At 59.9% G+C, this 115,343-nt stretch carries 69 protein-coding genes (2 of these 69 running past the window's edge); 44 read left to right on the top strand and 25 right to left on the bottom strand.

Annotation, left to right across the window (positions count from 1 at the left end; translation table 11 throughout):
* Together Mal15_RS26385 and Mal15_RS26380 are read left to right on the top strand one after the other, a co-directional pair.
* Nucleotides 1-7,934, top strand: the 3' portion of a protein-coding gene (locus Mal15_RS26385; RefSeq protein ID WP_147870490.1) for an S-layer family protein. It extends 6,178 nt beyond the left edge of the window; 7,934 of the gene's 14,112 nt are visible here — the last part of the coding sequence; its start codon lies off the left edge, out of view; it ends in the stop codon at nt 7,932-7,934.
* Nucleotides 7,925-14,014, top strand: a complete 6,090-nt coding sequence (locus Mal15_RS26380) for a protein kinase domain-containing protein (protein WP_147870489.1) — start codon at nt 7,925-7,927, stop codon at nt 14,012-14,014. Before Mal15_RS26385 ends, Mal15_RS26380 begins: the two co-directional genes overlap by 10 nt.
* A 325-nt stretch (nt 14,015-14,339) precedes the next feature.
* Here Mal15_RS26380 and Mal15_RS26375 read toward each other — a convergent pair whose 3' ends face one another.
* The 5 genes from Mal15_RS26375 to Mal15_RS26355 all read right to left on the bottom strand — a co-directional run bounded on the left by Mal15_RS26375 (nt 14,340) and on the right by Mal15_RS26355 (nt 20,501).
* Nucleotides 14,340-15,248: an FHA domain-containing protein gene (locus Mal15_RS26375; RefSeq protein WP_147870488.1), complete on the bottom strand. Its 909-nt coding sequence runs from the start codon at nt 15,246-15,248 to the stop codon at nt 14,340-14,342.
* A 78-nt stretch (nt 15,249-15,326) separates the two neighbouring features.
* Nucleotides 15,327-17,372 carry a type VI secretion system Vgr family protein gene (locus tag Mal15_RS26370; RefSeq protein WP_147870487.1) on the bottom strand — a complete coding sequence of 682 codons (2,046 nt, stop codon included), beginning with the start codon at nt 17,370-17,372 and terminating at the stop codon, nt 15,327-15,329.
* Nucleotides 17,373-17,516: 144 nt separating this feature from the next.
* The gene (locus Mal15_RS26365) at nt 17,517-18,839 is read right to left on the bottom strand and encodes a tetratricopeptide repeat protein (RefSeq protein WP_147870486.1); all 1,323 of its coding nucleotides are present in this window, start codon (nt 18,837-18,839) and stop codon (nt 17,517-17,519) included.
* Between the two features lie 77 nt (nt 18,840-18,916).
* Entirely contained in the window at nt 18,917-19,522 is a 606-nt protein-coding gene (locus Mal15_RS26360) for a hypothetical protein (protein ID WP_147870485.1), read from the bottom strand.
* 13 nt (nt 19,523-19,535) lie between these two features.
* Complete coding sequence (locus Mal15_RS26355) at nt 19,536-20,501, bottom strand: hypothetical protein (RefSeq protein WP_147870484.1); 966 nt, start codon at nt 20,499-20,501, stop codon at nt 19,536-19,538.
* Between the two features lie 261 nt (nt 20,502-20,762).
* On the opposite strand from Mal15_RS26355, the gene Mal15_RS26350 reads away from it, so the two are divergent.
* On the top strand, nt 20,763-22,091 hold the full coding sequence (locus tag Mal15_RS26350) for a tetratricopeptide repeat protein (protein ID WP_233903041.1): 1,329 nt from the start codon (nt 20,763-20,765) through the stop codon (nt 22,089-22,091).
* A gap of 14 nt (nt 22,092-22,105) precedes the next feature.
* Nucleotides 22,106-23,608, top strand: coding sequence for a methyltransferase (locus Mal15_RS26345; protein ID WP_147870482.1), 1,503 nt, complete (start codon nt 22,106-22,108; stop codon nt 23,606-23,608).
* A 10-nt stretch (nt 23,609-23,618) separates the two neighbouring features.
* Here Mal15_RS26345 and Mal15_RS26340 read toward each other — a convergent pair whose 3' ends face one another.
* Together Mal15_RS26340 and Mal15_RS26335 are read right to left on the bottom strand one after the other, a co-directional pair.
* Nucleotides 23,619-24,113 carry a hypothetical protein gene (locus Mal15_RS26340; RefSeq protein ID WP_147870481.1) on the bottom strand — a complete coding sequence of 165 codons (495 nt, stop codon included), beginning with the start codon at nt 24,111-24,113 and terminating at the stop codon, nt 23,619-23,621.
* Between the two features lie 831 nt (nt 24,114-24,944).
* Entirely contained in the window at nt 24,945-25,310 is a 366-nt protein-coding gene (locus Mal15_RS26335; protein WP_147870480.1) for an RNA recognition motif domain-containing protein, read from the bottom strand.
* A gap of 373 nt (nt 25,311-25,683) precedes the next feature.
* Here Mal15_RS26335 and Mal15_RS26330 point away from each other — a divergent pair, with 373 nt between their 5' ends.
* The 18 genes from Mal15_RS26330 to Mal15_RS26245 all read left to right on the top strand — a co-directional run bounded on the left by Mal15_RS26330 (nt 25,684) and on the right by Mal15_RS26245 (nt 47,009).
* Nucleotides 25,684-26,697: a metal ABC transporter solute-binding protein, Zn/Mn family gene (locus Mal15_RS26330; protein ID WP_147870479.1), complete on the top strand. Its 1,014-nt coding sequence runs from the start codon at nt 25,684-25,686 to the stop codon at nt 26,695-26,697.
* A gap of 27 nt (nt 26,698-26,724) precedes the next feature.
* A complete protein-coding gene (locus tag Mal15_RS26325; protein ID WP_147870478.1) occupies nt 26,725-27,558 on the top strand; it encodes a metal ABC transporter ATP-binding protein in 834 nt (277 codons plus the stop codon).
* A 74-nt stretch (nt 27,559-27,632) separates the two neighbouring features.
* Entirely contained in the window at nt 27,633-29,210 is a 1,578-nt protein-coding gene (locus tag Mal15_RS26320; protein ID WP_147870477.1) for a metal ABC transporter permease, read from the top strand.
* On the top strand, nt 29,207-30,565 hold the full coding sequence (locus Mal15_RS26315) for a metal ABC transporter permease (protein WP_233903040.1): 1,359 nt from the start codon (nt 29,207-29,209) through the stop codon (nt 30,563-30,565). Before Mal15_RS26320 ends, Mal15_RS26315 begins: the two co-directional genes overlap by 4 nt.
* Nucleotides 30,566-30,686: 121 nt before the next feature.
* Complete coding sequence (locus Mal15_RS26310) at nt 30,687-31,187, top strand: hypothetical protein (RefSeq protein WP_199773740.1); 501 nt, start codon at nt 30,687-30,689, stop codon at nt 31,185-31,187.
* Nucleotides 31,180-31,608: a TadE/TadG family type IV pilus assembly protein gene (locus Mal15_RS26305; RefSeq protein ID WP_199773739.1), complete on the top strand. Its 429-nt coding sequence runs from the start codon at nt 31,180-31,182 to the stop codon at nt 31,606-31,608. The genes Mal15_RS26310 and Mal15_RS26305 overlap by 8 nt, the downstream gene beginning before the upstream one ends.
* A gap of 46 nt (nt 31,609-31,654) precedes the next feature.
* The gene (locus Mal15_RS26300; protein ID WP_233903039.1) at nt 31,655-32,683 is read left to right on the top strand and encodes a vWA domain-containing protein; all 1,029 of its coding nucleotides are present in this window, start codon (nt 31,655-31,657) and stop codon (nt 32,681-32,683) included.
* Nucleotides 32,684-32,730: 47 nt separating this feature from the next.
* Entirely contained in the window at nt 32,731-33,207 is a 477-nt protein-coding gene (locus Mal15_RS26295) for a TadE family protein (RefSeq protein ID WP_233903038.1), read from the top strand.
* A 419-nt stretch (nt 33,208-33,626) separates the two neighbouring features.
* Nucleotides 33,627-34,409, top strand: coding sequence for a DUF4339 domain-containing protein (locus tag Mal15_RS26290; protein ID WP_147870474.1), 783 nt, complete (start codon nt 33,627-33,629; stop codon nt 34,407-34,409).
* 263 nt (nt 34,410-34,672) lie between these two features.
* Nucleotides 34,673-35,248 (top strand): hypothetical protein, encoded by a 576-nt coding sequence (locus Mal15_RS26285; protein ID WP_147870473.1) that lies wholly within the window; start codon nt 34,673-34,675, stop codon nt 35,246-35,248.
* Nucleotides 35,249-35,398: 150 nt separating this feature from the next.
* Nucleotides 35,399-36,925 carry a hypothetical protein gene (locus Mal15_RS26280; protein WP_147870472.1) on the top strand — a complete coding sequence of 509 codons (1,527 nt, stop codon included), beginning with the start codon at nt 35,399-35,401 and terminating at the stop codon, nt 36,923-36,925.
* A 29-nt stretch (nt 36,926-36,954) separates the two neighbouring features.
* Entirely contained in the window at nt 36,955-37,695 is a 741-nt protein-coding gene (locus Mal15_RS26275) for a CPBP family glutamic-type intramembrane protease (protein WP_147870471.1), read from the top strand.
* 276 nt (nt 37,696-37,971) lie between these two features.
* On the top strand, nt 37,972-38,700 hold the full coding sequence (locus tag Mal15_RS26270; RefSeq protein WP_147870470.1) for a methyltransferase domain-containing protein: 729 nt from the start codon (nt 37,972-37,974) through the stop codon (nt 38,698-38,700).
* Nucleotides 38,685-39,965, top strand: coding sequence for an NAD(P)/FAD-dependent oxidoreductase (locus tag Mal15_RS26265; protein WP_147870469.1), 1,281 nt, complete (start codon nt 38,685-38,687; stop codon nt 39,963-39,965). The genes Mal15_RS26270 and Mal15_RS26265 overlap by 16 nt, the downstream gene beginning before the upstream one ends.
* Nucleotides 39,966-40,862: 897 nt before the next feature.
* Entirely contained in the window at nt 40,863-41,786 is a 924-nt protein-coding gene (locus Mal15_RS26260) for a rhomboid family intramembrane serine protease (protein WP_147870468.1), read from the top strand.
* Between the two features lie 62 nt (nt 41,787-41,848).
* Nucleotides 41,849-42,481 carry a redoxin family protein gene (locus tag Mal15_RS26255; RefSeq protein WP_147870467.1) on the top strand — a complete coding sequence of 211 codons (633 nt, stop codon included), beginning with the start codon at nt 41,849-41,851 and terminating at the stop codon, nt 42,479-42,481.
* Between the two features lie 311 nt (nt 42,482-42,792).
* Nucleotides 42,793-43,662, top strand: a complete 870-nt coding sequence (locus tag Mal15_RS26250) for a sugar phosphate nucleotidyltransferase (RefSeq protein ID WP_147872542.1) — start codon at nt 42,793-42,795, stop codon at nt 43,660-43,662.
* Nucleotides 43,659-47,009 (top strand): UTP--glucose-1-phosphate uridylyltransferase, encoded by a 3,351-nt coding sequence (locus Mal15_RS26245; RefSeq protein WP_147870466.1) that lies wholly within the window; start codon nt 43,659-43,661, stop codon nt 47,007-47,009. Before Mal15_RS26250 ends, Mal15_RS26245 begins: the two co-directional genes overlap by 4 nt.
* A 304-nt stretch (nt 47,010-47,313) precedes the next feature.
* On the opposite strand, the gene Mal15_RS26240 is transcribed toward Mal15_RS26245, so the two are convergent.
* Entirely contained in the window at nt 47,314-48,867 is a 1,554-nt protein-coding gene (locus tag Mal15_RS26240; protein ID WP_167547060.1) for an FG-GAP-like repeat-containing protein, read from the bottom strand.
* Nucleotides 48,868-49,059: 192 nt separating this feature from the next.
* Between Mal15_RS26240 and Mal15_RS26235 the strand changes: the two genes are divergently transcribed.
* Nucleotides 49,060-52,323: a CRTAC1 family protein gene (locus Mal15_RS26235; protein ID WP_167547059.1), complete on the top strand. Its 3,264-nt coding sequence runs from the start codon at nt 49,060-49,062 to the stop codon at nt 52,321-52,323.
* A gap of 266 nt (nt 52,324-52,589) precedes the next feature.
* Here Mal15_RS26235 and Mal15_RS26230 read toward each other — a convergent pair whose 3' ends face one another.
* Together Mal15_RS26230 and Mal15_RS26225 are read right to left on the bottom strand one after the other, a co-directional pair.
* Nucleotides 52,590-53,267 (bottom strand): YceH family protein, encoded by a 678-nt coding sequence (locus Mal15_RS26230; protein WP_147870463.1) that lies wholly within the window; start codon nt 53,265-53,267, stop codon nt 52,590-52,592.
* Nucleotides 53,268-53,563: 296 nt separating this feature from the next.
* Nucleotides 53,564-54,916, bottom strand: coding sequence for a dihydroorotase (locus tag Mal15_RS26225; RefSeq protein WP_147870462.1), 1,353 nt, complete (start codon nt 54,914-54,916; stop codon nt 53,564-53,566).
* A 411-nt stretch (nt 54,917-55,327) separates the two neighbouring features.
* Here Mal15_RS26225 and Mal15_RS26220 point away from each other — a divergent pair, with 411 nt between their 5' ends.
* The 9 genes from Mal15_RS26220 to Mal15_RS26180 all read left to right on the top strand — a co-directional run bounded on the left by Mal15_RS26220 (nt 55,328) and on the right by Mal15_RS26180 (nt 71,257).
* Nucleotides 55,328-56,530: a HupE/UreJ family protein gene (locus tag Mal15_RS26220; RefSeq protein ID WP_167547058.1), complete on the top strand. Its 1,203-nt coding sequence runs from the start codon at nt 55,328-55,330 to the stop codon at nt 56,528-56,530.
* Between the two features lie 73 nt (nt 56,531-56,603).
* Entirely contained in the window at nt 56,604-57,752 is a 1,149-nt protein-coding gene (locus Mal15_RS26215; protein ID WP_147870460.1) for an acyl-CoA dehydrogenase family protein, read from the top strand.
* Nucleotides 57,753-57,754: 2 nt separating this feature from the next.
* Entirely contained in the window at nt 57,755-59,347 is a 1,593-nt protein-coding gene (locus Mal15_RS26210; protein WP_147870459.1) for an amino acid adenylation domain-containing protein, read from the top strand.
* Nucleotides 59,348-59,391: 44 nt separating this feature from the next.
* Nucleotides 59,392-59,655: an acyl carrier protein gene (locus Mal15_RS26205; RefSeq protein ID WP_199773738.1), complete on the top strand. Its 264-nt coding sequence runs from the start codon at nt 59,392-59,394 to the stop codon at nt 59,653-59,655.
* 8 nt (nt 59,656-59,663) lie between these two features.
* On the top strand, nt 59,664-60,551 hold the full coding sequence (locus Mal15_RS26200) for a class I SAM-dependent methyltransferase (RefSeq protein ID WP_147870458.1): 888 nt from the start codon (nt 59,664-59,666) through the stop codon (nt 60,549-60,551).
* A 1-nt stretch (nt 60,552) separates the two neighbouring features.
* Nucleotides 60,553-67,203 carry a non-ribosomal peptide synthetase gene (locus tag Mal15_RS26195; RefSeq protein ID WP_261344524.1) on the top strand — a complete coding sequence of 2,217 codons (6,651 nt, stop codon included), beginning with the start codon at nt 60,553-60,555 and terminating at the stop codon, nt 67,201-67,203.
* Complete coding sequence (locus Mal15_RS26190; protein ID WP_147870456.1) at nt 67,200-68,612, top strand: thioesterase domain-containing protein; 1,413 nt, start codon at nt 67,200-67,202, stop codon at nt 68,610-68,612. The genes Mal15_RS26195 and Mal15_RS26190 overlap by 4 nt, the downstream gene beginning before the upstream one ends.
* A 66-nt stretch (nt 68,613-68,678) precedes the next feature.
* Nucleotides 68,679-69,938, top strand: coding sequence for a hypothetical protein (locus tag Mal15_RS26185; RefSeq protein WP_147870455.1), 1,260 nt, complete (start codon nt 68,679-68,681; stop codon nt 69,936-69,938).
* An 83-nt stretch (nt 69,939-70,021) separates the two neighbouring features.
* The gene (locus Mal15_RS26180) at nt 70,022-71,257 is read left to right on the top strand and encodes an aldose 1-epimerase family protein (RefSeq protein WP_147870454.1); all 1,236 of its coding nucleotides are present in this window, start codon (nt 70,022-70,024) and stop codon (nt 71,255-71,257) included.
* Nucleotides 71,258-72,085: 828 nt separating this feature from the next.
* Here Mal15_RS26180 and Mal15_RS26175 read toward each other — a convergent pair.
* The 5 genes from Mal15_RS26175 to Mal15_RS26155 form a co-directional block, all read right to left on the bottom strand.
* The gene (locus Mal15_RS26175) at nt 72,086-73,543 is read right to left on the bottom strand and encodes a DUF1501 domain-containing protein (RefSeq protein WP_147870453.1); all 1,458 of its coding nucleotides are present in this window, start codon (nt 73,541-73,543) and stop codon (nt 72,086-72,088) included.
* Nucleotides 73,544-73,545: 2 nt separating this feature from the next.
* Complete coding sequence (locus tag Mal15_RS26170; RefSeq protein ID WP_147870452.1) at nt 73,546-76,692, bottom strand: DUF1553 domain-containing protein; 3,147 nt, start codon at nt 76,690-76,692, stop codon at nt 73,546-73,548.
* Nucleotides 76,693-76,881: 189 nt separating this feature from the next.
* The gene (locus tag Mal15_RS26165; protein ID WP_147870451.1) at nt 76,882-77,151 is read right to left on the bottom strand and encodes a hypothetical protein; all 270 of its coding nucleotides are present in this window, start codon (nt 77,149-77,151) and stop codon (nt 76,882-76,884) included.
* A 129-nt stretch (nt 77,152-77,280) separates the two neighbouring features.
* Complete coding sequence (locus Mal15_RS26160; protein ID WP_167547056.1) at nt 77,281-80,988, bottom strand: tetratricopeptide repeat protein; 3,708 nt, start codon at nt 80,986-80,988, stop codon at nt 77,281-77,283.
* A 128-nt stretch (nt 80,989-81,116) separates the two neighbouring features.
* Nucleotides 81,117-82,217 (bottom strand): cis-3-hydroxy-L-proline dehydratase, encoded by a 1,101-nt coding sequence (locus Mal15_RS26155; RefSeq protein ID WP_147870449.1) that lies wholly within the window; start codon nt 82,215-82,217, stop codon nt 81,117-81,119.
* Nucleotides 82,218-82,704: 487 nt separating this feature from the next.
* On the opposite strand from Mal15_RS26155, the gene Mal15_RS26150 reads away from it, so the two are divergent.
* The gene (locus tag Mal15_RS26150) at nt 82,705-84,051 is read left to right on the top strand and encodes a sulfatase (RefSeq protein WP_199773737.1); all 1,347 of its coding nucleotides are present in this window, start codon (nt 82,705-82,707) and stop codon (nt 84,049-84,051) included.
* A 676-nt stretch (nt 84,052-84,727) separates the two neighbouring features.
* Here the strand turns inward: Mal15_RS26150 and Mal15_RS26145 are convergent.
* The 5 genes from Mal15_RS26145 to Mal15_RS26125 form a co-directional block, all read right to left on the bottom strand.
* A complete protein-coding gene (locus tag Mal15_RS26145; RefSeq protein ID WP_147870448.1) occupies nt 84,728-85,003 on the bottom strand; it encodes a hypothetical protein in 276 nt (91 codons plus the stop codon).
* Nucleotides 85,004-85,210: 207 nt separating this feature from the next.
* Entirely contained in the window at nt 85,211-86,632 is a 1,422-nt protein-coding gene (locus tag Mal15_RS26140) for a DUF4832 domain-containing protein (protein WP_147870447.1), read from the bottom strand.
* Nucleotides 86,633-86,927: 295 nt separating this feature from the next.
* Nucleotides 86,928-88,472 (bottom strand): arylsulfatase B, encoded by a 1,545-nt coding sequence (locus Mal15_RS26135; RefSeq protein WP_167547055.1) that lies wholly within the window; start codon nt 88,470-88,472, stop codon nt 86,928-86,930.
* Nucleotides 88,473-88,860: 388 nt separating this feature from the next.
* Entirely contained in the window at nt 88,861-89,733 is an 873-nt protein-coding gene (locus Mal15_RS26130) for a hypothetical protein (protein WP_147870445.1), read from the bottom strand.
* Between the two features lie 10 nt (nt 89,734-89,743).
* Nucleotides 89,744-90,292: an RNA polymerase sigma factor gene (locus Mal15_RS26125; RefSeq protein WP_167547054.1), complete on the bottom strand. Its 549-nt coding sequence runs from the start codon at nt 90,290-90,292 to the stop codon at nt 89,744-89,746.
* A gap of 1,023 nt (nt 90,293-91,315) precedes the next feature.
* Between Mal15_RS26125 and Mal15_RS26120 the strand changes: the two genes are divergently transcribed.
* From Mal15_RS26120 to Mal15_RS26085, 8 genes are all read left to right on the top strand, one after another.
* A complete protein-coding gene (locus Mal15_RS26120) occupies nt 91,316-92,980 on the top strand; it encodes an SUMF1/EgtB/PvdO family nonheme iron enzyme (protein WP_147870443.1) in 1,665 nt (554 codons plus the stop codon).
* Complete coding sequence (locus Mal15_RS26115) at nt 92,977-94,581, top strand: hypothetical protein (RefSeq protein ID WP_147870442.1); 1,605 nt, start codon at nt 92,977-92,979, stop codon at nt 94,579-94,581. Before Mal15_RS26120 ends, Mal15_RS26115 begins: the two co-directional genes overlap by 4 nt.
* Nucleotide 94,582: 1 nt before the next feature.
* A complete protein-coding gene (locus Mal15_RS26110) occupies nt 94,583-96,988 on the top strand; it encodes a hypothetical protein (RefSeq protein WP_147870441.1) in 2,406 nt (801 codons plus the stop codon).
* A gap of 40 nt (nt 96,989-97,028) precedes the next feature.
* A complete protein-coding gene (locus Mal15_RS26105; RefSeq protein WP_147870440.1) occupies nt 97,029-98,813 on the top strand; it encodes a c-type cytochrome domain-containing protein in 1,785 nt (594 codons plus the stop codon).
* Between the two features lie 90 nt (nt 98,814-98,903).
* Nucleotides 98,904-100,007, top strand: a complete 1,104-nt coding sequence (locus Mal15_RS26100) for a hypothetical protein (protein WP_147870439.1) — start codon at nt 98,904-98,906, stop codon at nt 100,005-100,007.
* A 121-nt stretch (nt 100,008-100,128) separates the two neighbouring features.
* On the top strand, nt 100,129-100,509 hold the full coding sequence (locus tag Mal15_RS26095; RefSeq protein ID WP_147870438.1) for a BlaI/MecI/CopY family transcriptional regulator: 381 nt from the start codon (nt 100,129-100,131) through the stop codon (nt 100,507-100,509).
* Complete coding sequence (locus Mal15_RS26090; protein ID WP_167547053.1) at nt 100,509-104,174, top strand: carboxypeptidase regulatory-like domain-containing protein; 3,666 nt, start codon at nt 100,509-100,511, stop codon at nt 104,172-104,174. The genes Mal15_RS26095 and Mal15_RS26090 overlap by 1 nt, the downstream gene beginning before the upstream one ends.
* A gap of 205 nt (nt 104,175-104,379) precedes the next feature.
* Entirely contained in the window at nt 104,380-105,597 is a 1,218-nt protein-coding gene (locus Mal15_RS26085) for a carboxypeptidase regulatory-like domain-containing protein (protein WP_167547052.1), read from the top strand.
* Nucleotides 105,598-106,285: 688 nt separating this feature from the next.
* On the opposite strand, the gene Mal15_RS26080 is transcribed toward Mal15_RS26085, so the two are convergent.
* From Mal15_RS26080 to Mal15_RS26060, 5 genes are all read right to left on the bottom strand, one after another.
* Nucleotides 106,286-107,764, bottom strand: a complete 1,479-nt coding sequence (locus Mal15_RS26080; RefSeq protein WP_147870435.1) for a sulfatase family protein — start codon at nt 107,762-107,764, stop codon at nt 106,286-106,288.
* Between the two features lie 258 nt (nt 107,765-108,022).
* A complete protein-coding gene (locus tag Mal15_RS26075; RefSeq protein WP_147870434.1) occupies nt 108,023-108,889 on the bottom strand; it encodes an alpha/beta hydrolase in 867 nt (288 codons plus the stop codon).
* 277 nt (nt 108,890-109,166) lie between these two features.
* Entirely contained in the window at nt 109,167-110,447 is a 1,281-nt protein-coding gene (dsrP, locus tag Mal15_RS26070) for a sulfate reduction electron transfer complex DsrMKJOP subunit DsrP (RefSeq protein ID WP_147870433.1), read from the bottom strand.
* 219 nt (nt 110,448-110,666) lie between these two features.
* On the bottom strand, nt 110,667-111,629 hold the full coding sequence (locus Mal15_RS26065; protein WP_147870432.1) for a 4Fe-4S dicluster domain-containing protein: 963 nt from the start codon (nt 111,627-111,629) through the stop codon (nt 110,667-110,669).
* Complete coding sequence (locus tag Mal15_RS26060) at nt 111,613-112,311, bottom strand: cytochrome c3 family protein (protein WP_147870431.1); 699 nt, start codon at nt 112,309-112,311, stop codon at nt 111,613-111,615. Before Mal15_RS26060 ends, Mal15_RS26065 begins: the two co-directional genes overlap by 17 nt.
* Before the next feature lie 40 nt (nt 112,312-112,351).
* On the opposite strand from Mal15_RS26060, the gene Mal15_RS26055 reads away from it, so the two are divergent.
* The 3 genes in view from Mal15_RS26055 to Mal15_RS26045 are tightly spaced (at most 20 nt apart) and all read left to right on the top strand, a layout consistent with a single transcriptional unit that may run on beyond the window.
* Nucleotides 112,352-112,678 (top strand): chaperone NapD, encoded by a 327-nt coding sequence (locus Mal15_RS26055; protein ID WP_147870430.1) that lies wholly within the window; start codon nt 112,352-112,354, stop codon nt 112,676-112,678.
* 20 nt (nt 112,679-112,698) lie between these two features.
* Nucleotides 112,699-115,116, top strand: coding sequence for a molybdopterin-dependent oxidoreductase (locus tag Mal15_RS26050; RefSeq protein WP_147870429.1), 2,418 nt, complete (start codon nt 112,699-112,701; stop codon nt 115,114-115,116).
* Nucleotides 115,113-115,343: the start of a diheme cytochrome c precursor gene (locus Mal15_RS26045; protein ID WP_147870428.1), read on the top strand. Its footprint extends 591 nt past the window's final position; only the first 231 of its 822 coding nucleotides appear in the window; it begins with the start codon at nt 115,113-115,115; its stop codon lies off the right edge, out of view. Before Mal15_RS26050 ends, Mal15_RS26045 begins: the two co-directional genes overlap by 4 nt.

The following is a 115,343-nucleotide window of genomic DNA, read 5'->3' as shown; positions in this document are numbered from 1 at the left end:
TTGGCCATTCGGCAGACGACTTGAACCTGACCGCTTTGGACGGTGACATCGTCGGCGGTGCGGGAACGGCAACCGCGGCCACCTTGACGCTCAACGCCAGCGGCGGCATCGGGATCGGAACCGCGGTCAACGCCAACGCGACCAGTTACAGCCTGACCACTGCCGCTGTCGGTGCCGCCGGCAACATCGCGTTGGTCGATACCGGAGCCTTCAACACCAATCAAATCGCATCATTGACGACCGATGCTTCGGCTCAACTCGTCAGCCTAACCGCGTCGACCGGCAACCTGACGATCGGCACCGCGATCGGCGACACCATCGACGACTTGACCCTGATCGCGACCGCCGGCAACATCGTCGGCGGCGCGACCGCCATCGCCGCAACCTTGACACTGCAGGCCGGAGGCGGGATCGGCATCGGCACGGCCGTGACCGCCGACGCGACCAGTTACAGCCTGACCACGGCAGGGACCAACGCCGCAGGCAACATCTCGCTGGTCGACACCGGGGCACTCAACACCAATCAGATCACGCTTGCGACCGACGGAACAACGCAAACCATCAGTCTGACCGCATCGACAGGAAACTTGACCGCCGGTGCGGCGATCGGCGACGCCGCCGACAATCTGACGCTGGTCTCCAGTGCCGGAGATGTCGTCGGCGGGGCAAGCGTGACCGCGGCGACGCTGACCATCAATGCAGCCGGCGGCATCGGCATCGGCACGGCATTCAATTCCGACGCCGCGACGCTGGCACTGACCAGCGGCGGAATCGCCGCGGCGGGCAACATCACCCTCGTCGAAGCCAATGCGGCGAATCTTTCCATCGCCACGGATGCCTCGGCGCAAACGGTCGACATAACCATCACCACCGGCGACTTGACCGTAAACGGAGCGATCGGCGACGCAAACGACAACGTCAACCTGACCGCGTCGGGCGGTGACGTTGTCGGTGGAGCGACCGTGACGGCCGACACGTTGACGGTGGTCGCCAGCGGAGGCATCGGGGTCGGAACGGCGCTCGCCACTGACGCCAATACATTGGATCTGACGACCGCCGGTGTCGGCGCCGCCGGCGACATCACCGTCATCCAAGCCGACGCGGCCAGCTTGATGGTCAGCACCGATGCCTCGGGCCAAACCATCAGCGTCACGCTCTCCACCGGCGACTTCACCGTCGGCGGCGCGCTCGGTGACGGCAACGACAGCTTGACCTTCATCGCTTCGGCCGGCGACATCGTCGGCGGCGGCACCGTGACCGCCAATGCCCTGACACTCGACGCCAGCGGCGGCATCGGTATCGGAACCGCCGTCACCGCCAACGCGGCCACTTACAGCCTGACCAGCGGCGGTGCCGGCGCGGCCGGAAACATCACTCTCATTGACACTGGCGCCCTAAACACCAGCCAAATCACCACCCTGTCGACCGCCGGATCGGCGCAGACGATCAGCTTGACCGCGACCACGGGCGACTTGACCGTCGGTGGATCGATTGGCCATTCGGCAGACGACTTGAACCTGACCGCTTTGGACGGTGACATCGTCGGTGGTGCGGGAACGGCAACGGCGGCCACCTTGACCCTCGACGCCAGCGGCGGCATCGGGATCGGGATCGGAACCGCGGTCAACGCCAACGCGACCAGTTACAGCCTGACCACTGCCGCTGTCGGTGCCGCCGGCAACATCGCGTTGGTGGATACCGGAGCCTTCAACACCAATCAAATCGCGTCGTTGACGACCAATGCTTCGGCGCAAGTCGTCAGCCTGACCGCCTCGACCGGCAACCTGACGATCGGCACCGCGATCGGCGACACCGTCGACGACTTGACCCTGATTGCGACCGCCGGCAACATCGTCGGCGGTGCGAGCGCGACCGCCGCAACCTTGACGCTCAGCGCCGGCGGCGGGATCGGCATCGGGACGGCCGTGACCGCCAGCGCGAACAGCTACAGCCTGACCACGTCGGGAACCGGCACCGCGGGTAACATCTCGCTGATCGATACCGGCGCGCTGAACACCAATCAGATCACGACGCTTGCGACCGACGGATCGGCACAAACGGTCAGCCTGACCGCGTCCACGGGAAACTTGACGATCGGGTCTGCGATCGGCAACAGCACCGACAACTTGACTCTCGTTTCCACGGCCGGAGATGTCGTCGGCGGCGCAACCGCGACCGCCGAGACGTTGACGGTCACGGCTAGCGGAGCGATCGGCAACGGTTCGGCGTTGATGACTGACGCCAACACGTTGAACCTGACAACCAGTGGCGTGGGGCTTGCCGGCAACATCACGGTCATTCAAGCCGACGCTGCGAATCTTTCGGTCACCACGGACGCGTCGGCACAAACGATCAGTGTGACCGTCTCGACCGGCGACTTCACCCTAGGCGGTTCGATCGGCGACGGGAACGACAGTCTGGCCTTGAGCGCGACGTCGGGAAACATTGTCGGCGGCGGCACGGTGACGGCCAACGATTTGACCTTGAGCGCCGGTGGCGGAATCGGAATCGGGACTGCGGTCACGGCCGACGCGACGACGTACAGTTTGACTTCTGCCGGAGTCGGTGCGGCGGGCGACATCACGCTGGTTGACACCGGAGCGCTGAACACCAATCAGATCACGACGCTGAACACCGGCGCGTCGTCTCAAACGATCCGTCTGACCGCGTCCGGTGGCGACCTGACCATCGGCGGTGCGATTGGCGACGGCAATGACAATTTGACCTTCATCTCAACCGCCGGTGACATCGTCGGCGGTGGTACGGTCACGGCCAATCTGCTGACACTCGATGCCAACGGCGGCATCGGAATCGGGACTGCGGTCACCGCCAACGCCGCCACGTACAGCCTGACCAGCGGCGGTGCCGCGGCGGCCGGGAACATCACGCTCGTCGACACCGGGGCGCTGAACACCAATCAAATCACTACGCTATCGACGGCGGGGTCAACCCAGACGATTCGCTTGACCGCCACCGGCGGCAACGTGACTGTCGGCGGTGCGATCGGTGATGCCTCGGATAATTTGCACTTGACCGCGACGGCCGGAAACATCGTCGGCGGAGGCGCGACGTTGACGGCAGCAACCTTAACCCTCAATGCAAGCGGCGGCATCGGTATCGGAACGGCGGTTGCGGCCGATGCGTCCGGCTACAGCTTGATCACCGCGGGCGTCGGCTCGGCCGGCAACATCCGTCTGGTCGACGTCAATGCATTGAGCACCAGCCAAGTTGCGCTGACGACCGACGCGTCCTCCCAAACGGTCGACTTGACCGCATCGACGGGAAATTTGACGATCAACAACGCGATCGGCGACACGGTCGACAACTTGACGCTTCGCGCGTTGGTCGGCGATGTGGTGGGCGGGGCGACCGCGACGGCCAACCAACTTCGTTTGGAGGCCGGGGGTGGAATCGGAATCGGCACCGCCGTCACTGCCGATGCGACAACGTATCATTTGACCAGTGCTGGCAATGCGGCTGCCGGCAACATCACGTTGTTCGACACCGGCACACTCAACACCTCCCAGGTCACGCTGTCGACCGACGGTTCGGCGCAGCTCGTTCGCCTGGATGCGTTGGGCGGTGACCTGATCGTTGGCGGGGCGATCGGCAACGCAACCGACAGTCTGACGCTCAGCGCAGCGGCCGGCAACGTCGTTGGCGGTGCGACGGCAACCGCGACGACGTTAACGGTGACGGCGAGCGGGGGAATCGGCATCGGAACGGTCTTGAGTACAACGGCTGACACGCTGGACTTGACGACAACAGGCGTCGGCGCGGCCGGGAACATCCGTGTCGTCGAATCCGATGCAAGCACCTATTCGGTGACGACCGACGCGTCGGCCCAGTTGATCCAGCTGACACAAAGCACAGGCGACTTCACGATCGGCGGTGCGATCGGCGACGGCGGTGACAGTTTGACCTTCGTCGCGACGACCGGAAACATCGTGGGCGGCGGGACGGTGACGGCCGACGCATTGGTGTTGCAAGCCGGTGGCGGCATCGGTGTCGGCACCGCGATCACCGCCAACGCGACAAGCTACAACCTGACGACTTCGGGAATCGGTTCGGCCGGCGACATCACCCTGATCGACACCAATTCGCTGAGCACCAGCCAGATCACGGGGCTATCAACCGCGACGACGACACAAACGGTCAGTTTGACCGCATCAACCGGCAATCTGACCGTCGACGTGGCGATCGGTGATGCGGGAGATCACTTGGTCCTGAGCGCGAGCAGCGGGAACGTCGTCGGTGGTGCGACCGCGACGGCGGCGAATTTGACGGTGGTCGCCGGTGGCGGGATCGGCATCGGCACCGCGCTGCAGACCGACGCCGATGCGTTGGATCTGACCACCAGTGGCAGCAACGGTGCGGGCAACATCACGGTCGTCGAAGCCGATGCGGTCAACCTGTCGATCACGACCGCGGCGTCGGCCCAATCGGTCAGCGTCACAGTCAGCAACGGAAACCTGACGGTCAACAGCGCGATCGGTGACGCCAACGATGACTTGGTGTTGATCACGTCGGGTGGCGACGTGGTCGGCGGCGGTCTGGTGACCGCCGACACGTTGACGGTTAATTCCAGCGGCGGCATCGGCAACGGGGTGCCTTTGCAGACCGATGCCAACACGCTGGATCTGACATCGGCGGGCGTCGGTGCGGCGGGCGACATCCGCGTGGTTCAAGCCGACGCGGCCAACCTGTTGATCGCGACCGACGCCTCGGCGCAGACGATCTCCGTCACTCTGTCGACCGGCGACTTCACCGTCGGCGGTGCGATCGGCGATGGCAACGACAGTTTGATGTTTGCCGCGACCAGCGGGAACATCGTCGGCGGTGGAACCGTGACCGCTAACGACTTGACCCTCAGTGCCGGTGGCGGGATCGGAATCGGAACAGCGGTCACTGCCGACGCGGCGACCTACAACTTGACCACCGCGGGTGTGGGTGCGGCCGGCAACATTTCGTTGGTCAGCACCGGCGGTTTGAACACCGCCCAGGTCACGCTGGCAACCGACGCGTCGGTGCAAACGATCGACTTGACCGCATCGTCGGGTGATTTGGTCGTCGGCGGTGCGATCGGCAACACGACCGATCATCTGACGCTCCGCACCAGTGCCGGAAACGTCGTCGGCAACGCGATCGCCTCCGCTGCGACGTTGACGGTTCTCTCATCGGGCGGCATCGGTATCGGCACGGCGCTGGGCACCAACGCCGACACGTTGAACCTGACCACAGGCGGAAGCGGCGCGGCGGGAAACATCACCGTCGTCGAAACCGACGCGGTCGATTTGTCGATCACCACGGCGGCATCGGCCCAGACCGTTGATATCACCGTGTCGTCGGGCAACCTGGATGTGGCCGGACCGATCGGTGATGCCAACGACGACTTATCGTTGACAGCGAACACCGGTAATGTCGGTGGTGGATCGACCGTGACGGCTGATACATTGACCGTCAAAGCGGGCGGTGGGATCGGGATCGGAACCGCGTTTGACACCGACGCCAACACCCTTCACTTGACATCCTCGGGAATCGGATCGGCGGGTGACATCACGATCGTCGAAGCCGACTCGGCCAATTTGATGATCACCACGGACGCGTCGGCCCAAACGATCGATGTGACGATCAGCAGCGGAGATTTCAACATGGGCGGCGCGATCGGCGACGCCAACGACGACTTGCGATTTGCCACTCCCGCCGGAAACATCAATGGCGGGGCGACGGTGACGGCCAACAGTCTGACGCTATCGGCCGGCGGAGGCATCGGGATCGCCACCGCCGTCGTCGCCGATGCGGCAAGCTACGATTTGACATCGGCCGCCTCCGGTTCGGCCGGCAACATCACGCTGATCGATACCGGAGCGTTGAACACCAGTCAGATCACCGGATTGTCGACTCATGGGTCCAGCCAAACCGTCACGTTGACGGCATCCGCCGGTCCCTTGACCGTCGATGGTGCGATCGGAAATGCCAGCGATGACTTGACGCTGATCGCGGCATCGGGTGACCTGATCGGCGGCTCGGTCGCGACGGCTGACGTGTTGCGACTGTCTGCGGCCGGGGGCATTGGGATCGGCACCGCACTGTCGGCCGATGCAATCTCCTATCAGCTTTCCAGTTCGGGCGTCGGTGCCGCCGGCGACATTTCGTTGATCAACCAGGGGGCGTTGAACACCAGCCAGATCACGACGCTTTCGACCGATGCATCGACGCAAACGATCAGTCTTGCCGCCTCGTCGGGCAATCTGACCTTGAACACCGCAATCGCCCACGCAAATGACAATTTCGCTCTGACCGCTTCCGGTGGCGCGGTCCAACAGTCCGGTGGGTCAATCACGGCCAGCGGATTGTCGGTCGATGCGGTGACGGGGATTGATTTGGCCACCACCGTCTCGGCGCTGAGCGCGATCAATCGGGGCTCGGGAGACATACAGATCGCTGAATCCGACGCGATCACGATCACCAATGCCAACCAACTCGGCTCCGGCGACGTTGACATCAACGCCGGCGGCTCGATCGTGGTGGACAACGGTCGCTCGGTCAACGACGCGATCACCACGGTCGGTGGAGCGATCACGGTTCAGGCTACCGGCGCGGCATCCGACTTGGTCGTCGTCCGAACGATCAGCTCCGATAGCGGGCAAATCAACTTGAGTGCCGACGATGACTTATCGATCTTAGCAGCGGGCCGGGTCACCACCGGAAATAACGACGCGGTCGGGGTCAGCATCGCGGCCAACGCCGACGGCGCCGGATCGGGATTGCTGACCCTGGACGATTCCGCCATCGTTTCGACCAACAAGGGCAGGATCAGCGGCGTGCTGGTCAATTCCAGCAATCCGATCAGCGGTGTTCAAGTCGGTGAGCGGCTCGGCGGCACCCAGCGGAACGCGCAAATCGACGTGACGGTCAACGATCCGTCGGGGCTGGGGTTCGTCGCCCAGGTGGACTGGTTGGAGGGCACCCCCGGGGACAGCGACCCGTCGCGTCGCAACCCGCTGGAGCAAGACATCAGCGTCGGTGGGGTCGCGGTGAACTATCAACACTCCTATGACGTCGCCCCGAACCAGGGTGACATCATCGTCAACGTCGCACTGACGTCGATCGCCGACGGTTCGATCCTATTGACACAAAACTCATTCGATGTACTCGATCGACCGGAGTTCGCCACCACGGTCACGCTGCAAGTGGAAGGCGCGTTGCTGCCGTTTTCGGCGCCCCTGCCCGAATCAGACAGCGTCACCTTCGTGCGCACGATCGAGCAGATTGTGATCACCACTCCGGCGACCCAACGCATCGTCGTCGTCGCCCCCCCGTTGCAATTGAACAATTCGGTCGGTTCGGCCGTTGTGACCAGCCAACGTTATTACGTGCTGCGAATCGTTTCGTTTGGTGCCGAGTCGGAAGGCGAGGTCAAGCTTTGGGAGTCCGAACAGGGCAGAGAAGAATACAGTCTGCCGGACTTGGAAGACCCCGATTCCGGTGCGGGATTCGAACTCAGCCAACTGCCGGAGTTGTTCAAACGACTGCCGGACGATCGCTATCGAATCTATTTGATCGAAGGCCAAACCGAGCGTTTGGTGCTGGACTTTATCATTCGCGACGGCCAACCGATCGAAGCGCAAACGGACGCCCCGGTCCAATCGGACGGCGAGTCCGTCGAGGAAGACGGCGAGAATCGGATCGACGCCGAACAAGACGCTGTGCCGCCAGAACAGCCCGACGCGGAGTCGGGCGGTCGAGCGAACCTCAGCAGCATCGAACGACTCGGTAGCGTTCCGGTCGTGTCCAGCGGCAGCATCATTCTGGCCGCGGGGATGGCCAAACGGGATGCCAAAGGCCTGCGTCGATCGTCGCAACCCGTCTCGTCGTCGGCAAGACGCCATCGAAATCAATTGTCAGCACGGAGACCAGCGTCATGGCGCTAATCTGTTCTTATTGCGGTTCACTGTGTAGCCAACGCGACCAGGCGAATGGGCGTTGCGGAAGCTGCGCGTGCTTTTTTACCGGCAACGAAGAAATCATCCCCGACGCCCCGACCTCCGAGTCGGCCGCAGCAGCTGACGATGGCCCGGCGTCTCCGTTTGCCGCACCAAAAGCGGATCGCGATGAAGTCCGGCCTGATTCGCCCGATGACCGACCGGAACTTGGCGCGACGTCCGTCGAAGAAGCCGGCGATCAGTCCGGCGAGAAGGCTCCCGTAGCGAGCGGATTTGACCCGACGGCAGTGGAGCCGGACAGCCCGCGGGGCGAATTGAACAGCAGCGAAGGGTTGATCCAGCCGCGGCGCCTGTCGCCGCAGTTTCGACGGCGTGTCGAGCGGACCTGGGAATCGACCTTCGGCGGCGGCGGATTCACCGCCGAAAGCACGCTCAGTTCGCACCAGCCGTCGACGGAAACGAAAGTCGAAAGCCCGACGTTGAGCATCGCGACGCGAAAAATCACCAAGGGAAAACCCGGCACCAAGGGGGCCAGCGAAGGCGATTACGAGTTGGCCGAAGTGATCGGCGAAGGCAGCATGGGCCGCGTCTGGTCGGCCCGCCAAACATCGCTGGACCGAAACGTGGCGGTCAAGGTGCCGATGGCGGAGTTGGCCGGCGCCGGAAGCGTGGGCGAAAGCCAGTTCATTTCCGAAGTCGTCGTCACCGGACAACTGGAACACCCCAACATCGTTCCGATTTACGAACTGGGACGCGATGCAACCGGGATCCCGTTCTACTCCATGAAACACGTCCAAGGGCGACCTTGGAATGAGTTCATTGGTGAGAACACGGACCAGGAGAACCTGGAAATCCTGATGAAGGTTTGTGACGCGATCGCCTTCGCTCACGACCGGAACTTCCTGCACCGCGACATCAAACCCCACAACGTCATGGTGGGCGAGTTCGGCGAAGTCTCGGTGATGGACTGGGGGATCGCCGTGTCGATCACCAAGGATCCCAGCCAACCTTGGGCTTCGGTCGCAACCGGACCGGCGGGCACACCGGCGTACATGGCGCCCGAGATGGCCGCCCACAATCCTTCCGAGCTGGGCGTGGTTAGCGACATCTACCTGCTGGGGGCGGTCTTGTACGAGATCGTCACGGGAACCCCGCCGCACCCCAAGACCGGCGACACCGGCGAAGCCTTGCTGGCGGCGGCGGCCAACGAGATCATCCCCACGACGCGGACGGGAGAATTGGTGGACATCGCGCGTCGAGCGATGGCGACCAAGTTGGAGGACCGCTACCAGAGCGTCCAAGAGCTGCAAGATGCGATTCGTGAATATCAATCGCACCGCGAAAGCATCAAGTTGTCCGAAAGTGCCGACGAGCACTTTGCCAATGCGAAAAAGAATCAAAGCAGTGACGAATTTGCCCGCGCCCGATTCGCCTATGAAGAAGCGTTAAAACTTTGGGACGGCAACACCGCCGCGGTCAGCGGGATGCGTTTGGCGACCCTGGCACACGCCAGAAACGCGCTCGACCAAGAGAACTATGAACTGGGAATCTCCGTCCTGGATCCGGAAAACCCCGAGCACCGCGACCTGCTGTCCAAATTGGAACTCAAGCGCGCCGCACGCCGCCGATTGGCGTGGTTTTCTAAAATTGCAGCGGGCACCGCGATCGCGGCCGTTTTGACGGTCGTTGCCGTGACGCTGTACTTCTACATGGAGTCGCTGGAAAACGCCAAGTCGCTGGAAACCCAACGGGATTACGCCCGTGAACAACAGGTCATCGCCACGAATCTAAAAACGAAGGCCGAAACCGAAAAAGAGAATGCCGAAAGCGCGCGGAACGAAGCCTTTCGGGCTCAACGTCAAGCACGGCGATTGGAAGCCGAAGCGCGACTGGAAAAACGTCGCGCCGAAGAAGCCCCCTATGGATCGGAGATCGGATTGGCCGCCGAATCGATCCGACGCAAGCTGCGCGACAAGGCCGAGCGGATTCTGGATAAACTGGATCCGACCCAACCCGATGCCGATCCGGTCATGTCACAATTGCGGCACATCGAGTGGGGAATCCTGAAACACAGTTGGAGTCCCGCTGCGGTCGCGACGCTGACGGGCAAAGACCATGTCAAAGCGGTCGCCAGTTCGCGAGAGGGGCTGGTGTTTGCCGCGGGGACCGACGACGGAAATGTCTTGTTGTGGCAGGGCGTCGACGATCTGGATTCAGAGGTCGAACCGACGACGATCCGGTTCGGCGTCAAGATCAACGCGGTCGCGGTTTCAAGTGACGGCCGTTTTCTAGCTGCGGCAGGCATTCGCCATCGCGATCCGGATGCGGCGACACAGCCGAGCGATTTTGACGTCTGTGTTTGGGAGGTCACGTCCGCAGGGATCGCACAATCCCCGATATTGCTTCACGGACACAAGGCCGAAGTTTTGAGCGTTGGTTTTTCCGGCGATGCGACCAAGGTTGTCACCAGCGCCGCCGACCGGACCGCAGTGGTCTGGGATCGCACCAGCGGCCAGCGACGCTCCGTGATGGCGGACCACTTGGATCCCAAGGTCTGGAGCGCTCGGTTGTCGGCGGACGATCCCGATCTGGTCGTGACCGCGTGTGAAGACGGCAGGGTGCGGGTGTGGAAGACGGCGTCGAATTCCGGCGGCGTCAGCGAAGCGAAGAAGTTGTACGATTTTCGTGGCCACGACGGTCCGGTTTATGCCGCCGTGTTCAGCCCCGACGGACGGTCGGTGCTCTCTGGCGGATACGATCGCAGCTTGCTGCGTTGGAACCTTGATTCGGCCCAGGCCGATGTCGTCGCGTCGAGCAGCGAGTTGCTGAAACAGCGGCTGCAAGGTCGGCTGGACGGCAGTCAATTGGCGGCGAACAAGCGAGATGAAATCGGCGCCCCCGGTGACCGACACACCGCCAGCATCCGCAGCATCGACGTGGGCCGACTGGGCGATCAACAATGCATCGTCACCGGCGGAAACGACAATACGGTCCGTGTGTGGAAGCCGGCGGGTGGGAGTTGGAAGCTCGACAAAGTGCTCAGCGGTCACGGGCGTTGGGTTCAATCATGCGTCTTTTCCAACCAAGGCGAGTTCGTGTTGTCGGGGGCCGATGACGGACTGAAGCTGTGGGCCTGGCAAGATTATTCCATGCCCCGCGATTTGGTGCCCGATCCGGAGGTGCGGTTGAGTCGACAACCGAGTGAACGCGGATTGTCCAGCGCGCTCAAATCAGTTTACTCACGCGATGGACGATGGATCGCCACGGTGTATGCCAACGGGACCGTCGAAGTGTGGGATCTGCAAAATCCGGGGCGGGCGACGGGCGAGATGCTGGTCCACGGCCACGCCATGTTGGCCGCCACCGGCGTGATGGATCGTAACGGCGAACGGTTGTTGACATCCGCCGGCGACAACACCACACGGCTATGGGACACCAACCGCGGCACCCACACGCTGAAACTTGACGGGACCGGATACCGCGGTGCCGCCGATGTCGCCTGGCGTCCAGATTCCCCGACCACGCTGGTGGTCACCGGCAGCGACGAACACATGACTCCGGCCTGGTTTTGGCGGATCGATCAGAACGGCGACGTCGTGAAAACCGCTTTGTTGGCGGACTATGCCCAAACGCAGTTGACCCAGCAGGCCGCCGCGGCATCCAAGCGTCGCAGCGCGAGTGTCTCGGCGGTGGCGCTACGCTCGGGCAGCGAAGGGATCGACGAACTGGACCGCTTGCGGCGGAGAATCCCCGACGTGACCACGATCAGCTTTGCTCCCGACGGTCAGCGATTCATGATCGGTGATTCCTCCGGTCATTGTTTCGTGTATCAGGTCGATGATGAATCGTCGGCCCCACGCCAATTGACTCGATTTCGGGCGCACCGATCGGCGGTCAGTTGTGCGGCATTTTTGCCACCGGGTCAGTCCTTGATCACCGCCGGCGTGGACGGTGAAGTGGTCAAATGGAACGCAAACGACGGAACGCAGGAAACGAAACTGCCGTGGCAGGGACCGGTGACGGCGCTGGACATCTCGACCGGTGGCGATCGATTGCTGGTCGGCCACGCCCCGCTTGAAGGCACGGAGTTTCCCGTTGCCCAGTTGTATCGTCTGGAAGGTGACGCCTTTCAATCGGAAGCCGAATTCGCATTGACCGATCCGGCGGGACGGCGCGACTGGACCGACAACCGGCCGACGATCCGATCGGCGCGTTTTGTGCCCGGCTCCGACCAGGCGGTGCTAAGTCTGTTCTTTCCGGCGCAGACGTCTTCGGCGGGTGAATCGACAAGCGCATCGCGTTACCGCGTGGGCTATTGGACCTGGAACGACGCGGGATCCGATTTCGCCGAAATGAATTCTTCGAAACTCGGTGACGTCTCGACCGCGATGGTGGTCGGCGATGAAGCGCGCGAGCGTCAACTGTTGGTGGTCGGCGGCAAAGGAGCTCGATTGCTGGCCGCCGACGACGACCGCCGCCTGAGCTTTACGACGCTGAAACGGAGTTTCCGCCCGGCGTCCAGCATCGCCGCGGTCGACTTTTCCTATGACATCGCGAGCGGTCAAAGTGATCGTCTGGTCGTCGGCGATAGCGAAGGAAACGTCCGTGTTTGGGAATTCGATGGCACGCATTGGAGCGAGACCAGTCTCGCGTCGGTGCATTTGGCCGGACGTCACGACGGGCCGATCGTGTCCACGGTCTTCGACCCGACCGATCCGAATCGTATGATCACCGCGGATCGCAACGGCACCTGGAAACTGTGGCAATTCAACGCGACGACGTGGGAGTCGGTTCCGTTGGCGATTCCCAACCAAGAACGTCGTGAATTGAGTTTTGCGATGTTTTCCCCCGATGGAAACCTGGTGCTGATCGGCACCGACACCGGCGCGAGCGTGTGGCGATTCGGTGATGACGGCACACTTGAACGCATCATGGAAACGTGGCAACCGGGCAAGGTGACGACGGCCGTCTTTGCCGACGATGGCAGTTGGATCGTGACCTGTGACGGTGACCGCGCGGTCGCGTTCTGGGACTTGCAAGGCAAACTGCTCGCGCGAATGGACGAAGAAGATGCCAGCGGAACGACCGCATTGGCACTGTCTTATGATCGTCGACGTTTGGTGACCGGCCAGGGCAAAGGGATCGGAATCTGGGACACCAGCCGGATCTTGGACGCGATCGCCGCCCAGGATCCGGCGGAAGACGAGGCGATGGGCGCGCCCGAAACCACTTCGAATGGACTGATCAAAGAACTGTTTACGCTGAATAAAAAACTGTTCCGGTTGGACGCCGAAAGCGAAGTCAATGCGGAAAGTGATGTGACGTCCATTTCGATCTCGCCCGACGGTCAAAACCTGCTGTCCTCGGGCATGAACGGCCAAACGACGATCTGGGAAGGTGCCCCGCTGTCTCCTATCACGTTTGCATTTTCCAACGACCAATTCTCCGTGCGACGCAATGTGCCCTTCAAAAATATCGGGGCGTCGGCGCTGCTGAGCGATCCCAGCCGACTGGCCCGATTCGACGGCGCGGAATTGACCGTCAGCATCGAAGGTGAATCGATCGAAGGAGAAAAGTTGGCAATTCGACCGCGTCGTGACTTGCTGGGCGCAACGATCGTTCTCCGAAACCAGCAAGGGCAGACGATGTGCTACCACCGCGCCCATCACCACGCGGAACTGAAAAAGATCGGAGAACTCCTTTCCGATGACGGCGCGTCGAATCGTTTGCGGGTTCGATTCGGCGAAGGGGTCGATGCCCGAGAGGTGCAAGCGTTGATCGCTACATTGGCCTATCGCGTCGAAACGTCAGCGGCCGAAGAGGCAGCGAATATCGCCGACGGTAGCGAGTCGGAGGACCAAGCATCACTGGAGGAGATGTCGGTGATTTCGAGAACGGTCCGAGTCGGTGTTTCAGGATTCCGGTATCGATCAAAGAATGCTGCGGACTCCTGGCAGGAAAGTGAATCCGTTAGCGGGACGATCACGATCGAAGTGGAACCGGACCACCGTGAAGAGGCAGGGCAACAGGGGGCGATGGTGGATCGAGTGGCGGTGGTCGGTGGATGAAGGGAAGGTTGGCAGAATGATACGGGGCAGAATGATGAAGACAGTTGAGGATGGGAGAGGATGGGGCAAAACGATGGGGGCAAAACAATATTAGTCAGGGCGGGTAATGTGTGAATTGTCGGCAATGCCCCACCATTCTGCCTTCCCATCATTCTGCCTTCCCATCATTCTGCCTTCCCATCATTCTGCCTTCCCATCATTCTGCCTTCCCATCATTCTGCCTTCCCATCATTCTGCCTCCCCATTGTTTTGCCCCCATTGTTTTGCCCCCATCGTTTTGCCCCCATCGTTTTGCCCGTCTCTCTCTGCCATTTCCACACCCCAACTACTGCGGCAGGTCGGCCTTGCCAGCGAGGAACTCGTTGCCGATGTCCAGAATTTTCTGGTAGCGATGATCGATCGACATCGTGTCGCCGGTGGTCGCGGTCATCATCATCGCGCCGGCGGCCATTTGTGCGGTCAATCGCGGGTCCGCGGGGACCTCGTCGAATTCGGCCGGCGCCATGCTGCCTTCACTCCAGGACGCGGCGGCGGCGACACAGCTGGCCGCGTTGGCATATTCCAACTTTTCAGCGACCGCCATGGCCGCCCGGCGATTCACTTCACTCGGTTCCTTTAACCAGGCCATCACCAATTCCAGTGCGTCGCGTTCCTCTCGGCCCAGTTCGCGGGGGAACACTTCCGCGACGACCCGATAGGCCCAGTAGACGGTTTTTCGTTTGGGCAGATACAGCGTGGCGATCCGGATCGCGTCGGCGAAGAGCTTGTTTTCGGCCAGGACGCGAATGAATTCTTCCGGCGAATGGCTGGGGCGAAACAGCTGCAACGACTCCTCTTCCAGGTCGGTCAATTGACAGAGTTCGACGGCGGAGAGTTTCGGCTGGTCGGGTTGCTCGGTTTCTTGAGGGGCATCAATATCGTCGGCCTGACCGGGACGCCCTTGGATGACCGTTCGCAATTGGGTTTGTCCGGCGACGATTTTATCGCCGTCGACGATCACGGCTTCATCGATGGGCGTTTCGTTGACGAAGGTTGCCGAGGCCCCGGTCATGTCCCGCACCAGGCACTGATCGGACTGGCATTCCAATTCGAAATGCACTTCGGCCATCTCCGCATCGTCTGGGAAACAGACATCGGCAACATCACTGCTTCCGAACCGCGCCCGTTCGCCCGATTGCAGCGGGATTTGCCGACCCAGTGCGGGTCCTGCGGTGACCTGAAGAATGACTCTCATGAATGGAGACCCGAAAAGGAAGAATGTGGCTCGATGAGGGGGCCGCTGCCGGCGGCGACGTGGGTGTTGCAGGACGCATCAGTTGATTTTTGCCATCGCACCTTTCAGCGTCAGCACCCCACTGGCGGCAGCATCGACCATGGTGCCTTTGACCTCGGCCTTGATCTGGGCTTGGACGGAAACCTTCATCGCCTTGATGGTGATTCCCTGTTGGTCGATCTTGATGCTGCTTCCGCCGACCTTCAGCAGGATCGACTTGGCCGCTTCGGTCTTGTGCGCACCGGCTTTGATGCTGACCGAGTCATCACCTTGGCTGACCACCGTGGTTCGGTTTCCCGTCTTGATCGTCAGGGCATCGTCGTCGTAGATGGTCGTCGAACGTTTCCCTTTTTCGATAGCGATCGTTGCGTTGCCTTTGCTGACCGTTTGGGTGAAGTTCTTCAGGATCTTGATGGTCTGGCTTCCGTCCTTGGCTTTGGCGTCACCGATCACGACCTTTTGATTGTTAAAAATCTCGATCAATTGATCGCCGGAATCTTTCTTTTCGAAACCGACTTTCAACGTGTCATTGTTTTCGACGATCCGTTCGAAATCCTTTTCGGCGTGGAAGTAGACCTGTTCTTCGCCCTTTTTGTCTTCGAACCGTAGCTCGTTGAAGTTTTGGTCGGTGCCTTTGGACGAACTATGCGTTTTGATCCCGCTTTGGGTTCGGTTGTCCGGCAACTTGTACGGCGGCATCTCGTTGGCGTTGTAGACCCGGCCGGTGATGATCGGCCGGTCGGGGTCGCCTTCCAGGAATTCGACAATCACTTCCTGACCGACGCGTGGGATGTGGATGCTACCCCAGCGTTTGCCGGCCCAAGACTGCGCGACGCGAACCCAACAGGAACTGTTCTCGTCCGATTTGCCTTCGCGGTCCCAATGGAATTGAACTTTGACGCGGCCATACTTGTCGGTAAAGATCTCCTCGCCTGCCTTGCCAACCACGACTGCCGTCTGCGGACCGCGGATCTTGGGCGAAGGCGTTTGCCGCTGCGACCGAAATACCTGGCGACTTTTGATGGCCTCGAAAGAGCATTCGGGCAACAGTTCGCTCTCGCTCTCCGAGTCCGACTGTCCGGTTTCGGATTCGCTGGTGGTCAATTCCAGATTCGTCGCGACGATCAGATACTCCGCGTTTTGATCGGAGCGAAAGTGGCCGTCGAGCGAGAACAGGGAACCGGTTTGAAACCCGAGCACGTTGGCGCTGCCCCGCACGCGTTCAAACCTCGCCTCGTGTTCTTCGATACGACGACGGGAATAATTGGTTCCGTCCTGTCCCTTGGTGTATTCACCGGGATAGTCGTAGACCTCGAATTTCGACAGGTTGTGTTTGCGTTGACTTTTTGATGTGGCCAACAGGTCGGCATTGGGACGCTCGAAATCGTAGTCGTCCAAAACATAGGCGCCCGTTTGAACCTCATTGGAAGCCGACCAATGGTAGACATGCTCGATCTCGCGCAGTCGGCCTTCGTCGGGCGGAAAAAACGGGACGGTTGCATAACCGCTTGCCGCCGAATGGGCAGACGCGTCATCGGCCAGCACCATCTCATGTTTGGAGTCTTCGTGCGAGAAGAAGTAATAGATCCCCTCTTGCTCCATCAGGCGACTGACGAAATCGAAGTCGGACTCGCGATACTGGACGCAATAATCCCATCGCCGGTAGGTTTCACGAAAGCGCAGGACGTAGTCGGTAAAGCCGTGGTCCCGGAACACGGTTTCGATGATCTCGGGAACCGTCTTGTTCTGAAAGATTCGACAATTCGAGGTGCGGGTCAAAAACCAAAGCCAGGGCACCAGCGTGGCGCGATAAACCGATTTCTGGCTGTGGCTTCCCGCCCACGAAAACCGATTGACCAAACCGTGAAAGTAGCGAGTCGAACCGTTGGGCAGCAGCACCGACACACAAGCCGGTGTACCGAGCAGGTCTTCAAGGACGATGTTGTGGTCGTCTGACAACAGGTCCAGCGAAAATTCGAAGAGGCATCCCAGTCGTTCGAACGCGGACATGCGATGGAACAGCAGCTTGTCCGGCCCCGCCTGAGTGGTGACGGCGATCCCTCGATTTGTCTGGGACGAACTCATAATTTAGCCAATCTCAATGCGCCTGATCCGGGACAATCCGTAGACGCGGGATTGTACAGTATCGCACGACTTCCGCACCAGACTGCGGTGGCAACACGGCCAACGTCGTCAAACGCGATATTGGATGCTGATCCGATGAGGGACTCAACTCTCCTTCAGCGCCGTCACGACCAAACCGGCGACGGGTTGTCTCACCTCGCGACGCAGCACGACCGATCGGATTTCATGAAGGCGAAGCGATGCGGCGGCGATGCAATCGCACAAGTAATCCTGGCGATGGCTGTAGCGGCCGTGCGGATTCAATTGATAGCGTGGCGCGGATTCGGACTGTTCCAGACATTCGACCGTGAATACCAATGCCCCCCCAGGCCGTAGCGCCTCGGCCGCGGTCGCGATGGCATGTTCAAGGTCGCCGAAGTAGATCAGGGTGTCGGCGGAAACGATCAGGTCAAACGTATCCGGGCGGCCAGACATGTACGCCACCAATTCGGTCTCGACCAGTTGATCGTAGACGTTCCGCGACCGAGCTTTGACCATCATTTTGGGCGACAAATCGATTCCGACCAATCGCTCGGCATAGGGCCGCAGATCTTCGCCGCACAGTCCTGTCCCACAACCGGCATCGAGCACGTGCAGGTTGCCCGGGGGATGGGGGATCAGATCTGAAAGTGCGTCGGCGATCAGGGCGGGCGCGCGATAGTCCAACCGTTCCAGGACTTCATCAAAGCTGGCGGCAAACGCATCGAACGATTGTCGGACGTAATCTTCGGAACATCGATCCGGCACCTCGTTGCCTTCGCAAGCGGCCAGCATGTGTTTGGCGATCGGGTTGTCCGGATCGATTTTCAGCCAACTTCGATACACGACAACCGCCTCATCGGCTCTGCCATACACATACAGTGCGCGACCCAAGCTGAGGTGTGCGGTCGAGTGGCGTGGATTGATTTCGACGGCGGTTCGAAACGCGGTCAGCGATTCCTCCCGCTGGCCCGATGCCTTGAGCGCGTTGCCTAGATTCAGGTGGGCGTCGGCGTGACGGGGCTGGGCCTCGATCGCCCGCCGAAATGATTCGATCGCCTCGTCGGTCCGCTTGAGTGCCCGCAGCACGGCGCCCAGATTGTTGTGCGCATCGGCATGACCGGGAGCCGCTTGAATCACGCGTCGGTACTCGGCCTCGGCCTCATCAAAACGCTCGGACTCCTTCAACACGTTTCCCAGATTATTGCGAGCGCCGTGATACGCCGGGTTTCCGAGAAGCGCCCTGCGGATCAACCGCACCGCTTCTTCGGAATCACCTTGCTGATGCCGCAGGACGCCTAGGAAGTGCAGTGCGTCGATGTGATTGGGGTCTCGTTCTAACGCGCGCTGATACAGCTCCTCCGCTTCACTGAAATGACCGCCTTGATGCAGTGAGACGGCTAACGAGACGACGTCGGATACGGGAGGGGATTGCGGAGAGGTTGCCATGACGGAGTGATTTCAGGGGAGCGTGGAGGGCGTACCAGGGCGTCGGGATCGTATGGCACGAGCATAGGTATTGGGCACTAGCCGACCGTTGCCAATCTCCAAAACCCGGACGCAACCAGGTATGGACGGATTCTCGGGGTCCAAACGTGATCGACGAAGGCGCGGCCGCCGACGGACAACTTCCCTCCGGGCAAGTTCTCATGGGGCGTCAGCTTGGGATCGTAATAGCTTTCCAACGCCGAAAGCTTGGGGTTCTCCGCCGACAAGCGAGCCGCGATCGGATCGAACAAGAAGTGCGGCGGCAGCGGGATCGCCGGGGCAAGGGGCATCACGTGATCACGATCGGGACAGGCGTCGTCCACGCCGTGTTCGGTCGTGGCTTGATCCGACGCGTTGTGGTCGCCGGTCGCAATCTGCAACGCCCGACGCAGTTCGGCGATCGTCTGGTCCAGCCTCAGATCGCCGGGAGGGATCAACGAGGTGTCGCTGATCCGCGCCGGCGCTTGCGGGGCACAAAACACGTCGTACAGCGCCACCGCGCTGACCGCTTGCGGGCGGAACTGATATTCACGCGTCAGGTAAAGGAACAGGACGTCGGTGTTGAAGGACAACACACAGTGCGTGAGCAGTTCGATCAATTCCCGCCCGCCCTGTTGAAAACACGTTTTGGTGCAAATCGGCACGCGTATCTGGCTCCTATCGTTTGGGGGTGTCGCCTACGGCATCGGCTTCGCCGCCGGTCGCGGGCGGCAAGGAATGGGAAGTGACGCCGTGCGCGTCGATCAGCGCCGCCCGCGTCGTGGGATGGGTTTGGTCGTTCGCTTCGTTCGGTTCATAGTCGCTGACGGAAATGACAAAGACCTGGGGCGAGGGGGTTTCATCGATCTGATTCAAAATCTGCGTCAGGCCTTTGCACAGATAGCCGTTGCACACTTTGGATCGCATTTCACGCGGCAACGTACAGCCGGACGCTGCATGGTAGACGCAGGAATCCTCATACGTTCGGTGGCCGATACGACTGACATAGGCGGACAACACATCGCGCGGCCGTTGGTCCGGATGCTGTTCCATGTACCGGACGATCGTTTCGACATTGATGAACGCATGCCCGCTGCCTTGGGGACAGCAGTGGCCGCGGCAAACGGCACAGCCATTGCCAAGCACTGCGAGTTGAGTTTCGGTCAATCCGCACGGCTCGTCGTAGAGGTCCGGTTCGCTGTCCAACGACGCGTTCCCGAACCGGACCGCGGCGGCCTGACTGAGGACACCCATCAGACGGTCCACAAATTCACGGACACGCCGCTTGGGCAACTCGGTCAAGCGACGGCGATTGGCCGGAATCACGCTGTGGGCCCGGTCATTGGCCGCGGGAATCGCCTGGGAATCGACGAGTGCTTGTTCGGCCGCGGCGGCCCGCTCTTGGAGTGCGGATTGACGGCGAAGTTCGGCTTGGGCCTGTTCGCGAACGTGGCGGGTCTTGCACTCACCTCGGCCACAGACTTTTCCCACCGCCTGCTCACCGACCGTCAAGACGTTTCCGCACAAAATGCACGCGGCGGCGTGATGGGAATGAAAGGGGACGCCGGCCGAACGAGCGTCACGCCCCGATTCTCCGTCCGCTCTGCCCGCACGGTGGTTGATTAGTGGCGTGGGACGCGGCATGGCATGACTTTAACAGCGTTCATCGTGTGGCAAGGCGCGTCGAACTTCAAACAGATCGACGCGGCACGATCGGATCGAGTGCTTCAGTTTACGGTCTGGTGGTCGGGCTGCCTACCGACAACGGTTGCCGCTGTGCCAGACCCGCGGCGTCCGTTAGACTCATGCCAACGTTAATACTTCACAAATCTCTACGCGACGGGCTGGATTATGGCGAGCGAGGTGTCGGGGGAAACCAATGACCTCCTCAATGAAGCGATTCGATTGCATCACGAAGGAGAACTCACCAAGTCGGAACGGCTGTACAAAGAGGTGCTTGAGCGTGAACCCGAGCAAACCGTCGCGATGCAACTGCTGGGCGTCATTGCGGCGCAGTTCGGAAATTTGGAGTTGGCGATCCGGCGGGTCCGCCAATCGATCACGATCGACCCCAATCAGCCCGGCGCGCTGAACAACCTGGGCAATATGCTGGCCGAAGCGGAACGGTACGACGAGGCCATCGATGCGTATGAGCGATCGATTCACTTTGAACCCACGGATCCCCACGTCCACCTTCATCTGGGACACGTCTACGGCTACCAGGATCGTCATCTGGAAGCGGTGGCGGCGTACAAACGGGCAACCGAATTAGAGCCCCGCGACGCCGCGCTGTGGAACACACTCGGCTGGGCGCTGGATAAAATCGGTCAGCTGGACGATGCGATCGCGGCTTTCGAGCGTGCGATGGAACTGGATGCAAACTACATCTCCCCAAAAGACGGCATGGGGAAAGTGTTCCGGCAAATGGGACGACTGGAAGACGCGCTTGCGATCTATCAACAATGGTTGGCGATCGAACCGGACAATCCGATCGCACAACACTTCGCGCTCGTTTGCCGCCCGGGCGAAGCACCGCCCGATCGGGCGTCGTCCAGCTATGTCAAACAAACCTTTGACGTCTTTGCCGAACGATTCGAGTCGCTGCTGACGAATCTCGATTACCGGGCGCCCGAGTTGCTCGCGAACATCATCGAGAACCTGGTCGCGGATGATGACCGCGGCAAGCTGAATGTCGTCGATTTGGGATGCGGAACCGGGCTGTGCGCGAGCTACCTGCGGAAATACGCCGACCATTTGGTGGGCGTGGATCTGTCGCCCGGAATGCTGGCCCGGGCACAGCAGAAAGAACAGTACGATGAGCTGATTGAAAGCGAGCTGACGGAATACTTGGACGCATGCGATGAAACCTTTGACTTGATGATTTCCGCCGACACGCTGATCTACATCGGAGACCTGCGGTCCACCTTCGATGCGGCCGCGCGAACGTTGCGGCCCAGCGGGACGCTGGTCTTTAGCCTGGAAAAACTGAGCTGCGACCCTGCCCCAAAGTCCTGCGGGTCACCGGACGACAACGCCCCGAACCACGGCCTGGTCGGCGATGGATACCAACTGGGCACATCCGGGCGATACCAGCACACCGAGGCTTGCGTGCGATCCTGGCTGGAACAGAGCGGCTTTTCCACCACGGTGTTCACCGAGGCAGAAGTCCGAAAGGAAGGACACGAAAGCGTGACCGGGTTCCTGGTCGCCGCCCATCGTCATGAAGCATCCTGAGGTGCTGCCCCCACATGAAAGGCTCTGATTCCGTGATCTCTGAAACGACCCTGGTCCCACTGTCGCCGAAGGACGCCGCGTGCTTTCGCGATGTTTGCCGCGCCGCCGGCTACACGCAAACAAAGCTACACGAGACGTTTGAATTCCTGGTGCCGCCTCCCAGCGACCGATTGCCGCCGGCGTTACTGGCTTCGCTCGGGCCCTGCGAGAGTCCGTTTGATGTGCTCGCGAGGCTGTTTTTCCTGGGGGTGCCCGTCGATGCGGACGTTGCCGGCACGCTGCTGCCGACCGCAATCGTCCAGTCGTGTCTGCAAAGCGGCTTGGTGTCACAAGACGAAAGCAAACTGTGTCCGGCCGCGACCCTGGTCCCGGTAGACGACCTGTTGTTCGCCGCCGACCTACAGCGGACCGACTACTTGGACAACGACTTGTTTGTCCCCACGCTGTGCGATGCGGCGTTGCATCTCAATGCGGTCGCGATTCACAACCGGGGCGGCAAAACGCTCGACCTTTGCAGCGGGTTCGCATTGCATGGGATCACCGCAAGCGGACGCAGTGAGTCGGTGGTTGCTTCGGACTTGAATCCCAGGGCGGCGGAGTTCGCCCGCTTCAATGCGGCACTGAACGGTTGTGAAAACGTGCGTGCCGTCACCGGCGACCTTTTCTCGGCGGTCGCCGGCGAGCGTTTTGACACGATCTTGGCCAATCCGCCGTTCATCATTTCCCCCTCGGCGGTTACCACGTATCGTTACAGCCCGTTTGAGCTGGACGGGTTCATCAAGATAATGTTCGCCGCTGTCCCCGAACATCTCGAAGAAGGCGGGACGTTTCAGACGATCTGCGAGTGGGTCGAATTGGAAGGGCAGGACTGGCAGGATCGCCTGAGGAGCTGGTTTGCCGGTTCGGGCTGCGACGTCTGGGTCCTTTCGGCCAACCGCCAGTTCCCATCGACCTATGCCCGCAGCGTGCTCAGCCAATCCATTGACGATGAATCCGAACTGTCGACGCAACAGCAACAATGGGAACAGTACCTTCGCCAGCGCGGCGTCGCTGCGATCCAAGGCGGATTTATCTTCTTGCGACGCCGCCGGGGGAACAACTGGTTCGATTTCACGGAGCTGACCAAGCCGGTTCGCGAGCCGATCGGCGATGCGATCGCCCAGGGGTTCGCAAGCCGCGACATCGTCTTTGGCAGCGATGGCGATGACCGGCTGCTGTCCAGCCGATTGGCCGTCGCCGACGGGTTGCGTCAAGTCGAAACGTCTCACTGGAAAGACTTTCGCTGGAAACGCGACTCGATCGTTCTGCACCTGGACAAGGGGCTGCCGGTGACCATCGGAATTGACGGCTACATCCGGACCCTGATCGAACAATTCGACGCTTCGCGGAACGTGCAACAGTGCCTGGACCTGTTTTCCAAAGAGATCGGACTGCCGATCGAAACGGGGCGCAAGAAGGGGCTGGACGTCGTGCGGTCGATGCTGAAGAACGGAATCCTGGTCGCGATGCCCAAGTGAGACAGGCCGTTCAGCCGCTGGCGCGGAACCGCTCGATCAGCTCGCGAATCGTCGCTTCATTGGCGTAGTACTCCGGCTCCACATCATGCTGCTGGTGCCAGCGCAAGAACTCGAGCAACTCCGGCTGCTTCAGTTCATTGATCAACGTCGGATTGATCGGAAACTGATAGCCGTGCTCCTGGATCTTCTCACACACCTGAATCAGCTCGGACGCGTCGAGCAGATTGGCGGCCCCGGCATCAACGAGTGCTTGGACGCCTAGCGGAGTGGGCGCGGGGTTTTGGGTCAAGAACCGATCGACGACCTGCCAGACGGTCGCGACTTGGAGCGTCTGTCGCAGATCGCTCGGTGGCGCGGCGCGCGATGAACCTGACGATGCGATCGGCGACGCAGGACCGGAGACGAATTTTTTTAGCCAAGCGAACATCCCCAGAGCATAGCAGCAACACCGCCGCGGCAACCAGATCCACGCACACCTGCCCAGCGCGTGCGGTTTTGAAATCATCCTTCTGGCTGGGAGGGTCGAGCGCAGCGCGGGGCATAGGCGCCAAGTGAAGGCGGGGAACTATCGAACACGCGACGTCACCCTCCCTTCCAGTGCGTTGGTGTCTACACGAATCGGTCCGCAATTTAGAGCATGGCTCTCCTCTCCCTAAAACAGATCGCGCAAACAGAATTCGATCGCGGAAGGATGATGTCCGCGATCTGTTTTGGGGAGATGGGTTGGGGGTGGGCTGGCGAAAATCAATGGAACTTGGAACGTTGGGTAGGTTCGGGGTCGTCCAGCGATTCTGCTGGATCCCTCGATTGCAAATTGCAAACTGTTCATTGCAGAATTCAAATTTGCCGGGAATCGTCGCTCAAATCATTTCGCAAATTGCACTGTTCATTTTGCAATTTTCAATCATTGCCGGCTCACCCGTTTTCGACGCCACGTACTTTTTCATCAGGCCAGGTTGGGGGTGAGGGGCCGTACACCCAACCAGTTTCCGCGGCGTTGGCCCCCTCATCCCCAGCCCTTCTCCCCCGCAAAGCCGGGGGAGAAGGGAGCCATTGAACGTCGTATCGACATCAATGATTCCAACGTGGGTTTCGTCTTAACTTGATGCCGATGGGGTTAATCACTTGCCCGGCCAGATTGGAAAAGCTCGATATTGCAAAAGCGCAAAACAAAACGCGACCGGGCCGTGATCGACCCGAGTCGCGTTTGAGACATGAATGAGCGTGTCAGCGTGCGGGGGTGTGGAAACTGGAATCAGCCCACCGCCACTCAAACGCAGGCCTTTCGGCGCATTGGTCCGAGTGAACCCTGTCACGCGATAGAGCGCAAGGCTAATTACCAGCCGCCGCGGCCTCCACCGCCGCCGCCGCCGTAACCACCACCGCCGCCGCCGCGGTTTCCGCCGCCGCCGCCGCCGCCGCGATAACCGCCACCGCCACCGCCACCGCCACCGCCACGCGGCGCTCGCTCTTGGGCTTCATTGACCCGCAGCGGACGACCTTCGAAATCCTGCCCGTCCAGGGCCTCGATCGCTTCCTTAGCCGCCTCGTCGGGCATCGTCACAAAGCCGAAGCCGCGGCTTCGGCCCGTTTCCCGGTCGGTCAACACGATCGCGTCGTCGACCTGACCGTACTGGCTAAACACTTCTTCCAGCTTTTCCGTCGTAACGGCCCAAGCCAGATTTCCCACATACATCTTCATCGCTACTACAGCTCCAAATTCCAGAAGGCCTCATCACTCGGAGCTGTCCGCGACGCACAATTGGCGTCCATTTCGTTCTGAGAGTCTCGGTCTTCGATCTAGCCGGACGACGACAACCGTCGTCCGCACGTGCGGTCAGTGTAACACTATTTCCAGGTGGGCTGGGAGTGATTCTTTGGGGGATTATGCCTGGATACCCAAAAATATGGGTACGTTTTTGCCCAGCAAACCGCCGGCGGAGCCCCCGTCGGCAAGCAAAATGGACATTCCGGCGGGCGTGGGGCGTTTTTTTCATGCTTTCCTCGGCTGGGATTCGGGCCACAATCCGCCTAAATTGCACGGCGGAAGATGCGTAAAATCAAAGGAAAACTTAATGAAAAACGCTCCAATCGCCCTGTTCTGGATCGCCGCACTGTTTTTGGGATGCAACTCAGGCGATCAAACGCCCCGGACATCCTCCGGCACAGCACCTTCCGGCAAGAAGCTGCGGGTGGTGGTAACGGTCGGAATGGTCGGCGATTTGGTCCGCACGGTCGGCGGAGACCGGATTGAGGTGACGCAGATCTGTGGCGCCGGGGTCGACCCGCACTTGTACATGCCGACGCGCGACGACGTCCAAGACATCATGGAGTCCGAAGCGGTTTTTTATTGCGGGTTGATGTTGGAGGGAAAGATGGCCGACACGCTCGAGAAAGTTAGCCGCAGCAAACCGGTGTTTGCAGTGACCGACGCGATCGATCGCGGCCGGCTGATGGCCGGGGAGGGGGACGAAAGCGGCGGGAGCGGGCAATCCCATGGCGACCCCCATGTCTGGAACGACGTGTCGATGTGGAGTGAGTGCGTGGAGTTGATCCGCGATGAATTGACGCGTCTGGCGCCCGAACACGGCGATCAGTTTGCAGCCAACGCGACGGCCTATCGAGCCGAGTTGGCGAAACTGCATGCATACGGGATCCAGGCGATCGCCACGATCCCCGAAGAAAGCCGATTGTTGATCACCTCTCACGACGCCTTCAACTATTTCGGGCGAGCATACGGATTGGACGTCCGCGGGATCCAAGGGATTTCGACGGAATCTGAAGCGGGCCTGCAACAGATCAACGCGTTGGTCGACCTGTTGATTCGCCGCAACGTCAAAGCCGTTTTTGTCGAAAGCAGCGTCTCGCCCAAGAACGTCGAGGCCTTGATCGAGGGTGCCGCAAGCCAGGGGCACAAGGTCGTCAAGGGAGGCATGCTGTTCAGTGATGCGATGGGACGCCCCGGCACCTATGAAGGCACCTACATCGGGATGCTCGATCACAACCTGACGACCACCACGCGGGCACTGGGCGGTCAAGCCGATCCGGGCGGGTTCCAAGGCAAACTGAGCGGCCAAACGGAACATTGACAGCGGTCATCACGGCCCGATCCGATCATGTTGAATCCACAAGAACGAACCGACGAAACGAATCTCCCGACCGCCGCACGGGACGATGGGTCGGGCGCCGACGTGCCCCTGTCGGTGTACGACTTGACCGTGGCCTACCACCGCAAACCCGTGATCTGGGACGTCGGCTTCGATTTACCGGCCGGCCAATTGATCGGCATCGTCGGCCCCAACGGCGCCGGCAAGAGCACCTTACTGAAAGCCGTGATGGACTTGATCCCACGGGCGTCCGGGCGGGTGCGTATCTTCGGTGACACCTACCGGGACAACCGCCATCGCGTCGGCTATGTGCCCCAACGTGAAAGCGTCGACTGGCAGTTTCCCGTCAGCGCCTTGGATGTCGTCGCGATGGGGCTGTATGACAAAATCGGTTGGTGCCGACCGGTTCGCAAGAAACATCGCGAACAAGCCCGCGAGGCGCTGGCGCGTGTGGGGATCGGGGACCTGGCGGATCGGCAAATCAGCCAGCTGTCCGGTGGCCAACAACAGCGAACGTTCTTGGCCCGAGCGTTGGTCCAGGACGCCGACTTGTACCTGATGGACGAACCGTTCGCGGCCGTCGACGCGGCCACCGAGCGCGCGATCGTCGAAATCCTGCGTGACTTGAAGGCCCGTGGAAAGACCGCCGCGGTCATCCACCACGACCTGCAGACCGTTCCCGAGTACTTCGATTACGTCGTGCTGCTGAACATGCGCGTCGTCGCCCACGGGCCGGTCGAAGACACGTTCACCCAAGACAATTTGCAAAAGACCTACGGCGGACGATTGACGCTGCTGGACGAAGTCACCGAAGCGATGCGGCGACGGGAGAGTTCGATTTGAGAGTTGGGAGTTGGGAGTTGGGAGTTGGGAGTTGCGGTGAATCGGAATGCAAGCGAAACGAAATGTGGCATGCGATGACCAGCCGGATAAGCGTTTCTGCCAGGATTGCCTGCGGTGATCACGGCTTGCCGCTCGCGCGCGGGTTGTTGCTGCTGGCCTTGCTGACGTTGTCGGCAACGGTGTGTCACGCGCGGGGCCGACCTCCGGAAAACGATGGCTCCCGTCAAGCCGCATTTCAATGGGTCGATTCCCAGTGGGGGCGGGTGTTGTTGATGAAGGACTACAACACACGGATCGTGATCTTCGGCGTCGCCGTGCTTGGCGGTGCGTCGGGATTGGTCGGCAGTTTTACGTTGTTGCGCAAGCGTGCGTTGATGGGCGACGCACTCAGCCACGCCAGTTTGCCGGGAATCGCGATCGCCTTCATCGCCGCCAATTGGTTCGGCGGCGACGAAAAATCGCTGCTGTGGTTGTTGGTCGGCGCAAGCACCAGCGGGCTGTTGGGGGTCGCGGTGATCTTGGTGATCCGCAACCAGACGCGATTGAAGGAGGACGCGGCGTTGGGGATCGTGTTGAGCGTGTTCTTCGGGGCCGGCGTCGCGCTGTTGGGCGTGATCCAGCAGATGGACACGGGACATGCCGCGGGTTTGGAAGGGTTCATTTACGGCAAAACGGCATCGATGCGCGCCGCCGATGCCCAGTTGATCGCGGTCACGTCATTGGTCGTGATCGTCGGCTGTTTGATCCTGTTCAAAGAACTAAAACTGCTGTGCTTTGACGAAGGGTTCGCCGGTGCGCAGGGATTTCCCGTCGTCGCGTTGGACGTCGGACTGATGTCGATGGTGGTGCTGGTGACGATCGTCGGATTGCAGGCGGTGGGCCTGGTGCTGATGATCGCGTTGCTGGTGATCCCGGCCGCCGCGGCTCGATTCTGGACCGAGACGATGTGGCGGATGATGCTGTGGGCCGCGCTGCTGGGGACTTGCGGCAGCATCGTCGGCGGTTTGGTCAGCGCGTTGTTTCCCGGGCTTCCGTCCGGCGCGATGATCGTGTTGGTGTGTTCGATCTTTTTCTTCATCAGCATGATGCTGGGCACGCGTCGCGGAGTGATCATTCGGTTCCTGCGACGGCTGCGGCTCAATCGCCGGATCGATCGCCAGCATTTGTTGCGCGCGATGTACGAGCAGATCGAGAAACATTCCGGCGGACAAGCTCGTCGCGACCTTGCGCTGCGAACCAACCGACGGACGCCTGTCACCGTCGATCGGCTGCTTTCGATGCGGAGCTGGTCACGCCGCCGATTGTGCCGCGCGATCGATCAAGCGGTCGAAGATGAGTTGCTGCGGATGCACGAGGGCGACTGCAAATTGACGCAAGCCGGATTCACCGAGGCGGCGCGTTTGACCCGCCAACACCGGTTGTGGGAAATGTATCTGATCGCCTATGCCGACGTGGCGACCGCCAATGTCGACCGCGATGCCGACAAGATCGAACACGTGCTGGCGCCCGAGGTGATCGATCAGTTGGAAGACCTGTTGGACGAACAGGGCATGATGATCCCCGTTCCGATCAGCCCCCACGGCATCGCCGACGAGGACCCAACCGGCGCGGCGGTGAATCAATCGGACACCTCACGGGGGGCTTCGACGTGATCAGCGAGACGTTCTTGTCACCGATGACCGGGCAAACGCTATGCCTGGGGTTGTCGTGGAGCTGGACGCTGGACGGCTGGATCGTCGTGGTCGGCGCGTTGTCGGCGGTCGCTTCGTCGCTGCTGGGAAATTTCCTGGTGCTGCGGAAGATGAGCATGCTGGGCGATGCGATCACGCACGCGGTGCTGCCCGGGATCGCGGTCGCGTTTTTGGTCACCCAGACCCGCAGCAGCCTGCCGATGTTTGTCGGTGCGGTGGTGGTGGGATTGCTGACGGCGTTATTCACCGAGTGGATTCGGGGGACCGGCGGGGTGGACGAAGGGGCGTCGATGGGCGTCGTGTTCACGTCTCTGTTCGCGCTCGGATTGGTGATCCTGGTGCAAACCGCCGACGCGGTGGACTTGGACCCGAATTGTGTGTTGTACGGATCGATCGAATTAACGCCGTTGGATACCGTCTCGGTACTGGGTTACCAAGTGCCTCGGGCGGCGGTCGTGCTGTCGGTGGTGACGGTGATCAATGCGCTGTTCGTGTTGCTGTTTTTTAAAGAGCTGCGTTTGACTTCGTTCGATCCGGCGCTGGCGACGACGATGGGGTTCTCGTCGACCTGGATGCACTACGGATTGATGGTCCTGGTCTCGGTGACCGCGGTGGCCTGTTTTGAAAGTGTGGGCAGCATTTTGGTGGTGGCGATGTTCGTGGTGCCCGCTGCGGCGGCCTACATGCTGACTGATCGGCTGGGCGTGATGATCGCGATCAGTGTTCTGCTGGCGATCATTTCGGCGGTGCTGGGCCATATGATGGCGCTCAGCATCCCGACATGGATCGGCTATCGCAGCACAACGACGTCGGGCATGATCGCCGTTGCCGCCGGCGGTCTGTTTTTCGCCGCGGCGACGTTCGGACCGCGGCACGGCGTTGTCGTCAAACTGGTGCGGCGTCAATTGTTGTCACTTCGCATCCTCTGTGACGACATCGTCGCGTCACTGTTTCGGGGTGAAGAACTCGAGCACCCGGCGCCCCGAACGACATGGTTGGCGGGCGAGCTGTTTGCGTCGACTTGGTCGATGAAGATGGCGCTGGCCTTGCTCCGCCGGCGCGGCGAAGTCACCGTGCGCGACGATGCACTGCGACTGACGGACATCGGACGCGAACGGGGACAACGGTTGGTCCGATCGCACCGGTTGTGGGAGCAATACCTGGTCGACCGCGCGGGCAGCGGGGCCGAGCGAATTCACGACCAGGCGGAGCGGTTCGAGCACTTCACCGACCGAAATCTCCGCGACGAGCTTGCCAGAGAAACCGATGCGCCGGTCGAGGACCCGCACGGGCGGCCGATCCCGGACGAGAGCTAAACCCGAGCCAGAGCTAAAAAAGTCCTCCCCGATCACGTTATTCGTGGCCTACGTTTTTCCGTAGGGCGTGCTTGCGACAGGCCGCAAGTACCGGTCAACCACGAATCAATCTGATAGGACGATGGCTACAATTCCCGCAAAACGCAGCAGAACGCTCGTCGACACGGAGGTCCAAGGCAGCTTGGTCCGCCGCGTGGCGTTGCATTGGATCGTGTTCTTCGTCTGCAACACGATCGCATTGACGTTCTGGATTCGATTGTTCGAGCAACCCGATGCCGATTGGGGCCAGACCTTCGGCGACACGCTGCGACGGTTCTTGCCGTTCTTCGTGATCACGGTCGCGTTGATCCCCGCGTTCGTCTGGGACACGTTGAAGCTGAGTCATCGTTTTGCCGGCCCGATCCTGCGATTGCGAAACACCCTGAAAGACATCAAGGCGGGCCGCGCGGTCGCTCCACTGAAGTTTCGCGACAACGATTTCTGGCAGGAGATGGCGTCCCATTTCAATGACGTGATGCAGCTGCGGCAAGCCGACCAGCCGACCACGGACACGACGGGCACCACCGCGGCGGCAACAGGCACACCGGCAACGGACAACGCAGGGGAGCGGTCCGATGGGTAGTCCATCCAGGGGTGGTTCGATGGGTGGCAAGCGACGATTGAAACGCAAGCGCAGCGGGGTCGCGGCGGTCGAATTCGCCGTCTGTTTGCCCGTCATCGTGTTGCTGGTGTTCGGATCGATCGAAGCATCCAGCTTTATCTTTTTGAAACAATCCTTGAGCGTGGCGTGCTACGAGGGAATCCGCGAGGCCGCCAAGCCGGGTAGCACCGAGGCCCAGGCTGACGCCCGTGCGCTTGCGATTCTGGAATCCCGAGGCGTCAACGATTTCGAGATCCGATTCCCCTCGGGCGTGGAAAACTTGCAACGTGGCGATCAGATCATTTGCGAAGTCTCTGCCCCGACGCGGACCAACAGCCCGATCGCGGGCGAATTCGTCAGCAACCGAGACCTGACCGCCCGCGTCGTGATGTTAAAGGAATAGAACAAGCGTGCCCCTTTCCACTGACACCCCCGTTGGATTCAAACCGATGGTCACCCCCACTGCCATGCGTCGGCGGAAACGCCGCGGTGCGATGCTGATCCTGATCCTGGTCATGCTGGTCGGGTTCGTCGCCACCGTCGCCTTTTCGGTCGACATCGCCCACATGCATCTGTCCCGAACGGAGCTGCGATCGGCCACCGATGCGGCCAGCCAGGCGGCGTCGCAGGAGTTGTCGAAAACCTTCGACACCTCGCTTGCGATCCGTCGGGGCCAGGAGATCGCATTGCTGAACCGCGTCAACGGCCAGCCGCTGCAATTGGAAAACAGCGACTTTGAATTCGGCCGTAGCGACCAGGACGCCGAGGGGCGTTTCGTATTTCGCAACGGTGCCACACCGCTGAACACCGTTCGTGTGACCGGGCGTCGGACCAGCGGTTCGGCGTCGGGCGCGATCCCACTATTGTTCGGAAACATCCTGGGGTTCAGCACCTTCGAACCGCAACTGACGTCGGCGGCGACCTACATCGAACGCGACGTCATCTTGGTCGTCGACCGCAGCGGTTCGATGACCGGAACGAAGTTCGTGGACCTGCAAACCGCGATCGGCGTGTTTGTCGCAACCCTGGGCACCACCCCGGTCAACGAACAAGTCGGGTTGGCGTCCTACAATCAATTCGCCACCCAAGACGTCCAACTGACGGTAAACCTGGGTGAAATCACCAGCGGGTTGTCCGCCCTGGTCACCAGCGGACGCACGAGTATCAGCCGCGGGATGCGAGCCGGTCAAGCGATCATCAATTCCGGGCGCGACGAAGATTTCGTGGAACGCACGATGATCGTGATGACCGACGGATTGCACAACGAAGGTCCCGAACCGGCGACGGTGGCGACCGACCTGGCTGCCGATCAAATCCAAATCCACACCATCACCTTCGGACGTGGGGCAGACCAAAACCGCATGCGAGCGGTTGCGGCCATCGGCGGCGGACGCCACTTCCACGCCCTCAGCGCCGCCGAACTGGTCGAGGCCTATCGGGAGATCGCACTCACGTTGGGAACGGTGATCACAGAATGACGGCCACAACAGAATCCGCGTTGGCGACGAACAGGAGCGACCACCACGTGAATGCCACCGATGCAGTTGACCGCCCCCTCCAGATCGGTCGCCCCGACCTGCGATCGGCACGTCGGCCAACGCCGCGACGCCGTATCCGCCCGCGACGCGGTGCGGCGATGGTTGAATTCGCGATCGTCGCACCGTTGTTGTTCTTCTTCTTTTTCGCCGCCTTTGAATTCTGCCGCGTCGCGATGATTCGGCACACCGTCGACAATGCGGTGTACGAAGGCTGTCGCCGAGCGATCGTTCCGGGGGCGACCGCGGCCGACGCCCGTGCCGCGGCGAACAACGTGCTGGGGACCCTGGGTCTGCGGGCCACGACGGTCGATGTTTCACCGTCGACGATCAACAACCAAACCCCCGAACTGACGCTGACCGTCGAAGTCTCGTTGGATGCCAACACGTTTGTGCCGCCACAATTCACCGGTGGCAGCACGATCACGCGGACGCTGACGATGCAGCGTGAGAGTTCCAATCTCTAGTGGGCTGTCGAATTAGTGAGCCGACGGCGCTAGCCGCGGGCCTAGCGGTGCCAGCATCGCCCTTCGAGGCCCGTGGCTAGCGCCATCGGCTCACGATTTACGGCTAGCCGATGCGTTCGGAGAGTCGCCGTGTTCTCCGAACTCGGCGCACGAAAAACGAAGCTTTCCCCCACGCCGACCTCGGAGAGGACGGCGACGGTCCAGCCCACCCGAAAATCAAGCTGCGGCGGGAGACCAGGACTGGCCTGATTTTTTAAAGTCGATGGACCTGCACGGTCCGACGGCGAACCGGTGATGGGCTACACTGGACCCTTCGCCCGATCCCGACCTGCGTGGCATGCTCGATCGGGCCTCCGTTCCAGTCTTTTCAAATCAGGCCGATGGGAATCCGATTTTCGTGTCACGGTTGTGCGAAACCGTTGAACATCAAATCCGAATTGGCGGGTCGTCGTGGCGTTTGCCCCGAGTGCGGCACCAGGTTCCGAATTCCCCTGGCCGATGCCGAATTCTCGTCGCCGATCGCCACACCCCGGCCCGCGGCGGCAGCGATCGACACACAAGCGACCGGCATCGAAGTGAACCGCGTGGAAGCGGACGCAGTGGCAGAGGATTTCTCGGCGAGTTCACCACAGGCGGAAAACGCGTCCACCGAAGCGGCGGCAGCGGCCGGCACGGCAACCGCCACTGCGACATCATCGGTAACGGCCGCTGGTTCCTCCCCCACGGAGGACGCGGAGGGAACCTTCGCAGGAGAGGCCCCGGAGATTCTTTCCGGCGATTCGGCGGCGACCTGGTACGTCCGCCCACCCAGCGGGGGACAATACGGACCTGCCACTTCGGAGATGCTGAAGATCTGGATCGGCGAAGGCCGCGTGGCCAAAACCGCATTGCTGTGGAAAGACGGCTGGCCGCAGTGGCGAGAAGCGTCCGATGCGTTGGCGGAGATCGCCGATTCGCTGCCCGGGGCACCGTCAACGACCGCGATCGAGCCGTTCTCCGACGCCCCCAGTGGATCCAAGATGACCACCCGGATCTCCCACGAAAAGACCAGCCGGATCGGATCGGATTTCGCCGGTGATGCCAAAATCGGTGCGGTCCGACGCAAACGCTCTTCGCGCAGGATCACCTTGGTCGCCGTCTTGGCCACCTTGGTCGTCGGTTTGTTTGTCACGTTGATCCTGGTGGCCTCGACCAGCGGCTAGCTCGGCGGCGGATCGTTGCTCGGCGCCGCTTTGCCTACGAAACGTCGTGAATTGCCGATTGAAGGTAGCTACCTTCGCCAGAAGGTGGATCCGCCGTGTTCGCCACGCTCTGGCGAGCGTAGCTACGTCAACGTGACGCGGACCGGTTCGCTTTGACAAAGCACCGCCCGCCGACTTTCAGACCCTTTGCCTGATCGGCTAAAGTGTCCCAAGATTAACCGTCCCTGCTTTTAACTCTCCCCCGACCCTCGCGGAGTTCCCAAATGCGATCTCTCTATGCAGCCGCCGGCCCCATCGCCCTGATTGCAGCATTCGTTACGTCGACCATCGTCTTGACCGCTTGCCCGCTGAAGGCTGACGAAGCGGAGAAAGGAGGCGAGACGATCAGCGTGCTCGGAAAAGCGGAGATGAAGGTTCCGGCCGAATTCAAGCGAACCCGCCCCGCCTCGCGAATCATCGAACATGAGTTCAAGGTCGGCGAGGGTGAAACGACGGCGCGGTTGACGATGATGGCCGCCGGCGGTAGCGTCGAAGCCAACATCAAACGATGGAAAGGCCAGTTTTCCGGTGGAGACGATGCGGCACAAAAAACCGAACAAATGGACATCGGCAAATGGTCCGTCCACATCGTCGACGTCAGCGGTGCCTATGCCGAACGCATGGGTGGCGGGCCGTTCGCCGGAGGCAAGGTGGTTCAGCGAGAAGACTACGCGATGGCCGGCGCGATCATGGTCGAACCGGAAGGCCGGCAGTATTTCGTCAAAATGATCGGGCCTGCCGAAATCGTCAAAGGCAACCGCGAGAAGTTTGTGGCGATGGTCAAATCGATCAGCCAGTAAACCGGTCGCTGTCGTCAATCGAAACGGGCGAGCCGTCCGGTACTTGAGGGCGCTCGCTTGAGATCTTCATCTGATTCCAGGCAACGCTCTGGAAATTCGACACTCGAGTTTCTGAGCACGAGTTTCTGAGCACGAGGCAATGATTCGAACATGAATATCCAGAGCTTGCTGGAACACCACGGCATCGTCCGCAATCCCTTTGCCGAGGAAGACGCCCAGACCGACCAGGTGTTCAAAGAACACTGTATCGCCAACGCGTACCACCCCGTCTGGGACAAGGTGTACGGGGATCCCACCGAACCATCGACGGCCATCGTTTTTGGCCCCAAGGGGTCGGGCAAAACCGCGATGCGGCTGCAGGTCCTGCGGCATCTGCAGAAGTTCAATCAGGAACATCCCGGCGAGCGGATTTATACGATCGCCTACGATGACTTCAACCCATTCCTGGATCACTTCAGCGAACGACTCAGCCGCCGCACCAACCGGAAACCCGAACGCGTGCTCAAAGAATGGAAGCTTTGGGATCACATGGATTCGATCCTCTGCTTGGGCGTCACCAAACTGGTCGACCAAATTTTGAAAGCCGACCAGGTGAACGACGGCATCGATCGCCAGATGTTGTCGAAATTGGACCGCACCGCCGCGCGCGATCTGTTGCTGTTGGCCGCCTGCTATGACCAGTCCAGTGATGGTTCGTTCATCGAACGCTGGAATTCGCTGCGGCGGCACTTGGGGTACGGCAACATCGTCGCCAAAATCAGCTGTTGGTTTGCTTGCGCATGGAGCGTGATCGTCGCGTTGGCGTTCGTCTACTTCATGTTCAGCGGCTCCGGCGGTGGTGATGCCGCCGCGGCCGACGGTGGCGAAGTGGCGGCGCCGAAGACGGTTTGGGATTACCTTTGGTTGGCTCCCGTGTTGATGCTGATCGGATCGGCCCCGTATCTGTGGCGGCTGCTGAAAACCTGGTGGGCGGCGTTTCGAATTCGTCGTCACATGCGGGTCGGCAAACGTGAAGTCGGCACCACACGAAAACTGCTGCATTCGATTCCCATCAAAGAACTCGCCAGCCAGCCCTTGCCGAGGTACGATCGAACCGACGATCGCTACGAATTGCTGAACAAGTTTCAATCGGTGATCGATCGACTGGGGTACAGCGGCATGATCGTGCTGATGGACCGCGTCGACGAACCGCACATGACGGGCGGCAAGACCGAACTGATGCGTCTGTTCGTCTGGCCGCTGCTGGACAACAAACTGCTGAAACATCCGGGGGTGGGATTCAAATTGATGCTGCCGCAGGATCTGCACCGAGACATGGAACGTGAATCGCGTGACTTTCACGAACGCGCTCGGTTGGACAAACAGAACGTGATCCCGTCGTTTCAATGGACCGGCGAATCGCTGTACGACTTGGCCCGAGCCCGCATGATCGCCTGTGCGGCTCCGGGGAAATCTCCCGAGCCGAAGGACCTGTTTTCCGACCTGGACTACGCCAGGATCATCTCGGCGTTCAATTCGTTGCGTGTCCCGCGACACCTGTTCCGATTTTTGTATCGCGTGCTGGTCGACCACTGCAATCGTTACACCGATTCCAACCCGGAATTCAAGATCCGGTCGGAGACGTTCGAAACCGCGTTGGCCGTCTACAGTCGTGAACTCGACTCCGGTACGTCGTGAGCGAGCCGAACTCGGACTCGAGCCACGACTTGAGCCACGACACGGGCCAGCGGCCCACCAGCACGTGGCACCGCAAAGCAGCGATGATCGTGCCGCTGCTGATGTTCTTTATTCTCGCCGCGGTGATCGACACCAGTCCGGTCCGCGACGGCGAAACGGTTCATGCCTCGGCCTATTTCATCTCGGTGGTTGCCAGAGTGGTTGCGATGTCCGCGGCGATTCTGTGGTTCGGCCGCGAGATCGTGCGTCAATTCCCGCTGGCGATCGACTGCTGGGGATGGATCGTCGGGGTCGTCGGCGCGGCGCTTTGGATCGGCGTCTGTGCCCTGGATCTGGAACGCCAAATCATCGATTGGTTCGCCTTGCCGGACGATTGGTTGCCCAAGCGCGACGGGGTCAATCCGTTTGCGACCTATCCGTCGGGCGCCGAATTGGCGAGCTTTTTGCTGATGCGATTCACATTGCTGGCGGTCTGTGTGCCGATCGCCGAAGAGCTGTTCTTGCGCGGGTTTGTGATGCGGGCGTTCGAGGCCGAAGACTGGCCGTCGCTGCCGCTGACCGAAATCGGCCGCAACGGATTAATCATCGGCACGGTTTATGGGATTGCCACGCATCCGGCCGAATGCTTCGCCGCGGCGCTTTGGTTTTCACTGGTCAGCTGGCTGATGGTAAAAACGGGAAAGTTCTGGAATTGCGTGATCGCCCACGGCGTGACGAATTTGATTTTGGGCATCTACGTCTGCCTGACCGGCACTTGGCATCTGTGGTAGGCGGCTTGTTGGTTTAATCAGCCGTTTGGCGCGAGCCCAATGCACCTGCTTTCGATCATAAACCGAGCCGTAGGCGCTAGCCTCGGGCCTTACAAGTCTCAAAGGGCAATCCAAGGCCCGCGGCGAGCGCCGTCGGCTCATAGAGTAGGTGGCATTGGGCGCCAGCCAACGGGCGTCGGTGTGATTTCTTCGTGTTGCAGGCCCGTACGCTAGCGCGAAACGGCTGATCCCACCTGTGATCGGACTAACATCCACAATCCGTAGGACGTTTTTAAAATGCAACTGCACACACGCGACCGACAAGACGAATGGATGGACCAACCGGACTTGGACGGTGCGCTGCATGCAAAAGCGTTGCATGGGCTTTCGAGAGTCAATCGACTCAGCGGTGCGGCGGGAACGATTTGGAAACCGATTGCTCAGGTGTCCGATGCGGTGGCGGGGCGACCGATCCGGGTGCTCGATGTCGCTTGCGGCGGCGGCGATGTGGCGATCGGGTTGAAGCGATTGGCCGATCGCAAGGGAATCGACATGGAGATCGTCGGCTGTGATCTTAGCGAAACCGCCGTCGCGTTTGCGAGTGAAAACGCGCAGCGCCGGGGCGCGGACGTATCATTTGTCCAGCACGATGCACTCGGCGGCGATTTGCCCACGGGCTTTGATGTGGTTTATAGTTCATTGTTCCTTCATCACTTGGAAGCGGCCGACGTCGTGCGTCTACTCGTGGCGATGCGGACGTGCGCGCGGCACAAGGTGGTGATCAGCGACCTGCTGCGTTCTCAACTGGGGTACTTTTTGGCCAAGTGGGGCATCCGGCTCTTGACGACCAGCAAGGTGTGTCACGTCGATGGTCCGTTGAGCGTGCGTGCGGCGCTGACGATTTCCGAAGCGTCGGAACTGGCTACACGGGCGGGGCTGACACCGGTTCAGATCACGCGGAAATGGCCGGAACGGTTTTTGTTGGTTTATGACGCCGGAGCCACATCGGGATGGGCCAAGAGCTAACATCGACGATCTCCCGCCAAACGGCGTCCGGTGAACGCTGGGACGCGGTGATCGTCGGAGCTGGGATTGCCGGTTCGCTGACCGCACTGGGGCTCGCGCGGCGCGGCCGCAAGGTGTTGCTGATCGAGCGTTCGACGTTTCCGCGGCACAAGGTTTGTGGGGCATGCCTGAACAGCGACGCGATCGCCGGATTGCGCGGCGCCGGGGTCTGGAACGCGATCGAAGCGATCGGCGGACACGGGCTTGACCAGTACTGTCTTCGCAGCGGACGGAGCCGGGCGAATCTGGAACTTCCCGGCGGCCATGCGGTGTCACGCTACGCGATGGATCGCGTCTTGGTCGAGTCGGCGATCGCTGCCGGTGCGCAGTTCTTGAGCGAGACGGCGGTCACGATCATCGCCGCGGACGCCGATGGGGCGCAGCGATCGCTGTGCGACAACGACGGCAACCGATACGACGCCCGGATCGTGGTTGCGGCCAACGGCTTGGCCAGCAAACCGGTCTCCGGGGACTCGGACGACCGACTGGTCGTCCCGGCCGACTCACGGATCGGACTGGGAGCCCATTGGAACCAGGGCGACGATCGCAGTGGCGTGATGCATCTGGCCAGCGGCGTGATCTACATGGCGATCGCAGACACCGGTTACGTCGGACTGGTAATGACGGAGAATCAGCAGGTCAATTTGGCCGCCGCGGTCGATCGTGCCGCGGTCCAGACCTTCGGGCCGTCGGAGGTCTGTCACCAGATCCTGCGTTCGTGCGGCTGGGATTTGGCCGCTCGGCTGGAATCGACCGATTTCCGCGGGACCCCGACCCTGACACGTCGACGCAAGATTGCCGGAGCGCAGCGGCTGTTTTTTGTCGGCGATTCATCGGGCTACGTCGAACCGTTCACCGGCGAAGGCATGGCTTGGGCGGTGCGTGCAGGCACCGCCGTCGTGCCCCGGATCGACCGCGCGATCCGCCACTGGGACAATGACGCACCCCAGCAGTGGACAGACGCGTTGAAGAAGTTGCTGGGGAGACAGCAGCGACGCTGCCGATGGATTTCCAGACTGCTCCGCCACCCGCGACTGGTGCACCACACGATCGGCGCGATGTCGCGATTTCCACGATTCGGCCAATTCGCCGTCCAGCAGGTCCAACGCGAGCATGCGCGGCCTCTGGAGGATGACTCGCTGGAAGCGGACAGGCTGCACGAGGACAGGCTGCACGAGGACAGGTCGGCCCCTCCCCAACCGGGGACCGGCGACGACGCGGCATAGGGTAATACCGCGGCATCGCTTCCGAATGGGCGGGACAGTCGCCGTCCTCTCCGAGGTCGGCGCGGTGCGACGCTTCGCTGTTTCGCGTGCGCCGGGTTCGGAGTACACGGCGACCCTCGCAAGCGCCTCGTCATCGAGCAGAAATTCGCCTCCGAGACGGCCGTTTGGCCGGCCAATCGGACGACAGGCTATTTTCGGCTTGCCCGTCGTCGTGAATTTGCTAGGCTTTGGGGCTCGCAGTTGGCTGAGCCGAAGCGCCGGCCGAAACATCCATTCACATTTTCTTAAGGCCGATCAAGTCGGCGTAAAACTATTGGAGAACCGACTCGGTGGGTACCAAGAAGACCGGTAAAGGGCGACGAAAAGTAGGGCGAAAGAAGCGACGTATGCGCAGCAAGATTCGGCACCGCAAGAAGTAAACGTCTGCGATCATTGATTCATGAGAAAACGGCTTCGATCGGCGTCGGGGCCGTTTTTTCGTGCGCGGGAGGGTTTTGGCGTCAGTTTTCACGGCTCGTTCCCAGGCTCCGCCTGGGAACGCGAATTCCCGCAGGCTCCGCATGCCGAGGCACGAGCGCGTGTGGCTGGAGCCACGCCCGCATGGCGTTCCAAGGCGGAGCCTTGGAACGCGGGGGCTGGACGGAGCCTGGGAACGAGGAGGGATGGGTATTGCGTCGGCCCGCCCGAAGCCTGGCGACTGTGATCGGATTGACAGCAGGCCGGAACCGGCACCGGAGCGTCTCACCTCGTTCCGATCGATTCCTCGTTCAACCTCATATCGACCGGCTGGAGGGGGATCTTGTACGATGCGCCCTGGCACCGCCGCGATGGATTGAATCGTGCAAATCGTGGCGCGATCATTTCCACTCCTAGCTACAAGAGACTGGTTCTACCCGCATGGGATTGTACGAACGTGATTACGGCCGCGAGGATGAATCGCCGTGGGATCGGCATCTAAGATCGCAGTCCCAGATGCCCAAGAGCATGACGATCATCCTGGTGATCATCACGGTGGCGGTGTTTCTGGTCGATGTGTTCACGGCCAAGGCGGTCGGCCAGGGTGAAACGGTCAGCCGGTTGATGCCCTGGTTTGGATGCTGGAAAACGACCTTGCTGCAACCATGGATGTGGCACCAGTTTCTTTCGTACGGATTCTTGCACTCGCTGGAAACGCCGTTTCATGTCGGCTTGAACATGTTCGGATTGTTCATCTTTGGCCGAGCGGTCGAGGAGCGGATGGGACGCTATGAATTCCTGCGGGTGTATCTGTTTTCGATGTTTCTGGGCGGCATCGCGGGCTGTCTGACGTACTGGGCGATGGGGGTGCCGTCGGGTGTGGTCATCGGAGCCAGCGGCGCCGTCAGCGCCGTGACGATCCTGTTCGCCTGCTATTACCCCCAGGCGACCATCTTGTTGATGTTCGTCTTTCCGGTCAAAGCCTGGGTGATCGCGGTGTTTTTCGTGATCAGCAACGTGTTCGGTTCGTTGTCGATGCTTTCCGGGCCGGCCGGACAAGATACGGGGGGAACCGCGTTCACCGTCCACTTGGCGGGCATCGCATTCGCCTTGGCCTACCACTACCAACGCTGGAACCTTGGCTGGCTGGACGTTTCCAAGTACCGCAACCGAGTCGGGCGATCGGTCCGACGGACGAAGTTGAAACTGCACGATCCCGACGCCAAACTGCGCCGCGAAGAAGATGACGTGGACCGCATCCTGGCCAAGATCCACGCCAGCGGAGAAGCGAGTCTGACGAGAGCCGAGCGGCGGACACTGGAACGACACAGCCGCCGAAAACGCGAAAGCCGCAATCGAGAATAACGCGGGAATCGCAACCACCTGTCCCATCGCCACCACACGATCGCCCTGACCGGGAGTGCCCCATGAAACCACTGACTTTCCAGACGCGCCGCTCCGAATGCTCCCGCGTGCTTTTGACCACTGCCGTATTGGCCCTACTGCTCGGCAGCATCCCCGGCTCTTCGACGGTGCGGGGAGCCGGTCCAGACAAGCCGCTCGCGGTGGGTGACAAGGCACCGGATTTTGAGCTGCCCATCCAGGGCCAGAGCGATTATGTGACGCTTTCGCAACTGAACGCCGACGGCCCAGTCGTGGTGGTGGTCCTGAGAGGTTTTCCGGGATACCAGTGTCCGATCTGCAATCGCCAAGTCGGGGCGATGATCAACCGGGCCAAGACACTGAGTTCGGCGCTCGGCGACCGCCCCAACCGCGTGGTGCTGGTTTATCCGGGTGAAGACTCCGATGCCGATTTGGAGCGTCGTGCCAAGCAGTTCCTCGGGGCCCGTCGGCTGCCCGAGCCAATGGTGCTGGTTCGCGACCCGGGGATGGAGATGATCACGTCTTGGGGGCTCCGCTGGGACGCCCGTCGCGAGACCGCCTATCCGTCGGCCTACGTGATCGGAGTGGGACGTCGAGTCGCATGGTCCAAGGTCAGCGATTCGCACGGCGGCCGTGCATCGGTCGAAGAGATCCTGCAGGCGCTCAAGAATCTTTAGTATTCCGCCGCAGCTTGGTTTTCGGGTTATGGACGAGGCGACGAGTCCATTCGGATTGCCAGCTGTGAGGACTTCTCGCGTCGTCCACTACCGTCTACCCGAATATTAAGACGAGACGGTCCCTACGGGCCCTTACCGACCGAGAAAGGCGGTTAACATACCGGGATTGACAGCGGGGGTGCGAGGCCCCGGCGGTTGCGGGTATGTTTTGCAAGTCCGCGAGCCGATCCGTTGGGGACCTGGCGGACGATGTCGACGCATTGTCGCTCGATTCCCCCGTCCGTTTCCTTTCCAATCGCCCGGCGCCCGCCATGCAGGTTCGTAAAGCAGTCATCACCGCTGCGGCCCCCAATCAGAATCGTATCCCCACGCAACAACTGGTCGACCGCGAGGGGAAAGACAAGTCCGCGTTGCAGTTGATCTTGGAAGAGGTGCTTTCGTGCGGCGTCGAAGAGATTTGCATGGTGATCCGCCCGGGCGATCAACGCTCATTCGAACAAGCCGCCGGTGACTTGGTCGGTAGCGTCCGCTTTGTCGAGCAACCCGAACCGATCGGATATGCCGACGCGATTTTGCGTGCCAAGGCGTTCGTCGCCGACGAACCGTTTTTGCATCTGGTCGGCGATCACTTGTACCTGAGTGCGTCGGAGATCTCGTGTGCCAGGCAACTGGTCCACGTCGCCTCGGAGTTCGCCTGCTCGGTCTCGGCCGTGCAATCGACCCGCGAAAACAAGCTGCCCTACTTCGGGATCGTCTCGGGAACACGCGTGCCGCGGCAAGAAGGGGTGTTCGAAGTCCAACGGGTGGTTGAAAAGCCGACTCCGACGCGGGCCGAACAGGAATTGGTCACGCCGGGGCTGCGGTCCGGTCACTACCTGGGATTCTTCGGCATGCACGTCCTGACCCACGACATCATCGCCGCGTTGGAACAAGTCGTCGCGGATAAATCATTGACCAAGCCGACGCTCTCGGACGCGTTGGATGTGCTGCGAGCGCGTCACAAGTACATGGCATTCGAAGTCCGCGGGACGCGTTACAACTTGGGGATCCCCTATGGGTTGCTGATCTCTCAATTGGCGATCGCACTGTCGGGCCAAGACCGCGATCACATTTTGACCGAGCTGGTCGACTTGTTAGCTCAACGCAGTGCCGTCATCGGCGACGGGGGCCGTGACGCATGAGCAATCGATTGATCGACATTATTCGATCGGAGGACGAATCGCTTCGCCACCGTTCGCTGGAATCCGTCGTCGCCGATGCGACCACGACGCAGCTGCTGGAGCATTGCCGATCGCTGGACGCCTATCGACGTCACGAAGAAAACCTCTACTGCCGTGTCCGCGCACTGTTCTTCCTCGCGTCGATTCACCGCTACCATCTGCCCCGCCGGCTGGAAATGGACGATGCGTCATCGACCTTCCTGCGACGCGACGGATTGATTCCGTTTGGCGGCTATGAACACCTGTTGTCGCGACGCTTTTCCGAAGCGATCGACGACTTTCTTCAGACCCAAGAATCGGACGGCCCCAGCGACGCGATCTCCAGCGCCTTGGCCCAAGCCTATCATCAGCTGGGCTTCCAAACGCTGGCCGACCAGGTTCGAAAGAGCGTCCGTACGGTGCGCGGCAATCAGTGGATGTTTCGGCTCGGTCACCCGATCGACCATCCGCTGCGACTGCGCCGCGAGTTGCTCAGTGCGGATCCGAAACGCGGTGCGATGCCGTTGCTGTGTGAAACGACCGCGGTGCGTATGGATCTTTCCCACAGTGCCTGGAGCGACATCTTCTTTTTGGGCATGGACTACCCCGCCGGGGCGCGGGTCCTGAACATCTCGGTCGATCTGGGCGTGCGTGGCCGCGACGATTCTCCCAGTCCGCCGATCGAAACGTACCTGCGAGTCATCGACCAGCCGGTGTTCCGGTTGGCCAGCGTCGATTTGAATGCGACCGCGGAGGTCACGACGATCGGCGAGATGTTCGATTTCGCCCGCGACTACTTGGGGCTATTGAAAGCGGCCGTGATCGCGGCGGGAATCGTCCCTCCGGGTCTGGAAGGCTGCGGGCGTCCGATCAGTGAACTGTTGACCCAATTGATCGGCCCGGGAAAAGGGCTGGAACTGGTCTCCAAGATCAACGACATCCCCAAAGGGTCTCGATTGGCGGTTTCGACCAACCTGCTGGGATCACTGATTTCGATTCTGATGCGGGCGACCGGACAGATCGAATCGCTGACCGGAGGGCTGACCGAATCGGAACGACGATTGGTGGCCGCCCGGGCGATCCTCGGTGAATGGATCGGCGGCAGCGGCGGCGGGTGGCAAGATTCGGGCGGCGTTTGGCCGGGGATCAAACTGATTTGCGGTGCCGAGGCGGCCGAGGGGGATCCCGAACACGGGGTCAGCCGCGGACGATTGATGCCGGTCCATCAGGTTTTTGATCGCCAGCGGGCGAGCGAGCAGACGCGTCGAAAGCTGCAGGAGTCGATGGTCCTGGTGCACGGCGGCATGGCCCAAAACGTCGGACCGATCCTGGAAATGGTGACCGAGCGCTACCTGTTGCGCAGCGAAGCAGAATGGAGCGCGCGTCAAGAAGCGATGACGATTCTGGACCAAGTCGTTGCGGCGATTGAATCCGGGGACATTCGCCAGATCGGGCAAGCAACGACACGGAACTTCGAGGGTCCGTTGCAAACGATCATCCCTTGGGCAACCAATCGTTTCACCGATCGATTGATCCAGGCCTGTCGTGACAAGTATGGGGATCGTTTCTGGGGCTTTGTCATGTTGGGCGGGATGTCCGGTGGCGGGATGGGATTCCTGTTTGATCCGTCGATCAAAGCGGCCGCCAGCGATTGGCTGCAAAAAGAAATGGTCCAGATCAAAACGCAATTGCAGACCGCGTTGCCGTTCGCCATGGACCCGGTCGTCTATGACTTTTCCATCAACGACCAGGGCACTTGGGCTCAGCTGCGCAGCGGCGACGATGCCGTGATGCCCGATCGCTATTACCAATTGGTGTTGCCGAACCTGCTAAGAACTGCGCCGCGTGATTTGTCGCCCAACCGGCGATCGGAATTGCAATCGATCGCACGCCGCTGCACCGACGGCCAGATCGCCGCGTCCGCGTCGTCCAAGTTGTTGCAAAGTGTCTTGCCCCATGATGAATCCGACGAGCGGTCCGACACCTCGTTGCACGATTTGCTGCATTCGATCGGGTTCGACGCCGAACAACACGAACAGATTCGAGCGGATTTGAAGAACGGACGGATCGGATTGTCACAGAACCGTCTCTCGCCCAGCACGACGATCCGCGACGTCGGTCCCGACCACGTCGTTGACCTGCGGCAAGGATGCAGCCCGGAAGACGTGAAGGCCGGCGAGCGAGCGATCGCCGACGGAGAGGTCGGCGTCGTGACGCTGGCTGCCGGCGTAGGCAGTCGTTGGACCGAAGGCGCCGGAGTCTGCAAGGCGCTGCACCCGTTCAATCGCTTTGCCGGTCGCCACCGCAGTTTCTTGGAAGTCCACCTGGCCAAGACGCGGGCGACGCTCCGATCGATCGGCGGTCCGATCCCCCACGTCTTCACCACCAGCTATCTGACGGACGCCCCGATCCGAGAACACCTGCAGCGCCATGAACAATTCGGATTCGACGGCGGTGTCGAGGTCTCGACCGGAAAAAGCGTCGGATTGCGAATGGTCCCGACGGTCCGCGACCTGCAATTTGCGTGGCAAGAAACGGCCAGCCAGGTCTTGGACCAACAACAGCAAAAAGTCCGCGAAAGTGTGCGCGCGGCCTTGATGAACTGGGCCCGAACGACGGGCGAAGCGAGCGACTACACCGACAACGTGCCCAACCAGTGCCTGCATCCGGTCGGGCACTGGTACGAAGTTCCCAACTTGCTCCGCAACGGAATGCTGCATCGACTGCTGCAAGACCAGCCGTCACTCCGCTATCTGATGCTGCACAACATCGACACGTTGGGGGCGAACGTCGATCCGGGACTGCTGGGCGCCCACATCCGTCGCGGGGCGGACCTGAGCTTTGAAGTCATCACCCGTCGGCTGGAAGACCGCGGCGGTGGACTGGCACTGGTCGGCGGACGCCCGCAGTTGGTCGAAGGATTGGCAATGCCGGACGAACGCATCGAATTCGACCTGTCCTACTACAACTCCATGACCACTTGGATCGACATCGGGCGCCTGCTGGAGACGTTCCAGTTGACGCGATCCGATTTGGCCGACTCCACCGTCGTCGACTCCGCGGTGCGCAAGTTGGCCAAACGATTGCCCACCTACATCACACTGAAAGATGTCAAGAAACGCTGGGGACATGCCCAAGAAGACATCTATCCGGTGGCTCAGTTCGAAAAACTGTGGGGCGACATGACGGCGCTTCCGGAGGTGGAGTGCCAATACATGGTCGTCCCCAAACGCCGCGGGCAACAGCTCAAAGAGCAGGCTCAGCTGGACCCCTGGAAACGCGACGGATCGGCCGAGTACATCGATTCGCTCTGTGATTGGCGGGATTGAGAGCGGCTGCAAGAAACGGAAGAAGGCAGAATAATACGGGGCAGAATCATGCCATGCCCCATCATTCTGCCACCCCATCATTCTGCCACCCCATCATTCTGCCACCCCATCATTCTGCCACCCCATCATTCTGCCACCCCATCATTCTGCCACCCCATCGTCTTGCCCCCATCGTCTTGCCCCCATCGTCTTGCCCCCATCGTCTTGCCCCATCGTTTTGCCCCCATCGTCTTGCCCCCATCAACCGGCCTCCCCATCATTCTGCCCCGTATCCTTCTGCCAACTCATCCTCCTACCCCACCGATCACTTCGACATCCAAATCAACAACTCCGGCTCCTTCAACACCGACTGCACCTCATTGGGAGCCGGGCGAAAAAAGTTACCGATCGCAAAGTCCAACTTCTCATCGCCGTTAAAGTCGCCTTTGACGACCGACAGGTGATCATGCATCCGCCCGGGCAAGCGTGACGGAGTGAACGAACCATCGTCTTGCTGGGACAGCATCACGATCGGCGAGGCTCCCTGTGCGACCCAGTCTTTGGAGATGTGCGCCCCCAGCAACGCGACGGCGACGACGTCGACATCGCCATCGCCGTCAAAGTCCCCGGCGGTCGCGTTCAAGACCCCCGGCATGATGCAGATTTCATGTCGCTGCATCGGCAGCGAGCCGTCGTTTTCCAGCCACTGAACCGAATGAAACGGTTTGGGGCCGCGATCGAAGGAATCACCGTTGGTGTACAACACGTCCAAGTCATCGTCGCCGTCCATGTCGACCAGCTCAATGCCGCTGGAACCATAGGCCGGGTCCGGCGCCGCGTAGATCAATTCGCTTTCAAAGTTGCCCTTGCCGTCGTTACGGAACAACTCCACGCGTTCGTGTTCTTGGCTGATCAATGAGATGAAGTCCAGGTCACCGTCGCCATCAAAGTCGACCAGCGGCACGTGCACCGGACCGTGACGCGGGTCGACGTCACGGGATTCAAAGATCGGCACACCGTCATCCCCCATGCCTTGGTTTTCCAGAATGAACGTCCGGCCGCTGTTTCGCCAACCGAACGCCGCGACCAACACATCCACATCGCCGTCCCCGTCAAGATCGCCCGCACGAGCATCGGCGGTCCGACTGAGCCCGTCGATCAGGACGTGCGTCCGAAACGCCTCGCTGTCGCTCAGCCGTTCCATCCACAACACCTGTCCCAAATCGCTATCGTTGGCGGTGAATTCACCGATGTCGGCGACCAACAGGTCCACCAATCCGTCTTGATTTAAGTCGCACGGTTCGGTGTGAACCGGTTGCAACACGGTCCCCAAACGGCGGATTTCCCCCTCGGGATCGTTGGGCCAGTACGCGTTGACCGTTCCCGTTCCGATGTCGCAATACACCAAGGCATTGCCGGGCTTGGATTCGAATCCGAGGTCGATCCAATTGACGTTGGTGACGCCGGCGGCGCGAACGCGTTCTCGCCACAAGCCGGACTTGGTGTGGGTCAGCGCCGCGTCGGGGTAATTCAACGTTTCGGAAACAGGCATCCCCGAATCCTTGGGGGCCTGCATCTTGAAGTACCGTCGCACGTCGGCTTCATCGGGAACGTCCAAATCGGTGCGTCCGGAGGTCCGATACAGATCGAATCCCTGGATGATCTCCATCTCCCATTCATCTTCGGGAGAGCTCGTCGGACGCGGCATCGCATGGCAATCGCCGCAGAACGCCTCGATTTTCGGTCCGGACCGCTTCAGAAAGGCGACGTCGTTGGCCGACAGCGTGCCCTCGGGGGGTGTTTCGCCCGACGGCGATTCGATCGACGCAGCCGATTCGTCGTCTTTTTTTGCACAACCACCCCCGATGGGCAGCAACATTGCGGCCACCGCGGCGTATAGAAGCCCTGTATACCGGCTGCTGCGACAGATTGGGCCCCTGGTGCGACAGATCGGGCGTGTCGAATAAGCTTTCATGTTCACGAAGACTTCTGAAAAGGAATCATTTTAGGCGTCGTCGGTTATAACAAACCACGGAGATCCACAGCACCAATGCGGAAACGAAGCCCACAGATGTTTGCCCCGATCGGCCCACCGCCGGCTGCGACGAACGTCACATCCAGTGAAATCACCGCAACGACGTGCATTACGTCGCAGGTCGCGTTGTGTTTGCCGAAAACTGGGCGCCGGTGGCAATCACTTGCCTCCGATCGCCGCAGTGTCACGACCGCACGCTGTTTCACACTGCTGCTGACCGCCGTTTCATTGCTCGGGTCACTGCTCGGGGGATGTGATCACTCGCCAAATGCCGACAACACGGACGGCAATCCTGCGTCATCCCACGCGGACCATCGAGATGACAAACCGCTGGCCAACCCGGTCGGCACACTCAAATTGTCGCTACGACGCCGCCAATGGGACCAGGCCTGGGCCGCATCCCAAGTGATCCTGGAACAGGCCGAGAAGAACCGCAGCGAATCAGGCAGCACAACCGACCGGGATTTATCGTCGATCGAACCGGAGACCTTGGTCTTGATCGCCCAAGCCGCCCACGAAACCGGGCGTCCCGAACAGGCCGCCGAATTTCTGCGATCGGCCTGTGAATCGGAGTCCTATCAAAATGCCAGCCGCGTGCGACAAACCATGATCGCGATGATCGGGCTGGGACAATACTACGACGGGTTGGAATTCCTGGAACAGGCACTGCGCGCGCAACCGGAACAACACGAAACGCGACGCTGGTTGTTCGATTTCTACATCGGTGCCGACGATCGCGTTTCGGCGATGCGACACGGTCAAACCTTGGTGCTGGCCCGCCGCTTTGACATCGGGATGCTGAAGGATTTAAGCAACACCGAGCGGCGGACCTTGGACGCCGACCCGTTGGACCAAATGGTCACCCGCAACCCCGACGACAAACGACCGTTGTTGGGCGCCGCGAAATCTAAATTCGACGAGAGTAAGTTCGACGAAGCGATCGAGTTGCTTCGTGAGATCGTCGCCCAACACCCCGAACACCATCCGTCCCAGGCATTCTTGGGACAATCCTTGGCTGCCTCGCGACGCTTTGAGGAACTGGAACGCTGGGCGGCGGCGCAGACCGACGGGATCCAGGCCTACCCCAGTTACTGGATCGCCTTGGGCGACTGGGCGCGGGCCAACGACGACGGCCCTGCGGCGCTGCGTGCGTTTGCCCAAGCGGCCACGTGCGGCGATCCCGACGTCGTTCAAATCTGGACGCGGTTGGCGACGCTGCTGCCCCAGTTTATCGACAATGCCACGGTCACCGGCAAGGAACCCGCGGTCACCAAGGAAATGGTCGCGGTCGTCAACGCACGCGCTCAACAATTGACACGATTTCACCAACTCAAAGACCGCTTCATCCGGACCGGCGAAATCTCGCGTGCCATCGCGCTTCAGATCGCCGAGTCGCTCGCCAAGCTCGGGCGACTGTGGGAAGCCGAGGCTTGGTCGGCGATTGCGACCACGTTGCCCGAAGACGACTCGGTCGATGTCGATGCCTTTCGCAGCGATTTGGTCGGGCGGTTGAATCCGGAGACGCCCTGGCGAGTCCCCGAGGCACTGCCGGATTTTGATTCTCTGTACGCCAGGTTGCCACTGCCGAGCATCGAAAAAGTGGTTTCGACCAGCGATCCGGTCCGGCAATCGACCGGCCGTGACGGATCGATCGCCGGCAACTCCGCCCAGCAGGATGGGGTCATCGTCGACTGGAAGCTTGAAAACGAAGCAGACGAGCGCGGGCTGACGTTCTGGGGGCGGACCAGCGACACGCTGCACGAGCCGGGAATCATGCTGTACCAGACGCTCGGATGCGGCGGCGGAACGATCGATTTTGACCTGGACGGCTGGAGCGACCAATACCTGGTGGCCGCCGGTGGCACACCGCCGGCGCAGGACTCTGAACCCAACGCGTTGTTCCGAAACCTGGGTGGACAATTCCAACGCGTGGGGGAACAATCGCAGACGGCTGACAAAGGATTCGGCCAAGGCGTCGCCGTCGGTGACATCAACGAAGACGGCTTTCCAGATCTGCTGGTGCTCAACTACGGCCCCAACCGCTTGTACGTGAACAACGGAGACGGAACGTTTCGCGACGCGAGTGATCAAATGCCGGCGGGCGCCCCGGACGAATGGTCTTCCAGCGGTTCGATCGCCGATCTGGACCATGACGGACTGGCCGATCTGGTCGTCGTCAATTACTGCGCCACCTTGGCCCCGGTGACACAAAGTTGCCCGATGACAGGATCCACGGTGATTCGATCCTGTTCTCCGATGCTGTTCCCCGCCATGCCGGATCGTTTTTTGAAATCCCAAGGCGACGGGACCTTCGTGGATTCGACCGAGGCTTGGGGAGCGGTCACCGATTCGCCCGGCCGTGGCTTGGGAATCATCGTCGGCGACCTGGACGGCAAGCCGGGCAACGAAGTCTTTGTGGCCAACGACATGACCAACAACCACTATTGGAGTCGTCTGGACGGTGAGCCGTCCGATGGAAAACTTTCGCTGTCCGAATCGGCGATGCTGCGTGGAATCGGCGGCGACGATCGCGGCATCCCGCAAGGTTCGATGGGGATCGCCACCGGCGACTTCGATCGAGACGGTGACTTGGATTTTTACGTCACCAACTTCGACAAAGAATACAACACCTTGCACTCCCAATCCTCCTCCGGCATCTGGCAAGACCGCACCGGTGCGTTAGGTTTGGTCGACGACACCCACCCGCTGGTCGCGTTCGGCACCGAAGCGATCGACATCGACAACAGCGGTGAATTGGAACTGGTGGTCACCAATGGCCACGTCGACCTGTTCTCGCGGGGTGACGAAAAAGCGATGTACGACCAGCCGATGCAGATCTTTCAACGATCCGACGACGGCCGCTACCGCGGCGTGTCCCTGGCGACGCTGGGCGAGTACTTTCAATCCTTTCACGTCGGCCGCGGCTTGTGGACCAGCGACGTCAATCGCGACGGGCACGTCGACTTTGTGGTCACGCACCAAACCGAGCCGACCGCGCTGGTGATCAACCGCACGCCCAAGGTCGGCAACTGGCTGCGGTTGGATTTGAAAGGCCGCACGTCTTCACGCAACGCGATCGGCAGCACCGTTCGTATCGAAACCAGCCAGGGAACCCACACCGGATTCTTGGTCGCCGGCGACGGGTACCAATGCAGCAACGACCGCGTCATGCACTTCGGCCTGGGCGACCTGGCCGACCAGGCCGTCGATGTCTCGGTGACCTGGCCGACGGGGATCAGCGAACGATTCCCCGACGTTCCCACCCGCGATCAAACGGTGATCGTCGAATCGGCGCGGTAGAACGGTTCGGGATTGAATCGTAGCGGAACTCGCCAACGGCTTCTCTCCCCGACATCATTCTGCCCCGCATCACTCTGCCATCTCTTTCCCGACGCCAACCGCCGTGACAGAACACCGTGGCCGGGTGGAGAGGTAGGAAGATTTTGGAGGTAGGAGAATTAGCTCCGTCCAATGGAGAGGGGGGGTCACAATTTTCTTACCCCCGAAATCTTCCTACCCAATTGACCGCAGTGTGTTCCCAGGCAGCGTCCGGGAACAAGTGATGATTATGACTCCAACGTTTTTAAACGCGCTTCCAGATCATCGATCCGCTCGGTCACCGAATCCAGCCGCGCGATCAGTTGGTCGATGACGTCCTTGCTGGTGTCCGGCACGGCCGCCGACTTTGCCGCGGCCTGCTTTTCGACGCGTGCTTCCAAGTATTGCCGCTCTTGCGGCGGATACAGCTTGTGGGCAAACGTCTGCCCGCGTCCCGGTGGCGTCAACGCTTCCACCAGCTCCTTTTCGGTCAACGTTTCCAGCGCGGTCTTGACCGCATCCAGATCCGGCAGGCTGCACATCCGTGAGGCCCGCGTGCGAAGCTCGCCGACCGTTTGGGGACCGCGAAGCAGCAATTCGGTCAACACGGCTGCTTGTGGGTTATCCAGATCCAACCATTCATAGGCGGCGTGCCGATACTTGGTCACACGTCCGCTGCCTTGGATTTCCCGAGCCGCACCGACGCCACGCAGTTCATCGAGCGCCAGCAGCACATCGTCTTCATCCAGCTGCATTTGCGGGTTACGGTTGGATTTCTGGTTGCAACCGCTGATGATCGCCGCGGCGGACATCGGATAATTGTCCGGCGTCGTTTTCGCTTTTTCCACCAACACCCCCAACACGCGACGGGCGTTGGCGGACAGTGGCACCACGGGTTTGTCGTTCTGGGTGTCGTTTTCAGACATGGGAATCGTCAAAAAGGGGGAAATATAAATTTTGCCGCCAGTGCTTCGGTCCGATTTGATGTTCGCGCTGGTGGGCGGTTCGCGATGATGCCAGCCCGACGCGTAAGCGAGGGTCAGACGTGGCCCCTCGCTTACGCGTCGGGCTGGCATAGGCACCCTGGATCGGATACGTCGGAACAATCGACAAGGCATTGGCGGCTTCCGCTAACGCCCATGTCGGAAATTGGTTTGCGACGAACCCGCTAGTTTACCGTCCCGGCGGGCGGAACGTCAGTGCCGCATCAAGCAGTGCAGCATCAAGCAGTGCCGATCCCATCCGGCGTCGCCCAGTAACCGCCGCGGGAGTGATCGAACCGCAACTTGGCGCCGCGAAACGCTTCGTCAAATCCGTCGACAGCGTCATAGACCTTTTGTCCGCCGACATACGTTGCCACCGGCCAGCCGGTCAAGCGGACCGAGTCCCAAGGCGACCACTTCGATTTGGTGTGTTGTTCGGCATCGCGAATCGTTTTCGATTTGTTCAGATCCACCAACACCAGGTCCGCATCATAACCGTTTTCGATCCTGCCTTTTCCGACCATTCCCCAGACCCGCGCCGGTGCGTCGCACATCCACGATGCGACCTGGTTGATGGAACATCGCCCTTGCGTGACCTGATCCAACATCAGTGCCAAACTGTTCTCCACCGCCGGCAACCCCGAGGGACTTTTCGGGTAAGCCACCGATTTTTCCTCCAGCGTGTGCGGAGCATGGTCGGTCGCGATGACTTGAATGGTTTGGCTGAGCAACGCATCAAACAGCCGACGATTGTCTTCGGCGGTTTTGATCGACGGGTTCATTTGGATCCGCGTGCCCAAACGAGGATAGTCGTCCACATTGAAGAACAAATGGTGCAGACAAACTTCCGCGGTGATGTACGGTGCGGGGTCGGCCAGGTATTGCAGTTCGTCCCCGGTCGAAACGTGCAGAACGTGAAAGCGATGTTTGTATTTGCGGGCCAGATCCGTGGATCGTTTGGTCGCGATCATGGCGGCCCGGACATCACGGATGCGTGAATGATCAGCCACGTCAGTCGTGCCGGCCAGACGATCCGCATTGGCACGCACGGTCTGTTCGTCTTCGCAATGGGCACAGATCGGCAACGTGGTTTCGGCAAAGATCCGTTCGAGTGCTTCCTGCTCGTCGACCAGCAGGTTTCCGGTGCTGCTGCCGATGAAGATCTTGATCCCCGGGACATCGGTCGCCTTGGCCAGCTCGGCGGCGTTGTCCGGCGTGGCCCCGATGTAAAACCCATAATTGACCAGAGACTTTTCCGCGGCAAGTTGCTCTTTGGCGCGGACGCCGTCGATCGTCACTGCCGGGGGCTTCGTGTTGGGCATCTCCAGAAACGAGGTCACACCACCGGCCGCACAGGCGTGGCTGGCCGTTGACAGGTCTTCTTTGTGCGTCAGTCCGGGCTCGCGAAAATGGACCTGATCGTCGATCACGCCCGGCATCAGATGCAGCCCCTGGCAGTCGACGACCTGATCGGCCGCTGCGTCCGCCCCGGCGGCGACGTCCAAAATCTTGCCGTCTTCGACCAGGACCGAATCGTTGGAGACCTGATTGGGCAGCACAACAGATGCATTTCGGAACAGAACGCGGGTCATCAATACTTCCAACAAACGCGGTGGGGAGGGATCAGGGGACGGAGCCTGAGGGCTCCAGCGATCGACGGGGACGTGCGTCCGTCACAATCGGTCGCCCCCCGTTCATCCTATCGGTCGAAGCGATTCACGCGAAGTGGCCGGCAGACTTTCACACAAACAGCCACCGCAAGCACGAAAATGACGCACCGCCACCACCGAAGGTACTATTCTGGCCTACCCATTGACTATCCTGTGCAAAGCGGCACTGACGCGAATTCGCACGTGACTTGCCTCATGAAACCGATCCCTCACAAACCGCTCGGCCCCGGTGCACCGCTTCGTTCCGACAGCGGGCCGCGATCACCCCTCGCCACAACGACCTCTCCGGCGTGGGACATCCGCGGCGGAACTGACACGGACAGGAAAAACGCGATGTCCCGCTTTTTGGTCCGCGGACGGTTGATTTGGTTCGTGTTCCTGACGGCGTGCGTGCTTTCGGGCGCGGCCCGTGCCCACACGACCGGCGAAACCTACGTCTGGCTGAATGTCGAAGAAGATCGGTTCACCGGACGTGTCGAACTCAATTTGAACGACCTGCGTGACAAACTGGGAATCGATGTCCACGCGGACGCCGCGACCGATGATCGCGATCAAGGGACTGACGCCCCGGCGGACAAACGCGTGCAGATTCTCCGGCAAACGCAGCCACGTGTGCTCGACTACATCCGAGAACACTACCAACTCTCGGTCGACTCCGGTCCGATTCCGATCCAGTACATCGATCTGCAGATCCTGGACTTGCCGGCCGACGAAGGCAGCTACGCCCAGTACCTCTATCAAACCCCGACCGGCCCCGTACCAGACACGATCACGATCCGAAACAGTCTGTTCGTCGAGGACGACTTCACGCACCGCAGTCTGGTCTGCATCGAACGCAATCGAAAAAGCGGCCAAGAATTCGAAGGCGAGTTTACCGCGATGGTCTTCGGATCACACAACCCGGTTCAAGAGCTGGACCTGACCCACATCGATCTGCTGCTGCGGCCGCGTGATTTCATCTGGCAAGGCGTGCTGCACATCTGGATCGGAATCGACCACATCCTGTTCATCGTCGCGCTGCTGCTGCCGGCCGTCTTGGTCCGCCGGGACAACGCCTGGCAACCGGTGCAAGGGTTCAAACAAGCCTTTTTCAACATCGTCAAAATTGTCACGCTGTTCACGATCGCTCACTCGATCACGCTCAGCCTGGCCGCACTGGGTGTGATCGACTTGCCATCGCGATTGGTCGAATCGGTGATCGCACTTTCGATCATCCTGGTCGCACTCAACACGATCCGCCCTCGGTTTAATGACAAAACCTGGTTGATCATTTTTGGATTTGGTCTGTTCCACGGCATGGGATTCGCCTCGGTGATGAGCGAATTGCCGTTTCGGATGATCCACCTGGTCAAGGTGCTGATCGGATTCAACCTGGGTGTGGAACTCGGGCAACTGGCGATCGTTGCCGTGGTGTTCCCGATCATCTTTCTGCTGAGAGAAAGCGCGCTCTATCGACGTGTCATTCTGGCCGGCGGATCGGTCGTGATCGGTGTGATCGCCAGTTACTGGTTCGTTGAACGGGCGTTGGCACTATGAAACAACACACGACACTGCTGGTCTGGTACCCCCGCTTTCTCATTTCCCCATTCGTTGATTCAAAATCGCACCGATGAATTTTGATTGGACCGACCAGCAACTCGCCTTCCGCGACCGGATGCATTCCTTCGCGTCGGATCATCTGACCGACGATGTGATCGACAGGGACGAACGCAGCGAGTTTGCCGAGACGCTTTGGCAGCGGGCGGCCGAGTTTGGCATCCAAGGGATGTTTATTCCGACCGAATTCGGCGGAACCGCATCAGCCGATATCCAAACCGCCATGCTGGCCATGGAAGCGCTCGGCTACGGCTGCGCCGATGGCGGATTGCTGCTCGCCTTGAACGCTCAAATGTGGGCGGTGCAGCTTCCGATCCTGCACTTCGGCAGCGACTTTCAAAAGCAACACTTCTTGCCAAACCTCTGCGGCGGCCGATGGAAGGGCGCCCACGGAATCACCGAGCCGAGTACCGGCAGCGACGTGTTCAACCTGAAAACGACGGCAGAGAAGGTCGACGGAGGCTACGTCCTGAACGGCACCAAGTGCATGGTCACGCTCGCACCGATCTGTGACGTCGCGCTCGTGGTCGCCAGTACGAACCCGGCCAAAGGCAAATGGGGCGTGTCGACCTTTCTGGTGGAATCGGGATTCGCAGGTTTCAGCCGCGGCGAAAACCATCTGAAGATGGGGCTCAGGACCGTGCCGATCGGTGAATTGCGTCTGGAGGATTGCTTCGTCCCCGATTCTCATCGGCTCGGCAAAGAAGGCGGCGGATTCGCCACGTTCAACTATTCGCTGGAGTTCGAACGCTGTTGTATTTTGGCCAGCCAAGTCGGAACGATGCAGCGTCAACTGGAAACCTGCATTCGATACGCCAAAGAGCGTCATCAATTCGGACAACCGATCGGTAAATTCCAATCGGTTTCCAATCGTATCGCTGACATGAAGGTGCGTCTGGAAACATCGAAACTGATGCTTTACAAAGTTGCATGGCTGAAGAGCCAGGGAAAGTCTGCGATGATGGACGCGGCGATCCTGAAACTTTACCTCAGCGAATGCTTTGCCCAGTCCAGCGAAGACGCCGTGCGGATTCATGGCGGTCGCGGTTACCTGACCGAAAACGGTGTCGACCGTGATTGGCGCGACGCGATCGGTGGCGTCTTGTACGCCGGCACCTCGGACATCCAACGTAACATCGTCGCCGGTTTGCTGGGGGTGTGACGATGGCGGCGTTGCTTCACGAAAACCTGTCGCATTGGGCTCAGCAAACGCCCGACCACATCGCGTTTCGATGTGGCAACCAGTCACTGACGTACGCCCAATTGGACGATCGTTCGGCCCGGCTGGCATCGGTGCTGCGCGAGTTGGATGTGCGTCCAGGCGATCGCGTGGCCGTCCGTCTCCCCACAGGCATCGAATCGCCGATCGCCGTGTATGCCGCGATGAAGGCCGGTGCCGCGATGGTCCCGGTGGATCCGCTGGCGCCCCCCGGCCGCTTGATCGAGATCCTACGCAGCGGCCAAATACGCCATCTGGTCACGACGAAACTGGCCGACCCGTACGCCGAAACGATCAACCGCAGCGATCACCCGCTGCAACACGTCATCGGGACCGAACCCACCGCCCCCGCCGACTACCCGACCGCGGAGTTCACAGCCTGGTCGGCGATCGATTCGGCCGACCGAATCGAACCGCTCCCGATGCGTTCGACCGACCCGGCGTATGTGATTTTTACCTCTGGATCGACGGGGATCCCCAAAGGCATTGTGCATTCGCATTACAGTGGCAACAGCTACGCCCGCCTGTCGGTCAGGACCTATGCCGTCACCGCCGCCGACCGAATCGCCAACTTGTCGCCGTTGCACTTTGACATGTCAACGTTCGGCTACTTTTCGTCGATTTTTGCCGGGGCCACCACGGTTTTGGTGCCGCCGACCTACAGCATGTTGCCTGCAAGTCTTTCCGCACTGATCCAATCCCAGCAGATCACGATCTGGTATTCGGTCCCTTTTGCACTGGTCCAGCTGCTCGAGCGAGGCGTTCCCGAGCAACGTGATCTGTCAAGCATCCGCTGGATCATGTACGGCGGCGAACCGCTATCTCCACGACACGCGCAACAACTGCGACGACTGATGCCCGACGCATGGATCAGCAACGTCTATGGCCCGGCGGAAGTGAACCAGTGCACCTACTTCCACATCCCACCGACCAACCGTGGCGGACCGCAAGACCTGCCGGAACAACCGATCCCGATCGGACAATTGTGGGACGAGACCGACGCGGTGATTCTGGATCCCTTGGATCAGCCGGTCCAAGGGGCAGGTGTCGGAGAGCTGTTGGTTCACTCATCGACGATGATGACCCGTTACTGGCATCTGAGCTGTGACGATCCGGTCACGTTCTACTTCGATCTCGACAGCGGAAAGCGGTTTTATCGCACCGGTGATTTGGTTCGACGACGCGAGGACGGCTTGCTGGATTTTCTCGGCCGGGTCGATCGTCAGGTGAAAGTCCGCGGCTACCGCATCGAACTGGACGAAGTCGAACATGCGATTTCCCAATTGGCCGGTGTGATCGAATCGGCGGCGTTTTGTGTCAAAGCGGATGAAACCCAACGTTTGTTGGCCGCGGTCACGCTCGCCGATCCGACCGAATTCGACACCGCAGTTTTGAAACGAGAATTGTCAACGCGGCTGCCCGCCTATGCCGTGCCCGACCAGATGCTTGTCAGAAAATCGTTCCCGCGGACGACCAGTGGAAAAATCGACCGCCGCCGACTGGTGATGGAGTACGAATCTTCCCCCGGGGCTCGATGAATTCGCCCCCCTTCCCCGCTCGCTCCTTGCCACCACCTCCGAACATGATGATCGATTCCGAACCGTTGCCGAAGCTGATCAAATTCATTCAGAATGAACTCATGGGCAATTCCTCCGTTACGATTTCTCAGGACGACGATCTGCTAGGTGGCGGACACATCGATTCGATGGGGATCATGCGACTGATCGCGTATCTGGAATCAGAGTTCGGCATCTCCGTGCCTCCGGAAGACGTGACGATCGAAAACTTTGAATCGCCGCGGACGATCGCGACCTATGTCCAAACGGCGTTGAACCAACGGAGCTGAATCGATTCATGCCATCCGCCGTCACCTCGCAGAATCCACCGACCGTCGCGGCGGTCGCCGAAAGCGTTTCACGACGCGCTGCGTTGGGGATCCGAATGGCGTCGGTCGCGGACTCTTTGCGAGCCCGACGTCGACCGCTCCGCTGGGTGACGCTGCCGATGGCCTGGATGGCCGAATCGATCGCGATCGGGGTCATGCATCGGCGCGACGTTGCGGCGATGGTTCGATCGACCTACGCTTCGCGACCTGAGTTCTACGATCCGAGACGCTATCAGTTGCCCCACGAAGCTCGCATGTTGCCGCGGTTGCTGGAACATCGCGATGCGTGCGGATTGCTCGATGCGTTTTGTGGTCAGGGCCGAGAGGCCAAGCTATTCGCCGATGCCGGGTATCATGTCACCGCCATCGACGAATTGGATTGGATGATTCGGCGAGCGCAACGCTTTCGCGTCGACGCAGGATTCTCCGCAGAATTCTTTGCCCAAGATTTTTTTACCTTTGATCCTGATCGCTCGTTCGACATCGTCTACACCTCCTGCTGGATGTACTCGACGATTCAAGGGTCCGATCGACGGCGTGAGTTTCTCGATCGATGCAAACGGCTCTGTGACGAAAACGGCCTGGCCGTCGTGTCCTACGTCAATCAGCGAGCGAACTCAACCGCCGGAGCATGGCTGCGATTCATCATCGCGAAAGCGGCGGCGGTTTTGACCGTGGGCAATGTTCGCTCGGAGTTCGGCGAACGAGTCTACAGCGGGCTTTTCTGGCATCACTTGTCCGACGCAACGGTACGTCGCGAAGTCGAATCCGCCGGTTGGCAGATTACAGAAACCGTCGCCGGGACGGGCATGGAACCGACGTTCCTGTTTCTGGTCCGCATGCCAGGGGGGCAATAGCATGTCTCCGGCATCCCGAAATCACGCTGACGCGTCTGATGAAGTTTCCTTGACGCACAATCAACACTTGATTTGGATCGGCCAACAACTGCATCCTGATCTCCCGCTGTATGAAGTGCCGTACCGGTACACGATCTGCGGTCGTCTCGATCCGGTTCGCTTTGCCGCCGCGTTTCGCGAACTGGTCCGTCGAAATGAAGTGTTGCGGATCATCGCCGCAGACGATCGATGGACTCAGCCCTCGGTGAGATCGGTTCGCGACGTGGAATGCCACGTCGTCGATGTCTCGTCAGATCCGGATCCCCAATCCGCCGCCGACGGGATCGTCAACGAACGACTCGCGGGCCGTTTCGACGCCATGCGATCACTCTGCGACGCAACACTCATCAAACTGTCGCCGGACCGCTGGGAATTCTTGCTGACGATCCACCACGCGTTGACCGATGCGTTCGCCGGCCGAGTGATTCTGGCAACGCTTGCCCGGTTCTATGAAGCGGAAACTGGTGGAGTCTCCGCCTCCGAATTCCCAGACGATCGCCGCCTTATTGAACCGACAGAACAAGCGAAGAATGTTGACGCGGATCGTGAATGGTTCGCCTCCCGAAGCATCGTGTCGCCGGTGACGCGTTTTTACTCTCAAGGCACCGAATCCGACCCGACGCGTCAAACTCGCATCGTTGTGCCGCTTAGCGACGATGAAAACCGTGCGTTTTCCGAGTTGGCGTCCACGCCACCGTTGCGACAAATCACGCCCGCTCTGACCGCTTTCAATCTCTTCGCCACGACGCTGCTGGCTTGGCTCGGCCGCTTGGAACCGCGCCGGTCGTGCTGTATCGGAGCGACGACGCACGGCCGCGCAACCCCGGCGATGCGTCAAGCAATCGGATTGTTCATGCAGTTACTTCCGTTTCGTGTCGACTTCGATCCACAGGACACGTTCGAAAGCCTTTCGCGGAAGGTGGCGGTCGAATCGAAAGGTTTCCTGGCGCACGCCAGACCAGACGTCATGACCGCCGAATCGCAACGCGCTCTGGATGTCGCGCTCAATGTAATCGATCTGTCGGTCGACGATTTCTGCGGCATGCCGACCACGCTGGAATGGTTGCACAACGGATTCGGCGATCCGCAACGCCGATTGACGGTCAGCGCGCATCCGCTCTCGGGCGATCGCTGGGAATTGTTGTTCGACTGTTGCAATGCCGCGTTTTCGGCTGCAGATCGCAAACGTGCGATCGCACACTTTCGTCAAACCCTGATGGCGATCCATCACTCGCCACGGACGCTGATCAGGGAGTATCAGCTGCTGACGCCGTCGGAACGATCATTTCTGGTCAAGCACGGCGGCAGCACGACAGAACCCGATGACATCGATTTGTGGTCAGAATTTGATCGGGCATGTCGCGACGCCGGAGATGCAATCGCAGTCGAGGGTCCGACGTTGCAAATGACCTACACGGAATTACGGGAACGCGCGTTAGCACTATCGGACCAGCTGGATGCGGCCGAGTTCTGCAACCTCGTCCCGCTGGTGTGCCGGCGTGACGAAAACGCAGTCGTCGCCATGCTGGGTGTTTTGGCGAGCGGTCGATGTTTCTTGATCGTCGATGCAGAGAATCCGGCCGAACGAGCCGAAGCTCTGCTGTCGCAATCTGGTGCTTCGATGATGCTCGATGCGACCGCCGAGTCGATCGTCGTTCGAACGGTTGCGTCGCCGAATCCATCTTCATGTGACCTGCCCCGCAACGCATGTTACGTCCTGTTCACCTCGGGTTCGACCGGTCGCCCGAACGGAGTCGTGGTGGGACACGACGCGATCTGGAACCTGTTATCGGCGTTTGAATCGATCGCTCCGTTGAATCGCGATTGCCGATGCAGTTGGTGGACCAACATCGGTTTTGATGTGGCAATGTACGAGGTATTTTCGGCGTTGTTGTTCGGCAGAACGCTATGCATCCCAAACGATTCGGTGCGTTTGAGCGCCGATGCGATGCTGGATTGGTTAAACGCCCAAAACATCCACGGTGCCTACTTGCCGCCCTTCTTTCTATCGACCACCGATCGCTTTTTGAAAGAAGACAAAACGCTCCGATTGCGACGATTGCTGGTCGGTGTCGAACCGATCCCGCAGTTGCTGCTCGCGTCGATCGCCGATCAAGTACCCGAATTGAATCTGATCAACGGCTACGGTCCGACCGAAACGACCGTCTGCGCAACGCTGCATCGGATCGATCCGTATGATCGGTCACCGGGACCGGCTAGCATCGGACGCCCCGTTACCGGGAATCGAATCCTGGTTGTCGACGCTTTGGGAAATCCCGTCCCGCCGGGAATCTCTGGCGAATTGTGGATCGGCGGTGTGGGGCTGGCCAAAGGCTACTTGGGCGATCCCGAACTGACACGCCGGCGCTTCGTCACAGCACCAAAGCTGGACAAAGACTCGGTCTGGTATCGCAGTGGCGATCGGGTTCGGATGCGAGACGACGGGACGCTCGAGTTTCTCGGTCGGATGGATGACCAAGTGAAACTGGCCGGAGTCCGTATCGAACCGGCAGAGATCACCGCGACGGTTCGCCAGTGCGATGGCGTCCATGATTGTGTGGTGATACCACATCAGCGTAACGGACGTGTTGAAAAACTGGTCGCGGTTCTAGAAGCCGATGGCACCATCGATTTGGGGTCGATTCGCAATCATCTTCGCCGTCGTCTGATTCCCAGCATGGTGCCATCGCATTGGATCGTTCAATCGCGTCTGCCGCGAACGACCAACGGAAAGATCGACCGGCAATCCCTCGACGAGATCATCACGCAAGAGCTTTCGGAGAAGGGATCGCCATCGGAGGCGCAGGGCAAAAGGCCGCAAAACGCGATCGAGTACACCCTGGCTGGCATCATGCGCGAGGTGCTGGGTGAATCAACGCTGGGAATCGATGACGATTTTTTCCATCATGGCGGCTCCTCGTTGGACGCGATGCAGTTGACATCGCGGGCGAACGAGCTTGGGATTTCGATCGCGATTCAGGATGTCTTTCGGTGCCGCGACGCTGAGTCGCTCGCTCGACTCGCCGGTTCCCCCCGTCCCAGCAAAGAAGCGGCGCGAGAAACGCCGGCCATCGCGGAACTTTCCCCGGGACAACGCGCGATCTGGTACCACAATCAAACGCATCCCGATTCACCGGCCTATCATTTTCAGGTGGCATGGAAAGCCAACGGTCGACTCGACGCAGAACGAGTTGCTGACTCTCTGGTGCATGTGGTCCGGCGTCACCCGGCCCTCCGTACCACGATCTCCCCGCACGACGGAACACCGGTCCCGCGGATCCACCTGCACCTGCCGCCTGAATTCCAAGTTTGGCATCACACCGCGACCACGGCCGAAATCGTCTTGGATGGCAAACGCCCCTTCGACCTCTCCGAGGCAGGCCCGCTGCGAGCATTACTGATCCAGCCTCCCAACCAGCCCGACACCCTCGCCATCACCGTCCACCACATCGCCGCCGACCTGCAAAGCATCGTGCAACTCATGCACGACTTCGCCCACCGCTACCAAAAAGGGGACGGGGGTCATTTCCCCAAAAGGGAAGGGGGTCGTTTTTTTGGTTCGGGGAGTCGTTTCACGAAATATGAATCCCCGTCCCCTTTTTGGGAGAGGTTGCGGGGGTGTGATCGGATGGTCGCGTTGCCATTTGATTTTGGTCCGGCGGTTGAGGAGTCGGAGTCGGGTGAGCTGTTTCGGTTTTCGTTGTCCGAGGAGCTGAGCCGGGATGTTCGTCAATCGGCCTCGAGTTGTGGCGTTTCGGTCGGGACATTTTTGATGGCTGCTTATGCGGTTCTTCTGCACCGCTATTCGACCACCGAAGCCTTCACGATCGGGGTGCCGGTTAGTCTTCGCGATCGAATTCCTGCAGACGACGATGAAATCGCTTACCTGATCGAAGCCCTTCCGTTCGCTTATCGCATCCAGCATGACCTGAGATTCGATGCGATGCTTCAACGCGTGCACGATGATTTTGGCGAATTGCTGGCACATCGCCATACATCGCACCAGAAACTTGCCGAGCGGTACGGAACGTTGTTCAACACGATGTTTGTGCCACAGCAATCGCTCGCCCCGCTGCAGCTTGACGAGGGGCTTAAAATGACGCCCGAAGTCAGTGACCTGGGTGTCGCAAAGTTCGACTTGACGTGGTTTGTGACCGACTCGCAACCTGAGATCGAATGCGCAGTGGAGTTTCGCACGAATCGGTTCGAACGTGACACCATCGATCTGATGACACGACACTGGCAAACCCTATTGCGGCGGCTCGCAAGCAGCCCTGACGAACTGGTCGGTCAGGTCGACTTTCGAACCGCAGCCGATCACGAAGCGATCCGAGCGTTGTCCGGAGTGCAGGATGAACGGACGCAGGCTGAACTGACGCAGACCACGACGTCGCACTCGCCGAACCGAGCGACCGTTTGCCAATGGATCCAGTCACATGCAGCCGAAACGCCCGGTGCGATCGCAGTCGTTTGCGGCGACCAATCGCTCAGCTATCAGCAGCTGGTCGATCGCGCGGATGATTTGGCGGCAAGGCTTGTGGCAGCAGGCGTCGAACGCGGCAGCGCCGTCGCACTGTGTTTGCCTCGATCGGCTGAACTGATCGTCGGCATTCTGGCGATTCTGAAAGCCGGCGGTGCGTATGTCCCGTTTGATCCCAATCTGCCCGAAGAGCGATTGCGGCGGCTGGCATCGCGTGCGGGGATCAAAACTGCTGTAGCAAGCGGCACGCAGCTTGCCCCGATCTTTGAGACGGTGATCGATGCCGCGGCACCGAGCGGCACGGCCTCGAAGAGCAGCGCTAGCGTCAGCGTCGCCGGGCGGGACGCATCCGATCCCGACTCACTCGCCTACGTCTTGCACACATCGGGATCGACGGGGCATCCCAAGGGCGTCGAAGTCACGCATCGTGCCCTGCTGCAATCAACGTTGGCTCGAGAATCATTTTACGAGTCCACACCACAACGCTTCTTGATGCTGTCTCCGGTTTGGTTTGACAGCTCGATCGCAGGACTCTTCTGGACGCTTTGTTCGGGGAACACCTTGGTCATCCCAGAAGACCAACAATTGCAGGATGTCCAGGCGATCGCTGACCTGATTGATCGACACCGGGTCACCGACACGCTGCTGCTACCTTCGTTGTACGGCGTCCTGCTGGCTGGTTTGGAAGCATCGCGATTGCAATCGCTAACCAGAGTGATCCTCGCCGGGGAATCCTGCTCGCGCTCTGTCGTCCGGCGGCACTTCCGTGTCCTCCCCGAAACGCGATTGTTCAACGAATATGGTCCGACCGAAGCATCGGTCTGGTGCACGGCCGCGGAAATGAAGCCGACTGATGCAGTCGTTTCGATCGGCCACGGCGTCGAAACAACGCCCGTCTGTTTGCTTGACCCGAACGGGGTGGAGATTCCGATCGGCTGCGTCGGCGAAATCCACGTCGGCGGATCGCGTCTGGCCAGCGGCTATCGCGGCGACCCAGAGTCGACCGCACAGAAATTCATCGCAGATCCGCGTCCCGGAATGTCGGTGCCACTCTATCGGACCGGAGACTTGGCTCGCATGCGCCGCGATGGATCACTGGTGTACCTGGGACGCATCGACGATCAATTCAAGGTCAACGGTGTTCGGGTGGAACCCGCGGAAATCGAGTCGGCGTTGGTCGAGATCGATGGCGTCAACGACGCGGCGGTCATGTCGATTCCGCGAGTTCACGCGGGCGTTGCCGACAGCGCCGACGACCTGATCGCGACTCTGGAAGCGATGCCACCCGATGAAGCCCATCGATGGATCGACCGGGCACAGGGCATCACATCGGAGGAATCGGATCCGGTCGTGCTGCAGGACGAAAACATTCGGCTGACACTCGAATGGAAAGACCAAAACTTCATCTCAACGCCACGCAAGCGTCAACGCAAATGGCTGCTTGATCAAACGCTTCGAGAAACAGCGGCTGATCTGAGTTCACTGAACGAGATCGCCGAACGCATGGTAGCCGGCAGCGACCAGCCCCACGTACCGCGCGAGCTGTCACAGGAGCGACTGTCGGAACAGGAAATCATGGAAGATTGGCAGACGCCTTTGATGAAAGCGATGGCCGATTGGGCGACCGAGTCACACGGTGATGTGTTGGAAATCGGATTCGGCCGTGGCGTCGCGGCAACGATGATCCAGGAAAACGGGGTGCGTTCGCACACGATCGTCGAGATGAACCCGCACAGCATTCAAGATCACTTTGTGCCCTGGCGAAACCGATACGCCGATCGGGACATCCGGCTCGTCGCCGGGCGTTGGCAAGACCATCTGGATCACCTGCGAACGTACGACAGTGTCTTTTTCCACGCGTTTCCGATGAACGAATCCGAGTTCGTCAAATATGTCGTCGACAGTGTCACGTTTGCCGAGCATTTTTTTCCGGTCGCGTCCAGGTTGCTGCGTCCTGGTGGAGTGTTCACCTATTTGACGACGGAGATCGATTCGTTGAGTCGTCGTCATCAACGCAGTCTGCTGGATCACTTCGCGGAGATTCAGCTGCGTGTTCAACCATTGTCGATTCCGGCGGAAACCAAAGACGCTTGGTGGGCGGATTCGATGGTCGTGGTGAGGGCCGTCAAATGAATTCTCGTCCCTCGATCGCGCAACGGGTCAACGCTCTGACTCGCCAGCAACAGGCATGGCTCGCCGCCCAGCTGAATGCGTCAACGAAACACGAATCGGATTCGATGCCAAGCGAGTTGGTTGCCTGGGTCGTCACCGAATCCAACACCGTCGACGAACCCGAACTTCGCCGCCAAATGCAACGTCGATTGCCCGCGTCGTTGATCCCGCGCCGGATCGTCGCGGTGGATTCCATTCCTCGAACGATCACGGGAAAAATCGACCGGCAGCAGCTCGCCCATCGGCCGAAAATTGAACCACGCGCCGTTGCGGTCGATGCCGACCGATGGACCGAAACCGAACGCACGTTGATCGATGTTTGTCGCGGTTTATTGGGAGTCGACTCGATCGTTCCCCAAGACCACTTCTTTCACATCGGGGGCGATTCGCTGTTGAGCATCCGACTGATCTCTCAATCGCGGCAACGCGGCCTGGCGATCGAACCACGCGACGTGCTGGAATCCATCTCCATCGCCGAATTGGCTGCGGCATCCGATCGACGCAGCGGCGACCGGATACCCGGCACGGTGGAGGCGCCGGCAGCGGCGGTGATCACAAAGATCCGCTCCGGGCGACACGCCGGGTCGATTCTGTTGGTCCACGAAGTCGGTGGTCGTTGTCACTATGCCCACTATTTGGCCGCCCTGCTGGCGCCCGAACAGACGCTTTTCGTCTCCAACCAGCCCCCACCCGACCAGAGTCCGCTATCGATCCAGACGCTTGCGAGTCTGTATCTCGATGCCTGGGTTGAGACACAACCCGATGGGCCGCGGATCATCGTCTGTTTCTGTTGGGGTGGATTGTTGGGATACGAAATCGCCCGACAGTTGAGACAGCGTGGGTTGGAGATGGATGCACTGCTCGTCGTGGAATCGGGAACGGAGGCAGCCTACGACCATGCGTCCATGTTGAACCGATTCCTGGACCGAATGAAGGGAACTTGGGTCCGGGCGCGGAACCGGGCACGTTCGTTGCGCAGTCGCCAGGCGTTTGCGGATTTGGCCAAGACACTGAAGTCAAAATTGCTGCAGCGACGCGCGACGCCCATCACGGCCGACGCCGGATTCCAGTTCCGTGATGACGAGGGAGATCCCGCTCAGATCCGTGCCAACGTCCAAGCATTTCTGGATTACCAGCCGCAGCCGGACTCGCTGCCCTTGCAGCTGTTCCGCGTGGAGGGGCCGACCGGATTGATCGGCACGCGGTACAGCGATCGTTCGCTCGGCTGGCGTTACGTGGTCGGCGACCAATTGATGCTGCACACGATTCCCGGAACACACGACACATGCATGCAACCGCCGCATGTCGTCCACTTGGCCGCCGCGATGAATCGTGTGATCAACCAATTCGTGACGCACTCGCGCACGTGACGGTCCGATGCGTTATCCTTGATGCTTTTCAGCACCCGGCATTCCCCTGATTGCGGTGAGGTTTTCATGTTGCGTCGCCCCTTGTTTTCGCGATGTGCTGTCATCTTTTTTGCGTGGATCGCGATTTCATCACTTCACACGCATCACTGCGAAGCCGCTTCGAACCAGCCGCCGGCGGGAATCCAATTTGACGGACTGGTGAGTGCCGAGGAATTGGACAGTCTGGTCGACCAGCCGGTGGCCATCAAGCTGCGTTCGGGACGACTGATCGCGAAGGTGGTGTTGGACTCGTTACAATTTGATCGCAAACAGAACGGATTGAAATTCCTGAAGTATCGCAGCGAAACCGGCCGCACCAGCACGATCAAGGTCGAAGACATCTACATGTTCTGGGTCGGCCGCCAGCGATTTCATTTGCGTTATTTCCCACCCACGCAACAGCTGTTCGTGATCAATGCGGCGGCAGCGGACGAGCAGGCGGAGAGTCGGTTGGCGGCCCAAGGCAAACAGATTCGCCAGCGCGCCGACGACCAGGAACAAACCGAAGCGACGGCGGAGCACCTGGCATTCTTACAGCAAGCCGCGACCACGTTGAAGGATGTCGGTCAGTTTCATGTCGAAGAAACCGATTCGACGCTGCTGTTTACCGACTATCCGCCTGCGGCCACCGGTGGAATCCGCCTGTTCGTCGATAAACTGAACGCACAGCTGAACCAGATGTTCGGGCTGCCCCAAAGCGACTCGATCTGGCGCGGCAAAGCGATCCTGGCGGTCTTCAGCACGCAGGCACGGTTTGCCGCGTTTGAAGAACAAGTCATGAACAACCCCAACCATGGCGGAAGAGCCGGCGTCCGCGGCGGCGACAAACGTTTTTTGCAAACTGCGATCGCAAAGAAACTCGACAACAACGTCGCGCGTGGGCTGAGCTGGGGCTACAGCCTCGGTTTCGCCGGCCGACTCCACTCCAATGCCAACTTGGTGCCGTGGATGAACATGGGGATCGCCAACGCCGTTCAATTCGCGATCGTCCCCGACCGCAGGCGGCAATCCTCGCAGCGTTCCAGTGTCACCCGGCAACTCAAAAACTCCGGTTCGATGTTAGGGTTGATGAGTGCGACGCGGCTGGACCAGGAACGTTGGCCGATGGCCGGCCAACTGGTTCAGTTCCTGGTCCAAAGCGACCCGATCGCGTTTAGCCAAATGTTTCGCGATGTCAAATTGGGGGTTCCGATGGAAGAAGCCCTGCAACAGAATTTTGGCTTGACCGATGAAGCACTCGCCGCACGATTCGGGCAATCACTCGGTGTGCCGGGATTGAAGCCGTAGTGGCGAATGATCAATGCGAGCGGAAGGGCTGTCGTACGTTACACCCGATTTCCTTGCCAGCCCCTACTTTCGGAGAGACCTTGATGGCACATTGCCACCGATTATGGATTCTGACTGCCCTGTGGTTCGTGTTGCCGGCGCTGTCGGTCTGCGCCCAGCAGCGATACGTGTTGACGAGTGCCGAGCAGAACATTCACCAGGAACGTTGGCGGCTTAACGGCGGGCAATGGTCGGTCGAAAAGAAAACCCTGCACGGCGGAAAACAAGAGGGCGTGGACCTGATCACGATTGACAACGGTGTCTTGGAAATCGACCTGATCCCCACACGTGGCATGAGCATTTATGAAATCCGATCGGGCGACATCCGACTGGGTTGGGACTCACCGGTGGAAAACATCGTGCATCCGGGGTTGATCGATTTAGAGAGTCGAGGCGGGCTGGGATGGTTGGAAGGATTCAATGAGTGGATGGTCCGCTGCGGGCTGGAGTTTGCCGGGCACCCGGGGACCGACGAATGGGAAAATGCCGGCGGCGGGACCACGACGATGGACCTGTCCTTACACGGAAAGATCGGCAATATTCCCGCCAGCGAAGTCGAAGTCATTATCGATTCGGACGCGCCGCACCGGATTCGCATTCGCGGGGTCGTCTATGAAAAGTTCTTCTACGGACCGAAGTTGAAATTGACCACCGAAGTTTCCGTCGTGCCCGGGCAAGACAGCTTCCGCATCAACGACACCATTGAAAACCTGGGCACCCAGGACCAGGAGTTTCAAATCATCTATCACGCCAACTTCGGTGCCCCGTTGCTGGGCGACGGCGCGAAGGTGCACGCGGCGGTCAAGTCGATCGCCCCGATGGACCGGCACGCCGCCGAAAACATTGACAACTATGCGACCTATCTGCCGCCGACAACGGGATTTGTCGAACAGGTCTATCTGGTCGAACCGCTAACCGACGAGAACGGAGCAACCGTCGCAGTGCTGCAAAACGCGGCCGGCGACCGAGCCGCATCGATGCACTGGACTCCCGAGCAGTTGCCCTACCTGACGATCTGGAAGAACACGGCGGCAACCGCAGACGGTTACGTGACCGGAATCGAACCGGGGACGGGTTACCCCTACAACCGCAAGATCGAACGTGCCGCCGGACGAGTCCCCAAACTCGCCCCCGGTCAAACGCGACAGTTCACCCTGGACATCGGATTGCACCGCGGCCAAGAAAACGTCGCCGCGATCGTCGACGCCGTCAAATCAATCCAAGGCGATCGGCAACCGGTGGTCAAACGTGAGCCCGAAGCAGTGGTGTCCGGCCAATAGGGACGACCGCGCCGGTTCGATGGCCCCTCCGGGGCGTCAGCGGAAATCGGGTAAGAAGATTTCGGAGGTAAGAGAAGGACGAACGGCACCGTTCATTCGATTTGGCTCATTTTCCTGCCCCAAAATCTTCCTACCTCTCCACGATGATGGCAGAATGATTCGGGGCAGAATGATGAGGAAAGGCCCCCCAGGCTGCTGTCAGACGGCTGATTTCAAGAGGGTTCAACAAGTCACCGCTCGCCCCCATAGACGCCAAGTTAAGAATGAACCCTCCCTGGAAAAGGTCGTGCGGTCTCTAAGTCTCTGATTCCAAGGGGATTTTGCAGATTTCTCTGGCCGCCCTGAACCACAGGGAGGTCGATTGCCCGCGGATGGCAGCGCGAACCCACGGATCCCAGGCCGCATCACATCCGTGGGTTCGCGCTGCCATCCGTGGGCATAATCGGTTCCTCCAGACCTCCCGCCCGAACGCACCCTCTCAAGCAAGCTGCCTGCTACGCGGAGTGAAACGCGTAAACGCCTTGCATTTTTGCGGTTTAAAACCGCACGACCTCTGCCAGGGGGGCCTTGCCTTGACCTGATGGAGACGAGATCGGCTAAAGGGACCGTCCAGCTTAGGGCGATGCTCTTCTTGGGGTACGATGGCCCTTCCGGGCCGTCGCCCGTGGGGCTCAGCGCGACGACCTAGAAAGGACGTCGTACACCCCACCACCGATCACCTCTTACCCAATCGGCCAGATCATTTGGATTCGTCGCGTTTAGCCTCCGCCCTAAGCTGGACGGTCCCTAAAGCCTCGACACCAACGTGCGCGTGGTCACAGAGCCGTCTTACGCCAGGATCTGGTGGACGACGTGGGCCGGTTCTTCGACACCGGTCAAGCGTTGATCGAGCCCTTGGAATTTGAAGGTCAACTTTTGGTGGTCGATCCCCAGTTGGTGCAGAATCGTGGCGTTCATGTCACGGATGTGCACGCCGGTGTTATTGAGAATGTTGTAACTGTGGTCGTCGGTCATGCCGTATTCGAATCCACGCTTGATTCCAGCGCCGGCCATCCAGATCGAAAAGCAACGTCCGTGATGGTCCCGTCCGTGGTTGTCCGGAGTGAGTTTTCCCTGGGAATAGATCGTGCGACCGAACTCGCCGCCCCAGACCACCAAGGTGTCGTCCAACATCCCGCGCTGTTTCAAGTCCTTGATCAAAGCGGCCGCCGGCTGGTCGATGTCTTTGCATTGCTCGCGGATCTTCGAGGGCAATGATCCGTGTTGATCCCAGCCGCGGTGGAACAGCTGGACGTAGCGCACGCCTTGCTGCACCATGCGGCGCGCGAGCAGACAATTCCTGGCAAAGCTGCCCGGCTTTTGAACGTCGTCGCCGTACAGATCCAACACGTGCTGCGGCTCCTTTTCGATCGCCATCAGATCCGGCACTTCGCTCTGCATGCGAAACGCCATTTCGTACTGTGAGATCCGGGCCTGGGTTTCCGGGTCGGCGAACTTGTCGTACGCCACCTGATTCAGCTCGTTTAAACCGTTCAGCATGCTGCGTCGCGAATCGCGGTCGATCCCCGGCGGGTTGTTCAGATACAAGACCGGTTCGCCGCTGCTGCGAAGCTTGACGCCCTGGTGACGGGCCGGCAAAAAACCCGAACCCCACAGTCGGTCATAGAGAGCTTGCAGTTGGCCTCGGCCACGTGAAATCATCACGATGTACGCGGGCATGTTGTCGTTTTCGCTGCCCAGACCGTAGCTGAGCCACGATCCGAGTGCAGGTTTCCCCTGTTGCTGGACTCCCGTATTGATATACGTGATCGCGGGGTCGTGATTCACCGCTTCGGTGTGCATCGATTTGATGATCGTGATGTCATCAACGATGCCGGACGTGTACGGCAGGATGTCTTTGTTGACCCAGGTGCCGTGATCGCCGAAGCGTTCAAAATCGAACATCGGCGCGACGCAAGGGAACGAGCTTTGGCCGCTGGTCATTCCGGTCAGCCGCTGGCCTTGGCGGACCGAATCAGGCAGCTCTTGGCCGTGAAACTTTCGCATTTCCGGCTTGTAATCGAACGTGTCGATATGGCTGGGGCCGCCGGCCATGAACAGATAGATGATCCGCTTGGCCTTGGGAGCGAAGTTCGGAAACTGCGGCAAGCCCGGATTGGAGGCCGCCGGGGCGGCGTGGGCGGTGCCGACCAATTCGGGATTCATCAGCGTACTGAGCGCGGCCGCCCCCAGTCCGTATCCGGTGCCGAGCAGGAACTTTCGGCGCTGGTTGGTCAGGGAGTCCATCGTTAGCCTCGGGTCAGAGTTTCGTCTAAGTTCAAAATCATTTGTGCGATCACGGTCCACGCGGCGTGTTCGATTGCATCGATCGAATCGTCGCGGGACAAATCGCCGACGGAGAGAAATTGATTGGCCGTTTCGGGATTGGCGGCGAAGCGTTGGCGCTGGTCATCCAGTATTCGCATCAACAGTGTCGTTTCACGCTCGGTTGCCGGCCGTGCCGTCGTCAGTCGGTACGCCAGGTCAATGCGCCCGCTCGCATCAGACTCGGACCGAATCAACCGCTCGGCAAGCGCCCGGGCGGCTTCGACAAACTGGGGGTCGTTGAGTGTCACCAGGGCTTGCAGCGGGGTGTTGGTGCGGGCCCGATTGACGACACATTTTTCACGTGAGGGGGCGTCAAAAATCATCATGTTGGGCATCGGTGCACTGCGTTTCCAATACGTGTACATCGACTTGCGATACAGGCTTTCGCCCTTGTCTTGAGAATAACGCAGGCCGCCGTTCAGACTGACTTCGTTCCAGATGTTGACCGGTTGATAGGGTTTCACCCCGGGGCCGCCGACCTGACGCGTCAGCAATCCGCTGACCGCCAATGCCTGGTCACGAATAAACTCGCCTTGCAACCGGAACCGCGGACTGCGTGCCAACAACAGATTCTCCGGATCCTTCTCCGCATGCTCGTTCTCTTGACGCGAACTCTGGCGATAGGTCCGCGAGAGCACGAGTCGCCGCAACATCCGCTTGACGTCCCAGCCGGATTGGACGAAATCGACGGCCAACCAGTCCAGCAACTGTGGGTGCGTCGGCGGTGCGCCTTGGGCACCGAAGTCGCTGACGGAGCGAACCAATCCGTTTCCGAACAGCATCGTCCAGTAGCGATTGACGGCGACGCGGGCGGTCAACGGATGATCCGGCGCGATCAGCCAATGGGCCAGTCCCAATCGGTTCGGCGGAGCGTCCTCGGCTAGCGGCGGCAAGGCGGCCGGCACGCCGGGCAAAATCGGCGTTTCCTTCTTCGGCGAATCGTATTGTCCGCGGTCCAGCACATAGGTCATCCGCATTTTGTCTTGCGGATTGTCCGTCATGATCATCGACGTCGTCTTCTGCGCGGCCAGATCGGCGTGTTGCTTGGTCGCTGCGGCGAGTGATCGATTGAGCGTTTGGTAACGATCGTCTTTGCTTGTGAAATAAACGTTACGCAGCGCCGCCCATTGGGACTCGCCGCGATCTTCCGCGGCCGTCGCCAGGATTCCGCCGATCACGTCATCCTTGGCCAGCGGCACTTCGGACTCGCTGAGCGCGAAGGAATAGATCCGAATGTCATCGACTTCGCCTTTCCAGTTCGCACCGTCGCTGCGGCTGCCGATTTTAAACGGAACTTCGGTTTGCAGGGTCCCGCCCAGTGTGTCCGCTTCGACCTTATTGTCCGACAGTTTTCCGTCGAGATAGATTTTGACCCCGGCGGCTTTTTGGCTGCCGTCATAGGTGATCACGACGTGTTGCCAGGTGTTCTTTTTCAGCGCGTCTTTGGAAACGACCTTGACCGCGTTGTCGCTCCAGGAATGGATGATGTGGGTCCCGATGTTTGCCCCTTGGATCCACATGTCGTAGCCGCGGTAATTGTTTGCGACGTCCATCCGCGAGAAGACGGCGCCGCCGGATTTGCCGTCGTACTTGATCCAGGCGGCCATCGTGAACGGTTGGTCCGATTCCAACTGGGGTGGATTCTCCGAACACGCGAACTGGGTTTGCCCATTCAGTTTCAACGTCCGGTTGCCGTCACGATCGCCCGATTCGAACTTGCCTTTTTCCAAGACGGCGATCGCCCCGGTCGTTTCATTTTTTAATTGCGCACCGTCGGATTCATCCAGCGGAAACCAGTGCGCGATTCCGGCCAGTTGCTCTTTCGCCGTTTCGGCATCGTTGTACTTTGCGGTTTCCTGTTCGGCCCAGGCGATGAACTGCGGTTCGGCGTCGATCTTGTACGTTTCCAACTCTTTCTGCTTCGATTCGATGGCCGCATGCAATTCGGCCAATCGTTCCGTTTGGAGAGGGTCATAGACATCGACCACCGGAGCCTGATTTCCTTGACGCGTCTGCATCCCGGGATCGGCGGTGTTGTTGAAGTAGGCGTAAAACTGGTAATACTCTTTTTGCGAGATCGGGTCGTACTTGTGGTCGTGACATTGGGCACACTCCATCGTCAATGCCAGCCAGACGGTGGAGGTGGTTTGGACGCGATCGACGACGTATTCGACGCGCAACTCTTCGGCAAACGCGCCGCCTTCGTCACTGGTGGCGTGGTTTCGGTTGAACCCCGACGCCACCTTTTGATCGATGGTCGCTCCAGGAATCAGGTCGCCGGCGATCTGCTCGATCGTGAATTGGTCAAACGGCATGTTGCTGTTGTAGGCGTTGATGACCCAATCACGCCACGGCCACATGTCGCGCGGCCCATCGGCATGCATCACGCTGGTGTCGCCGTAGCGTGCCGCATCCAGCCAGGCCAACGTCATGCGTTCGCCATAGTCTGCCGATGCCAGCAGACGGTCAACGAGCGTTTCATAGGCCAAGTCGATCCCGTACGAATCCACATCGGCGATGAATTCGTCGACTTGCAGGGGCGTCGGCGCCATGCCGGTCAGGTCCAACGACACACGACGGATCAACGTCCGAGGGTCGGCTTGCGGCGAGAACGTCAGTCCGTGTTCGCGGAGTCGTTTGCCGATGAAGTGGTCGACGGGGTTGGCGGTGTCGACACCGGATACCTTTTGCGGCGGCACGAATGCCCAGTGTTCTTGATAGGTCGCTCCCTCGGCGACCCATTGCCGTAGCAGTTCGCGTTGGCGATCGCTCAGGTGTTTGTTCGAATCCGGCGGGGGCATCAGCATGTCCGCGTCTTCGGAGAATACCCGCGCGATCACTTCACTGTCGTCCGGTTCCCCGGGGACCAACAAACCCGAATCGATGGCGGCCTCGCGATCGTCCAATCGCAAGTCGGCGGCGCGCGTCGATTCGGCGGGACCGTGACAGAGAAAACAGTTGTCCGAAAGGATCGGCCGAATGTCACGATTGAAATCAATCTCGGCGGCCGTTGCACTGCCGAGAGTGATAAGCAGCACGACCAAGGGGATTGAGAGCGTAGTCTTCATGGCGGGGGTTCGGACACGGGTGGGCGGGTTCGCTGGCGGGACATCGATTATCGCACAAAACCGAAGTCTTCACAGGGGCAAAAACAGCCCATGGATGCACCCAACGCACCACAGCGATCCCGAATCCGTCCGATCCGGCACAATCTGGGTCAGTTCGCCTAAAAACCTGAAACCTGAAACCTGAAAGATTCAATCCCGATTCAACAGTTCGACCAATTGAGGAAAATGCTCTCGTTCGGTTTCGGGGATAAACGATTTCAATAAGCCAAGCTTTCGGGGCACGTCGGGGTGTGTTTCGATGACATGCTGGACGAACGCTCGCTGCGGATTATTGAATTCGTCGCCGGATCGGATTCCGATCACGTTGCAGAGCGAGAACAGCGAATACGAACGGACGTCGGATGCCGACAACCGCGAGTAGATTGCCGCGGGATGTGTGGACGCTTCAGCCGACCGCAAGGTAGCGAAGCCATCGATCGCGACAACGACTCAAAATGAATCCGGGGGGATCCTTTGGCGGCAGCTTCATCGACAGGATTCCTCCATGCAGCGCAGTTGACAGCGTCACTTTGTACCGCAGCCCCTGTGCTACTTCTCAAGGCGATTCGACGAATCTGCCCCCGGAGCCTCGGGAATGAATTGGGACGGCGTTTTCCCCGCGAACCGGCACTCCGCGATCAGGTTCCGCCGCAATTCAGTGTCTTCCTGCGACGCAATCCCTTGCCGTGTCCGGCAGACGTCGGCAAGGATCTTCAGCTTCCCCTCGTCCAACGGCTGAATCTTTGCCTGGGTTTGCCTCTCGGGAGCCTGACGCATTCGCGACCGGTCGGCGAGCAATTTGGTGAGTGACGGATGATCACCCGCCGGATCGAGTTGGGCAACGCGCCAGAGAATCTGATCGGCGGGCAACGCGTCCGTGCCATCCATCGCATTCTGGATCGCACGCAGCGTGATCGCATGGCGAAATGCGGCAACGTCAACCGATTCGATCGACGGCGTGGGAAACCGTTTCTGGATGATCTGCTTTGTGGTGATCGGGCGACCGGCGAGAGTGGCTAGCTCACGATCGGCAAGGATTTGGACACAGCGGGCGATCCAAAACGCCTGGAAGTAGTCGACCGGCGCGACGAAGTTGCTGCCGAAACCGAAGGAGTAGCTTTTGGCGCCGTTGTTCATGCGGCTGGTGATCCGGCGCTCGTTGAGCATCAAGATGGTTTGTAGTGTGTCCGCCGTCGACGCAGGAAAGTGGTCGCGATCGACCGCCGTTTGTGCCGGGCGTCCGATCGGCAATCCCGGAGTCGACATGGACGAGGGACGCTCGATGTGTAAAAGATTTCGATACCGGGTGGTTCCGCGGGCGGGCGCCGCCAATGCGGCTTGTCGCGTGGAATAGAACACCGACCTGGACGCGGCAACCGGCGCGATTCCCGAGGTCGACTTCAGATCATGGTCAAGTTCCAACGCAGCGACTTCGCCCGCCACACGACCGGCCAACGCGACGTGCCGGGCACGATCCGGCGAATCGGACAGCAACAGCAACTGCACCCGGACGATTTTGATGTCCCACAAATCGGAATCGTTCTCCAACGCGGCACGGCACAACTCGGCCGCTTGCTCGGGATCGCTGTCGGCAACCCGTCGGATGATCGACGCCATCCGCTTCGGATCACGCGTCGCTTTCATCGCCCGCATGGTCACTTCGGCCTGCGTGATCAATCCGGCTTGGAACTCCAACGACGTCAATCGAGCCCGGGCAGCCGGCGTGTCTTGAACCTGAACCAGCCGACGCTGCTGGGTGACCGCTGAAACCAAGTCCCCCGATCGTGACAAAAGTTGCACCATCGCTTGGAGCAGGGACACGTCATGCGGGTGCTTGCCGAGCCCTCGCTGCAGAACGAACTGCGCCTGCTTGAAATCTTCGACAGAACTCCACACCGTTGCGACCAGGATAGACTTGGATCTGGAATCAACAACGCTGCGTTCCAGCCTTTCGATGCGTGTCACCAATTGCTCGACGTCACCGCGCCGTTCGTACAACTGCACCAGATGCTCGATCAATTCGATCTGCGATTCCAATTGGGTTTCCCACTCAACGGATTGCCAAAGCAGCGCGATCGCGTCCCCAGTTTCGGATCGATCGGCCAGCCGGATCGCGAGATCGACCCGGGCTTCGTTGTGACGAGGATCAAGGCTGACGGCACGGCGCAACGCCGCTTCGCCCTGTTCATGCTTTCCTGAGGCAAACGCGATTTGGGCATACAGGTGGTGCGACGCCGCCGAGGCGGGATTCGCCGCGACCATGTCATCGGCGGCTTGGAGTGCGATTTCGATTCGGCCGAATTGTTTTCGGATTCCGACGAGCCGGCGGAAGTGATCGACGCTACGCCGCTTGTCCAATCGGCCCAGATGCGTCAAATGCCGGGCGGCGTTTTCATGGCGTCCCAATCGTTCCGCGATGTCGACCGCATCACGGAGCACGGCGACATTCTGTGGATCAAGCTCGATGGCAGCGTCGATCGCACGTGAGGCGGCATCGCGTTGACCATCGGCAAGACACAGCAGCGCCAGATACCGTCGATTTTCCGCCGTCGGTGTTTGTCGCGAAACCTCCGCGATCTGCTCGCCAAGTCGATCCGCAACTTGAAAGAATTCGATCCGTCGCCGCATCAGCCGTTCACGTTCTTCCGCACTTTCGACCAATTCGGATGCGAGGTCCAGTTCCGCCGCTGCGGCATCGAATTGCTCGGCCCTCCAGAGCAGACCGGCATACCGCAACCGCTGTTCGAACGATAGATCCAGCCCGGCCGCCTCCCGCCACGTTTGCAGCTCCAGATCAAGATGCTGAAAGGCCCCGAGGATCCCCGCCACAAGGACAAGTGACTCTGCACTGCGCCGTGGGCCTTCCGCGATCGACCGCCATACCGTGATCGCATCCTCATGGCGTCCGAGATGATGCAGCAGTTTGCCAAGAGATTCACGATACTGGGGGTCATCGGGTGACGCCTGGATGGCTTGCCGATAAAGCTGGACCGCGCGATTCGAGTCATCGATCGACTGCATGCGTCGCGCAAGGATCGCCAACAAAACCGCGTCATCGGGCTTGGCCTTGGCGAGCCGATTCCATGCTTTGCGGGCCGCGTCGTGACGCCGGTCAAGTTCCATCGTTGGATCAGCAAGGTAGATGTCTCCCAAACGCAGCCCGACATCGGGATCGATCGGATCGATGGCGACCAATTGTTCCAAGTGCCGTGCCGCTTCCGCCTTCCTGCCTTCGGCCTCCAGGATTCCCGCCAGAGTCCAGCGTGGCTCCTTTTTGTCGGGAGCCTTTACGATGGCTTGCAACAGAGTCGTTTGAGCATCATCAACGCGTCCGGCGCCGGCCAGGATTTCCGCCCGGCGGATCAGGAGCGTCAGGTCGTCGGGCGAACGCTCCGCTTGCCGACGGTAATACTCCGCCAGACCGTCAAAATCCCCGTCGGACAAAAAAGTGCGTTCCAGCCGATCGCGGACATCTGAGTGCAACCAACTGCCCGGTCGCAGCCGCTGGGAGATCGATTCGAGTTGCTGCCGAGCGTGTTGGGAGTCGCCGAGTCGAACCGTCAGCTCCGCGATTTTAATTTGATACCGAATTCGGCTCTCCGCCGATGGCGCCCGGTCCGCCAAGCGTCGATAGTGCTTCAGCGCCAAGTCGAATTCCTGCTGCGTCACCAGGGCTGCGGCGACCCGCTCGGTGATCGACGGGTCATCAGAAAACCGTTCGACCAGTTGCCGCCATACGGTGATCGCCTGGTCGCGTTGGTTGGTCTGGCAATAGAGCTGTGCGAGACCCAGATAAACTTCCGGCGCGTCGCGACGATCGGGCTGTCGCTCGATCGCGCGTCGAAACGCCTGGACCGCTTGATCATGCTCGCCTTCGGCGATCAACGCCCGGCCCAACTGATGGCTCGCGTTGGCATTGCCAGTCAGCAACGACTCCGCAGTCCGCAGCGAGGGAATCGCGGCGGTGGCATCGCCGCGTTTAAGCTGAATCAAACCGCGCGTCAGTTGTTTTGCGCCCGACCGGTCGTCATCGAGCGACTGCAGCAGTTCGTCGAGTGACTGCGTTTGAGAGTGGGATTCAAATACGCGATCGAGAGCCGTGCCCGGACGTGGGTTTTCAAGCAACACCTGCAGGAACTGCTCGGCGATCTGGTGATCTCGTTCGGTACTCTGAGCCGGCACGGTCGATTGAGGCAACCCCAGCATCAGCAGGCAGATTGCGGTCAGGCGAAGCGATCTCAAAAACCAAATCATCATGTCGATCATCGTCTTCTCGAAGTACGACGGCCCTTCCGGGTGGTCGAGTGTCCGTGATCGACGCCCCGGAAGGGACGTCGTACATGTCTGATCGGCTAAAGCCTAGACACCAACGGTTGCTTGTCCACTCAGCAACTCCAAATCGGATCGCCCAGGACATCGAACTTCGGCGTGATCCCCAAGCCCGGCTCGGTCGACGCGGCCATCCGCCCGTTAATGCGTTTCGGTGCCCCATCGGCGATCGACTGGGTGACGTAACTGTTGAAGTCGGTGGACGTGAACAGGTAATCGGTCGGGGTGCTGTGGGCCAGATGCGAGATCGCGGCGGTGATGATGTCCCCGCCCCAGCTGTCCTCGAGCGTCATTGCGATCCCCAGGGACACACACAGGTCACGCGCCTGTTTGGCCTTGGTCAATCCGCCGAACTTGCTGATCTTGATGTTGACGGCATCCATCGCACGATCGGACGCACCTTTCAGGATCGCGTCGACCGAATCGATCACCTCGTCCAAGATGAACGGCAGGTTCGTGTGTTGGCGAACGGTCAAACACTGCTGATATGTCGCGCAAGGCTGTTCGATGTAGACATCGACGTCACGCACGGCACCGACGACCCGCATCGCTTCGTGCATCAACCAGCCGGTGTTGGCATCGGCGACCAGTTTATCACCGGGCTGCAGGATTTCGCGGACCGCGCGAATTCGCTCGATATCCTCATCAGCCCGGCCACCGACTTTCAATTGAAACCGCCGATAGCCTTCTTCACGATATCCGGCGACGTTGTCGGCCATCTCGCCGGCCGGTCGCTGCGAAATCGCCCGGTAAAGCACCACGTCGTCGCCGTAGCGTCCGCCCAGCAGCGTGCAAACCGGCAATCCCGCGGCCTTGCCCAAAATGTCCCAGCACGCCATGTCGATCGCCGACTTGACATACGGGTGCCCCTTCATCACCCGATCCATCTTGTAATTGAGTGCCCACAACTGTGTCGGGTCTTGGCCGATCAACTGAGGGGCCAACTCCATCATCCCCGCGCGGGCTCCGGCCGCGTAGGCGGGCAAGTAGACCGGACCGAGCGGACAGACTTCGCCGTACCCGACCACCCCAGAATCGGTGTCGATTTGGACCACGGTGGAATCGAAGACGTCGACGCTTTTCCCCTCCGACCAGCTGTAATTGCCTTCCGCCAGGGGAAGGTCCACTTGATAAACCTTGAAACCAGTGATCTTCATCTCGTCGTCTCGATCGGTAGTGCAATGGGTAATCTTGTCGGATGTGCTTTCGCGCCCGCAGAAAGCGATATCAAAGACAGAATTTAGCACCAAAGTCGCCTGCTCGGCACCGGTTGGGAGGCATTCGGAGCGGGCTTACGCTCAGACGCACCCTTTGATTGATTTTGCGCCCCGTCGCTGGCCTTTAACCGTTGATGCAGGACGCATTGTTGGTGTTTAGCCTTTAGGCGATTCCAGGTCACTGCGATGCCTCGACCGCGGGCGGCGAAGAAGACTTCAGCTTAGGGCTTCGCTTTTCGCCAGGACGATGGTCCCCCCGGGCCGTCGCCCGTGCGGCTTTGCGCGACGACCTCGAAAGGACGTCGTACGCGCGATCTGCAGACCGCGACGTGCGAACCGCACCGCAGCGGTGGGAATCGAATAGACTGATCTGATTCGATGGCCTCTCCCCTTCCCGACCTCCTGCCCCTTACCCCGGCCGATTCTCATGATGCGATTCATCATTCTCACCGCCTTGTGTTGTCTGTCCTGTGTCGCTTCGGCGGCCGATCGACCGAACGTGTTGTTCATCGCCGTGGACGACTTGAATCATTGGATGACGCACCTGAACCGCAATCCTCAGGCCCGCACGCCGAACTTTGACCGACTGGCCCGACGCGGCGTGACGTTCACCAACGCCCACTGCGCCGTGCCGGCCTGCGAACCGTCGCGTTGTGCGTTGATGAGCGGCCGGCGCCCGTGGGTCACCGGGTGCTACAAGAACGGACACAAGTGGAAACAGTACCAGGCCGCCGGAGAAGGCTTGAGCGCCCAATTCCTGAATGCGGGCTACCACGTCGCCGGTGCGGGAAAGATCTACCATTCCAGACAGTACTACCCCAGCGAATGGACGGAGTACATGTCCGATGACGGGTTGAGTGCCAATGGGCCGGGCGTGAAAAAAATGGACGGCTATCACGACGACGTGACGCACCCGAACCTGAAAGACGACGACATCATGGATTGGCACTGCGTCGATTATTGCATCGAGCGAATCACCAAGAAAAGCGACCAACCGTTCTTCGTCGCCTGTGGCCTGTACAAGCCCCACCTGCCGTTCGTCGCCCCACGAAAATACTACGAGGCGTTTCCGCTGGAGTCGATTCAATTGCCGCCGCACATCGAAAACGACTTGGACGACATTCCGCCTGCCGGAGTCAGAATGGCCGGCCCCCAAGGCGACCACGCCAAGTTTCTCAAGAGCGGCCGCTGGAAAGCCGCGATTCAGTCCTACTTGGCCACCTGCGCCTACACCGACATGAACCTGGGGCGATTGCTCGATGCCCTGGACGCCAGCCCGAACCGAGACAACACGATCATCTGCCTGTGGAGCGATCACGGTTGGTCCCTCGGTGAGAAGGAACACTGGCGCAAGTTTGCGTTGTGGGAAGAAACCACCCGCACCGCCTTCATCTGGGTCGTCCCGGGAATCACCACGCCGGGAACACGCTGCGACCGTTCGGTCGATTTGATGAGCGTGTATCCGACGCTGTGCGAATTGACGGGGATCGAAACCCCGGATCACGTCAGCGGTCATGACATCTCGGTGTTGCTAAAAAACCCACAAGCCCCTTGGGAATTCCCCGCGATCACCACCCACGGTCGCGGCAACCATAGCGTCAAGACCGAGACCCATCGTTACATCCGCTACGCAGGCGGCGACGAAGAACTCTATGACGTCGTCGCGGATCCGTACGAATGGAAAAACCTGGCGTCAGCCGAGGGAAGCGATGCCATCAAAAAACAGCTCGCAGGGTGGTTACCGAAGCAGGAGGCACCTGAAGCAAAGAAGTAAGGCGTGCGGTGCATGCCACTCGTCACGCACAGCGTGACCTGGCACAGCATCACCTGACTCGTGACGGGGCTCCCGCCTCGTCACGCGCTGCCCCTGAGGCTCCCGCCTCAACACCGCCGCCGGAGGCAGGAGCCTCCGCAGCCCCGCGTTCCCAGGCAGGAGCCTGGCAACGAGTCGCAGGCGCTCGCCTCGCACGGCGTGACCTACACTTGACTCGTGACGGGGCTCCCGCCTCGTCACGCGCTGCCCCTGAGGCTCCCGCCTCAGCACCGCCGCCGGAGGCAGGAGCCTCCGCAGCCTCCCGTTCCCAGGCAGGAGCCTGGGAACGAGTCGCAGGCGCTCGCCTCGCACGGCGTGACCTACACTTGACTCGTGACGGGGCTCCCGCCTCGTCACGCGCTGCCCCTGAGGCTCCCGCCTCAACGCCGCCACCGGAGGCGGGAGCCTCCGCAGCCTCCCGTTCCCAGGCAGGAGCCTGGGAACGAGTGACAGGCGCTCGCCTCGCACGGCGTGACCTACACCTGACTCGTGACGGGGCTCCCGCCTCGTCACGCGCTGCCCCTGAGGCTCCCGCCTCAGCACCGCCGCCGGAGGCAGGAGCCTCCGCAGCCTCCCGTTCCCAGGCAGGAGCCTGGGAACGAGTCACAGGCGCTCGCCTCGCACGGCGTGACCTACACTACGTCGGGACGTATTCCACCACATGCCCGATCTTGATCACAAACGGGTGCGTCTTGTGGCTCTTGAAAAATCCGCTGACGGTCACCCCGTCGGGGTTCTCGATCACCTTGACGATATTGACGTAGGGGACATGGAAGATGTTTTCATCATCACCGGTCTTCACCGAAAAATAATCCTCGTCGGCGGCCAGCAACGTTGCCGATTCGATCCGGTGTGCGCTGTGGATATTGATTCCGATCTCGTTGCCCAGTTGCGTTTCAATCAGCGTTTTCATGACACTCCGACTCGAACGTTCTTGCGGGGACAGCGGAAGGGATTTGCGTGAGAACAATCAATCGTAGCAGAACACCACGGGGTTGGGTGTTTTTTCCGCGCCGTTGGTGTCCAGCCTTAGGGCGCTCTTCCGGTACCTTCAGGCACCCCACAGCGCCGCCGGACGCAAAGCGTCTGTGGGGGAATCGCTAAAGCCTCGACACCAACCTCAGGGCAATTGAACTCGCCCGAGCGTCAACCATCCCGATTTGGTCTGGTCCTGCGCCGCGTTGGCGAATCGCAGCGGCTTGCCACCGGGGAGCGGATGAACCACTCGCATCAACACCGTGTAGTTGCCCGACAGAGACGACGTGTCGACCGAATCAGTCAATCGATGGGGATTGGAACTCGGCAGGCGGCCCCGAACCGACAAGCCTGCGGCAATCGATCGCTGGGCGATGTTGCCTTGATCGTCGATGAATGCCACTTCAGTCGGCCAATCGGCATAGAACGGCGCGACGCCTTGATTGACCAACTGCAGCTTGATCTGGCAACGACCGGTTGAATCGTTCGGAAGAAACTCGGTGCGTTTCACAAAAAAGTCATACCCCATCCGCCGGACTTCGCGGATCGCACGCTCCAGTCGCTCCGGTCCTGCAACCTCGCGAAACATCCCGGTGTCCATCAGCCACGTCGCGTGCGTTTGGTCAACACATTCGCGGAAACTCTGCGCCTGCTCCGGCCAATGCTCACGTGCGTCAAAGATCTTGCCCCAAACCTCCGGCCGAATCTCGCCGCCGATGGGATGCGTTTTCCATTTTTCAATCGCCTCGCGGCCGGCTGCCTTAAGCGCGGGCATGTAGAACCAGTCGTCCTCCGGCTTGCCGGTGTCGATTGTCGCCCACGCAAACGAATCATCGTGATAACCAAACCGGCGCGATGTGTTTTCGGCCTGGTAGCCGTGATCCGCCCCGGCCGGATAACGCAGCAACACGGGAGTCGACGAAAACGCCGCTTCGTAGGCGTCAAGCACGATCGATTGGGTTTGTTTACTGGCCCAGAGCTCGGTTCGCGGGTACGTGTGCCACTCGCCCCAGGTCCCTAGCAATCCGGCGGTGATGTAGGCCAAACGTGGGTCACCGTCGTACTTGGCCCCAAACGCCATGATGAACGCTCGCAGGGCCGATCGGAGTCGACCGTCTTCGTAATCGGGCGTTGTGATCTCCTTGGGCGGCAGCGGAGCGGTGTTCGTGTTGAGATACGTGTGAAGCTTCAAACCGCCATCGATCAGATACTTCGGGATGCCCTTATCCTTTCCCGGATACTCCAGATAAACACGCACCACCGCCTGATTACCGCGCGAAGCGATGTCGTCAAGCAACTCTTCCAGCGGCTGCCAATCGAAACGGTCCTCCGCCATCATCAAATCGCTCAGTGCCAGGTAGCTGAACTCCATGCTGTGCGGAAAGCGATCCGGGTAGGGTCGGGCGTAGGGCACCAACCCCTTGAGCGGATTGTCGATTCTACTGGGCGCCGGTTGCAAATCGAACGTTTGCTGCGCGTCGGTCGTCCGCCCGTCGCCGAGCAACCACAGCAAGCAAAAAACAGTACAACAGGAGAGTCGTAGGATCGTGTGGGCGTGGTTTTTCATGGGTGTTACCTGGAGAGTTTTTGAGGCTCCATTTTTAGCTCATAAAACACGCGGCGTGTCAGCACGTGGCGTTAGCCAGTGGCCCGTAACGGCAACGCGATGCAGTTCCCGTGCCGCTCGCTGACGCTTCCCGCTGGCATGTTCCCCGCCTACCCGAGGCATAGTGCGAGTGTTGGTGTTCAGCCTTTAGGCGCCCCTGCGAACGCCTCGGGCGTTGCGTGGTCGTCGCAACGCGACCAGCAGGGGAATCGGCTAAAGCCTCAACACCAGCGTCACCTCGTTCAGGCTTGTCAGTCTACCGTCCATCACCCTTGTACTGGATCGTCGCGCCGGTCGGGGCTTGCGGCCATGGGGTCTCACCCGGCGGCCACGATTGGGGCTGCGTGCTGCGGACCTTCACCACCCGTTCTTTCAACCAGTCGGGCGCATCACGATTTTCCGCTTGGCCATAAACCCAGGGTTGGGGCGGGTCCATCAACGTGGGCGGCGACCCGATCACCTTCTCCAGCGGCGGCCGTTGCTTGCCGACTGCCTCCAGACGTGCCTTGAGTCGTGCGACGACCTCGGGATGCTGTGCCGCGACATCGGCCGACTCGGTCGGATCACTGGCGATGTTGTACAGCATGTCGCCCATCAACTTGAAATCGCCCGAGCGGATCGTCGGCAATCGAACACTGCCGGCAACCTCGTAGACGATCTCATCGCGGGGACTCGGTCGCCCCTTCAAAATCACATCGGACATGTCCATGCCGTCAAGCGTCCGACAGGGCTCGGTGCTGCCGCCGGCCAACGCGACAAAGGTAGGCAGCAAGTCGACGACATGCATCATCGCGTCGCTGGTCTTGCCCGCAGGGATCTTGCCCGGCCACCGCATCGTGCACGCCACACGGACTCCGCCTTCAAACGTTGTGTTCTTAGTTCCTCGGTACGGACGATTGACTTCTTCGGTCAGCCCCCCGTTGTCGTTGGCGAACACGACGATCGTGTTTTCGGAGAAACCGTATTGGTCGACCGCGCCGACGATCCGGCCCACTGCGTCATCCAAACATTTCAGTGCCGCCGAGCGTTTGTCCAGCGTGTCGGTGTAACGTGGGATGTCTTCCAGCGGTCCGTGGATCGCGTTGAAGGGGACATAAATGAAAAACGGAACGTCTTTGCTGCGCTCGGAAATCAAACGCACCGCTTCGTTGGCGAACAGATCCGTCGAGTACCCTTGTTCGTCCAGCGGTTGTTGGTTGCGATGCCAGTCGTAGACCGCAAAGGTCGCCGGGGAGTTGTGGGGGATGGTGTAGTTGTTGTAATCGATGCCCCAGCCGTAATGACCGTATTGGTGATCAAAGCCCTGTCCCATCGGAAGTTGTCCGGGCAACCATTCCCCCAAGTGCCATTTGCCGATCAATGCGGTGAAATAGCCCGATGCCTTCAAGGCTTCGGCGATCGTGTGTTCGCCGGTATCAAGCCCGTGCAACATCCGCGTCGGAGTGCCGTCGGGTTGGTGTGCGAGTTCCAACCCCAGCTTATTCAAGTAGCTCGGTTTGCCGAAATCTTCCGAGCGCCAATCCATCCAATTGCGAAACGCATAGCGGCCCGTCATCAAGGCGCAACGCGTCGGGGCACAGACCGAATGGGCATAAAACTGTGACAGACGAAGACTTTGGCCCGCCAATCGATCCAGATTCGGAGTCAGATCCCCGTCGCCGCCCTGGAACCCCGGATCGGCCCAGCCCATGTCGTCGGACAACATCAAAACGATGTTGGGCGGCTGGGCGGCAAAAGAGGGAGACGCAAAACACGCCACGATGACCAGGGCGGCGAGCATGAATCGGGAAGGTTGACGCATCGGGAGTTGGCTGGGAACGGTGGGAGGAGTGGAGATGGAATTGAAAAGGTCATTGTAATCATTCATGTCGCACCCAGGCTCTGCCTTGGATGCGTCGGGGTTCAGGCTGTCGTTGGTGCCCAGCCTTTAGGGACCGCCCAGCATAGGAGACGACCTTTCGGGGTAAGTACAGCCCTTCCGGGCTGTTATCCGTGGGTCTCTGGTCGACGCTCCTTACCTCCGGCATTACCTAATCGGCACGAGGGATCGGAGCGGTAGGAAAGGGTGAACGTAGCGGTGGTTGCTTCCTCCTAACGTGAAGGGCAGCTAAATCAGCCCCATTGCTTGCGGTCCCCAATTACAACGGTCGATCCGTTCCCGTACTTCTTCGGACCGCAGCGCGATGATCTTAGCCGATGGAATTTGCGCGGTCGTGGAGAGATTCAATGATTTCATCGACGAGTTGATCGACTTTCGTGCGCACTTGAGGAACAGAATCTTGCTCGGATTCCAAGCGTTGAACGAAATCATCGATCGAGTCTTTCCACAATTGACATTTGTTTGTCAGCCATTGCCAATCCAGATCTGACAGTTGTCCGTGTTCGTGCTCGAGGACCATCGCGCAACCCGAGCTGAATTCTCGCAATCTCAGCACGAGTGAATCGCGTGTATCGGGGCGCTCGTCGTACCACTGTGCCGCGGCTCCGGCCAGTGCCTCCAAGTAGTCCTGCGGTTCGACCGATCGGACAAACAGCCTGGGGTTTTGAAAACCCCAAGGCTGCGGCTGAGGCGGTCCTTTCAGAAAACGCCCCAACGAGACGGCCACGAAAATCATTGCCGCGATGCCTAGAATCACCGCCAGAGCCCTTCGGCCGATGACACTGCGACGGCCGGATTGCACCAACGGCTGTTCGGGGTCGGCGGATGGGGTAAGCGAATCTGAAGCTTGGGCTTCGTGTGCTTCGTCGCAACGAGCGATCCAGTAAGGGCTCTCACCGAGCAGAACCTTCTCCTGTAGTTCCAGCAGCAGGGAGGGGTTCTCAAGCAGTTGGCGAATCTGATCAGCCCTCAGTCGCCCGAGCCCCGATTCGACGACGATTTCCAGATCATCGCTCAGGATCGATTCGAGTGTCGGCTTGAGATCGCTGGTCGGTCGCTCACTGCGATAAATCACTTCCAGTTCAGAAACGAAATCGACGAGTCGCGGTCCGACGATTTCTTGTTCCAGCCAGCGCGGCCATTCGTCAGGATTTAGGGGCAGGGCAAATAGACGTAAGGACATCATCGACTCACTAGATTCGTCGCTCAATACAATCACGCAACTGCAATCGGCCGCGGTGTGCTCTGGTATAGACCGTATTCACGGAAACATCGTACTGTTGAGCCAGATCTTGCAACGAATGGCCGGCGAGCATTGCGCGAAGTACATCGACGAACGTCCCGTCGGCTGCGTCGAGGCATTCCGCGAGCGCCTCGAGTGCCTTGGCGTCGCTGTGCCGTGGCCGTTCATCGATCAAATAGTCGGAAAATGGAAAGTCGTGGCCCACACTCACCGGTCGCCTTTTCGTTCGTGCATCGGCGAGTGTGTTGCGACCGATCGTGAATAGCCACGCGATGAAACTGCCGTTGTGATAGTTTCCCAAACCATTGGAAACCTTTAACCAGGTTTCCTGAATCACCGCATCCAGATCGACCGACGGATGATTGCATTGGGCATGAAGATGCGTCCGGAGACGATTTCCGAATACGCGAACGAGCAATCCGAAAGCCTCTGGATCACCGCTTCGATGCCTGGCAATGATCGCTTCGGCACTCTCGTCACATCGTTCTGGCTCGGGCATCGGCGGTTTCATCAGGGCAGGTGATGGCAGCGAATGAAATACACCGCTCAGCAAGATCTCAGCAAGATGGTTGTGAACCCACACGCGTGAACTCCGCCATCACCAGATTCACTTGCAAGTGCTCGATGGGCGATTCATCTCTGCGTCGATGCTGATTGCGGCACCACTATAACATACGCCCCAAGTGTCGTTGCACTGCGAGTGCCGATACTCCCGCCGCCGCAATCGAACCGGCAAAATAGGCGGCGGAAGTGTGCGGCGTTAGCAACCCCATCCCCGTCGCTAAGACGGAGAAAACTGCCGTGGGGACAAGACAAAGCAGGATCTCACGTTGCAATCGAATTCTGATGGAATGTTGCGACACCGACGGCTTGTACGACGCGGCGTTTGAGTCTGTATGAATTCGTGGGCCTGCATTGACTCGCATCCGATGACGGTCCGTCCGCACCTGTTCTGCGACGTCATACAGAACGTTCCAGTCGCGACGCTCGTCAAGCGACGGACCGAAAGTAGCGAAACGTTGATGATCTGCATCGCGTCGAAGCCGTTCCATGATTCATGCTCCCGTTTATTCGTTGGGCTGATCAAGGAGTTAACGGCGATACTCACGCTGCATTCGCCAAGGGTAACTCCGACAGCCGAAACGGGGTCAGCTCCGCCTGCTTCCCATCAATGTTTGATTTTCGCGCAATTTTTCCACCGGATCACGGCAACCAAGGTGAATCCAACGTCGACGTGAATGCGACGGATGGAGACAGGTGAACGATCCGCGCATCCGGCGATGCAGAGCAAAGGCAAGTTTTTTTGAGATTGCCGGAAGATCCTCCAATTCCAACCGTTTCCAGCCATAGTCGCACATCCTTTCCGTCTGTTTCGCCGCAAACGGCGGGACGTTGAATGAACGAGATGCGAAACGGCGAACCGAAGGCTGGCAACAGAGGCCCGCATTAGGTAGACTCGACCCCGCCTGCGGGTGGACTTGCGATCGCGGAGTCGGGGTCTTGGATCGGGTCGAACAGAGACATGATGATGATCGAATCGAATCGAATCGGTGTGGCGAGTCTGCATAGGGCAGGCATCGCCATAGCATTTGCGGTGTTGTTGTGCAGCGTCCCTGCCCTCGCGGCTGGCCGTAAGGTCGCGGTCTTGGTAGGGGTCGAGGAATACCAAAAGCCATCGTTTACCAAACTCCGGTATTCCGAAGACGACGTCCGCGCGGTCCATCATGAGCTGCAAAAGCTGGGCTTCGAGTCAAAATTAGTCGTCGGGCCTGACGCGACACGGGCCAAGATCATGGCGGTGATCGATCGGACCGTCTCGGAGCTCGGGGCCGATGATCTGATCTTGGTGATGATGGCGGGTCATGGGCAACAGTTGAAAACGCTCGGCGCCGATGGGATCCCCTCGGAGGATTCGTTTTTCTGCCCGGTCGACGGAGTCGCGGGAGCGGCCGACACGCTTTATTCACTAAGTATGTTGCTCGACGAGCAGCTGATCCCGAACGTCGGACGCCGGATTCTGATCGTCGATGCGTGTCGCGATGTTCCCGATGATGTCGGCCGTGGTATTCAGGGCAACGCAATGATCACGTTGCCGGAAGACACCGCGATTTTTTTCAGCTGCCGATCCGGTCAGCGCTCCTATGAGCACGCCGACTTGAAGCATGGCATCTTTACGCATTCGCTGCTGGAAGGACTTCGTGGCGGGGCGGCGCGCGAGGGAAAGATTGTTTATTCCCAACTCGTTTCGTACGTCGATTGGATGATGGCCAAGGACCAGCTCCGACGCTATATGCCGGCCGATGCGCCACAGGTGCCGATCACTGCGGGCGGTGTTCCCTACGCCGTCTTAGGGCAGGGCCAATGGAGCGATGAGCCGTCGGCCCCACAGAAGCCGCAACCGGAAGAACTGAAGGCGAGCTTTCTGAATTCGATCGGAATGAAATTTCAACGTATTCCACCGGGTGTCTTTTCGATGGGTTCGGCGATCGACCAACCGGGACGAAAGCCTGATGAATTTCCCCATCTCATTTCGATATCCCGTGAATTTTTCCTGGCGGCGTATGAAGTCTCGCAGTCGGAGTACAGGTTTGTGATGCAATCCAACCCAAGCTACTTTCGAATTCACGGCGACGGGCAGAAGGACCTGCAGGGACAGCTACCGGATCAATTGCCGGTTGAACAGGTGACTTGGGACGAAGCCAACGAATTCTGTCGCCGCCTGTCGAGACTGCCGGCAGAGACGGCCTCCGGACGACGCTATCGCTTGCCGACCGAGGCCGAATGGGAATACGCGTGTCGCGCGGGCACCGAGACGGCGTTCTTTTTCGGTGACCAAATCGGACAGAATCAAGTCAATGGTGACGGCCGGTTCCCATACGGGACCTCGCCTCGGACGGCCTTCTTGCGGCGCACGTGCGATGTCGCGATGTTTCGGCCCAACGCATTCGGCCTCTACAACCTGTCGGGAAATGTCGCCGAATGGTGCCAGGACTGGTATGACGCCGACTACTACCGGTCCTCACATGATGACAATCCGACTGGCCCGATCACCGGTAGCGAGCGGGTCTTGCGTGGCGGGTCCTGGTTTGACGGAGGCGTCGCGTTGCGATCGTCAAACAGACAGTCGGCGGCACCGACAACCCGATTACCGTTTCATGGTTTCCGTGTCGTGTGCGAGGTCCGATGAGCACGCCGACAAACCAGATTCAGCCCCCTGCGAATGCCGCCGGCCAGACGCATGTTGCAATCCCCCGAACGGCCAAGACGCGGGTCGCGTTGATCATCGTTGCGGCAGTCGGACTCATCCTATCCGGGGGACTTCTAGGTGTGCTCGCCACCCGGTTGGCATCGGGCGACAAGGAAAACGATCCGCGGCGAGCGCCGCAACAGGCCACGGCTCGACCGCCGATGCAAGATTCTGGGCCCACCGCCCGAGGAGGAGATCTTGTCACAGCAGACAGCGGCGGTCTCGTTTCGGATCAACCCCGACGCGATCCGCCGTCGCTCCCGGCGACGGATCGGTTGAACGCGTTTCAAATGGATTACGAGAAACTGCGGCAAAGCCAACAGACCGAGGCCGCGTCCGAACTGGATTCCCTGACGACTCAAATCGGATCTCCCGAGGCATTCTCCGAACAGCTGGGGCGGATCGCCAAAACGTTCCCGCATGCGTCGATTTCGATGACGCTGCGACGTATCGCGATTGAGTCTCCGCTGTGGAGCGGCGTCATGGCGTGGTCGGACCTGATCGGACAACTGGATTCCGAGACGTTGCGCGAAATGTCTCCGCAGCAGGCTCGCCTTCTGATCGATCAAGGCGATCGATTGCTTGCGGCTCATGCCATCGCGCCGTTCAGCCAAGCCTATGAAAGCCTTCGCCCCCGCGTTTTGAAGATCGCCTCACGAGTCGATCTCGCGAACCAACGGATCGATGCCAGATTGGCGTCATTCCTCAACGAAGAACTGATCGGCCATCTATTGATGATCCAAGAACGCGACACGGGGAATCGTTACTACCTTCGCGTCGGAGGTCTATCAAAAGTGGAACGTGATTCCGCCTGGGTCCGATTCAACTACCTCACCGATTATCCGCTCAAAACGCAGAACACGAGGTTAGAACGGAACAAAGCTTCCTACTATGGCCCGGCCCCACACAGTCAACTGGCGAAACGGATCCGAGATCGTTTGAGTTCCGATGAACACATCTCACGAGGCCAGTGGGAAACAGTGTTTTGCGATCTCCTTTGCGACATTGAAACCAGCCATGGCGTCGACCCGCTTGTTCGATTCGAAATCTATAGTCGCTTGCTGACGGTTGCGAGTGAAGGCAGTGAGCCGATCAGCTCGGCCTTCAGCAAACACCTGCAGGACCTCAAGGATGCGGCGATCATCGACCGGACAGCCCGATGGTTTTCACCGGCCGACGACGGCGACAAAGCCGCGATCGCGCAGTCCCGCCAATTCTTCGATCGCATCCCTTCGATCTCCGATGCAGCTGAACGAGCCATCGAGATCGCGTCGCGCAAGATCGAACTCGATTGCGGCACGATCCACTGGCAGGGCTGGCTCGACACGACAGAGACTTCGGCCTGGCGATTCCGAGGCACGCTGCCGGCCGACCGATCGGGGTACTTGGCGACGGTTTATCGAGACAAAGAGATGGCCGCGTCATTGTCCGTCGTCGGCGAAGTCTCCGCCGGAAGCATCCAATGGTTGACCACCCGCAACGACGCATTTGCCGTGGGACGCCCGCTGTTTTTCACTTCATTCCTCCCCGGGAGCAAGTAACGTGTCACGCCCAAAGCTGACTTCGCGTCAATACCGATGTTACGTTCAATGGCTTCGCATTCCGGTCCAGGAATGCCCTCCCGATCACTATCGGTTGCTGGATTTAAATTCGTTTGAGTCGGACACCGACAGGATCCGCACGGCGGGAATCAAACGGCGCAGGCAAATCGCCCAGTTGGCCAAAGCGGAGGAACAGAAGGACGCCGAAGCCTTTGTGAGACACCTCTCGAAAGTCGTCTCGGAACTTCTCGATCCAGAAACGAAACGACGGTACGACCATCGTTTGAGTCAACGCCGCTCCGCCGCCGAACCAGCCGTCGCGTCCATCCAACCGCAGCCGCCGGTCGGTTCCGTCGCCGCAGCCGGAACGTCATCGAGCGACGTCACACGTCGTTCCGCGCCGGAGATCGACACTTCAATCACGCCCACCCCGATGAACGGGTCGCAGCGTAACCGGCTGTTGATTCCGTTCGTCGTGGCGGTGGGACTGGTCGGCATGATGCTCCCGGTGACCCTCTTCCTGCTGCTCACCAAGCCTGCCGCCCCCACCGAGTCTGACGAGCACCATCCCGCACAAGCGGTGGCACAAGGCGAATCGTCCGAAGCCATGACACGCGGCACAACGGGGGCGGTTACGGCGATCCCCTCGGATCCCTCTCCGCTGCAAACTGCGGCTTCGGTCGGATCGTCCGCACCGCTCGAATCGATCGTGAAATCGAATCCGACGACCGCAGAATCGGCCGCTGCGCCGGCGGAGAGGATTGACGATGCGACGATCGACGAAACCGCGTCCCCTCACGAGCCGGAATCGGCAGTGGGGAAGATGGCGTCAGCGAAGGCCGCGCAACCGGCCGACCGGCCGATTCCGAACTCACTTGCAACGGGTGTTCCGTTTGCTCAGCTTTCCTCCGAATTTCCGCTGCCCGAGATTCCTCAGGTGTCCACCGAGCTTTCTCAATCCGCAACCGCTGGAAAGATCGTGTGTGCTGATTTTTCAAGCGTTCGCCTGCGACTCGACAGTACCGCCGCGGACTTGGCCGGACGCTATGCGTTCGACGTCGTCGATGCGGATCACCAAGACCAAGAGGTCAAGCGGTGGCAGGTTGTTGCCAAGCAACCCGACAATCCCGACGGCGATCAAGTGCAACTGGGCCATTTTTTTATCGATGACCTGAATCAGCTGCGGTTCCTTTGGGAGATGTCGCAGCCATTCCCCAAAGCGTCCCAATTGGTCAACAGCCTGCTGACAGTCAGCATGAAAAACCAACAACACACCATGCAACTCCGATCCGCCATGCACATCGGTCGCCAACATACGACGATCAGTGGAAAAAAGATTCAGCTGCCGCTTGAGATCGCCACGCCACCGAGCGAGGCCAACATCGGGCTGCGGATTGTGACCTATCCGACGGGCCGCGTGGCGACCCAACACGCACCGTTCCGGAGTGACCGCGTCAATCCGGCAGGCGTCTTGAGGGCACGCATGCCGCCGATTCTGGCTCAAATCGCTGATTCTGCAGAATCGTCGATCGTTCAAGACCGCGGTCTGGTGCAAGTCGGCGAGAGTCGCGACATCGATGTTGATTCAAGTGGTTTCGTTAGACTGAACATCGCACTCGATCGCGACAACCAACAGCAATACCAACTGGGCTCGGTCGCACGCGTGAAGAAGATCGTGTCGGGCCGGGAAAGATATGAAACGTCAAGCCACGACGAATTGCTCGTGGATTCCCGCAAGCTCACCCAGACGATTCAGAAAGGCATCAACGAGTATGAGTTCGCCATCAACAAGATTCTCGCCGCGCAGGCGGAGTGGGCAAAGTTAAAGCCACAATATGATGCACTGCTGCGCCGGGCCAACGCAGACCCCAAGAACGCGGCTCGCTTTACGAAACAATTGGCTGCGCTTCGTTCGTTGCTGCTGGAGCGAGAACTGGTCATCAACAAACAGACGAAAATTCGAGACAATCGGATGAAATCGCTTCCCAAATCTTTTGAAACGCTTGGCGATCTTCACGCAACGATTCGCGCAGTCGCTCGAATTCACAATCAAGGTGAATTCGAGTTCCATCTGGTCGCGCTGACCGAACAGGGCGAGATCAGTCTTCTCCGTGCCGATGGAAAACCCAACGTCGACAGGATCCCCGTCGAAATCCCACCGTTTCGGCTGACAGGGAACTGGATCCGACTGCAACAGGGGCTGATGTACAACTTGACCGGTACCGATCACGGTGGCGGCGTCTCGATCAAGAATGTGTTCAAGAAAAACGTCCCGACACTGACCGGCACCTGGAAGCGCAACGGCAACGCGATCGCGATCACCACCAATGTCGGACAAGAAAACTATCAATTGCATGAAGACGTGATCATGCGCAGCGGTGCGGCATCGCTGTTTCGCATCCCCTGAACGGAAAACACCCTCCTTGCCAACCCTTCGGTCCCTTCAAATGCGATCCCTCTCTCCGACGCTGATATCGATGCTGCTCTTTTTACCCGCCACGGCCAGTGACGACACGCTTGCATCTCGAGCTCAACAGGCGCTCAAGCGGCACTGCGTCCGTTGCCACAGCGGACAAGACACCGACGACTCCGGCTTTAACGTGATGAACGTGGCGGGACTTCGCGAGGCCGATGACGGCTACCTGACCGCCGGCGATCCCGAGGACTCCCTGATCTACACGCGGATCGTCGACGAAGAAATGCCGCCCTCGGAGATCCGTAAACGGGCCCCGGTGACGGAGCAAGAACGCGAAGCGATCCGCAAGTGGATCGAATCCGGGGCCCCCGATTTCCCGTCCGCAGCGGCCCGCAAGCATGTCACGCTCGAAGCCATTTACGCGACAGCGTTGCGGCATCTTCGACGTTCGGATGCCTCGACGCGTCCCTACCTGCGTTTCTTTACCCTGCACAACCTTTTCAACCGAAAGTCGGTCGAGCTCGCGGACTTGCATTACTATCAAGCCGCTTTGTCGAAAGCCTTAAACAGCCTCAGTTGGGAAAGAAGAATCAAGCTTCCGCAACGTCTCGACGTCTGGTCGGACGAAGCTTCAGCGGGACCTGACGCCGGTCCGACAATCCTGTTCGCAATCGACGTTCGAGACTACGGATGGGACCGAAATTCCGGGTGGCGTGAACTACAGCGGTTGTACCCTTATGGAATCAGCGCGGAGTTCGACGATGAGCGATTGCACGAATACGATCTTGCGATTCAGAATCGGACCGAAACCGAATTGCCGGTGCTCAGGGCGGACTGGTTTGTCGCCAATGCGACGCGACCGCCGCTGTATCACAAGTTGTTAGACATCCCCGACAGCGCCGTTGAACTGGAGGCTCGACTCGAAGTTTCGATCGCAAAAGATTTCGTGGATCCCAAAACGGAACGGATCGCCCGCGCGGGATTCGCCAGGAGCGGAGTCTCGGGACAGAACCGGTTGGTGCAACGAAGTGACGCGCTGCACGGTTTCTATTGGAAGAGTTACGACTTCAAGCCGGACACCGGACGGGCCAAACTCACTCGCTTCCCACTCGGCCCCGCCAATCTGTTCCCAGGTAAGCGTCATCCGTACGACCGGTTTGCCTTTGAACATGACGGCGGCGAAGTCATCTTTAGTCTTCCCAACGGGCTTCAGGCTTACATGCTTGTTGACGGAAACGACGATCGAATCGATTCGGGGCCTGTCGAAGTCGTCTATGACGCGCTCGCGACATCGGGTACGCCACTGATTGTCAACGGATTGTCCTGTATGGCCTGCCACAAACACGGCATGATCGAGTTTACCGACACCGTTCGAGACGGGAACGCGACCTTCGGCAGCGTCGAAAAACAGGTGCGTCAACTCTACCCGCCGAACGAGGCGATGCGTAAACTACTCAGTCAGGACCGAGACCAGTTTCTGAGGGCACTCGATCAATGCGTCAGCCCTTTTCTTCGGACGGAACGATCTGGTCGAGCCTCGATCGAATCGTTGGACGAACCCGTCAGCAAAGTGGCGATCTGGCATCGGTCCGTCTATCTGGATCTGGAGACGGTTTTATCAGAACTGGATCTCGAAACGTCAGAGCAACTGTTCCGTCTCGGTGACAAACCACTCAAGATGCTCGGCCTGGAAACGCTTCGCAACGGCGGCGTGATCAGCCGCCCGGAATGGGAAGCGTTCGATCGACAATTCGGCCCGTCACTGATGCAGCAAACTGCCAGTGCGCTCGGTCTGACGCCCGTCCGCCCGCTGTGATGGTGGACGCCTTTTCGTCCATCCGTTCCCCTTAATCCTCTCGCCACGCTCCCGCTCGTACCCTCCCTACAGAAGACTTTCGAGGTAACCATGCGACGACAAACGCTTCTGCTGCTATTCATCGCGCTCGCGACTCCGATCGGACCCGAGGTCCGGGCATCACAATTGGACGAGAAAATGAATGAACTCGCCGAACGCGTCTTGGCGATCACGAAGAACCAAAAAGTGAAAGTCGGCGTCTTCTCGCCCACCGGTCTGCCCGGCACCAACTTCGGTCCGGGCTGCACCCAATCGCTCCAACAAGCGCTCAACAAACGTCAACCGGGTTCGGTCGCCGATGACGCAAACTTTGAAGTCACAGGAAACTATTTGTTCGTCAAGAGTCGGTCACACGCGGATCTGGCGAGAGTCGTCAAAATTGACGTCCGCATCGTTGATTTGGAATACGGTGAAGAGGTCACCAAACTCCCCTTCCGTGTCGAAATCGACCATACCAAGGCGATCGCCAAGGTCATCCAAGAAAGCGTGCACCTCCCTCCCGACGGCAGCAAAGCGGAGCGAAATCGGATTCTTGCCAACAGCGTCACTTCGCCGTCAGTCAGTGTTCGCGGTCCGCACCAATCAATCGTCTCCAGCACCAGCGACAGCAGTTCCGCCGTTGAAGTGTTGGTCAGTTCCAATCCGTCTCGTCCCGCCACGCCGCGATCCGCGTTGATCCAGTCCGGGCGGGCATTTGTGGATATCGCCAAGAATGAAATTTATGAACTGCGGCTTTACAACAACGGTCCGCGTGAAATCGCCGCGAGCGTCTCGATTGATGGAATCGATATGTATCACTTCAGCCAAGATCGAAATCCCGATGGATCGCCCGCATTTTCTCACGTCGTGATCCCGCCACGCTCGACCGCCACCGTCGTCGGGTGGCACCATTCATTAGAGGGAACGGAAAACTACAAGGCGTTTCTGGTCACGTCCTACGGCAAAGGGGCGGCGAGTCAGACGGGGATTCCGGCGACGGAGAAGATCGGAGTCATCCATGTTCAGTTCTCCTATTCCAACGTAATCCCAATGGGTTCACGCTCGTCACCAGGCAAAGAAACAGGATTCGGCCCGCCGCGACGGGTGCAGCAAAAACCGCTCCGCCGCGAAATTGATCCACCCCACGATTTCGTGTCGATCCGCTACGCCAGATAGGCCGAACCTCCAGACGACCGGATATGTGTTAAAAAAGCAACAGGAGGGATTGCCCGGCGACAGCGATATGTTATTTTAATAACACTTAAAACTCGCAGCCCCCCTTCGCCTGGAGGTTCACGTGCGTTCCGACCTTTCCCGTCGCGAGCGGCAGATCATGGAAGTGATCTACCAGCTCGGCGAACCGACCGCGAACGAGATCGTCGCGGCGATGCCCGATCCGCTGGCCAATGCCACGGTGCGGACGCAGCTTCGCACGCTGGAATCCAAAGGTGTCGTCAAGCACCGCCGCGAAGGCAAACAATTCGTGTACTTCCCCGCGGTGCCTCGCAAGAATGCCGCGGTCAAGGCGTTTCGCAAAGTCTTGGAAATCTTCTTCGGCGGCTCGGTCGAAGACGCGTTGGCGACGCACCTTGCCGATCCGAAGACGAAATTGAGTGACGATCAAGTCAAGCGTCTGCGACAATTGTTAAAAGAACATCAAACACGGGGCGGAAAATGATGAGCGAGACACTGAATGATTGGTTGATCGACAGCCCACTGTCACTGTGCTTAGTCGTGATCGTCCAAGTCACGATCGTCGCGGCGATCGCCTCGTGGATCGCCGCTCACATCAAAGGATTCGATCCCGGGCGGACGCACGGCGTCTGGCTGACGGCGGCGGCCCTGACACTGCTGCTGTTGCCGGTGCATGTCGTGGTCGGCGGATGGCGGATTCCACTGAAAGCACCTCAGAACGATACGATCGCGAGCAGCGTCCAGGCGGCCCGTGCGGTTCGAAACAATGACGCCCTGGCGACCACGGCTTCCGCGGACTTGGCCGAGCCAGTGGCAATGCGAGAATCGATTGATCCGGTGGCGGAACCACGGCCCGACGAGTTGTTGCTCTCAGTCTCAACACCGATGGCTCCGGCGGCCAACGCGACGGGGCCGGTCGAGCCGCAGCCGCAACGTCGTCTCAGCGTCACCGATTCCGGCTTGGTTTCCGCGATTCAGACATCGCAAGTCCAATTGCTGCTCGTTTGGATTTACGCCGTGGGATTTACGTGGGTTGCCCTGCGAATGGTGGCCGGGTTGGTTCGGCTGCGAATCGCGGCGATGCGTGGCCGAGCGGTCAGCGCGAGCACCAGCGGCATTGCCGATCAGATCCGCGGCGTGCTCGACTTGCCGGGCACGCCTCCGATTCGCCGGACCGATCAAACCTCCATGCCACTGGTCTTCGGTTTGCTGCGACCGACCGTGCTGGTTCCAGACGACTTCGATTGTTGGAGCGAAGACGAGATCCGTTCGACGCTGCTCCATGAGTTGATGCATGTCCGGCGCCGTGACGCATTGGGGCAAACCTTGGCCTCGATCAACTTGATGGTCTACTGGTTCCATCCGGCGGTCTGGTTGGTCGATCGGCGACTGAGCGAATCGCGGGAATGGGCGACCGATCGCGACGTCTTGGCAGCCTCTTCGGCGAGCGGAGGCGAACTGAATTCGGGGCGTTACGCGGAAAGTTTGCTAAACATTGTGGCGCGGTTTCGAGTTGCTGACGCGGCACGTCGGTTGCCGGAACGGTCGGCGATTGCGATGAGTCGTCACAGCGAGATCGAAGACCGCTTGAAATTGATTCTCCGCGGCGTCCCGGGGCTTTCCCGCTGGCGGATCGCGTCGCTGCGAATGATGGTCGCCCTGCTGGCCGTCGCAGCAATCGCGACCACGGTGCGGCTGGATCGCTCGGCCGCACAAGAGACTTCGGACAAGGACGCCAATCCGTCCGCGACGGCTTCCGTTCACGCGGAAACGGATGACGCTCCCCCGCTGATCGAACCGGTTCGTCCGGAAGACAACGATTTGATTGCCCGAGTGTTGACGTGTCGACCGATCATGGGCGAGTCAGAGGACTACGCGGTGATCGTCAACGTGTCCGGCAAAGTCCTCTCGCCCGATGGCCAACCCGTCCCCAGTGCGGTCGTGGTCTTGCGGGAATCGAGCAACACCCGTGCATCCAGTAATTTCAATAAATACCTGCTCTCGGTCGACCGAAATCAGGTTCGCGTTCCAGACGTGATCGCGAGGACGGAAACGAACGCGAATGGCGAATTCGAATTCACGAATATCAAGGCCCCTGCGTTCCCGCGTGATCGATCGGACCGTTGGGTGGGCTCGCTGGTCGCCGCGATGCCGGGAGTGGGCGTCGCCACATCGAAGTTGATCCTCGAGAAATCGAATCCGACGCCGATCGAAGGTCTCGCCCTGCAGCTCACGAAGACCAATTCCATCAGCGGCCGTTTTGTCACGCCCGATGGCCGGCCGCTCGCCGGTGCGATCGTCAACCTGACGGGCCTGTTCGAGCCGACGGCCGATCCATGGGATGCGCCGGAGAGGATTGAATTGTGGATGAGTCAATTGACACCGAGAACCACGACCGACGACTCCGGCAATTTCGATTTCCAAAACATCCCCACCGGCTTGATCGCCTCGATTCAGGCGTCTCACCCCGACTGGGAGAACGGGTACGCCGCGGTTCGCACCAGCGATGAAGTGGCTGTTGGAAAATTTGCACGGGCGAATCACTGGCTGCCCAGCGGAGAAGTCGTTGCAAGCCCGGCGGCGGTCGTCGCCGACCCCGGATACACACTCTACGGCCGCGTCCGGGACGCACGGGATGCAGCGATCGCCGGTATCAGCATCTACCCCTCCTCCAGCGTCGACCGTTCCAAGACTGATTCGGAAGGTCACTTTCGAATGCGCGTTCCAACATCCATGGTTTCCAGGTACCTGGAACGAGATGACCCGATGAAATTCTCCGTCGTACCGTCGGAAGAAAGTCCTTTTTTGGGGACACAATTAGAACTTACCCCAGGCCAATTGACCGGTCAGGATTCGATCGACGTGACCTTGAGCGATGCCGTCACGATCAGCGGCAAAGTCGTCGACTCGACGGGATCTCCATTGGAAGGCATTCTGATTCGTTCACTCAACCTACCATCACCGCTCGGGGCACTCTCAAAAGAGGACGGAACCTTCCAGTTGAAACTGTCCGTCGGCGACCACTTCTTGATCGTTGCGACCCTAGACTCGGGATACGCGATCCCGTCATTTGCCGAAGTCATCGGAATGACGAAGCAGCGAGCCGAGTCGCTGCCCCACCGAAGAATCGCGATCACGGATCTTACACCCCGCACGATCAAACCGATCGTGGTACCCAAGCTGGCGACGTACCAGGTCATCGTGTCGTTGCCCGATGGGAATCCCGCGGTCGGCGCGTCGGTGATCCTTCGTGATGAAATCCCGCCTGGTCCGAACGCTCCCGTATTCGATCAAGCCCCTCATGTCGTCGATCGATCCGCGTCTGAATCGACGAATTCACTCGGCCGCGCCGCGTTAGTCCCCAACGGGCTCACCTCCCCCAAGGCCTTCGTTGACGTCAAGTACCTTCGCGACGACGACGCCTTCAGCGGCACCGCGAAGTTGATTGAAGCCAAGGACGGCGTGATTCATCTGGTGCTCAATTCCTCCGCGATCGTCCAGGGCCGCGTGCTGGTCGACGGAGAACCGGTCGCCGGGGCTCGCGTTCAAATCAGCTTGACTAAATCCGTCCAACGGAAGGCCAACGGGATGACAATGATGGTCCACCAATCTCTCGGCCATCAGTTCGTCACAACGGATTCCGAGGGTGTGTACCGGGCCTGCGTCCCGGCCGGCGGAAACGTTCACACCAGTTTGAACAATGCTCCGAATCTGAGTTTCCGAATGGGGATCGGATACGGCGCACAACCCGCCGGTGACGGCAAGCTGATCGTCCAGGACTTTGAACTGATCCGTGGGAAGCAAGAAATCGCTGGACGCGTGATCGATGCCGACGGGAATCCGGTCGCCAAAGCGATGGTTTCCGTCGACCGCGACTCAAACGTCGTCCCCGACTTGTGGGTCGATCACCATCGCGAAAGCCAATGGACCACCGACGCCAATGGGCGGTTTCATTTGAAGAACGTCCCGCAGGGTAAGTATCAACTGTCCGTCCGCGGCCCCCAAGGCGAAAGCTCTGTCTCGGCAACCCGGATCTCGACGTTGGTTCCGGTCCGCACCGGCGAGACGGATTTGGAGATCACGTTGAACCTTCCCAACCTGCCGGAGATCCCAAGGCTGGTGCCGATCGAGGTCACGCCCAAGCGGTAGCCATCGTGGGATAGGCGTGCGAGCGTCGCCGTGTTCTCCGAACTCGGCGGGCTAAATGCGTAGCATTGCCCCGCGCCGACCTCGGAGAGGACGGCGACTGTCCCAGCCAATCGAAAACGAAGCGGCGGTTGATGACGAGCCCGCAAGCCTGTCCCACGATTGCAAGTTTTCCTCCGATCGAACACTCAAAACACCCCTTCACACAATGCTTTCCATCGAATTCCTGCTGTCCTTGTTGCTGACCGCCGGCACGGCGGAGTTGTCGGGCCGTGTCGTCGATTCGGACGACCAGCCCGTTGCCGGCGCGATCGTCGTCGTCAGCACCGCCAAGCCACGCGTCGGTCCGGCCACGACTTGCCCGTCCTGTTACCGCGATTGCACCAAACGCACGACCACCGACGAAAACGGCGCGTTCTCGATCACCGACTTGTCCGACCAGCTGCTGTTCAGCCTGGCGGCCGGCGGCTCAGGCTATCAAGGCCAAGTCTCCGAGCACTTCGATCCGCAACAAAACCCCGAGATCAAATTCGAACTCGAACCCCTGCAGCAGGCAGAAAAAATCGAAGTGCTTCGTGGCCGCGTCGTCGACCTCGACGGAACTCCGATCGCGGGCGCTCAAGTCCGGCCACACACCATCTTTCGCAACAACGGAACCGGAAGCGGATCAGATCGCTCGGTCACGCCGTTGACCCTGACCGATGAAGACGGCGTCTTTGAAATGTCGGTGGGAGATCACATCGAGTGGATGGACTTGCGGATCAACGCCTCGGCCTACGCCCCCGCACAAACCCGTTGGGCTCGATCGGAGGATCAGAAGCTCGAAATCTCGCTCGGCTCGGGCGCGGGCCTGCGAGGCAAACTGGTCTTCCGCGGCCAACCGGTCGTGGGCGTCGAAGTCGGACTGGTCCAAAAGAATCGCATGATGGGAAGCATCGTGACGCCCCAAGAGCTGTTTACCGACCAGGAAGGCACGTTCAGCTTCGACCAGCTTCCCCCGGAACTCGAGTACACCGTCTACACGCACACCGGCCAAGCTGCTTCGGCAGTGCTGCCGCTCAGTTTGATCAAGGCCCCCCGTCACGGCGAACGAGCCGACTTGGGGGAAATCCCGGCCGTCCAGCCGAGGCGATTGGAGGTCACGGTGACGACCAGCGATGGGACACCAATTCCCAAGGACAGCTACGTCTACATCGGTAGGCAGTACGGTTGGCGAGGTTCCCAACTGCCGCTGGAACAAAAATCGACCTCGAAGGTGTCGATCCTGGATGCGGCCCCCGAGCTGTATCAGGTCGCATTACGAACGAAGGGCTACGAAGTGCTGGAAACCCAGCCGAAGTTGAATGTCGATCTCAATCAAAGCTACACGGTGGACGCCAGCCGCGAATCGAGTGTCGTGTTTATTTTGCGGCCCACGGGGAATTAGGGGGCGTGTTGGTGTTCAGCCTACGACCTCGTTCCAAGGCTCCGCCTTGGGACGCGATGGTTGGGAGGCTCCGCCTTCCGAATGTTGAGGCGGAGCCTCATAGACAGCGTGTTTCCAGGCGGGGAACGTGAAATTTATTGCTGCTTCATTACGATGCGTTCCCTCTCCCAAATGGCTCCCCTCTCCCCAAAACAGATCGCGCGATAAAGAGTGGTCAATGAGTGACGTTGACCGCGATCTGTTTTGGGGAGAGGGGCCGGGGGTGAGGGGCTCGTCATCTATTCGTTGCACATCGATTGCCTCACCAAATCCCCTTCGATTCTGTGATGCAATTGTTGCCGGCTCACTTCACTTCGGTGTGGAATCTCTACGTCAGATCTGCCACGCTCCAACGCTTCGTCGACGCCTGGCAATCCCCCTCACCCCCGGCCCCTCTCCCCCAGAAAACCTGACTCGCTGAAGCTCGCCAGGTTTTCTGGGTGAGAGGGGAGCCAGAATCATCAATACCGTCTTGCAATGAAACGAGTCTAAAAAACTTTGTCTGGCAACATTGTCTTGCTCGCAATGGTAGGGAATCGGTCAGCAATAAATTTCACGTTCCCCGCCTGGGAACAAGGACGAGGACGTCGTACTGGCAATCCGCAGAATGCGTCTGCAGTGGAATCGGCTCAAGCCGAGACACCAGCGATTACTGCTGTTTGGAATACCAATCGGGTGTTCCGAACCAATCGTGCATTTCTTTTTCGAAGGGTGCGACGACATCGCGGCGTTCGGGTATTGAGCCGCGGTCTCCCGTTTCGACGGTCCAGGTAAACAGCGCAGCGCGCATCCGGGTGAGTGCTTCTTGATGCGACGCGTCGTCGGAATCGGCCAAGTTGTGGATCTCGTACGGATCCGCTTGCGTGTCGTACAGCAATTCGTCGGGAAACGGTTTCATCAACTCCGCCGGCGCACCGGTCAGCTTTCCCGCCGCATGCAATTGCCGCATCAGCGGTTTGACCAAGAAACACTTTTCCTTGTACCGGTTCAGCGTCGGGAAACCGGCGCCGGGCGTGAAGTTGCGGATGTAGTGATAGCGTTTGTCGCGGACGCTGCGCAAGCGGATCTCCGTTTCATCGATGCGGTCGCGGGCGCTGAACACGTACTTGCGTGATGCCCCGGTTTGCTCGCCGAGAAAACGTCGTCCCTGCATCCCCAGCGGCGGATCGATGCCTGCCATCCACAGCGTGGTGGCAGTCAGATCGATCAAACTGATCAGTTCATCACTGACCGCACCGGGTTGGATTTGCTTTGGTGCGGGATAGTTCTTGGGCCAACGGATCACCATCGGGACGTGCAGCCCCGAATCCCAGCACCAATGGATGCCGCGTGCTTCCAGGCGTCCGTTGTCGGCAAAGAAGACAACAATCGTGTCGTCGGCCAGGCCGTCTTTTTCCAGCCGATCCAGAATCAAGCCGATGCGAACATCGGTTCCACTGGCGGAATTCAAGTACCGCGCCCATTCCTGTCGGGTGACCGGATGGTCGGGGTAATACGGCGGCGGTGTGACGTTGTCCGGGATTGCCACCTGAGGATGCCATTCTTCGCCGACCCACTTCACGCGTTCCTTTTCGGCCGATTTGCGATCGTAGATGTCATACTCCGCTTCGGGCAGATTGATCTGGGCGAAAAATGGCTGACCGGACTTGAGTGCCTGCCAATCATCGGTCGTGTAAAGCTGGCCTTCGTTGACAAAGTTCAGATCCAATTTACCCGTGCCGACCACGCGGTCCCCGATGGTTTTCAGGTTTGCCGTGATGTAGCCGGCATCGTGCAACCGTTGGGTGATCGGACGCACGCCCGGTGGTAACCGATAATCGTCGTCGCGGTGTGAACGCATGTGGTGTGTATCGATCGTGGTCTGGTACATGCCGGTCATGAAGGCCGAACGGCTGGGGGCGCAAACCGGCGAGGTCGAAAAGACGTTGGTGTAGCGAATCCCCGCGGCAGCCAGTGAGTCGACGTTCGGCGTGTGAACGTTCTTCGCCCCGTAACATCCGAAGTCCAAGTCAAAGTTCTCGCCGACGATCCAGAGGATGTTGGGGGGCTTGGCAGGCGATTGTGCCTGGGTGATCGAGGCGGCAGTGAAGGAGGCGACCAGCAGCAGAATGAGAAAGCGTCGGGGCATGTTGTGTCTCAGTGACGGAAAAAGGTGGTCGGCAAACCGGTTGGAGAGGCTTCCAGTAGTCTATCGCAGCTCCACTATCGGGTTGACGATGCGTTTCGAGAGTCGCCGTGTTCTCCGAACTCGGCGATCCCCAAAGCGAAGCTTTTCCCCTGCGGACCTCGGAGAGGACGGGGACTGTCCAGCCCGTTCGAAAACAAAGCTCCTTTAGTCGACTCCCCTCGTCGATCCAGCGGATGGCGAGCAGGGAAACCTATCCCGTTATTCCAACCGGCCGTGTATCCAATCGGCGATCCGTTTCAGTTGTTCGTCATGATAGAACGCCTTTCCGCCGTGGGCGGCGCCGTGGACGACGTGGAAGGTGGCGTCCAGTCCGGCCCGCCGGTAGGCACCTTCCAACTCATGCGATTGGTTGATCGGCATTTGAGGATCCTGGTCCCCGTGAATCAACAACAGCGGAGGGTCCTCCGAGTCGACGTGCGCGAGCGGACTAGCCAGCCGCGCGGCCTCGGGAACCGCGGTCGGCAGATCCCCCAACAGCAATTTGAGCGCCGGCTCCCGAACGCTCAACCCGTGCGGCGTCGATTGGCTGAGAATCGTTTGCAGGTTGCTCGCACCGTAGAGTGAAACGATCGCTGCGACGTCAGACGAAACCTCGGCGTTTCCCATCGCGAGGTTTTCTAACGCCTGCACGCCGCTGCTGACGCCGACCAGCGCGGCGAGGTGGCCACCGGCGGACGCCCCCGCAATAACGATCCGGTCGGGATCGATTTCGAAACGGTCGGCGTGGGCACGTACGAAGCGAATCCCCGCTTTGATGTCTTCGGTTTGCGCGGGAAATCGAGCCGTCCCGCTGAGCCGGTAATCCAGGCTGGCGATGGCAAAACCGTGTTCGGTCAAGCGTTGGATCGGCACGCTGCGTTTATCACCGGCGCGCCAGGCACCGCCGTGGACCCACACGATCAACGGGCTCGCGTCTTCGTCGGCCCGGCTGGGATAAAAATCCAGTTTCAACTCCGTGCCGTCGACCTTGGCGAACGGAACGTCTCGCTGGATCAACGGCTCGGCGGCATGGACGAAACTTCCGATCGCAAAGACCAGCAAAAGGCAAAGTGGAACTCGGTGCATGGGAACAACGTGGGAAGGGCGACTGAGTCGTTGGTGTTTAGGCTTTAGCCGATTTCTCGGTGCCCTCGTGTCAAGGCGCGACCAAGGGAAGCGTCTAAAGGCCAGTACCGCTAAGTCAAGCGTCGTTCTCTTTCGGCAGGGGCCCGTAGGCTCGCGCCAAACGGCTGATCATCGTTTGACATCAGCCGGTTCGCGCCAGCGTCCGGGCCTTAACTTAGCGGTCTTGGCCTAAAGGCTGAACACCAACGCTTGCTGTATCCTGCCGATTGTACCTGCTTCAGGTCGTCACCGTCGGCTGTTCCGGGGTCACTTGCCCGCCGAACACACTGACGACCACTTTCATCAGCACGGTCAGGATGAGCAACCCGAAGGCCCAAATGCCGACGGTGACTTTCCACTCGATCAAGCTGGGCGAATACTCCACGATCTCGTGAAGCGTCGAGGGGATGAATCCCGGAATGATCAGCCCCATGCCTTTTTCGATCCAAATCCCGGCGATGCAACACAGGCAGGCCACGATGCGGACCGTGCTACGTTCCATCGCCGAGGGCATGAAGAAGAGCACTGTGCCGATCAGATTCAGGACGATCGACGACCACATCCAGGGCACCAATCCGCTGTGACCGTGTGCCCCGAAGAACAGGTAGTTGGCCGCCGACACGTGCGCGCCTCCGGTGTAAAAGAGCGTGAAAATCTCGCTGGCGAGCATCACCAAGTTCACTACCATCGCGACGCGGATGATCTGGACCAGCGTCCTGGCCGGCCCGAGCGGTGCGGTGTACCCGGCGGTGACCCGCATCACACGCATCACCAGAATGATGAACGCCGGTCCGCTGACAAATGCCGATGCCAGGAATCGCGGCGCCAGCAGAGCGGTGTTCCAAAACGGTCGCCCGCCCAGTCCGCAGTACAGGAACGCGGTGACGGTATGAATGCTGATCGCCCAAAAGATCGACAAGAACACAAACGGGATGTACCACGTCGGATTGGGCTTTCGTCCCAAGTAACGCATGTAAAGCAAGTAGCCGACGACGTGCAGGTTAATCAGCAGGTATCCGTTCAGCACGATCACGTCCCAGGTCAACATCGACACCGGCCAATTGAACTCGCCGATGCCGGGGATCAGGTGCCAAAAACGATCCGGCCGTCCCAGGTCGACGACCACGCTGAGCGTACACATCACGATCGCGGCGATCGCCACCGTCTCGCCGACGATCACGACCTTGTGCATGTCTTCGTCGTCATACAGGTAGGCCGGAATCACCATCATCACCCCGCCGGCGGCCAATCCGACACAGAACGTGAAATTGGCGATGTACAGCCCCCAGCTGACGTGATCGGTCATGTTGGTCCCGATCATGCCGCCGGCCACTTGGTTCGCCCAGGCGTTGAGTCCGACCAAGGACAACGCTGTCAGGAGAGTCATCCAGGCATAGAACCCGAACGATCCCTCGGTCGCCAGCCACAAGATCCGCTTCAGGAATCGAGGGTAGCTCAGCAGATGGGGCTCATCGCTCCGCTGGTCCTCGCTTGTCGGCAAGGCGGTCGTACTGCTCATGTGATTCCCTGGTTGATTCGCTTATGCAATTGTGTCTCGTGAGTACGACGGCCCTTCCGGGCCGTCGCCCAACGCAACGCGTTGCAGGACGGAGTTACGAAGAGCGTCAAAAGAGCCCCGCGGACGACGGCCCGGAAGGGCCATCGTACTTGTTGATGTGGTTGTCCCAAGCTTGATGTTCCCCAAAGTTCAGACTCCAACAGGCCCAACAAAATGCGGTCAATCGAAGTAGTAAAAGAACGCCGGCTTGGTCCCCAAGTCTTCTTTCAGGATGTAAACCCGTTTGTTCTCCAGGATCCATCGGATGTTGGAATCTGGATCCAGAATGTTTCCGAACACGCGTGCCCCGGTGGGACAGGCTTCCAGACATGCCGGCAACTTGCCGCGACGCGTCCGATGCAAGCAGTAGGTGCACTTTTCCACCACCCCGACCGGACGCAGTCGATTGCTCAAGTAGCTTTGGTCGGGATTGATTTCATCCGCCGGGACATCTGCTTGTTTCCAATTGAAACGCCGGGCGTGGTAGGGGCAGGCCGCTTCGCAATAGCGGCAGCCGATGCACCAGTTGTAATCCACCACGACGATCCCATCCTCTTCTTTCCACGTCGCTTTGACCGGGCAAACGTCAACGCAGGGCGGTTCGTCACACTGTTGGCATTGCACCGGCAAATAAAACTTGTCGTCCTTGGGCACGACGCCACTGTAGGTCGTGTTGCCGTGTTCCATGTCCATTGTGCCCTTGGGCATCTCCAGCACACGGATATACGACTGGTTGGTCGCCCGATCGTGGTTGTTTTCCTTGTGACAGGCTTCGACACACTTGCCGTTGCCGTTACAGACACTCAAATTGATCGCGTAGACGAATTTGGTGCCGGGGATCGGACGGTCGTCCGCGATGTCGACGTCCACCCCGTGCTCCTGCTTGACCTCTGCTTCCAACCGCTCGATGACTTTGCGTTTGTCTTCATCGGTCAACCGCTTGTAGTGCGTCTGCATGAATTCCGACGCCGTCGTCTGCTTGGCGGCTTGACGCAGCGGCGACACGGCGGCGACAAACGCAGCAGCGCCCAGCGTCGCAAACGCCCCTTTGACGGCGGTGCGGCGGCTTGAATTTTGCAGCACCGGCAGCGAGCGATCACCTTGGCCATTCTCCTTCGGCGACGAATCATTCGTGGTCGTCATGCTCTTTTCCAGCCTCCGAAAAGCGGTCACGTGGCTTGAAGCCGACGACCATTTTGGGAAAATGCGGTTCGTGGGGATCGTGGCAATCGATACAGTTGTTCTTGCGCTGTGGACCACGCGACAGGTCCCAATAACCGTTCATTCCGCCATGCGCCCCATGCCGAAACGAAGTGGCCTGGTCGGCGTGGCACTGGGAACACAGCGTCATCACGTCACGGTACTCGACCTTGCTGCCGTCGGCCAACCGCAACGCATCGCTGTGATCGGGGTTGTGGCAAGCGTAACAGGCCAACGTGCCATGATTGAATGTTAACCCCTGATGAAACTCGTCCAACGCCGCGGTGCTGCGGGCCTGGAAATTCGGCTTGCGAACACTGTGGCAAGTCGAACAGGCCACTTTCCCCGATCGGCCTTGCGGATCCGTCGCCGCAAGCTCAATCAACGGCGGTCCTTCCGGACGTCGAATCAAAACCGCATGACGCGACGTCACACCGGAAGCCTCCTGCGGCGCGCTGGATATGCCAGCATTCGATTCGGAGCCCGCCGGAATCGTTGACTGAGCCAAAGCGTCGCGCTGCGTGCGCGAATGGTCGCGCAGCGTTGTGTCATCCAGGCACAGCAACACCATCAGCGCGGCCGTCCCAACGACAGCGGCCGAAACAAGGCTGGCGATTCGCTTCATGCATTTTCTATTGGTGATGAGGTATAACTGACGAGACAGAATGTATACACTGCGGTGCATATTCAACGCCATCCCAGAACAGGAAGCAAGCGAAGTGCCAATCAGCGGATTAGTGATCACTTTCGATCCGGCGTGGGACGATCCCGACGAGACGATTTCACGATTGCGCGAGGAAGCTGCGATCGAAGTCGGCGCGATGGACGATCGGAAGTGCGCGGTCGTTGTTGATACGTCATCCAGGGCCGAGGACAAAAGGATTTACCAGTGGGTACAAGACTTGCCGGGGGTGGCGAGCATTCAAGTTGCGTTTGTCGGCTTTGATGACCAACCGATCTCTTCCTCCTCGACCACCGATCCGGCGGACTGATACTTTTCAAGGAAACACAAATGGATTCCAAGCGACGTGGGTTTCTGAAGTCCGCCGCGATGGCTGCGGCCAGTTCGATGGTGCTAGGCGATGCAACGTTTTCGTTACCGGTGCTGGGCGCCGCCGACGCGCCCACCGATGGCGATGCACTGACATGGAACAAGGCGCCGTGCCGGTTTTGCGGAACCGGTTGTCACGTCCAAGTCGGCGTGCATGACGGCCGAGTCGTCGCGGTTGCCGGCGACAAGGCCGCCGACGTCAACAAGGGTCTGCTATGCGTCAAGGGCTACCATGTCGGCGGAATCCTGTATGGCGAGGATCGGTTGACCAAGCCACTGCTTCGTCAAGACGGAAAACTGGTAACGATCGAGTGGGACGAAGCGATCGACATCATCGCCAAACGCATCATGGAGGCACCGGAGAAGTTTGCTTTCTACGGTAGCGGCCAGTGGACCATCCCCGAAGGTTACGCGGCGCAGAAGTTGATGAAGGGCGGCCTGTCCAACAACCACATCGACCCCAACGCACGGTTGTGCATGGCGTCGGCGGTGACCGGATTCCTGGCCACCTATGGCGTGGACGAACCGGCCGGATGTTACGCCGACTTGGACGCGTGCGATGTCCTGATCACCTGGGGAAACAACCCCGCCGAGATGCATCCGGTGTTGTTCTCGCGTGTCACCGATCGCCGTTCCCGAGGCGAAAAGGTTCGCATCATCGACATTTCCACCCGGCGGACCCGGACCACCGATGCTGCCAACGATTATCTGGAGATGGCCCCCCACGGTGACGTCGCGATCGCGCTTGGCATCATGAACCAGTTGATCGCTTCTGATTCCTACGACAAAGGCTTTGTCGAAAAACATTGCGCGTTTCGATCGCTGGAGTCGGACTCCCCGACATTGCAGGGCGAAGCGATCACCGAAGACGAATTCCGCAAGCGGATCGCGGCCTACACGCCCGAGCGGGTCGAAGAGTTATCCGGAGTTCCGGCGGATCAAATCCGCGTGCTGGGCAAACTGTTCGGCCAGCGCGACCTGCGGATCACCAGTTTGTGGTGCATGGGAATGAACCAACACACCATGGGAACCGCCATCAACTCACTGGTCCACGGCGTCCATCTGCTTAGCGGTCACTTCGGACGCCCCGGCGATGCGCCGACCAGCTTAACCGGCCAGCCTTCGGCCTGCGGGACGGTTCGCGAAGTCGGCACGTTGGCACACGCGTTGCCGGGCGGTCGCTTGGTCGCCAAGCCAGACCACCGTGCCCAGTGCGAAGCATTCTGGAACCTTCCCGAAGGCCGCATCAATGCCACCCCGGGCTACCACACGGTCAAGATGTTCGACCAGTTTACGTTGCCGACCGACGAAGGCGGTGACATCAACACGCTGTTTGTCCAAGTCACCAACCCGGGCCAAACGCTGCCCAATCTGAACAAGCTGTTCAACGACAAGGACGAGCTAAAGGACAAATTCTTGATCGTCTCGGAAGTCTACCCGACGGCAACGACGCAGCTGGCGGATCTGATTCTGCCGGCGTCAATGTGGGTGGAAAAGAACGGGATCTATGGCAACAGCGAACGCCGCACCCAACAGTGGTTCAAGATGGTCGAACCGCCGGGCGAAGCGCGCGACGACACATGGATGACGATCGCGATCGCGCATCGTTTGCTGGAACTCGGGCACGAAGGAATGAAAGACAAAGACGGCGAGTTCATCTTCGCCGTCAAGGATGACCAGGGCCAAGACGTTCCGATTTGGGAATTCGAACACTACTACGACACCAACGTCGACAAACATCTGTTCGAAGAATATCGCCAGTTCACGACGATGAAACACAAGAACCTGGCGCCCTACGACGAGTACGTCAAAGCCCGCGGTCTGCGCTGGCCGGTCGTCCAACAAGACGACGGATCGTGGCGTGAAACCAAGTTCCGTTTCGCCGGCTTCGATGATCCCTTTGTCGCCGAAGGCCAGGAGTTCGACTTCTATCACTCCACGTCCGGCGACGGACGCGCCCAAATCTGGTTCCACGATTACCAGCCTCCGCCGGAGGTTCCCGACGAAGAGTTTCCGATGTGGTTGTGCACCGGGCGTGTTTTGGAGCACTGGCACACCGGAACGATGACCCGACGTCTGCCGCAACTCAACCGCGCGATGCCGACCGCCTATGTGGAAATGAATCTGCAAGACGCCTTGGCGCAGAACATTCGCCAAGGGGAAACGGTGGTGATCGAATCAAGACGCGGCACGACGGAGTTGCCGGTGTGGATCGATGGCCGCGGCCGGCCGCCTCGTGGAACGGTGTTTGTCCCGTTCTTTGACGAAACCAAGCTGATCAACAACTGCACCTTGGACGAACACGACCCGTTCTCCAAACAACCTGATTACAAGAAGTGTGCCGTCCGTGTTCGCAAGCTCGATGGGGCGTCGTCATGAGCGATCAACCAGCGCCCGCGCGGCGGGGACGCCTGACGTCCATCTTTTTGTTTGTGGTGATCGTCGTTTCGGCGATCGGTTACCTGGTCGGACTTTCCGACGGCGTTCCGAAAGCGGACGGAATCCCTGGTGGTCCGATCGCCGCGGTCGCGGAAACGTCCAACACCGACACGTCCGGCAAGGTTGTTGCTGCGGTCAACTATGCCGAGATCCCCGCCACGGCGATG

It is taken from the genome of Stieleria maiorica (assembly GCF_008035925.1).
Lineage (GTDB): Bacteria > Planctomycetota > Planctomycetia > Pirellulales > Pirellulaceae > Stieleria > Stieleria maiorica.
This window is presented reverse-complemented; position numbering and strand designations above follow the sequence as displayed.

Bases quoted from the DNA above. Each gene is read 5' to 3' on its own strand.
- Mal15_RS26380 (WP_147870489.1), top strand. From the start codon at position 7,925: ATGGCGCTAATCTGTTCTTATTGCGGTTCACTGTGTAGCCAACGCGAC.
- Mal15_RS26375 (WP_147870488.1), bottom strand. From the start codon at position 15,248: ATGAGAGTCATTCTTCAGGTCACCGCAGGACCCGCACTGGGTCGGCAA.
- Mal15_RS26370 (WP_147870487.1), bottom strand. From the start codon at position 17,372: ATGAGTTCGTCCCAGACAAATCGAGGGATCGCCGTCACCACTCAGGCG.
- Mal15_RS26365 (WP_147870486.1), bottom strand. From the start codon at position 18,839: ATGGCAACCTCTCCGCAATCCCCTCCCGTATCCGACGTCGTCTCGTTA.
- Mal15_RS26355 (WP_147870484.1), bottom strand. From the start codon at position 20,501: ATGCCGCGTCCCACGCCACTAATCAACCACCGTGCGGGCAGAGCGGAC.
- Mal15_RS26345 (WP_147870482.1), top strand. From the start codon at position 22,106: ATGAAAGGCTCTGATTCCGTGATCTCTGAAACGACCCTGGTCCCACTG.
- Mal15_RS26340 (WP_147870481.1), bottom strand. From the start codon at position 24,113: ATGATTTCAAAACCGCACGCGCTGGGCAGGTGTGCGTGGATCTGGTTG.
- Mal15_RS26335 (WP_147870480.1), bottom strand. From the start codon at position 25,310: ATGAAGATGTATGTGGGAAATCTGGCTTGGGCCGTTACGACGGAAAAG.
- Mal15_RS26330 (WP_147870479.1), top strand. From the start codon at position 25,684: ATGAAAAACGCTCCAATCGCCCTGTTCTGGATCGCCGCACTGTTTTTG.
- Mal15_RS26325 (WP_147870478.1), top strand. From the start codon at position 26,725: ATGTTGAATCCACAAGAACGAACCGACGAAACGAATCTCCCGACCGCC.
- Mal15_RS26320 (WP_147870477.1), top strand. From the start codon at position 27,633: ATGACCAGCCGGATAAGCGTTTCTGCCAGGATTGCCTGCGGTGATCAC.
- Mal15_RS26310 (WP_199773740.1), top strand. From the start codon at position 30,687: ATGGCTACAATTCCCGCAAAACGCAGCAGAACGCTCGTCGACACGGAG.
- Mal15_RS26305 (WP_199773739.1), top strand. From the start codon at position 31,180: ATGGGTAGTCCATCCAGGGGTGGTTCGATGGGTGGCAAGCGACGATTG.
- Mal15_RS26300 (WP_233903039.1), top strand. From the start codon at position 31,655: ATGGTCACCCCCACTGCCATGCGTCGGCGGAAACGCCGCGGTGCGATG.
- Mal15_RS26285 (WP_147870473.1), top strand. From the start codon at position 34,673: ATGCGATCTCTCTATGCAGCCGCCGGCCCCATCGCCCTGATTGCAGCA.
- Mal15_RS26280 (WP_147870472.1), top strand. From the start codon at position 35,399: ATGAATATCCAGAGCTTGCTGGAACACCACGGCATCGTCCGCAATCCC.
- Mal15_RS26270 (WP_147870470.1), top strand. From the start codon at position 37,972: ATGCAACTGCACACACGCGACCGACAAGACGAATGGATGGACCAACCG.
- Mal15_RS26265 (WP_147870469.1), top strand. From the start codon at position 38,685: ATGGGCCAAGAGCTAACATCGACGATCTCCCGCCAAACGGCGTCCGGT.
- Mal15_RS26260 (WP_147870468.1), top strand. From the start codon at position 40,863: ATGGGATTGTACGAACGTGATTACGGCCGCGAGGATGAATCGCCGTGG.
- Mal15_RS26255 (WP_147870467.1), top strand. From the start codon at position 41,849: ATGAAACCACTGACTTTCCAGACGCGCCGCTCCGAATGCTCCCGCGTG.
- Mal15_RS26250 (WP_147872542.1), top strand. From the start codon at position 42,793: ATGCAGGTTCGTAAAGCAGTCATCACCGCTGCGGCCCCCAATCAGAAT.
- Mal15_RS26245 (WP_147870466.1), top strand. From the start codon at position 43,659: ATGAGCAATCGATTGATCGACATTATTCGATCGGAGGACGAATCGCTT.
- Mal15_RS26240 (WP_167547060.1), bottom strand. From the start codon at position 48,867: ATGTTGCTGCCCATCGGGGGTGGTTGTGCAAAAAAAGACGACGAATCG.
- Mal15_RS26235 (WP_167547059.1), top strand. From the start codon at position 49,060: ATGTTTGCCCCGATCGGCCCACCGCCGGCTGCGACGAACGTCACATCC.
- Mal15_RS26230 (WP_147870463.1), bottom strand. From the start codon at position 53,267: ATGTCTGAAAACGACACCCAGAACGACAAACCCGTGGTGCCACTGTCC.
- Mal15_RS26225 (WP_147870462.1), bottom strand. From the start codon at position 54,916: ATGACCCGCGTTCTGTTCCGAAATGCATCTGTTGTGCTGCCCAATCAG.
- Mal15_RS26220 (WP_167547058.1), top strand. From the start codon at position 55,328: ATGTCCCGCTTTTTGGTCCGCGGACGGTTGATTTGGTTCGTGTTCCTG.
- Mal15_RS26215 (WP_147870460.1), top strand. From the start codon at position 56,604: ATGAATTTTGATTGGACCGACCAGCAACTCGCCTTCCGCGACCGGATG.
- Mal15_RS26210 (WP_147870459.1), top strand. From the start codon at position 57,755: ATGGCGGCGTTGCTTCACGAAAACCTGTCGCATTGGGCTCAGCAAACG.
- Mal15_RS26205 (WP_199773738.1), top strand. From the start codon at position 59,392: ATGATGATCGATTCCGAACCGTTGCCGAAGCTGATCAAATTCATTCAG.
- Mal15_RS26200 (WP_147870458.1), top strand. From the start codon at position 59,664: ATGCCATCCGCCGTCACCTCGCAGAATCCACCGACCGTCGCGGCGGTC.
- Mal15_RS26195 (WP_261344524.1), top strand. From the start codon at position 60,553: ATGTCTCCGGCATCCCGAAATCACGCTGACGCGTCTGATGAAGTTTCC.
- Mal15_RS26190 (WP_147870456.1), top strand. From the start codon at position 67,200: ATGAATTCTCGTCCCTCGATCGCGCAACGGGTCAACGCTCTGACTCGC.
- Mal15_RS26185 (WP_147870455.1), top strand. From the start codon at position 68,679: ATGTTGCGTCGCCCCTTGTTTTCGCGATGTGCTGTCATCTTTTTTGCG.
- Mal15_RS26180 (WP_147870454.1), top strand. From the start codon at position 70,022: ATGGCACATTGCCACCGATTATGGATTCTGACTGCCCTGTGGTTCGTG.
- Mal15_RS26175 (WP_147870453.1), bottom strand. From the start codon at position 73,543: ATGGACTCCCTGACCAACCAGCGCCGAAAGTTCCTGCTCGGCACCGGA.
- Mal15_RS26170 (WP_147870452.1), bottom strand. From the start codon at position 76,692: ATGAAGACTACGCTCTCAATCCCCTTGGTCGTGCTGCTTATCACTCTC.
- Mal15_RS26160 (WP_167547056.1), bottom strand. From the start codon at position 80,988: ATGATGATTTGGTTTTTGAGATCGCTTCGCCTGACCGCAATCTGCCTG.
- Mal15_RS26155 (WP_147870449.1), bottom strand. From the start codon at position 82,217: ATGAAGATCACTGGTTTCAAGGTTTATCAAGTGGACCTTCCCCTGGCG.
- Mal15_RS26150 (WP_199773737.1), top strand. From the start codon at position 82,705: ATGATGCGATTCATCATTCTCACCGCCTTGTGTTGTCTGTCCTGTGTC.
- Mal15_RS26145 (WP_147870448.1), bottom strand. From the start codon at position 85,003: ATGAAAACGCTGATTGAAACGCAACTGGGCAACGAGATCGGAATCAAT.
- Mal15_RS26140 (WP_147870447.1), bottom strand. From the start codon at position 86,632: ATGAAAAACCACGCCCACACGATCCTACGACTCTCCTGTTGTACTGTT.
- Mal15_RS26135 (WP_167547055.1), bottom strand. From the start codon at position 88,472: ATGCGTCAACCTTCCCGATTCATGCTCGCCGCCCTGGTCATCGTGGCG.
- Mal15_RS26130 (WP_147870445.1), bottom strand. From the start codon at position 89,733: ATGTCCTTACGTCTATTTGCCCTGCCCCTAAATCCTGACGAATGGCCG.
- Mal15_RS26125 (WP_167547054.1), bottom strand. From the start codon at position 90,292: ATGCCCGAGCCAGAACGATGTGACGAGAGTGCCGAAGCGATCATTGCC.
- Mal15_RS26120 (WP_147870443.1), top strand. From the start codon at position 91,316: ATGATGATGATCGAATCGAATCGAATCGGTGTGGCGAGTCTGCATAGG.
- Mal15_RS26115 (WP_147870442.1), top strand. From the start codon at position 92,977: ATGAGCACGCCGACAAACCAGATTCAGCCCCCTGCGAATGCCGCCGGC.
- Mal15_RS26105 (WP_147870440.1), top strand. From the start codon at position 97,029: ATGCGATCCCTCTCTCCGACGCTGATATCGATGCTGCTCTTTTTACCC.
- Mal15_RS26100 (WP_147870439.1), top strand. From the start codon at position 98,904: ATGCGACGACAAACGCTTCTGCTGCTATTCATCGCGCTCGCGACTCCG.
- Mal15_RS26090 (WP_167547053.1), top strand. From the start codon at position 100,509: ATGAGCGAGACACTGAATGATTGGTTGATCGACAGCCCACTGTCACTG.
- Mal15_RS26085 (WP_167547052.1), top strand. From the start codon at position 104,380: ATGCTTTCCATCGAATTCCTGCTGTCCTTGTTGCTGACCGCCGGCACG.
- Mal15_RS26080 (WP_147870435.1), bottom strand. From the start codon at position 107,764: ATGCCCCGACGCTTTCTCATTCTGCTGCTGGTCGCCTCCTTCACTGCC.
- Mal15_RS26075 (WP_147870434.1), bottom strand. From the start codon at position 108,889: ATGCACCGAGTTCCACTTTGCCTTTTGCTGGTCTTTGCGATCGGAAGT.
- dsrP (WP_147870433.1), bottom strand. From the start codon at position 110,447: ATGAGCAGTACGACCGCCTTGCCGACAAGCGAGGACCAGCGGAGCGAT.
- Mal15_RS26065 (WP_147870432.1), bottom strand. From the start codon at position 111,629: ATGACGACCACGAATGATTCGTCGCCGAAGGAGAATGGCCAAGGTGAT.
- Mal15_RS26060 (WP_147870431.1), bottom strand. From the start codon at position 112,311: ATGAAGCGAATCGCCAGCCTTGTTTCGGCCGCTGTCGTTGGGACGGCC.
- Mal15_RS26055 (WP_147870430.1), top strand. From the start codon at position 112,352: ATGTATACACTGCGGTGCATATTCAACGCCATCCCAGAACAGGAAGCA.
- Mal15_RS26050 (WP_147870429.1), top strand. From the start codon at position 112,699: ATGGATTCCAAGCGACGTGGGTTTCTGAAGTCCGCCGCGATGGCTGCG.